Source organism: Streptomyces sp. NPDC027962, from assembly GCF_055566095.1.
The window spans coordinates 22,368-134,452 of the sequence record NZ_JBVHTA010000005.1; the positions used below are offsets into that span (position 1 = coordinate 22,368).

Sequence of the window (112,085 nt, forward strand, 5' to 3'; positions counted from 1 at the left end):
AAAGGTGATGGAGACTGGGGGGGGTGGTTTCGAACCTCAAAGGGGGGGGGGGAGGGGGGGGGGGGGGGGGTGGGGGGGGGGGAGGGGGTGGGGGGGGGGGGGGGGGGGTGGTTTGCCCCCCCCCCCCCCCCCCCCCGCTTCCTCAGGGTGCCTTCGGCCAGAAATCCATCACGTACCGCTCGACCCCGTATGCATCACCTTCGGTGCGAGTCACTCTTTCGACCTCGGCACGTGACCGGCGTCGACCGGAGCCCCGCAGCACGAGTGGAGACGCTCCGACCCGCCTAAGCCAGTGTGATCATTGCCGCGTTTGCGAGCCGACGGCCGCTTCAACTCGCCTCTCTCCGACGTCACATGCGAGCCATGGCCGATAACTCGCTGCGCTCCTCCACCGCTTCCGCCTAGTGTCCTGTGCTCGCGCACGTATTCGCACAGGCGTTTGCATTCCTTACAGGGAAGGGCAGGAACGTTCGTGTCTCCGTACAGACAGCCAGTGGGACGGCGCCGGGCACGTATCGCGGCCGGTGCCTCGCTGCTCCTCGTCGCCGAAGTCGCGCTCTTAACGGGCGCCACACAGCCGACCAGCGCCGCGTCAACGCCGAAGCCGGACGCGGCCACGGCGGTGCAGCAGCCGTCGAAGGCCGACGTCCTCGAATCGGACATCGCCTGGGCAGCCGAGCACGCCAAGGGCTCCAAAGCGTGGGCCGTCACAGAGGCGAGGCGCACCGGGAAGAAGGTGGACGTCACCGATGAGACGACGGCCACCACCCACACCGTCGCGAACCCGGACGGCACGCTGACCACCGAGCTCACCACCGGGCCCGAGCGGGTGTGGCGTGACGGTCAGTGGCGGAAGGTCGATGCCACCCTCACCACCGCGGCAGGCGGCGAGGTCCGGGCAAGGTCCCACCCGAGCGGACTCCGCCTGGCCGGGAAGAGGGGCAAGCCGGCGGCGTCGCTGAGCGCGGCGAGCCAGGCCGCCCCGACGGACCTGGTCACGTTGGGCAGCGGAGACCAGTCCGTGACGCTGCAGTGGAAAGGCGGCCTCCCCCAGCCCGAACTTCACGGCACGACCGCCCGGTACAAGAACGCCGTCCCCGGCGCCGATGTGATCGTCGAAGCGACCCGCACCGGGTTCGAGCAGTTCGTCGAGATCGCCCAGAAGCCGACCGCGGGCAGCTACGCGTACACGCTACCCATCAGGGCCAATGGGCTGAACGCGAAGGCGAACCAGGACGGCTCGGTGTCCTTCACCGACACCTCGACCGGTGAAGTGCGGGCGACGATGCCCGCCCCCGTAATGTGGGACGCCTCGGTCGACAAACGGTCCGGAAAGCACGAGAACCGGGCCCGGGTCGGGATGGAGGTCGTCAACAAGGGCCGCGGCGCCGTGGACCTGGTCATCACCCCGGACGCGAAGTTTCTCGCCGACCCGGCCACCCAGTACCCGGTGACGGTCGACCCGTCGACCTCCGCCCTGGGCAACCTGTTCGACACCTACGTCCAGCAAGGCGAAACCGTCGACTGGTCCGGCGACACCGAGCTGGACTTCGGCAACCCGGGCACCAAGAACGCCGACGGCACCTACCGCACAGCCCGTTCCTTCATCACCTGGAACACGGCTCCCATCGCGGACGCCCTCGTGTCAAAGGCGACCCTGTCGCTGTGGAACTTCCACTCGGGCAACACCGACTGCACCGCGCAGCCGTGGGAGGTGTGGACGGCAAACAACGCCACCACCTCCAGCCGCTGGACGAACCAGCCCACCATGGGCGCGAAGTACGCGACCTCCACCGCCACCCGCGGCAACCCGGCCTGCACCGCTACGGACGGCTGGATCACCGCCGACGTCACCACTCTCGCCCAGTACTGGGCCGGCCAGAAGTGGAACGTCTCCGGCATGGGGCTGCGCGCCTCCAGCGAGAGCGACATCCACGAGTGGAAGCGTGTCAACTCCGCCAACAACACGGCCAATCAGCCCAAGCTGACCGTCACCCACAACTACCGCCCCTCGGACGGAACCAGCCGCCAGGCCGGCGCGCCGTTCAAGTCCTACGCCGGCGTGTGGGCCGTCAACACCACCACACCCATCCTGCGTGACACGTTCACCGACGCGGACGGCGACCAGGTCAACGGCACGTTCCAGGTCTACGACGCCGCCACGAACACGCCCATCACAACGCCGCTCGGCGAGGGGCTGCTCCTGTCCCCCTACGGCGAACAGGGCAAGCCGGTCAGCGTGACCGTACCGGCCGGTCAGCTCAAGGACGGCCGGACGTACAAGTTCCGCACCAACGCCTACGACGGCACGCACTACAACCTCAACTGGTCCCCTTGGACCCAGTTCGTCGTCGACACCACCGCACCGGCGGCTCCTTCGAAGGTTACTTCGCCCGACTATCCCGAGGGCGCGTGGACGCCGAACAAGGGCGACGGCAAGTTCGATATCACGCCTGCGGCCGGTGACGATGTCCGAGGCGTCGAGAGCCGTACCAACGGTGGCGCCTGGAGTGCTGAAAAGCCCGCTGTCGCGGGCCAGCCCAGCACCGTGACGGGCACACCCGCTGAGCGTGACATGAACCGGACCGAGGGGCGCACAGTCGACCGCGCGGACAACAAGGGCCCGGAGAAGGCCTACGACTACGGCACGGGCAAGGCTCCGATCAGCGGCGACACCGCCGTACCGGATTCCGGCGAACAGCCCGAGGAGCCGGTGGACCCGGAGGAGGAGCCGTATGAGGAGGTGGACACTCCAGAGAAGCAAGCCTCCCCGGACGGCGTCACGACCGACCCGCAGCCGGGGGACCGGAGCCACTGTCACAAGACCGACAGCCCTGAGATCGAGCTGTGCCAGAGCCGTACCTACAACGCAGAGATAGGAACGGCGGCGAAGGCGCTCGCGGCGCCCGCCAACCCTCTTGTCCCCTGGTGCAACGACCCGACCGTCGGCGGATACACGCTCACCCGCGATGAGGGCTGCCACAAGATCGGCGTAGTGGCCCAATGGTGGCGAATCAGCCCCAATGAGCCGCCCAAGCTCATCGGCACGGCCATGTTCCTCGTCCGCGAAGAGATCAAACTGAACACGAAGGGCACGAAGGGCGCTGAGTGGCTTCAGCAGAACACCATCGCGCCCCTGTCCATCGACGGCGCGCTCGGCACCGTAACGCTCGACTACTGGGACGTCACGTGTGGCGGTGACCCAGTCTGCCAGAGGGAGTTCGTCGGCCCCGAATTCACCGGGCCGACCTCCTGGACCACCACCTCCTCGGTTACCGAACAGACGGTCCAGACGCGCAAGTTCACCTGGAAGACCGCCGCCGCCGGTCAGCAGCAGAAGTTCGACCGGGGCAACTTCCTCGGCTTCAAGGCGTCCGCCGCGCCCGCCTCGGTGAAGATCACCGAACCGAGTTGGGTGTTCTGGGAGCAGGTCCGTTGCGACCAGATCATGCGCGCCAACACCTCGGTGGGCTGTGTCTTCCCGAAGTACACGCCGACGTTCAACCTGAAGCTGAAGAACGCCGAGGGTGCCGCCCTGTACTACCTGGAGATGCGGGACAAACTCGATTGGCATCCCGGCAGTAAGAATCACAACAGTCCTTTGCGCCGTGAATTCGACGGAGCGAAGGCAGATGCCAACCGCGGGGTTGTCTGCCCCAAGAGCGGGGCGTACCAGCTCGTAGCGCACCCGCTGGCCACTCCCGATCCGGCGAACAAGAACGCGGCTGTTCAGTGCGACGAATACTCCTTCGCAAGCACAAAGGAAAGTGGCGGAGCGACCGGGGTCGCCAACGGAGGCGAATGCCTCCAGGCGTACGCGCGCAAGGGTGGTGACGGCAAGTGGCGTGTGTACGACGATGAGCGCCCGCCCTTCGGCGGCACTCCCACGTACAAGGAGAAGTGCGCCCGAGCGTCGATGCACGGTGGTCAGAACGAAACGGCAGGTCGGCGTCTCAACGGGTTCTATTCCAAGCAAAGGATGCTGGACGAAGATCCGTATTTCATTGACGCCCCAGGCCTGGTCAGGCCGTAGCGCGTAAGAAGAAGGGGCCCCGTCCATCTATTGGGCGGGGCCTCTTCACATCGGATGCTATCGCTCGATCCGCCAGTCAAGGCGATTCACCAGATCTCCGTCGATCACCACCGGCGCCCCGGACAGTGGGGGGTCGGTGATGGTCAGTGGGGTCTGGATCACTTGGGGGACGTAGCGGTACGTTCGCCCGCTGCCCTGGACACCCGCGCCGGATTCAAGGCCGTCCGCGATCTCGTCGAGCATTTCCCCCAGGCTCGCCCACCGGATCACGCCCCACGGATCCGAACCTTCATAATCGATCTCCCGGACGCTTCCGTAGGTGTCGCCAGGACGGTGGTCGACCGCGAGGTACTCACCGGTATTGGTGACTGCAATGGGCACCCAGAACTCGTATGCATTCGGCGGATCCCACGGCCCTTCCGGACCTTCGGGATCCAACCCGTCATCCGCAAATTCGCTGCGGAAGTCATCAAAAGCCTCCCCGAAATGCTGCGGACCACCCTCCATGCCCTCAGCCTTGACCGGGGAGTACCGGAACGGCCATAGGGAACTCCCTGGCAGGGCACCGTCGTGAATCCGAAGCCATTGCACAAGGTGGGGATGAAGCGGATACGGGAGGGCGTCCTGGAGGGACTGGATGGCCTCTTCGGAGGCCGGCGGGTGCAGCTCGGAGAGAGCACTGGTGCACTGGTGCTCTCGGAGCCAGGTCTCGATGCGTTCCCAGGCGCGCATGAGGTCGTCCATCGGAGCATCTTGACACACAGCTGGAAACCATGGGGAGACCGGCCTCGATTCGTCAGCGCGGTTCGGTCGCTGACCGGTCCGGCGGTGGAGAGCCGGCCGGAAAGCCCCGCAGAAATGGTACTTCGAGTGGACCGAGGCGGCTGAGCTGCACTTGTATGCGGTACAGGCAGTGCCGGGTCTCCTGCAAACCGAGGAGTACACCCGCGCACTACTCACCAAGCGTCGCCCTCTCCTGACGGAGGAGACCATCGAGCAGCGGGTATCTGCCCGTCTCGCGCGCCAGGAAATCTTCAGCAACTGGCTGCACCAGTGAGCGTTTTCAGCGTTGCCTCTCCAGGGTGAGGACAGCTTTGGCGATGACGGTCATGCGGTTCGGGCTGATGCGGGATCTGCGGAAGATCTGCCAGGACTTCAGCCGTGCCATGCCGCGTTCGACCGGTGCCCGGGCTGCGGCCAGGGCCCGGTTGACGGTGCGCTGGGTGAGGGTGAGCTCGCCGCCCGGTGGCCGTTTGAGTCCGGTGGTGACCCAGGGGCCGGCGCCCGTGTAGGCACGGTCGGCGAGGACGGGGGCACCCTGGCGTTCGCAGATCCGGATCATCCGGTGGGTACGGGCCGCGGTGAGGTCATGAGTGCGGCCCGGCAGGGCGGGTGAGATCCACAGCAGCTCGCCGGCCGGATCGGTGAGGACCTGGACGTTCACGCCGTGCCGGCGGTGCTTGGCCGAGTAGTCCGCCCGGCTGTCACCGACGCTGTCGCACTCGGCGAGAGTCCCGTCCAGCAGGACGAAGTCCGGATCGTGCTCGCGCAGCGTCTTGAGCAGGCCAGGGGCTCGTTCGGCGAGCAGGCCGGTCACGCTGGTGACGTACGCGTGGACGGTGCCGACGGATATCCCGAACCCGGCCGCGATCCGGGCAAGGGTGTCGTGGCGGCGTAGGTACACCAGAGCGATGAGCGCACGCTGGTGCGGCGGGAGTTTGCAGCGGCGGTCACCCTCGCGGGTGACGATGAGCATGGTGACCCACTCGACCAGGGCGTGAGGGAGGTCGAGTGCGGCAGGATAGGGGACCAACAGGGCTCCTGTGCCGGTGGGTTGAGACGTCGAATACCTCCCTCAACGGCACGGGGGCTTTGTGCGTTGCGGCCCTCACCTCGACCTGACCGGCGTCACCCGATCAGTGGCCACGCTGAAGGCGCTCACTCATGAGTTTCGCCATCGAGGTGGCGGTTCTGCGTCGCCCCTACGGCGGCAAGTCCGTTCTGCGTGGCCAGTTGGAGCACCTGCTTCTCATCGGTGAGAAGCGCAACGTGGAGATCCAAGTCATGCCACTTGATCGGGAGGACACGCCGGCGTCGATGGGCCGTTCACCTTGATCACCCGCAGAGCCGGAGCACAGGTCGCGTACTTGGAGGTAAAGGGCCGCAGCACCTTGCTCACAGATCCGGAGGAGGCCCGAGCCATCGCGGCGCGCTATGGGATTGTCCGAGAGGCCCTCACGCCACGAGAGTCGCTGGCATTCGTCGAGAAGTTGCTGGGAGAGCTATGAAGATCGCGGGGACCAACACAGCGGCTGCCGAGCTGATCTGGCGGAAGAGCAGCTACAGCGGAGCCGAGGGCGGCGAATGCGTGGAGGTCGCACCCTCCCCCGGCACGGTCCACGTCCGCGACTCGAAGATCGCGGCGGGGCCGACGCTGCGGCTGGCCGCCGAGGATTGGGCGGCCTTCGTGGAGTTCGCCGCGCGAGACTGAGCATTCAAGAAGGATGACGCCCCGGCACCGGAGTGTTCCGGTGACGGGGCTCCTTCTTGTACGCGTCTGTACGCGAGCCTCAGTCGGCCTTCTTCGCCCGACCGCGCGTCTTCTTCTCCGGTGCTGACCGGCCATGCCGGGGGGGCTGTACCAACTGCAGGCACACGGCCGACTCAGAGTCGTCCACCCAGCGGTGCCGGGCGGGGCCTACGATCCGGTGTCAAGGCGGCCGAGTGGTAGGCACCGGCCTACATCGTTCCGGGGGATCGGGGACACATGCGCATCGGGGTCTATCTCGCACATCCGCGGCCGGGCAGTTTCAACCACGCCCTCTTCGACGCGGTCGCCGACGAGCTGCGGGGGCGCGGGTGCGAGGTGCTCGCGCACGACCTGTGCGCCGAGGGCTTCCCGCCGGTCCTGACCGCCGGCGAGACGGAGACGGTCCGGGCGTCGGACGAGGCGCCCGATCCCCAAGTGGCCCTGCACCGCGCGGAAGTGGCCTCGCTGGACGCCGTGGTGTTCGTCCACCCCAACTGGTGGGGCATGCCGCCGGCCGTCCTCACCGGCTGGGTGCAGCGGGTGCTGGTGCCCGGCGTCGCGTACAAGCTCGGCAGCGCCGACGGCGAGCCCGTCGGGCTGCTGACGGCGGGCCGGGCACTCGTGCTGAACACCTCGGACACGCCGGCCGACCGGGAGGAGGGCGAGTTCGGGGATCCGTTGCAGCGCGTCTGGTCCGCGTGTGTACTGCCGTACGTCGGAGTCGACGACGTACGGCGGGTGGTCTTCCGTACGGTCACCGACTCGACGGAGCGGGAGCGCGCGGACTGGCTCCGGCGGGCGAGGAGCGAGGCCGCTGCGCTGACGTCCCGGTGACCGTTCTGCCACGCTCGCGCCGCCGCGCCGCCGGGCCGCCGACGGCGCCCACGTGCCCTGCCCGCCGGCGTCAGCCGAGGGCGGGCGGCGCGGGCCGGTCCAGGAAGCGGTGCAGGGACGCCGTCATCGCGGTGACGAAAGCGTCCCGCGTCGGCTCGGGGAGCAGATCGAGGGACAGATACGGGTTGAGGTCCTCCAGCTCGACCAGGAGCAGGTCACCCGTCCTCGTGCGGCAGGCGTCGACGCGCTGGACGCCGTGGTCGAGGGTGTTCCAGTCAATGAACTTCTTCGCGAAACGCAGGTCCGCCTCGGTGGGCGTGTACGGCTCGAGGACCCACCGCTGCGCGGGGTCGGTGGCGTACAGCGCGTACTGGAAGGCGTCGTCGACGAAGTAGAAGGACACCTCGTACCGGAAGTCCACCCGGGGCTGGACCAGCAGGTCACCGCGTGCGGCGAGCTTGGCCAGTTCCTGGCGCGGGACGAAGTCGAGGCCTATGGAGTCGGCGCCCGCCTTCGGCTTCACCGCGTACTCGGCGGTCTCCGGCAGCCGCGCCAGGTGCTGCGGCCGGTCGACGGTGGGGATGACCGGGTAGCCGGCCACCGTCAGGTCCAGCAGATACTGCTTGCCCGCCATGTCGCCCCGACCGCCCAGCGGGTTGTACACGCGGGTGCCCGTCGCCGTGGCCCGCTCGCGGAACGCGTCGTACTCCTTCTGGTAGTGGAGCACGGGACCGCTGTTGCGGACGACGACCGCGTCGAAGGCGTCCATCAGCTCGGCGGCGTCCAGCGGATGGCACAGCGCGGGACGGAAGTCCTCGCGCAGGCGTGACGTGAGGAAGATGTCCTCGTCGCAGTAGCGCCGTCCCCTGGCCGGATAGGCGAGGTCGGTCACGAACAGCAGGCGGGGGCGGGCGGGCACGGGCATCTCCTCGGGCGGTGGGACTGCGGCCAACCTATCCCCCGGCCCGAGGCGTCCGGACCCGGCCGGAGGTCAGCGCCGGCGGGACAGCGAGCGCTCCGCGGCCTTCCTCGTACGGCCCGCCGCGGCCGCCACCGCACGGTTCGGGTGGTGGGTGTGCAGGCTGTCGAGGACGCGCAGGGACGTGGCGGGATCGGCGGCGGCCAGAGCCTCCACGAGCGCGGGAGCGCCGCCCGGCCAGCCGGCGGCCGCCGTGTCGAAGGCCGGGAGGAGGGTCGTGGGCGGGATGTCGGCCGGTCCCGGGATGCCGTTGTCCCCGGAGTCGTCGCGGCGCTTCACATGGGCCAGCATGTCGTCGATCCAGCGCTGGTCCAGCTCCTCGACCAGCACCGTGGCGCGCGCGGGGGGCGGCACCGCGTCCTCGGGCACGGACTCTCCCCGGGCCAGAAGCAGTCTGCGGGCGGCGGCGCCGATCACCGGATCGCCGAGCGCGGCGCGCAGCACGGTGCCGGGGACCGCGGCGAGGTCGAGGCGGGCGAAGTACTCGGATGTACGGGCGGCATTGACGTCGTCGGCCTTGGCCGCGGAGATGGCGTCGAGGAGCTTGCGCCAGGCCTCGTCCGTGCTGCCGCGGCGCGCGGCCCAGGCTGCCAGCGCGGCGGCGCCGAGCCGGGTGGGCCAGTGGCGGGTGGCGGCGACGGTCTCGGCCGCGTTCCAGCCTTCGACGGTGTCCTGGTCGGGGGCGGCGACATGGCCGACGGTGAGCACGTGGCGCATGACGGCGGCGCCGAGCGGGGTGAGCCCGTAGGTGTCGCCGGTGCGGAAGACGCTGCCGGTGGCGGCCAGTTGGTCGATGAGCGCCGCCAGGCCCCGCGCCGGCGCGTCGAGTTCGGCACGGTCGGCCTCCGTACGTCCGGGCATGCCGAGCAGCACGGACAGCTCCTCGGGCGACGGGGTCTCGTAGGCGTCGGCGGCGCTGCCCGGTACGGGCGTCGGGGCGTCCTCGAGCTCGGTGGGCAGACCGTCCGCCTTCGCGTCGGCGATCTTGCGGGCGACCGAGTCGGGGGTGCTGCCGCGTTCGTAGAGCGAGTAGAGGAGGTGCGCGGCGTCGAACGAGTACGCGTCCTCCGGGCCGGTGACCGGCGGCAGCCGTTCGGCCTGCGCGGCCAGGAGGTCGGCGGCCAGTTCGAGGAGTTCCTGCGGGGTGCCCCCGGTCCACACGTCGGAGGCCGGGCCGGGGAGCCCGCAGCGCTCCGAGACCTCGCGCAGTTCGTCGTCGAAGGCCCCGGACGCCAGGGCGGCGGGCAGGGGCGCGGCGTGCAGCAGGCCCTGGATCTCGTCCGGTGCGGGGACGGCCGCCGGGGGCGGCAGCGGGACGGCGGAGTCGCCGTAGTAGTCGAGGTGTTCGTCGAGCATGTGGTCGGCGAGTGCCGCGTGCGGCACGGACTCCGGGCCGGGGGCGAGGGAGGCGTGCCGCCCGGCCAGTGCCCCGTCGAGGCCGGCCGCGGTCCACCGGTCGGTGAGATCCGCCGCGATGTGGTCGAGTTCGCCGGTGAGCGCGTCGTCGGGCCGGTCGGCGTCCAGGGGTGGCGCGGGCAGCAGCGGGCCGGCCGGTGACGCCGCCCGGGTGTCGCGGGCGAAGGCCTCGAGCAGCGCTTCGGTGAGCCGGGCCCGTACGGAGAAGGTCCGGTCGGCGAGGTCCGAGCGGTGCAGCGGCTCGGGGAGGGCGGGCCGGTCCGCGTGCGGTGTGCTCTCGTGGGCGTCGAGCCAGGCCCGTACGGCGTCGGCGTCGTCGCGGTCCACGCCGTCGGCGCTCATCAGCGACGCGTACCAGCGGGGCCAGGTCAGGTTCAGCGGGTCTGCCATGGCGCGGCGGAACTCGGGGACGGCTTCCTCGACGGCGGCGACGAGCTTCGTGTGGCGTTTGGCGTTGAGGCGGCCTGCGGCCCGTACGCGGTCGGCCAGGGCGGCGAGGATCGCGGGCACGGCGTCGAGCTCCTCGTCGGCCGCGTACAGCAGCTGGGGCAGATCCTCGTGCAGGACCTGCCGCACCAGCTGCGGCGTGGGCTCGGGCACGCCCGCCCTGCGTTCCGCTCCGCGCAGCGCGAGCATCGTCAGCACCGCGTCGGTGGTGCGCACGGGCAGCGCTGCGCCTCCGTCCCGGGACACCCAGGTGAGGAAGTCGTCGCGGCCGGTGTTCAAGGCGTTCGTACGAGTCACTCGTGGAGCGTATGAGGGCGGACGGCGCCGGAGATCCTTCCGGGCCGGGTGTTAGCCCGATCGGGCGAGCGATCACCTCCGCAGGGCGCGGAGCCGCCGCGTCCGGGGCCGATGAGTTCCGGCTTCCCGGCCGGTCACCACTGTATGGACACCTCCGACGCGACACCCGTACCCGACCTCACACCCGCCGCCCACGCCGTCGCCCGGCTGCTCGACGCGATCGGTGACGAACAACTGGGGGCTCCGACGCCCTGTCCCGACTACTCCGTGCGCGAGCTGCTGGCCCACGTCGACGGCTTGTCCCTCGCCTTCCGCGACGCGGCGCGCAAGGACCTCGGCCCGACGACCGGCACCGACCCCGGCGGCGCGCTCCCGATGCTCGACGAGAAGTGGCGCACCGTGCTGCCCCGGCGGCTGGACGAGCTGGCGGAGGCCTGGCGTGAGCCCTCGGCGTGGGACGGCATGACCCAGGCCGGCGGGGTGGACCTGCCGGGGCAGCTCGCCGGGCGCGTCGCGCTGAACGAGCTGGTGATCCACGGCTGGGACCTCGCGCGGGCGACGGGGCAGGAGTACGACCCCGGTGAGGCGAGTGCGGCGGTGTCGTACGAGATCGTGCGGCCGACGGGTGACGACTCGATGCGGGACGGAATCTTCGGCCCGCCGGTGGCCGTGCCGGACGACGCGCCGCTGCTGGACCGGGTGGTCGGGTTCAGCGGGCGGCGGCCCGACTGGCGTCCGGGTGACTGACGACGCGGGCGGCGGGGCGGGCCCTCCGCGACGGAACCGGACGACAGAGCAAACAGCACGTTTCTGGTCACGCCTGCAGGTGCGGATGCCGGCGGCCTTGCTCCGGCTTCGGCCATGATCGGGGGGACGGCTGCGAGCGGCTCAGGGCCGTGCGGGTCCGTCGGTTGCCGTGGTGCCGCTGCTGCCGTCCGGACCGGTGCGGTCGACCTGACGTGCCGTTGGGGCGTTGGCTGGATCGCGGCGCGATGTGCACCGCGTCCGGAGCACCGGGTCAGACGTTGACACCGAAGTCGGAGGCGATTCCCGCGAGTCCGGAGGCGTAGCCCTGGCCGACGGCGCGGAACTTCCACTCGGCGCCGTTGCGGTAGAGCTCGCCGAAAACCATGGCGGTCTCGGTCGAGGCGTCCTCGGAGAGGTCGTAGCGGGCGAGCTCGGCGCCGCCGGCCTGGTTCACCACGCGGATGAAGGCGTTACGGACCTGCCCGAAGCTCTGTCCGCGGGCCGTGGCCTCATGGATCGAGACCGGAAAGACGATCCTCGCGATGTCGGCCGGTACGGCGGCAAGGTTCACCTTGATGGACTCGTCGTCGCCCTCACCCTCGCCGGTGAGGTTGTCGCCGGTGTGCTCGACCGACCCGTCAGGGCTGGTGAGGTTGTTGTAGAAGACGAAGTGCCGGTCGGAGACGACCTTTCCGGTCCCGTTCAGCAGCAGTGCGCTGGCGTCGAGGTCGAAGTCCGCGCCGGAGGTCGTCCGCACGTCCCAGCCGAGGCCGACCAGTACGGCGGTCAGTCCAGGGGCCTCCTTGCTCAGTGAGACGTTGCCGCCCTTGCCGAGGCTGACACCCATGTCACGTCCCTTCCCCGCTACGAGTTCTCGGATCGCCGGCCGCTGAGGCCGATGGAAATCCACACCACTGTAGAAACGATGTAGAAGGCGGGCAAGGGATGGTCACGCCACCTCGGTGGTCGCGCGTCACACACGATGTGACAAGCGGTCGACGCCGGGAGAACCGCAGCCGACGGCAAATCTCCCTCGCTCAGTACGATGAACCCGCTCCAGCGTCGGACGCGCGGGCCGGAGGGACGGGAGGGAGACGGCATGACGGGCCAGAACCAGGGCGGCACCCCTCGACAGCAGCCTCGCCGGCGAGGTCAGGGCGAGTTGGAGGGTCAGGTGCTGGCTGCGCTGCGCGACGCAGCGGGGCCGGTGAACACCGCGTGGGTACAGGAGCGGCTCGGTGGCGATCTCGCCTACACGACCGTCATCACCATCCTGACCCGGCTGCACGCGAAGGGCGCGGTCTCGCGCGAGCGGGCGGGCCGGTCCTTCGAGTGGACGCCGACCGCCGACGAGGCGGGTCTCGCCGCCCTGCGCATGCGGAAAATGCTGGACGCGGAGGCGGACCGGGAGGCAGTCCTCGCGCGTTTCGTGACGGCGCTCCCCCCGGGCGACGAGCAGTTGCTGCGCGACCTGCTGGCTCAGGCAACGGACGAAGGGGAAGACTGACCGCATGGGGGTCTTCGTCTTTCTGCCGCTGGTACTGCCCTTAAGCGCATGGCCGGTCGCGCGGCTGGCCGAGCAGCATCTGCACCCACGGACAGCCACATGGCTGCTCTCGACGGCCGCCGCGGTGCTCGCGCTCTGCAGCACGCTCTGTCTGGCTCTGCTCATGGTCGTCGGCACCGCCCAGCTTCCTGGTAATCCGCTGCCCGACGGCTGGTCCGACCCGGAGGTCCGTGAGGCGGTCCCTCACGACGAGGTCGCGGGCAAGGTCGCCATCCCCGCACTGATGGTCGTGCTCGCATCGTGCTGCAGAGCCGTGTGGCGGCATCACCGCGTACGACGCCGGGCTGCCCGGGCGCTCTCCGCCATGCCGCCGCGGCCGGTGGCGGTGCTGCCGGACGAGGTTCCGTACGCCTACGCCCTGCCCGGTGGGCGCCTGGGCCGGATCGTGGTCAGCAGCGCGATGCTCGCCGCGCTCGAACCGCCCGAGCGCCGGGCCCTGTTCGCGCATGAGCGTGCCCATCTCGCCGGTCGCCATGACCGCTTCCTGCTGACGGTGCAGTTGGCCGCGCGCGCCAACCCGTTTCTGCGTCCGCTGAGGACCGCGGTGACGTACACGGCGGAGCGGTGGGCGGACGAGGAGGCCGCCGTGGCGGTCGGGAGCCGGCGCGTCGTGGCTCGTGCGATCGGCAAAGCCGGCCTGGTGACGCGCGGGGCGCCCGTCGCGACGCTTGCCGGGTTCGCGGCCGTCGGACCGGTCCCGCGCAGGGTGGCGGCCCTGCTGGGGCCGGCGCCCGCGGTGCGCGTATGGCCGCCGCTGTCGACCACGGTCGGTCTCGCCGCCTGGGGCGCGGCGGCCGGTACGACGGTCTCGGCGCTGTCGTCCGCCAACTCGGCCGTCACCCTCTTCTTCATCCTGAAGGCGGCAACGCCCCTGTGACACTGCGCTGACGAACGCGGCGACGATTCCGCCGGCGTCGCCGCGCAGGACGACGGGGCGACGCCGGACGGGGTGTGTCAGAGGTCGAACTCGTGCGGCGGCAGGTCGAGCGCGTAGCAGGCTTCGCGGACGACGGCCTGCTCGGTCTTGTCGAAGTCGCCGTCGGCGCCGCCGATGACAATGCCGATCTGGACGACGGCCCGCGCCTCGGCGGGCTTCTTCTTCGCCTTGGCGATCTCCTGCATGACGCTGACCTTGCCGAAGTCGAAGTCCGCCGTCAGCTTGTTCAGGTTGTCGTCGAAGCGGCGCTGCAGGTCGCCGGCGGGAAAGTTCTGCAGCACCTCGTTGGTGGCGATCAGTTCCGCCACGCGGCGCCGCTCCGACGGATCGATCGTGCCGTCGGCGGCCGCGACCAGCGCGCACATGGCCATCGACGCATCACGGAAGGCACCGCTCTTCAAGTCGTTCTTCTTCGCCATGAGCTGGGTCTGCATCGTCGATGCGGATTCCTTGAGGCGGTCCCAGAGGGCCATGAGAACTCCATACGCGTCAGGGGCGGTCCGGGCCGGACGGGAGGGCCGGTCCGGACCACCATCTCTTCTACAGTGATGTAGAAGTTATCAGGGTGACGCCGGAGGCTCAGCCCTCATCCTCGTCGCCTTCGAAGAAGTCGCCCACCTCATCGACGACTTCGGCCGCGACCATCCCGCCGACGACACCGACCGCAAGACCGGCGGCGCCGGCCGCGACGACCGTCCCCATGCCGGGGCCGGACCGGTGGCCGTGGCCTTCGTCGTGGTGGTGGCCGCCGTGATGCGAGTCGCCATGGCCGTGTGCGGAGTGGGTCCCGTAGGACGAGCGGTGCTCGACGAGCTGTCGCACCCAGTTCTCGACCTCGGCGTTCCAGTCGGTGTGCCCGACGTCATGCCCTCTGACCGTGAAGCGGGTCAGAGCATCATGGCCGCCCGCGAACAGGCCACCTCGCTTGTCGGCCTCCAGGACCACCTCCATGCCGCCGGGAGCGGCGAGGAAGGTCACCTCGATCTCGTTGACGGCGTGCGCGTACTGCGGAGCGGGCGTCAGCTCGATCTCCTGGTAGAAGGGCAGCTGCTGCCCTGTGCCGCCGATGCGGCCGTACTCGAGGTCCGCGGACCTGAACCCGAAGCCGGTCTGCCCGAACGCTTCCAGGATCGCCTCCTGGACAGGCAGTGGCCGTACTGCGAGCGCGTCGAGATCGCCCTTGTCCTTGGCTCCGGCGACTGCGAGTTCCGTGCGCACGCCGAGGACGATTCCGAGCGGCTGACCGTGCAGCACGCTGATCGGCGTCTCCCACGGGAGAGTCACCGCGAACGGCACGCTTCGCTGCTCGCCCTCGGCGAGTCGGAAGCCGCCCCCGACGACGAACCGCTCGAAGACGACGACGCCGTCGTGCTCCCCGTCATCGGTCTCCGCCTCCACGCGGGCGACCAGTTCCAGCGTGATGTGTTCGATGCCGAAGTCCGTTTTGCCGCCCATGAGGTGGACCTCACCGGTGAGGCTGCCACCGGGCGGCACCGCCCCGGAAGTCAGGACCGTGTCCACTGCCGGGCCGCCGACGCCGACAGAGCCCAGCAGGCGCTTGAACACCATCGTGGCGTTCACTCCTTCGTGATGCTTGTGATGTCCGAGTGTGCCGCCGCCCCAGGGCCGGGCCGGCGGCCCGGTGACTACTTCGCCGCATCCAGGGCGGCCAGCGCCTGCGCCCAGCGGACGTACTTGAGGTCGGCGAGGTCGGCGACGGTCCCGACACCGAACGCCTCCTTGAGGAGCTCGCCGTCCCGGTCCGAAACCCCCTTGAGCGCGGCGACGGGTGCGGCGAGAACCTCGGCGAGCGGCTTGTCCGCCCACGCCTTGTCCAGCACCTTGCTCAGATCGATGGACGTCATGGCAAACCTCCGGCATTGAGACCCAATATCTACACTCGTGTAGAAGCATAGGGGGTGGCGGGCGCCGCCAGGGATGAAACCCGGCCTTCGTCGACGAGTCCTGAAACAGCCCCGGCACAGATCTGGCGGCAGCTGGTGAAAGTCGCGACCCGCGCCGTGCCACCCTGTTTGCCATTCCTTTACAGTGGGTGTAGAAACCCGGTTCTTGGTGCTTCTGCCACCCCCTGCACGAGAAGGAGCAACGGACCCCCGATGGGTGAACCTCCCAGTACGAGCCGTGTCACCGCCTGCCGACGCCGGATGAGCGAGGAAGCGGGGGTGGCACGGTGACCGAGATACTGCTGCTCCTGCTGGCCCTGGCACTGACGCTTGCTTGTGCGCTGTTCGTCGCGGCCGAGTTCTCCTTGACCACCGTCGAGCGCGGCGAGCTGCAGCGCGCCGTCGATGCCGGTGAGCGTGGTGCCGACAGCGCCCTCAAGGCCGTACGCAGGCTGACCTTCCAGCTTTCCGGTGCCCAGCTCGGCATCACCGTCACGTCCCTGGTGATCGGCATGCTCGCCGAGCCTTCGCTCGCCGCACTGCTGCGCGGCCCGCTCGAGGCCGTCGGACTCGGAGCGGCGGCCTCGCCCGTCGCCACCGTCCTCGGTGTGATCGTCTCCACCGTGATCCTGATGGTGATCGGTGAGCTGGTGCCGAAGAACTGGGCCATCTCACGGCCGCTGGCCGTGGCCAAGGTGGTCGCAGCTCCGCAGCGGGGCTTCACGGCTGCCTTCGGGCCGTTCATCCGGCACCTGAACAGCACGGCGAACCGGTTCGTGCGCCGCTTCGGCCTGGAGCCGGCCGAGGAACTTGCCACCGCCCGCACCCCGGAGGAGCTCGTGGCACTGGCCCAGCACTCGGCGCGCGAAGGAGCGATCGAGCAGGACTCCGCGGAGCTGTTCGTACGAACGCTCCACCTCGGCGAGCTGACCGCCGAGAACGTGATGACCCCGCGCGTGGACGTCATCGCCCTCGAAGCGCACGCCACGGCAGCTGACGCCGCCAACCTGACCTTCGCGACCGGCCTGTCCCGATTCCCCGTCTACCGCGACAGCCTCGACGAGGTCGTCGGTACGGTCCACATCCGGGACGTCCTCGCACTGCCTCCTGAGCAGCGTGCGGCGACCCCGGTGCTTTCCATGGCGACCGCTCCCCTGGTGGTGCCGGACAGCCTGCCGGCCGACCGGCTGCTGGAGCGGATGCGTGCCGAGCGCACGATGGCCGTGGTCATCGACGAATACGGCGGCACGGCCGGCATCGCCACGGTGGAGGACATCGTCGAGGAGGTCGTGGGCGAGGTACGCGACGAACACGACCCGCTGGAGACCCCCGACCTGCTGCCCGCGCCGCCGACCGGCGACGGCCGCTCCTCCTGGGAGGCGGACGGCAGCGTGCGCATGGACCGGCTCGTCGGCATAGGACTGCTCGCACCGGACGGCCCTTACGAGACCGTGGCCGGTCTGATCGCCACGCGCCTGGCGCGGATCCCGGTCGAGGGCGACTCGGTCGAGGTGGCCGGATGGCGCCTCGACGTCCTGGACGTCGAGCACCATCGGGCTGACCGGGTGCAGATCACCGCACCGGCCCGCCTCACGCAGCAGGACCTTCAGGAGGCCCGATGACCACGCTGCAGCTGTTCATCGGGGCCCTGACCCTGTTGACCAACGCCTTCTTCGTCGCCGCCGAGTTCTCCCTGATCTCCGTACGCAGGAGCCAGATCGAACCCGCCGCCCGCCAGGGCGACAAGCGGGCCCGGATCACCCTGTGGGGTCTGGAACACCTCTCCCAGATGATGGCCACCGCCCAGCTCGGCATCACCGCCTCGTCCCTGGTGCTCGGCGCGGTCGCCGAGCCTGCCATCGCCCATCTGCTCGAGCCGGCCTTCGAGGCCGTCCACATCCCGCACGTACTGGTGCACCCGATCGCCTTCGTCATCGCGCTCACCGCGGCCACGTACGCGCACATGCTGATCGGCGAAATGGTCCCCAAGAACATCGCCCTCGCCGCACCGGCGAAGACCGCCCTGCTGCTCGGGCCTGTGCTGGTCGCTCTGACCCGCGCCCTGCGGCCGTTGGTGTTCTCCATCAATGCCTTCGCCAACGTCCTGCTGCGCCTGATGAAGGTCGAACCGAAGGACGAGGTCGCATCAGTGTTCACCGACGGCGAGCTGGCGCGCATGGTCGACGACTCCAGCGAGGCCGGGCTGCTCTCGCCGGCCGACGGCGAGCGCCTGCGCGACGCCCTGGAGCTGGGCACCCGGCCGGTCGGCGAGATCCTCGTGCCCGCCCGGCGAATGCACAGCGTCGATCACACCGTTACGCCGGCCGGCCTGGAACGGGCCGCGGCCGCGGCCAAGTTCTCCCGCTTCCCGGTCAAGGGCCCGAGCGGTGCCGTCCTCGGCTACCTGCACATCAAGGACACCCTCGGCGTCACCGACCGCGACAGGCCCTTCCCCCGCGCCGCACTGCACCCCGTCACCCGGGTCCGCATCGACACCCCGCTGGACGACACCCTCACCGCCCTGCGCACGGACGGCAGCCACCTGGCCGCTGTCACCGGCGCGACGGGCGCGATCCTGGGCTACGTCACCATGGAGGACGTCCTCGCAGAGCTCGTCGGCCCGGCGGCCACCGCGTAGCCGACCGGTCACCCCGGGGCGGGTGCGCCGCCCGACACGCGGTTCCTCCGCATCACTGCCTGGGAATCCATGCGCACAACCCCGCTTTTCCTGATCACCCTTTCCGAAGGAGCGCTCCTTGTCCGCCAGACCGACGGACCCTGTGGGCCACAGCCCCCGACCACTCGGCCCTGACCACCGCACGCGCCCGGGTGGTGCCCGGTGACCGCCGTGCTCGGCCTGCTGGCGGTCCTCGTCCTGACCGCGGGCACCGGCTACTTCGTCGCCCAGGAGTTCGCCTACGTCGCCACCGACCGCCTCGCACTCGCCCGCGAGGCCGAGGCGGGGGACAAGCGCGCCGCCCGGGCGCTGAAGGTGCTGGAACGGCTCTCGTTCATGCTCTCGGGAGCGCAGCTCGGAATCACCGTCACCGGCCTGGTCGTCGGCTTCCTCGCCGAGCCTTCCGTCTCGGCCCTGCTGCGGCCCGTGCTGGAAGGCGTCGGCCTGTCCGGCGGGGCGGTCACCGCGATCTCCGTCACGCTTGCCTTCGTCCTCGCCACCATCGTGCAGATGGTGCTGGGCGAGCTGGCGCCGAAGAACCTGGCGCTGGCCGTTCCCGAGCGGCTCGCCAAGTCACTCGCACCGTCGACCCTCGTCTACCTGAAGATCGTCGGGCCGATCGTGCACGTCTTCGACGGTGCGGCGAACAAGCTGTTGCGCAGGGTCGGCATCGAGCCGGTCGAGGAACTGCACCACGGCGCCACCCTCGAAGAGCTGAGCCACCTGATCGGCGAGTCGCACGAGCAGGGCCACCTCCCGGCCGATACGGCCGAGCTGCTGGACCACGCGGTGGAGTTCTCCGAGCGCACCCTCGGCGAGGTCATGGTGCCTCGCGCGGACGCCGTGTTCGTCCACAAGGACGCCACGGCGGCCGCGGCGGTGGAACTCATCGCGAAGCACGGCCATTCCAACTATCCGGTGTTCGGCGACCACCCCGACGACGTCGCGGGTGTTCTCGGCGTACGGGACCTGATGAGCCTGCCGACAGGCCGCTTCGAGACCACCACAGCAGGCAGCGCATCCCGCAGTCCCCTGCTGCTCCCGGACACGCTGCCACTGCCGGACGCCGTGGCGCAGATGCGTGAACGGGACGACGAGTTCGCGGTCGTCCTGGACGAGCACGGCGGGGTCGCCGGCGTCGTCACCTATGAGGACATCGCCGAGGAACTCGTCGGCGACATCGCCGACGAGAGCGACACGGTGGTCGAACTCGCCGTCGCCGACGGGGACGGCTGGCTGGTCGACGCCGGGCGCCGCCTGGACGAGATCGAGGACGCGACGGGCATCGACCTGCCCGAAGAAGAGGACTACGACACCGTTGCCGGACTGATCATCGACCGCCTCGGCCGCTTCCCGGCCATCGGCGACAGGCTCACCATCGACGGCGTCGACATCCACGTCCTCACCCTGGACCGGCACGTCCCCGAACGCGTACGCATCGAGCGCACGCAGCATGCCGAGGCCGCCGGGCATTCCGCCGAGGAGGCGCAGTCATGAGCTTTCCGATGGCCCTCTTCGTCACCGTCCTGCTGCTGATCGGCAGCGGCTTCTTCGTCGCCGCCGAATTCGCCCTCGTCGCCGCCAAGCGCCATCGCATGGAGAAGGCCGCAGCCGACGGACAGCGGGGCGCCAAGGCTGCCCTCGCGGGCATGCGTGAACTGTCCCTCATGCTCGCCGGCGCCCAACTCGGCATCACCATCTGCACCCTGGGACTGGGCTCCATCTCCAAGCCCGCCATCTCCCACCAGGTCGATCCGCTGCTGCACGGTCTGGGCGTGCCCAGCGGCCTCAGTTACGGCATCGCCTTCGCGTTCGCCATGATCGTCGTTGTCTTCCTGCACATGGTCCTCGGCGAAATGGCCCCCAAATCCTGGGCCATCGCCCACCCCGAGCGCTCCGCCATGCTGCTCACGCCGCCCTTCCGCGCCCTGGTCAAGGCCGTACGGCCGCTGATCTGGCTGCTGAACAAGGTCAGCAACGCCCTGGTGCGCCTGTGCCGGGTCCAGCCGCGCGACGAACTGGCAGCTGTCCACAACCGCGAGCAACTCACCCACCTCGTGGCGGAGTCGGAGCGCCTGGGTCTGATCAACAAGGTCGACTCCGAGCTGATCACCCGCTCGCTGACGGAACCGCAGACCGCGGTCTTGGAGCTCCTTACACCCGCGGATGCCATCGTGACCGTGCCTGCAGAGGCCGACCTGGACGCGATCCTCGCCCGGGCGACCGAGGCCGACCGCTCCCGCCTCCTCGTCGTCGACGGCGACACCGTCCTGGGCTCCGTCCATGCCCGTGACGGGCTTGTCGCCCGCACCCGCGGCCGTGTGGTGACAGCCCGTGAACTGGTCCGACCCGTTCCGGAGCTGCGGGAGGCCGACAGTGTCTCCTACGCGCTCGAGCAACTGCGCAGAAACCGGGCCTCGCTGGCCGTCGTCCGAGCGGAAGACGGCCGACTCGCAGGACTGATCAGCCTGGACGACCTGATCGCCCGGCTGATGGGACTCCAGCGGGCGCAGTAGGGGGCGCCGTAGTATCCGCCGCGAAAACAACGAATATGGCGCTCACGGCGTCTGAGCTGCCGTGTTGTGTCTGATGCACCCCTCTGCCCGGTCGAGGGGAACCCGTATGTCGTGCCTTGAGGTGTGTCTGGATCGTTCACTGCTTGGTGCGGTAAGCCGCTGATACGACAGGGCGGCCGCGGTGAGGGGTGGGATCGGTGGCGACCCGTGTGTTCGCGGACGACGAGCTGGCGCGGCTGCGCGGGTTTCCGGAGATCAATAAGGAAGAGCTGATCCGGTTCTTCACGCTGATGCCGGCGGACGTGGGCTTCATCGATCCGGGGTGTGGCCTTAGTCCGAAGGACCGGCTGGGGCTGGCGGTCCAGTTGTGCACCCTGCCGTGGCTCGGGTTCGTTCCGGACGATGTCGCCTCAGCACCCCCGGCGGCGGTGGCCCGGCTGTCCGAGCACCTTCAGATCCCCGTGGGCGAGTTGCGGTTCTACGGCGAGCGGAAGCAGACCCGCACCGGACACCTGCGCGAGGTGACCCGATACCTGAACTGGAAGCTGGCCAAGGCGCTGGAGCTGAAGGAGCTGGACGAGTTCCTGCTCGCCCGCGCGATGGAACACGATTCTCCGTCGCTGCTGTTCCGGCTGGCCTGCGAGCACTTGACGTCCTCGCGGGTGGTGCGGCCTGGGGTGGTGAAGCTGCAGGAGCGGGTGGCCACGGCGCGAGCGGAGGCCGGGCGGGAGACGTATCAGCGGGTGCAGCATCTGCTGACGCCGAAGTTGATGGGCGAGCTCGACGGGCTGCTGCCCGTTGACTCGGCAATCGGGACGACGCGGTTGAACTGGCTGTCCAAGGGCGCGACCGGGGACTCGGCGAACGCGGTGAAGGCGGAGCTGGACAAGCTGGGGTTCCTGCGCGACCTGGACGCCCACACCCTGGACCTGACAGGCCTGCCGGCGGAGCGGCGCCGGTTCCTGGCGACGGTCGGGCGCCGACTGACCGCGCAGTCGCTCGATAGGCGTGAGCCGCAGCGCCGTCACCCGATCCTTTTGACGGTGCTCTCGCAGTCCGCCGCCGATGTGCTGGACGAGGTCATCAGCCTGTTCGACCAGGCCGTCTCCGCGCGGGAGAGCCGGGCCCGCATCAAGATGCGGGACGAGCTGGCCGCCCGCGCCGCGGCCGGAGAGGGACGGCAGGCCCTGCTGGACGAGATCCTGCCGGTCCTGGTCGATATCGGGATCGAGGACGAGATGGTCGGCGCTCTGCTGCGGAACACCATCGGCATGGAGCGGCTGCGCGCCGCTGTTGCCCAGGCAAGTGGCAGGCTGCCGCGCGACAACGGGCATCTGGCGATGCTCGACAACTCCTACTCCTACCTGCGGCAGTTCACCCCGGACGTGCTGAAGGCGATCAGCTTCACCGGCGGCCCGGGCGCCGAGGCGCTCATGGAGGCCGTGGCGATCCTGAAGAAGCTGAACGCGGACGGGGCCCGGAAGGTCCCCGACCATGCGCCGACAGACTTCGGTCCGCCAAGTGGGCCGGCTACCTGGAGCAGGCCGCGCGGGAGAAGGACGTCACGGCATACCGGCACTTTTGGGAGTTGACGGTGCTGCTGAGCCTGCGGGACGGGCTGCGCAGCGGGGATGTGTATGTGCCGTCCTCGCGCCGGTACGCCGATCCGGGGTCGTATCTGTTCACGCCCGTGCAGTGGGAGGGGCAGCGGGAGCAGTTCTGCCAGCTGGTGGGCAAGCCGACCGACGCACGGGTGGCGCTGGATGCGTGCAAGGAGGAGCTCGCGGTCGCGATGGGCGACCTGGAGAAGGTGCTGGGCAACCGGAAGGCGGGGACGGGTGAGGTGCGGTTGTCGCCAGGAGGGGAGCTGATCATCCCGCCGCTGTCGGCCGAGGACATCCCCGCCGAGGCCGCCGAGCTGAAGGAAGAGCTCTCGGAGCTGCTGCCGCTGGCCCCGATCGCCTCGCTGCTGGTCGAACTCGACCGCCGTACCGGCTTCCTGGAATGCTTCACCCACGCTGGAGGCAAGCAGACTCGCTCCCCGGAGCTCAAGCGCAACCTCCTGGCGGTGCTGATCGCGAACGCGACAAATCTGGGCCTGGTGCGGATGGCGGAGGCGTGCGGGATCTCCTACGACATCCTGGCCTGGACCCAGGAGTGGTACATCCGCGAGGAGACCCTTGCCGCGGCGAACGCCGCGGTCGTCAACTACCACCACCGTCTCCCGCTGACCCAGGCGTTCGGCGGCGGCACGCTGTCGTCCTCGGACGGGCAGCGGTTCCCGGTCAAGGGAAAGTCGACGACCGCGCGGGTGATGAAGAAGTACTTCGCCGGTCAGGGTCTGTCCACGTACACGCATGTCTCGGACCAGCACACGACGTTCGGCACAAAGGTGATCGTGGTGACCCGCCGGGAGGCGCACTATGTGCTGGACGAGATCATGGGCAACAAGACCAACCTGCCCATCACGGAGCACGCGACCGATACTCATGGCGTGACCTTGGTCAACTTCGCGCTGTTCGACCTGGTGGGCATGCAGCTCTCGCCGCGCATCCGGGACCTGGGGAAGATCACGCTGTACCGGATGGACCCGCAGCGGGACGTGGACAGCCTCTGGCCGGTGGCGGGGCCCCTGCTCACGCAGAAGATCAACATGGGGTTGATCGAGGACCACTGGGACGACTTGCTCCGCCTGGCCGCCTCCATCAAGTTCGGGCACGCCACCGCCTCCCTGATCGTCGGCAAGCGGTCCGCCTCCTCCAGGCAGAACACCCTGGCCGCCGCGCTGAAGGAGTACGGGGCGCTTCGCCGCACCGTCTACGCCGCCCGCTATCTGGCGGACGAGACCTACCGCAGGAAGATCGCCCGGCAGCTCAACAAGGGCGAATCCCTGCACTCCCTGCGCCACAGCCTGCTGTACGCGCACGAGGGCGCCATCCGCCACCGCCATCTGGCCGCGCAGACCGAGCAGGCGTGGTGCCTGACGCTGCTGACGAACTCGGTGGTGACCTGGACGACTGAGTACTACGGCCTGGCCATCACGGCGATGCGCGCCGAGGGCCGGGCCGTCGATGACGAGCTCCTCGCCCATATCTCCCCGGCCCACAGCGAGAATGTGAACTTCTTCGGCACGATCAACGTCGAGGTCGACACCGAACTCGCCAAGCTGGAGCCTGCCGGCTACCGGCCACTGCGATCCCGCCGCCCGTCTTAGGTCCCAAGGACGCGGCCCAGCCGCGGGCTTCCGTGCCCCGGCGTGTTCGCCTCAGCTGTCCGCCGACGCGCACGCAGGAGCGCCCCTGCCAAGGGGTTGCGCCCCTATGCCTCCAGCTGGACCAGGAGGGCGAGCATCTGCTTGCTGAGTGCCTCCTCGATGCCGCGTTTGCGGCCAGCGCGCTTGAGCGCGGCCTGATGCTGCGTGCGAGCCGCACGCCGGAGGCTCGCAGCTCGCCGGCGAGCTTGACGGCTGCCTCCAGCGATCGGGGAGGATCTTCACTGGGCAGACCCCTTGGCCCTCTTCGCCCCGTCCCACAGCGAACCCGGGTCCAGTAGCTCCGGGTACAGCTCGAGCATCCGGTTGTACAGTTCGCCCGCCGTCTTGGTATCGGCGTCGAGCCGGTTGAAGTCGGCCAGGTACTTCTTGGTCTCGGCCAGGATCGTCGGGTGGTTGGACAGCTCAGGCTTCTTGTGGCCGGCGACGACGAAGGCCGGGTCAAGCGCGGCGAGTGTGTCGGTGGCGCGCATCCACTCCTGCCGCGACTCGGCGGTGGCTTCGCCCATGTACGGGTGGATGCCGCTGTAGGCGACGTCCCCGGCCACGACCAGACGCAAGTCGGGCACCCACAGCGCGGTGGTGTCTTCGGTGTCGGTGAACCCGGTGTCGATCACCTGTAGCCGATGCCCTTCAAGGGTGAAGGTGTCGCCGTCGAGGACCTCAGGCAAGACCTGCGGCTGCGGGATCTGCCCCGGGAAGCGCGCTTTCCAGAAGCTGTCGATGAACGGCGGCGAGCCCTCGTGCTTTGCCTTGGCTACGACTGCAGCGGTGGAGATCGCCTTGGCCTCGGGGAATGCCTCGGTGAGCTGCTTGACACCGAAGCAGTGGTCGCCATGGCCGTGCGTGATGTAGATGTAGGCGAGGTTCCGATGGTGTGCCTTCACCCAGTCGATAAGCTCCAGATTCTGTTCGACGGTGAGGAAGGTGTCGACCAGCACGGCGTCACGCTCGCCGAAAATCAACGTCGCAGTGTTCGCCACCCACTTGAGATCGTCCCTGCCCGGCGGGACGTCACGGGTGAGACCTGGCCACCGCACGCACAAGGTGTCGTACCGCAGCGATGATGATGCGCTTTCCGGCACGTCGAAGTTGCCCCCCTTGCGGGTGAACGATCCGGCGTTCCGCGGTGACGCCGCCGCGTCCGTGGCCGCCGTAGCCGTCGTATGGGCACGCGCGTTGCCGACGGTGCACGCGGTGGCCAGGGTGGCCGCGAGAAGTGTCCGGCGGGCGATAGGTGCTTGTGTCATACGGCCAGCCGAGCTGGGGCGTGGGGCTTGATCATTCATGCGTGACACATTTCGTTGTCTTTCGGTTCAGAATGCGGTGTTCTCAGCGGCGACTATTTACGGTGTTGTTGAAGATGAGGGCGGCACGGATGCTGCCGGTGGCGTTGCGCGACGCCGACCGGGAGGCGGTACAGGCCAAGCGATATACACACAACCGGCCCAGGCTCGCGGTCCAGCTGATGAACGTGCGGTTCTCCCAGGTAATCATGTCACTACCCAGAGCAAGGATTCGCCAACCTGGCCTGAACTGTTCCCCGTTCACCTATCGACCGATTGATGAGCAAGATCAGTGAGCGACGGCGCGCGGCCGGATCGGAGCCGGATCATGCCCATAAAACGGTGTCAGAAAGTCGATGTGCTCAAGAACTTGAAGAGCACCCTTTCTGTACGATCTGGCAGGTGCAGCCACCCCAGGACGATGACACCGCCGATCTCCTCGCCCCCGTTCCGGCCGTACGGACCGGCGGCCTCGTGGGATACGCACGCGTGTCCACCAAGGGGCAGTTGCTCGACCGGCAGATCCACGCGCTCAACACAGCGGGATGCATCCGGATCTTCGCCGACAAGAAGTCCGGCAAGAACGCCGAACGCGAGGAGCTGTGGAAGGCCCTCGACTTCCTGCGCGAGGGCGACACGCTCGTCGTCCCGTCGCTGGACCGGCTCGGCCGTTCTATCCAGGACCTCATCGCGATCGTGTCCGGCCTGCGCAAGCGCGGCATCGGGTTCACCTCGCTGCACGAGGCGCTCGACACGACCACGCCCGGCGGGCGCCTGGTCTTCCACGTGTTCGCGGCCCTGGCGGAGTTCATCCGCGAACTCATCGTCCAGGGCACCAAACGAGGGCCTGGACGCCGCCCGCGCCCGCGGCGCCCGGCTCGGCCGCAGGCCGGCGATGACCGAGGAGCAGGTACGTCACGCCCGCGACCTACTCGCCCGCCCGGAGAACACCGTCACCTCGATCGCCAAGCTCCTCGGCGTCTCCCGCAACACCATCTACAAATACGTGCCCGAACTCAAGGGTGGTCGCCTCGCGCTCGTTGAGGCGACCAACACGGCGGAACTGCCCCGGCCCTCCAGGTCAGAGGACTGGCCACCGCCGTTTGCGGCTGGTGACGATCCTGCTGGCCCATTCGGTCAGCAGCCGGGATTCGAAGGAGCCCGGTTATCCCTGTGGGTGGTTTTGTTCACGCGTTGGAAGGCGCCCGGTCGGCGCCGAGGTCGATGTTCACGAGAAACGACAGCACCCCGCAGGCAGGGCTACGCAGTGGAGCGCCATTCCCCTTCGAGGCTGCTGAAGATCATGGAGTCTCGCCAGCCGTCGTGGAGCAGCGCCGTGCCGCGCAGGCGCCCCTCATACGTCATACCGATCTTGGAAAGCACACGGGAGGAGCCGAGATTCCGCGGGTCACAGGTGGCATGGATCCGATGGAGCCCCAGCTCGCCGAAGCCGTGCGCGAGCAGCTGCCGACCTATTTCCGTGCCGATACCCTGCCCCCATACCCGGGGATGCACGATGTATGAGATCTCGCCCTGACGCTGCTTATGGCTGCGAACATGCAGCTCACCCATGCCCACCACATCCCGCCCGACGCGGGCGACGTAAGGGAACCGGCGCTGAGGGGTGCCCGACCAGGCCTTGACCGCGGAGTCCACGAAGTCCTGCGTCTGGACCTCCGTGTTCGGCCCCCAGGACTGATAGCGGCACACCTCCGGGAGGCGCGCCCACGAGTGAACGGCCGGCCAGTCCTCCAAAACGATCTTGTCCAGGGTTACCGAGTATGCGCTCATAGGACGATCATGAACGGGGCGCCGTGTGAAGATCAAGATCAGGGAGCCCATCACGCTTCACTGACGGCGTCTCGCACAGCTCCTCAGTGATCGCCCTTGGGTGGGCGCACAGGGTGTGGCAGTGGCTGACGCCAGTCGCCCAGTGCCGTGAGGAGGAACTGGCGGGCGAGAGAACGTATTTCGTCCCACGCCGGATCTGTGGCCAGGGCGTTGGTCCAGAGTCCGGCCCGGCAGGCGGCATCCATCTCGCCGAGGCGACGGCCGATGGTTTGAAGACCGCACAGCTCCTCGGCCTCGAAGACTCCGCGCTCCGCGAGTCCTTCGGACATGCGGCAGAGCAGCTCCGCTTCGTCAACGACGGACTCCGTCTCCAGCTCGCGCTGGCCCAGCCAGGCAAGTTGATCCTGGGTGTCAGCTGCGATGAGGGTCATAAATCGCAGCGTCCAGGTGCGCTGGCGTGCGTCGCCAAGATCGTTCATACATGCAGGATTGCACCTGACTCGTCCTTGGTCTCAATTGCATCTACGTCGCACCGGACCACGTCACGAGGTTCTGGCGCAGTCCTCACGCGGCGAGGGAGAGGTCGAGGCGGGCAAGGTGGCTGACGCGGGTACGGTCGAGCGGGTGGCCGTTCCACCAGGCATCGAGGCGAATGAGGTTGAGTGCAACGGCGGAGAAGACGTGCTCCAGGTGGGTCTTCTGGAGGCCGAGGTAGCGGGCACGTCTTATCCCGGTGATCGCGACGGCCTGGTGGATGGTTCCCTCGATGCCCGCGCGGGTTGCGTACTTGGCTCGCCACTGCTCGTCGGCCTGCTGGAGGCGGGCATGGTCGAGGACTTCTTGCAGCTCGCGGGGTTGCAGGGAGAGGGTCCGGCCGCCGGTCTTCGAGCGGGTGCATTGGTCGCGCACTGGGCAGGGGCAGCATGTCTCCTTGTCGAACTTGATGACGATGGCCTTGGTGCCGCGCAGGGTGGCGGGACTCCACCAGGTGCTGGTGTCCCCGCGTGGGCAGATGGCCTGCCGTTTGTCCCAGTCGATGGTGAACGCGGTGCGGTCGAAACCGGCGCCGGCACGTGCCTGGGGTGAGCTGTTCAGCAGGACCGGGGTGACCAGGGTGACCCCGAAGTTCTTCTTCATGCCCACGATCAACTCGGCGGAGGCGTAACCGGAGTCGAGGAAGTGCTCGGCGGGCAGGAGATCGCGGGCGGCGAGCATGTGATGGACCGGTTCGGTCATTTCCGCGTCGGTCACTGTGGCGTCGGTGGTTGCGATACCGGTGATCAGGCGCGGCGGCAGCCCGTCCACTCCAGGGACCAGTGCCTGGCCGTCGGCAGCCAAGTCCTGGTCATCGGGATCGTCGCAGGACTCACTGATGTGGATCTTGTAGCCGGTCCACCAAGAGCCCTGTTTGAGGCCGTAGCGCGCGTCGGTGTCGTACGGAGAGGCCAGCCGCAGCCTGCCGGGCGGGAGGTCTTTGCTCTCCCGCCGCTTCACCTCCGCTCCGGCCTCGGTCACAGTGCGGTGGTAGTTCTGCACCCACATCGTGCGCAGGACCTGCACCGCCGGAAGCTCACGCAGCCAGGCCGGGGCATCAGGGGCATGCACCGCCTCCAGCAGCGCGAAGCCGTCCCGGCCGTAGACCAGGGCCATCTCCTCGCGCTTGCTCGTCGAAGCCGGCGGATGCCAGGAGTGAATCCGCGGTCCGTAGCGTTCGGCCCATTCCCGAACGGGCACCGCCTGGGTCAGCCAGTCCGGGGCCGCGCAGGCCAGCGCCTCCAGCGTGGCCCGCAGCGTCTCCCCGGCCAGCTCCAGCCTGTTCAGATCGCGTACTGCCGCCAGCACGCGGGTGGAGTCGGTGCGCTGCCTGCCTCCCGCCTTCACCAGGCCCCGGTCCTTGAGCGCGGTCAGCAGCAAGTCGAGCACCTTCTCCCCCAGCCCGTGCTCGACCAGTCGCTTGCGGAAGTCGGACAGCACCGATGCATCGAACCCGGGATCATCCAGCTCCAAGCCAAGCGCGTACTTCAGGTCCATGCCATACCGCACCCGATGCGCTGCCGCCCGGTCGGTGAGGTTCTCGGCGAACTGCAACACCGTCACCAGCGCCAGCTGGCCCGGTGACCATCCCGGCCGCCCTCTGGAGCCGAACGCCTCGGCGAACTCGGCGTCCGCGAACAACTCGCCCAGCTCGTCACGGACCCGCATCGCCAACGGGTACGGGCCCCGTGCCGCCACCGCTCGCGCCACCTGCGCGGTCAGGTCAGGCACCTTCGGCCACGGCCTCGGCCGCATCGACATTCCACACCCCACCCGCGACCGGGAACGCCAAGACGGCCGCTGCTGTCCCGACCAACGAGCCGCCAGCCCCGCCGAGCACGGAATAAGCCAGCAGGATCGGTGACAGCGTTCTTACCGGCACCCCAGGAGGCCCGCCTTGGTCGGCCGCCGGCCATGACCGACGAACAGGTACGTCACGCCCGTGACCTGCTCGCCCGCCCGGAGAACACCGTCACCTCGATCGCCAAGCTCCTCGGCGTCTCCCGCAACACCATCTACAAATACGTGCCCGAACTGAAGGGCGGCCGTCTCACGCTCGCCGAGGCAGCCACGCTGTCTGAACTGCCCCGGCCCGCCAGTCCCGCCGAGTGAGGCCCACACCGCATTTCCCCAGGTCAGCGATATTCGTTGTTTTTGCGGCGGATGCTACGGCGACCCCCAGTAGGCAGGCACTTCTTCACACCGGCCGCCCGGTGCCGCTGGTACGAGACGGTGTCTCGTACCAGCCGCCGGCCTCCCGTCGGAGGGCTGCAACAGTGCGGAAGCGCGTTCTCCGCCGTACGCGACGCAGCCCACGATCAGGTTGAGCGCGTCGCGGCCGTTCCCACCGACAACGGCCGCGCGGCCGCGACGGCCAGTGTGACGGCCCCGCCCCGGCCGGACGGGTGATGAGCCGGGAGGGACAGTGATGCGATGCTCCTGGCATGACACGCCGAGTGAAGCCCAGCCTCTACTTCTCCGTCGACGTCGAGGCCGACGGGCCGGTCCCCGGCCCGTACTCGATGCTCAGTTTCGGCGCCGCCGTGGCAGGCCACCAGGACGTCGACGGGTACGAGCCGGCCGATCCCGAGAAGGACACGTTCTACCGGGAGCTGCGGCCCATCAGCGAGGACTTCGTACCGCAGGCACTGGCCGTGAGCGGTATGGACCGGGAGCGGCTGATGACGCAGGGCAGCGAACCGGCGGCGGCCATGGGGGCGTTCGGCGCCTGGGTGGGCAAGGTGTGCGAGGCGTACGGAGGGGCGCAGCCGGTGATGTGCGGCTACCCGGCCTCGTACGACTGGACATTCCTGTACTGGTACCAGGTGCGGTTCACCGGTTCGAGCCCGTTCGGGCACTCCGGGTGCATGGACATGAAGACGCTGTACGCGGTGAAGGCGCGGCTGCCGCTGCGGGCGGTGACGAAGTCGGCGATGCCGCGCGAGCTGCTGTCGGCGCGCCGGCACACCCATCATGCGCTGGACGACGCGATCGAGCAGGCGGAGCTGTTCAGTAATCTGATGGCATGGCCGGGGGTGTGACCCCGGGAGGGGGTCAGCCGTGAAGTCCGTACTGCGCATGCTGCTCGCGTTCCTGATCGCGGTGGGGGCGTGCACCGCCTGTACCGGCGACGGCTCGGGGGGCGGGGGCGGGGGCGGGGGCGGGCTGGAGGATCCGGCGAAGCAGGACATCGCGATGCGGATCGTCTCCAGCGCGGAGAACTCCTCGCTGGACTGGAAGGCGCAGTACAAGTACATCGAGGACATCGGTGACGGCCGCGGCTACACGGCCGGCATCATCGGCTTCTGCTCGGGCACCGGCGACATGCTTGCGGTGGTCGAGCGCTATACGAAGGCCAGGCCGGGCAACGCGCTGGAGCGTTTCCTGCCCGCGCTGCGGGCGGTCGACGGCAGCGACTCGCACGAGGGACTGGGCAAGCCGTTCACCAGGGCGTGGGAGCGGGCCGCGACGTCCGACGCGGCCTTCCGGGCGGCGCAGGACGCCGAGCGGGACGAGACATACCTGCTGCCCGCCGTGCGCCAGGCCGAGCGCGACGGCCTGGGCGCGCTGGGGCAGTTGATCTACTTCGACGCGTACGTCATGCACGGCGCCGACGCCTCCGAGATCTCCACGGGCTTCCGCGCCTTGCGGGAGAAGGCCCTGACCGGCGCGGAGCCGCCTGCCGAGGGCGGCGACGAGGAGGAGTACCTGAACGCCTTCCTGGACGCCCGCGTCGAGGCGATGCGCAAGGAGCCGTCGCACGGCGACACGAGCCGGGTGGAGACGGCGCAGCGGGTGTTCGTGCGGGAAGGGAACTTCGGCCTCGAGCCGCCGCTGAACTGGCGGGTCTACGGCGACAGTTACCGCATCGGCGCGATGGCGGCCCCGCCCGCCGGGTGACGGGGACCGGCCCCCCACGCCCGATCCGATGACGAACGACGTGGGGACCATCACAAGCAGTTACATTGTGCACAACTAAATTGAGCACTAGATTGAACGCGTCGAGGCAGTGACGCGGCGAGCGGCGCGGCGCACGCTTCGCGCACAGGAGGAGAACCCCCATGGAATTCGTCAGGTTCGAGACGTACCGGCCCACCGAACGACCCACCTACCAGCAGGAGCTGGACGAAATCGTCCAACAGGTCGCGGACCGCACCCGCGGGTCCGTCGAGCGGCAGAAGGCCGGTCGCGCAGTCAGGACGGCGCACGGCAAGACGTACGGACTGGTGAAGGCCACGGTCACGGTGAGTGAGCTGGAGGGCTCGTACGCCCAAGGCATCTTCGCCGAGCCGGTGACGTACGACGCCGTGGTCCGCTACTCCAACGGGCTCGGGCACCTGCGGGCCGATTCACTGCTGGGCGCGGCGTGCGGCATGGGGATCAAGATGTTCGGCGTGCCCGGCACATCGCTGCTGACCGACGAGTCCGACGCGACCACGTTCGACCTCAACCTGATCAACAACAAAGTGTTCTTCGCGAACACCGCCTACGACTACATGGTGATCGAGGAGTTGTTCTCCGAACTGCCGGACGCACTGGTGAACCCGGCGCGGCGCAAGTCCTGGATGGGCGAGTTCCTCACCCGGCGCGGGACGCTGGAAACGGCGGACGAGTGGCTGTGGGACGAGCTGTTCGCGATGCTCTCCTTCACCAGGGTCCAGCGGCAGAACCTGCTCTCGTACACCTACAACAGCATGGGCGCCTTCCGTTACGGCGACCACATCGCGAAGCTGCGCACGGTGCCCGTCACGCCGGTCGGCCACCTCGAGGTCGATGTCCTTGCGGACGGCGAGGCCTTCCGTAACACGCTGGTCGCGGAGGCGGCGGAGCGTGACCACGCCTTCGAGCTTCAGGTGCAGCTGAACACCGACCTGACGCGGATGCCGGTGGACAACACCTCTGTGGAGTGGCCCGAGCAGCTCTCCCCCTGGGTCGGCGTCGCCAGGATCGACATCCCGCGCCAGGACATCGGCGGCGCGGACAACCTCACCACCGCGGACGGAACGTCTGTCACGCCGTGGCGCGTGCGCGAGGACCACCGGCCGATCGGCGAGATCCAGCGGGTGCGCGAGGAGGTCTACCGCCGCTCCTCCGTCGAGCGTCACCGCATCAACGGGCAGTCGCGGGTGGAGCCGCGAAGCAGCGCCGAGCTGCTGGGCTGAGCCGTGTCGGACGGTGTCCGGGAGGCCTTGCCCGGCCGCGGGCGGACTCTTCGCAACCGAATACAGGTTCGGTCACGACGCCCGTGTCCCACTCGCGTTGCCGCGGGCGCCACAGGCCCGAGAAGAGGATGTACATGCCCCCACGCCAGTCACCCGCTGGAAGCATCTCGCCCTGGTCATAGGCAGCTTGTCGCCGGCGATCGCCGCGACCGGCTCGGCGACGGATCACCACCCCGCAGGCACCTCTGCGGGTCGCTCACCGGGGCGCCGGCAGCCGCAACATCCCAAGCGGCTTCCCCACCCGGACTGTCTGGCATTGCACCGCGACCGGTCGTGTCGGCGGCGTCTCGGGAGACGTGGACCGCAACAAGTTCAACGGCTCGATGACGCGGCTGGTGGCGCTCGCGAACAACACCGCCCCCAGCCCGCTTGACACCTGAACGACATGGGGTGTCTGACCCGAGGCGTCCCGGTGCGGCGGAAAGCCGCCGCCGGGCGAAGCCGTGCCGGTACGGCTCCCCCGGCGGCGACATGGGCTCAGTGCACGGCGGCCGGCTCCGCGACCGCGGCCCCCTTCTCCACCGACGAGGGGTCCTCCTCCGTCGCGCTCCCCCGCTTGCCGAGGTGGTTGAACGCCAGATTCAGCAGGATCGCCACGATGCAGCCCGTCGAGATGCCCGAGTCGAGGACGACGAGCGCGTCTTCGGGGAAGGCGTGGTAGAACTCCGGCGCGGCGATCGGGATCAGGCCGACACCGACGGCGGCGGCGACGATCAGCGCGTTCTCGCCCTTCTCCAACGCGGCCGTGGCCAGCGTCTGGATGCCGCTCGCGGCGACCGAACCGAAGAGCACGATGCCGGCCCCGCCGAGGACGGGCAGCGGCACGAGTGCGATGACGGAGGCGGCGACCGGGCACAGGCCCAGCAGGATCAGGATGCCGCCGCCCGCGGCGACGACGAACCGGCTGCGGACCGTCGTCATGGCGACCAGCCCGATGTTCTGGGCGAAGGCACTGCACATGAAACCGTTGAACAGCGGGCTGATGGCGGAGCCGAGGGTGTCGGCGCGCAGACCGCCCTCGATGGTGCGCTCGTCGGCCGGGCGGTCGACGATCCTGCCGAGTGCGAGCATGTCCGCAGTGGACTCGGTCATGCAGACCAGCATCACGATGCACATGGACACGATCGCGGCGATCTCGAACTGCGGTGCGCCGAAGTGGAACGGGGTCGGGAAGCCGACGATCCCGGCGCCCTTGATCGCGTCGAGGTTGGTCATGCCCAGCGGGAAGGCGACGATCGTGCCCACGACGAGGCCGAGCAGGATGGCGATCTGCTGGAGGAAGCCCCGCAGCAGTTTCCGCAGCACCAGCACGACCACGAACGTGAGGGCCGCCATGCCGATGTTCCTCATGGAACCGTAGTCGTCGGCCGTGGAGTTGCCGCCCTGGGACCAGTTGAAGGCGACGGGCAGCAGGGACACACCGATCAGGGTGATGACCGTGCCGGTGACGACGGGCGGGAAGAACCGGACCAGCTTGGAGAAGTACGGGGTGAGCACGAAGCCCAGCACGCCGGCGACGATGATCGCGCCGAAGATGACGGCGATCCCGTCGTAGCCCCGGTCCCTGCCGATGGCGACCATCGGGGTCACGCCGGCGAAGGAGACGCCGTTGACGAACGGCAGCCGGGCGCCGACGCGCCAGAAGCCGAGGGTCTGGAGCAGGGTGGCTATACCGGCGGTGAACAGGCTCGCGCCCATCAGGAACGCGGTGTCCTTGGCGTCGAGGCCCACGGCGGGCCCCACGATCATGGGCGGGGCCACCACTCCCGCGTACATGGCGGCCACATGCTGCAGACCGCTGGTGAACATCTTGAAGGGGGGCAGTGTCTCGTCGACCGGATGCTTCCGGTCTGCTGCATCGGCGGTCGGATTGTGCGCGGCCACGGCGGTGCCTCCGGTCGGGTAACACGTCTTCGGTGACATGTGGTGTCAAGGAGGTGGTGCATGTGCACGTACCGGGTCGCCCGAACCGGTGGTGCGGTCGGTGCCCCGCGCCGGGGGCGCGAGTCACCACCACCGGGGGGTGCGCACTCTTTGTCGTACGCACCCCCCGGTGACAGTTGCCGTGGACCCCGCTCGGGTCCACGGCCGCCGGCCGGGGGCCGTCCCCCCCGGCCGGACTTCCTTGGGTCAGCCCTGCGCGGCGATTCGCGCGAGGCGCTGTGCCTCGTCCCGCGTGGAGCGGGCGATGGCGTCCTCGTCCACCGTGGTGAGGTGGTTCGTCTCGACGACGGGCCTGCCGTCGACGAGAGAGAGGGTCACCGGCGCGGCCGCGCCGAAGACGAGCGCGACGACCGGGTCGGCGATGGAGGAGTGCGCGAGTGTGTCCAGCTTCCACAGCACCAGGTCGGCGAGCTTGCCCGGCTCGAGAGATCCGATCTGGTCGGCGCGGCCGAGGACCTGCGCGCCGCCGTACGTGCCGAGCCGCAGCGCCTGGCGCGCATTGAGCGCCGCCTCGCGATGGGCGCCGAGCCGGTTGATCAGCAGGGCGTTGCGCAGTTCGGTGTGCAGCTCGCCGGACTCGTTGGACGCGGTGCCGTCGACGCCGAGGCCCACCGGCACGCCGGCCTTGAGCATGTCGGGGACGCGGGCGATGCCGGCGGCCAGCCGCGCGTTGGAGGAGGGGCAGTGCGCGACGCCCGTGCGCGTGCGGGCGAACGCCTCGATGTCGGAGTCGTTCATGTGGACGCAGTGCGCCATCCACACGTCCTCGCCGAGCCAGCCGGTCGACTCGAAGTAGTCGGTCGGGCCCAGGCCGAAGAGCTCCTTGCAGAACTGCTCCTCCTCGACGGTCTCCGAGCCGTGGGTGTGCAGGCGCACCCCGAGACGGCGCGCCAGCTCTGCGCCCTGCTTGAGCAGTTCGGTGGAGACGGAGAACGGGGAGCACGGTGCGACGGCGACCTGCGTCATGGCGTCGAAGGAGGCGTCATGGTGCTGCTTGACGGTCTCCTCGGTGGCGGCGAGGGCGCCCTCCAGGGTCTCCACCGCGAAGTCCGGCGGCAGGCCGCCGTCCTTCTCGCTGCGGTCCATGGAGCCGCGGGCGAGGGTGAACCGTACGCCCATCTCGCGGGCGGCGCCGATGACCGCGCCGGACAGGTCGCCCGAGCCCTGCGGGTAGACGTAGTGGTGGTCCATGGCGGTGGTGACACCGCCGCGGGCCATCATCGCGAGCGAGCCCTGGGCGGCGGCGCGGACCATCGGCTCGTCGATGCGCGCCCAGGTCGGGTAGAGCGCCACCAGCCAGTTGAAGAGGTTGTGGTCGGTGGCGAGGCCGCGGGTGATCCACTGGTAGAAGTGGTGGTGCGTGTTGACGAGACCGGGGGTGACGAGGTGCCCGGTGCCGTCGACGCGGCGCACCACGTTCGTCAGCCCCTGGGGGGCCTGGCCGGCACCGACGGACTCGATCCTGTTGCCCGCGACGACGATGTGGCCGGAGGCGTATTCGGTGTCGTTGACGTCGACGGTGGCGATCGCACAGTTCTCGATGACGATGCGCGGGGTCGCGCCGTCGGGGGCTGCCGAAGTTGCCATGGTGCTTCCTTCTCCTGACTCGGGATGTGGCGGTACGGGCACGGCAGGACCCTAGGTGGATTTGAGTGCCACAGCCGTGCGGCTGCGGGTGCCGAGATGGTGGAGGAACAGGATCAGCGATACCGCTGCGAGTGCTCCGGCGCTGATGCCGGAGCCGGGCACCGGGAACACGCCGAGGCTCAGCAGCGTGCCGCCCGCGGCGGCGACGTAGCGGCTGCGGACCCGGGGGAGGGACACCACGCCCGCGTTCTGGGCGAACGCGGAGGTCGGGAAGCCGCCGGAGACGGGTCCGTGGAGGGTGGCGACGCCGTCGGTGCACAGCCGCGTGAGGGGAAGCTTCTCGTCCACCGGGTGGACGACAAGCGGTGCGGAGCAGGGGCCTTGGGGAACTTCCGCCGAATCCGTTGCAGGCTGTGCCATGGTTCTTCCCTCCGGTCCGGCCTGCCCCCGCCCGGCTGCGGGCGGACGGGGGCGGGCCGGTCCCGCATCAGAGGTTGGTCATGTCGACCGGGATCTGCGGCTCGACGCCGTCCCGGAGGACGGTGGCCTCGATGAGGCCGTACGGACGGTCCGCCGCGAAGTAGACCTCGTTGTCGTTCTTGAGGCCGAACGGCTCGAGGTCGACCAGGAAGTGGTGGTTGTTCGGCAGGGAGAAGCGGATCTCGTCGATCTCGCTGCGGCTGTTGATGACCCGCGAACCCATCTGGTACAGGGTCTGCTGGAGCGAGAGCGAGTACGTCTCGGCGAAGGCCTGCAGGATGTGCTTCCTGGCCTGCGCGTACGACTTCTCCCAGTTGGGCATCCGGTCTTCGTCGCTGGCCCAGTTGTAGCGCCAGGCAGCGGAGACGTCGGTGCACAGGATGCGGTCGTACGCCTCCTGGAGCGTCGTGTACTTGTCCTTGACGTAGCCCCAGAACTCCGAGTTGGTGGAGTTCATGACGGTGAGGTCCTTGAGGCCGGACACGACCTCCCACTTCTCACCGTCGAAGGTGATCTGGGCGGTGCGCAGCTCCTGGCCCTTGCGGACGAAGGAGTGGTTGACCTCGTCGGAACCGATGAACTTGGAGTTGTTGTCCGAGGTCGCGATGCGCTCCCAGGAGTACTCCTCGATGCGGATGCGCGCCCGGTGGATCGGCTCCTGGCTCGTCACGAAGTGGCGGGCGAGGTGGATGCCGAACTGCTCGGCGGACTCGATGCCGTACTCCTTGGCGAACGCGTACACCGTGTTCTTGGTGGTGTCGGTCGGCAGGACGTTGGCGTTGGAGCCGGAGTAGTGGACGTCCTCCATGTCGCCGGAGAGGGCGACGGAGACGTTCAGGTCCTTGATGTGATGGGTGTCGCCGTCCCGCGTGATCCTGACGACTCGGTTCTCTGCTTTGCCGTACTGGTTCTGGCCGAGAATCGTGGGCATGTCTGCTAGCTCCCTCGGTAAACGGAGTAGCCGAACGGGTTGAGCAGCAGCGGTACGTGGTAGTGCTCGCCCGGTACGACGGCGAAGGTGATCGCCACTTCCGGAAAGAACACACCGGATGCACCGCTGTCCCGATTCGCGGGGGCGTCCTGCTGCGCATCGGCTTGCTTGTTCTCGAAGTACGTCTCGGTCTCGAAGTCGAGACGTACGTGTGTCGTGCCTTCCGGCAGGGCCGGCAGGTCCTTGCAACGCCCGTCCGCGTCGGTCTTCGAACCGCCGAGCGCCTCCCACTGGTCCTTGGCGCCGCCACGGGCGGACAGTGAGATGGCGACGCCCTCGGCGGGGCGTCCGACGCTGGTGTCCAGAATGTGCGTGGACACCGAGGCCGTGGTTTCCGTGCTCATGCGCTGTGTTCCTCTGCGAGCTCTGCGAGACGGGTCAGACGGATGCGGTTGATCTTGCCCAGTTCGGCGCGGACGATCTCCCGCTCCTGTTCGGGCGAGTTGTCGATCCGCTCGCGTACGGCGTCCCGCATCTGCTCGCCGGTACGCCCGGTGGCGCAGATCAGGAAGACATGGCCGAACTTGTCCTGGTAGGCAAGGTTCAGCTCGAGCATTTCGGCCTTGAGGGCCTCGGAGGCGCCGGCCATTCCGCTCTGTTCGCGGGAGGAGGTCGGGTCCCCGGGCTTCGGCCTGCCGATCGGCGGGTGACCCGCCATCGCCTCGGCCAGGTCCCCGGCGGTCAGTTCGGCCGTGGCGGCGTCACTGGCCTCGAAGAGGGCCTCGGTGGTGGCGTACGGTCGCTGGGCGAGCAGCTTGCTCCCCCACGCCGAGCTGGCACACACCTCGTGCAGTGCGGCCAGGGCCGCACCGTCCTCGGAGGCGTTGAACCGGGCGAGGCCCGGGTTCGGAAGTGAAGTCACGGGAGCCTCCGTGGCTTGTTCATCGTGGTACGTCGGACGGGCTGCGGACAGCTAACGCCCTCCGGCAACGCGCCGTCAACACTTTGTTGAAAACTTGGGGTCACAAATGGTGCCACCCGGTCCGCGCTCCGGCGGCCCCGTCTCGGAGCCCTGCGCGGCTTTCGCGGCACGGATCGGGGCGTCCGACACCATTGCGGCAGCACACGGAGACTCGATCCCTTACAGCCGAGTATCGGACATGTCCTCATTCGACTGGAACATCGCCTCCGGTTGCCCGTACCACCGACAACGATGTCGAGCTGCGCCGGCCTCGACAGGTGCCGAGGCCGGCGCTGTGCCGTGCGGCGCCGGACGGTGCGGCCGTCAGCCGCCCGACGGACTCTTGTCCCGGTTCAGGTAGTTGTAGACGGTGAAGCGGCTGACGCCGAGGGCGCCCGCCACCGTCTCCACGCCGTGCCGCACGGAGAAGGCACCACGCGACTCCAGCGTCCGGACGATCGCCTGCTTGGTCTTACGGTCCAGTTCGGCGAGCGGCCGTCCGTGCTGCCGCTCGAGCGCCGCGAGGATGTGGTCGAGGGAGTCCGCGAGCTGGGGCAGACGCACGGCGAGGACCTCCTCGCCCTCCCAGCTGAGTACGACGTCGTCCTCTGCCGCCTCGGCGAGACCGATGAGGACACCGCCCATCGCGTCCACCAGGGGCTTCACGGCTTCCGCGAGCGCGTGGTCGGGGGCGGTCATCCCTCTCCCTCCACCACGTTGACCTGGAGGGAGACCCGCGTGGCCCCGTTCTCCAGCGCCTTGCGCAGCAGCGCGTCGACAGCGCCCAGGACCTGGTCGGCACCGCCCTCCGCGGTATTGCCGAACGGCCCGACGTCGACCGTGTCGAGATCCGCCCCCTGGACGACCTCACGCACGGCCAGGGCGTGCGGCGGCGGCTCGTCCAGGTCGAACGGCTCCGTCGTGAACTCCACTCTCAGTCGCACCATGCCTCCACGTTATGGCCTGTCCCGTAGGCCTTGACCCTCTCCCCGTTCACCGGCTTCACCGGCGCGAGCCGGGAACACACGTCGCGGCGCGACGGACCGGCGGCGGTCCCGCGTAGAGCAGACGACGAGAGCCACGCCGGTCCCGGTTCCGTCCGGACCGGTGGCACAGGGAGGGGTCTGCATCATGACAGGACGCATCGGCAGAGGTGTCAAGGCGACGGCGGCCGCCGCCATGGCGGTCGCGGCGCTCACCGCCTCGCAAGGACCCGGGACCTCCGTCCCGGCCGGGCAGCGGCAGCCGCTGCCGATGGGAGGAACCGTCTCCGGCGACAGCGAATACCGCACGGAGCTGCCGCCGCTGCGGACGCCGGGGCCGGCGGACGTCCGGGCGCCGGGGGTCTTCGCCGCACCGGCGGCAGGAGCGCTCCCCGCGACGGTGTTCGCCGCGTACCGGGCCGCCGAGGCCGCGCTCGCGCGCAGCGCTCCGGGCTGCGGCCTTCGGCTGCAACTGCTCGCCGCGATCGGCCAGGTCGAGTCCGGGCAGGCGCGCGGCGGACGTGTCCTCGCCGACGGCACGTCGCTCTCGCCGATCCTCGGCCCGCGGCTGGACGGCAACGGCTTCGCGCTCATCAGGGACAGCGACGGCGGGGAGTACGACGGGGACACGGCGTACGACCGTGCCGTGGGGCCCATGCAGTTCATCCCCTCCACCTGGGCGCGCTGGGGCGCCGACGGCAACGGCGACGGCCGTGCCGACCCGGGGAACATCTTCGACGCGGCGCTCGCGGCCGGGCGGTACCTGTGTGCGGGAGGGCGGGACCTGTCGGAGAGGGCAGGCCTGGAGCGCGCGATCCTCGGCTACAACCACTCCGTGGCATACCTGCGGACGGTGCTGGCCTGGTACGCGTACTACCTCGGCGGCCACCGGGTGGTGCCGGACGACCGCGGCCCGTCCGCCGGGCCCGGCCCGTCCGTCCCGGCCGCTCCGGAGCCGCGGCGCACCGCCGGGCCGCGCCCCGCAGCGGCCCCGTCGCCCACGGCAGCACCGGCCGCGACCCGGCCGACCGCCCGGCCCTCCTCCTCGCCCTCCCCGCGCCCCGGCAGCACCGGGCCGGCCGGCAGCCATGAACCGGCGGAGCCGTTGCTGCCGCTTCCGGACGTGCAGCCGCCCGGCGTCGACCTGCCAGGCGGCTCCGGCGGACTGACCAGCAACGGAACGGACTCGATGGACGCAGGCCCCTCCACAATCCCGGATACCGGGCGGTAATGTCGCCACCCGCCGGGCAGGGACGCGACCGGCGGAGTGAGCGAAGGGGCTCTCATGGCTACGGACATGCAGCCTGCCCAGCCCGACGGGCCGGGCCGGGCGACCAGGGAACGCTGGCAGCGCGCCTGGAGCCACCGCGAGGACCTGCTCAAGGTGGCCCGCCGCCGGTCGGTGAGTGCCGAGGACGCCGAGGACGCCGTGCACGAGGCGATGCTGCGAGCCGCGGAGCACCCGGACCTCGACGACGAACGGCTGGGCGCCTGGCTGACGACGGTGACCATGCGGCTGTGCGTGGACCGCCACCGCCAGGTCCACCGGGAAACCCAGGTACGCAGCAGCCCGAGGCTGCACCCCCCGGGTCCGGTCCCCGTCGAGGAGGCGGTCTGCGACCGGGCGGAGGCGAACTGGCTCGCCGTACGCAGCTCGGAACTGCCCGCCCGGCAGGCCGAGGCCCTCTGGCTGAAGGCGGAGGACCTGGACGTCGGGCAGGTCGCCACGAAGATGGGCCTGAGCTACCGCACCGTCGAGTCCCTGCTGGCACGCGCCCGCCGCACCCTGCGCAACTCGCTGGCGGCGACGCTCGGGCTGGTGCTGTGGCTGTGCGGCCGGGGCAGGCCCGACAGCGGGGGCAACGCCCAGGTTGTGGCGCTCGCCTCGACGGCGGTGACGCTCGCGGTCGCGGGCCTGGTCCTGCCGTACGTCCATGACGGCGACGCCCCCGGGCCGCGCCCCGCGCCGCCGGGGGTGACGGAGGCGGCCCGGTCCGAAGCACCCGGACCCGGCCGTACGGGTGCGCCGGGAAATGCCGCCCCGTCGCCCGCCCCGGCCCAGGACGCGCCGGGCGCTGCCCGCCCGGCTGGAGAGCGAGGCCTGCCGCTGCCGGAACTGCCCGGCGTGCCGCTGCCCGCGCTGCCCCTGTCCACACCTCCCGTGTCCCGGCTGCCCGTCGTCCCGGGGGACGTCGTGCCCTCGCTGCCGCCCCTCCCCCCGGCCTCGCTGCCCCCGGCGTCGCTGCCCTCCCCGCGTCTTTCCGCCCCGGAGCCGCTGCCCTCGCCGGACACGTCGCTGCCCGCTCTCCGGCAGTCCCCGACCGTGCCGCCCGTGCCGGCGCCGTAGCCGCACCCGGCGGCGCACCCCAGGTCGGAGCGCCGCGACGGCGCCCCTTCAAGGCCACTTCAAGGCCACTTCAAGGCCACTTCAAGGCCACGCGAAAAAACTAATCGCCTGTCGCGACGGACGCCCCTCCCCTCCCCGTAGAGCAGTTGTCGGACCGCTCCACGGCTGAAGGGTGTACCGGATGGGTGTCGAGATCTGCGTGGAAGGACTCACCAAGTCCTTCGGGCGCCAGGTCATCTGGCAGGACGTCTCCCTGACGCTGCCCGCCGGGGAGGTCTCCGTCATGCTGGGGCCCTCCGGGACCGGCAAGTCCGTGTTCCTGAAGACCCTCGTGGGGCTGCTGCGGCCCGAGCACGGGTCGATCCGGATCGCCGGGCAGGACATCACGACACTGCGCGAGCACGAGCTCTACGAGGTCCGGAAGCTCTTCGGCGTGCTGTTCCAGGACGGCGCGCTGTTCGGGTCGATGAATCTCTACGACAACATTGCCTTCCCCCTCCGCGAGCACACCCGCAAGCCGGAGAGCGAGATCCGCCGCATCGTCCTCGAGAAGATGGACATGGTCGGTCTGATCGGCGCGGAGGACAAGCTGCCCGGCGAGATTTCGGGTGGTATGCGAAAACGTGCCGGTCTCGCCCGTGCGCTCGTACTCGACCCGGAGATCATCCTCTTCGACGAGCCGGACTCGGGTCTCGACCCCGTACGCGTGGCGTACCTGAACCAGCTGATCGTCGACCTCAACGCGCAGATCGACGCCACGTTCCTGATCGTCACCCACGACATCGCCTCCGCCCGGCAGGTCCCGGACAACATCGGGCTGCTGTTCCGCCGCGAGCTGGTGATGTTCGGGCCGCGTGAGCAGCTGCTGACCAGCGAGGAGCCTGTGGTGCGGCAATTCCTCAATGGACGGATGCAGGGGCCGATCGGGATGGCGGAGGAGAAGGACGCCGCGCAGATCGAGCAGGAGCTGGAGCAGCTCGGGGCGGGCAAGGAAACGGCTCCCTCCGTGACGGAGCTGACGCCGCGGCTGCTGCCGACCAAGGGCATCGAACGGCCGCCCCGCTGGGAGGCGATCGCCGACCGCGAGAGGCTGCGGCGGGTACGCGGAAGGGTGGGCGGCGCATGAGCCTGTCACCGACCGGGGCGCTGCGACAGTCGGGCAGCCTGTTCGCCATGGGGCTCGACGTCCTGCGCACGATCCCCAAACGGCCCTTCCAGGTCCGGGAGTTCATCCAGCAGGCGTGGTTCGTCGCGAGTGTGACGATCCTGCCGACGGCGCTGGTGTCGATCCCGTTCGGCGCGGTGATCGCGTTGCAGATCGGCAGTCTGACGCGGCAGCTCGGCGCCCAGTCGTTCTCGGGGGCGGCCTCCGTCCTCGCGGTGCTGCGCGAGGCGTCGCCGATCGTGACGGCGCTGCTGATCGCGGGTGCCGGCGGCACCGCGATCTGTGCGGATCTCGGGGCGCGCAAGATCCGCGAGGAGATCGACGCGATGCAGGTACTGGGCATCGACCCGATCCACCGGCTGGTCGTGCCGAGGGTGCTGGCCACGATGCTGGTGGCGGTGCTGCTCAACGGCCTGGTGTCGGTGGTCGGGGTGGCCGGCGGCTACTTCTTCAACGTGGTGCTGCAGAACGGCACTCCGGGCGCCTATCTCGCCTCGTTCACCACACTCGCCCAGCTCTCCGACCTGTGGGCGGCGGAGCTCAAGGCACTCGTGTTCGGGGCGATCGCCGCGATCGTCGCCTCGTACAAGGGGCTGACCGCGAAGGGCGGCCCGAAGGGCGTCGGTGACGCGGTGAACCAGTCGGTGGTCATCACCTTCATGTTGCTGTTCGTGACGAACTTCGTGATGACCGCCGTGTACTTCCAAATCGTTCCGCAGAGGGGCTGAGCGATGCCGCTGATGAACCGTCTGCTGCCGCCGCAGCTCGAGGAGTTGGGCAGGCAGCTGTCCTTCTACGGCCGTTCGCTGGCCTGGACCGGCCGCACCCTGCGCCGCTACAAGAAGGAGATCCTGCGACTGCTCGCGGAGGTGAGCTTCGGCCGGGGCGCGCTGGCCGTCGTCGGTGGCACCGTCGGCGTGATCGCGTTCCTGTCGTTCTTCACCGGCACCGAGGTCGGCCTCCAGGGGTACGCGGCGCTCAACCAGCTCGGCACGTCGAACTTCGTGGCGTTCCTGTCCGCGTACTTCAACACCCGTGAGATCGCCCCGCTGGTGGCGGGCCTGGCGCTCTCCGCGACGGTCGGGGCCGGGTTCACCGCGCAGCTGGGCGCGATGCGGATCAGCGAGGAGACCGACGCGCTCGAGGTGATGGGCGTCCCGTCGCTGCCGTTCCTGGTGACGACGCGGATGATCGCCGGTTTCGTCGCCGTGATCCCGCTGTACGTGGTGGGGCTGCTGTCCTCGTACTTCGCGGCCCGCACGATCACCACGGGCTACTACGGGCAGTCGGCCGGCACCTACGACCACTACTTCCAGCAGTATCTGCCGCCGGTGGACGTGCTGTGGTCCTTCGGCAAGGTGATCGTCTTCGCCGTCGTGATCATCCTGGTGCACTGCTACTACGGCTACTACGCGAGCGGCGGCCCCGCCGGTGTCGGCGTCGCCGTGGGCCGTGCGGTGCGCACCTCGATCGTGGCGATCAACATTCTCGACTTCTTCCTCAGTCTGGCGATCTGGGGCGCCAACACGACCGTACGGATTGCGGGGTAGACGCCGATGAGCATGCAAGGAAGCGCCGCGGCGCAGGCCGGCCGGCTGCGGCTGTACGGGGTGGTGTTCCTCGCCGTCATCGCGCTGCTGCTGTCGCTGTCGGTGGCCACGTACCAGCAGGTGTTCACCTCGGTCGTGCGCATCACGCTGGAGGCGGACACGCTGGGCAACCAGCTCGATCCGAGGGCCGACGTCAAGCTGCGCGGGCTGCTCGTCGGGGAGGTGCGCGAGGTGCGGGCCGACGGGGAGAAGGCGACGCTGGACATCGCGCTGAAGCCCGAGCACGTGCCGCGCATCCCGGCCGATGTGCACGCCCGGCTGCTGCCGAAGACGCTCTTCGGCGAGAAGTTCGTCGACCTGGTGGTGCCCGGCGGCTCCTCGGGCCGGCACATCCGGGCCGGGGACGTGATCACACAGGACCGCACCCGGGCAGGCATCGAGGTGCAGCATCTGATGAACGACCTGCTGCCGCTGCTGCGCACCGTGCGGCCCGCGGATCTCAACGCGACGCTGCACGCGTTCTCCACCGCTCTGGAGGGGCGCGGCGACCGTATCGGCGACAACCTCGTACGGCTGGAGCGCTATCTGAGCAGGCTGAACCCGCACCTGCCGTCGCTCCAGGAGGACATCTCGCGGTTCGCGGACGTCGCGGAGGTGTACGGGGACGCGGCACCGGACCTGATGCGGATCCTGCGCAACTCGATCACCACCAGCCGCACCGTGGTGGAGAAGCGGGAGCAGCTGGCCGCCGCCCTCACCGGGACGGCGAGGGTCGCCGGCACGGCGGAGAAGTTCTTCGACGACAACGGGGAGCGGCTGATCACCCTGGGCCGCGTCTCCCGCCCGACCCTCGACCTCTTCGCCCGCTACGCGCCCGAGTACCCGTGTCTGCTGGAAGGCCTGGAGCGCCAGGGCAGGGAGTCGGAGAAGGCGTTCCGGGGCGGCGAGATGCGCATCACCCTCGAATTCGTCCATCCGCGACCCGCGTACCGACCTGGTGAGGAACCGCGCTATGCCGAGCGCTCCGGCCCCGACTGCAGAAGCATCCCCGATCCTTCCGTGCCGGCGGGACACACCAAGCTCGACGACGGTACGAAGGACGTCGCTGCCGGCGGCCCGCCCTCAGGCGGCTCGGTCTCCGCGACGGCGGCCGAGCAGCGGGCCGTCGGCTCGCTGGTCGCGCCGGTGCTCGGGGTGCCGGCCGACCGGGTGCCCGCGGTGGCGACGCTTCTCTTCGGGCCCATGGCGCGCGGGACGGCGGTGAGTGTGGCATGAAGGCGTCACGAGCCACCCGGGTCACCGGCCCGCTGGTCAAGTTCCTGCTGTTCGCCGTGGTGACGATCCTGGCGACGACACTGCTCGCGGCGACGATCGTCAACATCTCCTTCGCCCCGGAACACACCTATCGCGCGGTGTTCAGCGATGTCACCAGCCTGGAGGAGGGCGACGACATCCGCGTCGCGGGAGTGCGCGTCGGCGAGGTCGAGGCCATAAGGATCAAGGACCGGACGCTGGCCGAGGTGACGTTCTCCGTCACCCGCGACCGGCCACTGCTGACCAGCACCGGGGCGGTCATCCGCTACCGGAGCCTGGTGGGGCAGCGCTATGTGGCGCTCACCGAGGGCGCGGGCGACGGGACCCGGCTGAAGCCGGGTGCGACGATCCCGCTGGCCCGGACCCAGCCGGCGCTCGACCTGAACGCGCTGCTGGGCGGCTTCAAGCCGCTGTTCGCCGCGCTCAGCCCGAAAGACGTCAACCAGCTCGCCACCAACATCATCAAGACGCTTCAGGGCGAGGGCGGAACGGTCAACAGCCTGCTGGCGCACACCGCGTCCCTGACCACGACCCTCGCCGACCGGGACGAGCTGATCGGCTCTGTGATCGACAACCTCAACACCACGCTGCAGACCCTCGACAAGCGCGGCGCCCGGTTCTCCGGGCTGCTCAAGCAGCTGCAGCGGCTGATCTCCGGACTGTCCGCCGACCGCAAGCCGATCGGGTCCTCGCTGGAGAACATCGGCTCGCTGACCGAGGCGACCTCCGGTCTGCTCGAGGACGCCCGGCCGCCGCTGAAGGGCGACATCGCCGAGCTGAGGGACCTCACCAAGACGCTGAACGACAACGAGAAGACCGTGGAGGGCGTGCTGAAGCGGCTGCCGAACAAGCTCAACAAGCTGACGGGGACCGCCTCGTACGGTTCCTGGTTCAACTTCTACCTCTGTGACTTCGACGGCCGGATCGTGCTGCCGAAGACCCGAGAGGTGATCACTCCGGAGCTGCACGTGGCACGGGCGAGGTGCGGCGGATGAGGATACGGCTCTTCCCCCGTACGACACCGTTCCGTGACCGGAACCCGGTGGTGATCGGCGCGGTCGGCGTCACCGCGCTCGGCCTGCTGACGACCGCCGCGTTCAACGCCGACAGCCTGCCGGTGATCGGCAACGGGGAGACGTACAGCGCGGCCTTCTCCGAGGCCGGCGGGCTCAAGCCCGGTGACGAGGTGCGGATCGCGGGGGTGAAGGTCGGCAAGGTCGACGAGGTCGGTCTCGCCGGCGACCATGTGAAGGTCACCTTCAAGATCAAGGGCAAGCCTGAGTTCGGCACGAGGACCGGCGCGGCCATCCGGATCAAGACGATCCTGGGCGCGAAGTACCTGGCCCTGCAGCCGAAGGGGTCCGGACAGTTGCGGCCCGGCAGCGAGATCCCGCTGGAGCGCACGACACCGGCGTACGACGTCGTCCAGGCCTTCAGTGATCTGACGACCACCAGCGAAAAGGTCGACACGGAGCAGTTGGCGAAGGCCCTGGACACCATCTCGACGACCTTCGAGGACTCACCGGAGGAGGTGCGCGCCTCGATCAAGGGACTGTCGAAGATCTCGAAGACGGTGGCCTCGCGTGACGAGGACCTGCGCGAGCTGCTGAAGCACAGCAATTCGGTCACCAAGGTGCTCGCGGAACGCTCCGGTGAGTTCACCACCCTGGTGAAGGACGGCGACGCACTCTTCAAGGAGATATCCCGGCGCCGGGCGGCCATCCATGCGCTGCTCAAGAGCTCGGCGGCGCTCGGCATCCAGCTGTCCGGCCTCGTCAAGGACAACGAGAAGGAGATCGGCCCGGCGCTCGAAGGGCTGAACCAGGTGGTGCGGATGCTGGAGCGCAACCAGGCGAGCCTCGACCGCAGCGTCGCGCTGCTCGCGCCCTATGTGCGGGTCTTCACCAACACCCTCGGCAACGGCCGCTGGTTCGACAGCTACATCCAGAACATGGTCGCCGCTCCGGTGGTCCCCCGGACAGGAGGGTCGCGATGAAGGGCCGCATCCGCTTCAACCCGAAGGGCCGTACGGCCCGGCTGACGGCCGCCGCCGTCGCCACGGCGCTGCTGGTCTGCGCCGCGGTCGTGCTGTGGCCGCGCGAGGAACCGATGCGCGTCACCGCGTACTTCCCGCGCACGGTGGGCATCTACCCGGGCTCCGACGTGCGGGTGCTCGGCGTACGCGTCGGTGAGGTCACCGAGATCGTCCCCGAGGGCGGCAGGGTGCGGGTGGAGCTCGAGTACGAACCCGGGCGCAGGATCCCGGCCGACGCCCGGGCCGCCATCATCAACTCCTCGGTCGTCAGCGACCGTTACGTGCAGATGCTGCCGGTGTACCAGGGCGGGCCCGTGATGCGCGACGGCGCGGTGATCCCGGAGAGCCGCACGGCGGTGCCGGTGGAGCTGGACCGGGTTTTCGACAGCCTGCACACGACGGCCGAGGCGCTCGGTCCCAAGGGTGCCAACAAGGACGGCTCGCTCTCGCGGCTGCTGGGGGTGAGCGCCGACAATCTCGACGGCCAGGGCGAACAGATGCACCAGACGGTGGAGGACCTGTCCCTCGCGGTCACCACGCTGTCCGACGGCAGGCAGGACCTGTTCGGCACCGTACGCAACCTGCAGGTGTTCACCGCGGCGCTCGCCGCCGACGACAAGAGCGTGCGGTCGTTCAACGACAGTCTCGCCGCGGTCGCCGACCAGCTCGCCGGGGAGCGCAAGGACCTCGCGGCGGCGCTCAAGCACCTGGGGGTGGCGCTCGGCGACGTGTCGAAGTTCGTGAAGAACAACAAGAAGGCGCTGACCGAGGACGTGAAGGGACTCAGCAAGGTCACCAAGGTGCTGGTCACCCAGCGGGCGGCGCTGGCGGAGCTGCTGGAGGTCGCGCCCGCCGGCCTGTCGAACCTCCAGAACGCCTACAACCCCTCGTCCGGCACCCTCGACACCCGCAACAACCCCGACCATCCGCAGGACCCGGCGGCGCTGCTGTGCTCGCTGCTGAAGACCACCGGCGACGCAGGGGGCAAGAACCCCGACTGCGCGGAGCTGGACAAGCTGTTCGACTCGCTGCCCAAGGTGCCGAAGTCCGGCCCCGTGTCGGGCACCGGCCAGGTCGACCGGACGCTCGGCGGAATCCTGGAGGCACGCGCATGAGTGCACCCCGCAGGCGCAGGGCCGTGGCCCTGGTGACGGCCATGGGCTCCGTGCTGCTCACCGGCTGCGACTTCAACGGCCTGTACGACGTGAACCTGCCCGGCGGCGCGGCGGCCGACGGCAACGCCTACCACGTGACGGCCTACTTCAGGGACGTCCTCGACCTGGTCCCGCAGTCGGCGGTGAAGGTCAACAACGTCACCGTGGGCGCGGTCGAGAAGGTGGAGCTGGTCGGCTGGCACGCCCGGGTGCGGCTGCGTATCGCGGACGATGTGAAGCTGCCCGGCAACGCCGTCGCCGATCTGCGGCAGACCAGCATGCTCGGTGAGAAGTACGTGGCCCTGTCCCCGCCGGCCGGCATCGAAGCCGAGGGGCGGCTCACCGACGGTGCGCGCATCCCGCTGTCGCGCACCGGGCGCAACCCCGAGATCGAGGAGGTGCTCTCCGCGCTCTCCGCGCTGCTGAACGGCGGCGGTGTGGCACAGCTCAAGACGATCACCGTGGAGCTGAACAAGGCGCTGGAGGGCCGGGAGAACCGGGTCAAGGACCTGCTCGGCGAGCTGGACACGTTCATCGGCGGACTCGACAAGCAGCGCAAGGAGATCGTCCGGGCGCTCAAGGGGATCGACCGGCTGGCGAAGCGGCTGGCCGCTGAGAAGAAGACGATCGCACAGGCCGTGGACACGATGCCCGGCGCGCTGAAGGTACTGGCCGACCAGCGCCGCAATCTGACGGCGATGCTCACCTCGCTCTCGGAGCTCGGGAAGACGGGCACCAAGGTGATCAACACCTCACGCGCGGACACGGTGGCCAATCTCAGGAGCCTGCAGCCGATCCTGCAGGAGCTGAACAAGGCCGGCAGCGATCTGCCCAACTCGCTGGAGATCCTGACGACCTATCCGTTCCCCCGGAACGCGACCGGCGCCATCAAGGGCGACTACGTCAACCTCAAGATCACCGCGGATCTGGACCTCGCGAGCATCTACGGCAATCTCGCCGAGGAACCGAAGAAACCGGGCGCCCCGGACGAGCCCGAGCTGCCGGAGCTTCCCCGCACGCCCGGCCTGCCCGGGGTGCCCGGCCTGCCGGAAGCGCCTCTGCCGACCGCGCCCCCCGAGGTTCCCGGCGCACCGACGCCGGGCGCGCCCACGTCCCCCGGCGGCGACGGACCGCTGTGTCCGCCGGTGTGCACCGGCAGCCACGCCTCCTACGAGAGCGCGTCCGGCGACGGACGCCGACTGGCCGCGGGGATCGATCTGGCACTGGCCGAGCTGATGCTGAAGGGGATGCAGCCGTGATCACACGTACGGTCAGGGCCCAGTTGATCGCCTTCGCCGCGGTCACCGCCGTCGGGTGTTCGTACGTCGGAGCCCGCTACACCGGCCTCGTCGACGCCCTGCTCGACCGCGGCTACACGGTGCGGGCCGACTTCGCCGACTCCGGAGGCATCTTCCAGGGTGCCGAGGTCACCTACCGGGGCGTTCCGGTGGGCCGGGTCGGTGAGCTGCGGCTCGCCGGCCCGGACGGTGTCTCGGTGGCGCTGGACATCGAGGACGGGACCCGGATACCGGCGGACACGCTGGCCGTGGTGGCGAACCGTTCCGCGGTCGGCGAGCAGTACGTCGACCTCCAGCCGCGCCGCTCCGGCGGCCCGTATCTGCACGAGGGGACCGAGATCCCGCGCGCCGACACCAGGGTCCCGCTGCCCACGACGGCGCCCATCCTCAGCCTGGACCGGCTGGTCGACTCGGTCGGCAAGGACGATCTGCGGGTCACGGTCGACGAACTCGGCAAGGCCTTCGCCGGCACCGGGCCGCATCTGAGCAAGCTGGTGGACTCCGGAAACCTGCTGGTCGAGTCGGCCTCGGAGAACCTTCCCGAGACGACCTCGCTCATCGAGGACTCGCGGGTGGTGCTGAAGACCCAGAGCGACAAGGGGTCGGCGATCAAGTCGTTCTCCCGCGACCTGGCCGCGCTCACCGCGGAGCTGAAGGCGCGTGACGGCGATCTGCGGCGGCTGGTCGGCAACAGCGCCCCGGCGGCGCAGGAGGTGGACTCGCTGCTGAAGTCCAACGAGACGCATCTGCCGGTGCTGCTCTCCAATCTGATCAGCGGCGGCCAGGTCACCGTGGCCCGCCTGCCGGGGGTGGAGCAGGCGCTGGTGACGTTCCCGGTGATCGTCGCCGGCAGCTACACCGTGATCCCCGGCGACGGCACCACCCACTTCGGCATGGTTGTGAACGCCGACGACCCGCCGTCCTGCCGCCGGGGATACGGCACCCAGCGGCGCGACCCGGCGGACACCTCGGAGCGGCCCGCCAACACCCGGGCACGCTGCACCGAGCCGCGCGGCAGCGGTACCTCGGTGCGCGGCGCCCAGAACGCGCCCGGCCCCTCAGGGTCCGGCGGCGCGCGGCAGGCGGCACACGTCACCCCGTACGACCCGGAGACCGGCACCCTCGCCGGGCCGGGCGGCACGCTCCTCGAGATCGGCTCGACGGGCGGAGAACAGAGCACGTTCGGAAAGGACTCGTGGCAATGGCTGCTCGTGGGACCGATGGCATGAGCGCGGGCGGTGTCCTCCCGCGACCGGCAATTCTGCTGCGGCGGCTCGGCGGCAGGCTTGCCGGCGCTGCGGGGCGCGGCAGGGCACTGGCGGTGACGCTGGCCGTGGCGACCGTCGCCGTGACGGCGCTCAGCGGCTGGCTGTGCCTCCAGGTGTACGAGCAGCGGGCGGAGGTCCGCCGGCACCAGGACATCCTGGCCGCCGCCCGCCAGTCCGCGCTGAATTTCACATCGCTGGACTACCGGCACTACGAACGGGACAGCGCGAACGTGCTGAAGGGCGCGACCGGCGACTTCAAGGAGCAGTTCGCCGCGCAGACCGGCGAGTTGACCAAGCTGGTCGCCGCCAACAGGTCCGTCTCCGAGGGGCAGGTGCTCGAGGCGGGCATAGCGCGGGCCGACGAGCGCTCGGCACGGGTGCTGGTCGTCGCCGACAGCAAGGTGACGAACAAGGCCGCGCCGGAGGGGCAGTCCCGTACCTACCGGCTGCAGATCGACCTCGTGCTCGAGAAGGGCCGCTGGCTGGCGTCCGATGTCGAGTTCGTCGGCTGACCCGGCGGGCGGCACACCCGAGCGCACACCCGTACCCGCAGCAGTGAGGAGCAAGACCGTGGCGAACCCGACCATCCGGGGCCGTGGCTCCACCTCTACCGGCCGTCGCGCCATGTCGGCGGCCGCGCGTGCGGCCGCCAAGCGGTCGGACCGCGTCCGGCCGGGCCCGGGCGCTTCCGCCGTGCTCGATGCGCCGCGCGGCCCGGCTCCCCGGCGGCTCGAGGCACCCGACGACGCCTCGCAGGCCCGCCGGGACGAGAACCAGCACGTGGGGCCCGTCGTGGCGGCGGGGGAGGCGACGGCGCTCCTTCCGGAGCGCCGCCGGCGCCGGCGCCGGGCGCGGCTCTGCGCCCTGCTCGCCGTCCTGCTGGTCCTCGGGCTGACCGCCGCGGGCGTGCTGGGGTGGGAGTACGCCGAGGGGCGGCATACCGACGCGGCCCGGGCGCAGGCGGTCGCGGCGGCGCGGAAGGCGGCGCCGGTGGTGCTGTCGTACGACCACCGCAGGCTGGACAAGGACTTCGCCGCGGCTCGCGGCCATCTGACCGGCGCGTTCGCGGAGGAGTACGGCAGGACCACGAGCAAGGTGGTGGGGCCCACCGCGAAGAAGTACCGCGGGGTCGTCAAGGCGAGCGTGGTCGCGCCCCCGGACGGCGGCGCGCCCGCTGTTTCGGTGGTCTCCGTGTCCCCTGACCGGGCCGTGGTGCTGCTGTTCGTCAACCAAGTCACCACCAGTACGCAGGTCACCGGTTCTCGGGTCGATCTGAACCGGGTCCGGCTGACGATGACGCGTACGTCCGGCGGCTGGAAGGTGAGTGCCGTCGACGCGCTCTGAGGAGCGCCCCTGAGACGCGGGGGGACGCCCCCGGCCCCCCGCACGCCTCCCGAGCTGGGACGGAAGAAGGCATGACCCGCCTTCCGACGGCCCGCTCGGGGGGCGCTTTTTTGTGGCCGCTCTTGACAGCCTTCTCCCCACCCGGCGATTATTCCGTCAGACAGAAAGAGACTTCCGCAATACGGAAGGGGCGCAAACCCCATGGGATACAGCGACCACCGCTTCGACGTGAACCTCTCGATCCTCTTCGCGGAACTCCCGCTGCTGGAGCGCCCCGCGGCCGCCGCCGCGGCCGGCTTCACCGCGGTCGAGCTGTGGTGGCCGTGGATCGAGACCCCCACCCCGCCGCAGGCGGAGCTCGACGCCCTCAAGAAGGCGCTCGACGACGCCGGCACCCGGCTGGTGGGCCTGAACTTCTACGCCGGGCAGCTGCCCGGCCCCGACCGCGGCGCGCTCTCCGTGCCGGGCGCGGAGTCCGACCGCTTCCGCGACAACATCGAGGTGGCGGCCGACTTCGCCGCCTCGGTGGGCTGCAAGGCGCTCAACGCCCTCTACGGCAACCGCGTGGACGGCGTCGCCCCGCAGATCCAGGACACCCTCGCCCTGGAGAACCTGGCACTCGCGGCCCGCGCGGCCGACCGTGTCGGCGCGATCCTGCTGGTCGAGACCCTGAACAAGCCGGAGTCGCCGCTGTACCCGCTGGTCAGCGCCCCGGCCGCGATCGAGGTCATCGACAAGGTCAACGCGGCGACCGGCCTCGGCAACGCCAAGTTCCTGCTGGACATCTACCACCTGTCCATGAACGGCGAGGACGTCTCCCAGGTCATCGAGGCCTACGCCGGCAAGACCGGCCACGTCCAGATCGCCGACAACCCGGGCCGCGGCGCGCCGGGCACCGGCTCGCTCGCGCTGGAGCAGCTCCTCGACGAGCTGAAGAAGGCCGGTTACGAGGGCTGGGTCGGCCTGGAGTACAAGGCCGGCGACCGCCCGAGCGCGGACTCCTTCGACTGGCTCCCCGCCGAGGCCCGCGCGGCCCGCTGACCGGTCGACCCCATTGACGAGCTGACGCAACAGAGCTTTTAGGAAGGCACCCTCACCATGAGCAATCTCCCCAAGATCGCGTGGATCGGACTCGGAATCATGGGCTCCCCCATGTCCGAGAACCTGCTGAAGGCCGGCTACTCCGTCACCGGCTTCACCCTGGAGCAGGACAAGCTGGACCGCCTCTCCGCCTCCGGCGGCACCGCTGCCGACTCGATCGCGGAGGCCGTCGAGGACGCCGACGTGGTCATCACCATGGTCCCCGCCTCCCCGCAGGTCGAGGCCATCGCCTACGGCCCCGACGGCATCCTCGAGAACGCCAAGCAGGGCGCGCTGCTGATCGACATGTCCTCGATCACCCCGCAGACCTCCGTCGACCTGGCGAAGAACGCCGCGGACAAGGGCATCCGCGTGCTCGACGCCCCCGTCTCCGGCGGCGAGGCCGGCGCGATCGAGGCCGTGCTCTCGATCATGGTCGGTGGCGAGCAGGCCGACTTCGACACCGCGAAGCCGATCCTCGAGGCCCTCGGCAAGACCATCGTGCTCTGCGGCCCGCACGGCTCCGGCCAGACGGTCAAGGCCGCCAACCAGCTGATCGTCGCCGTCAACATCCAGGCGTGCGCGGAGGCGGTGGTATTCCTGGAGAAGTCCGGCGTGAACCTGCAGGCCGCGCTCGACGTCCTGGGCGGCGGTCTGGCCGGCTCGACCGTCCTGACCCGCAAGAAGGACAACTTCCTGAACCGGGACTTCAAGCCCGGCTTCCGGATCGACCTGCACCACAAGGACATGGGCATCGTCACCGACGCCGCCCGCAACGTCGGCGCCGCGCTGCCCGTCGGTGCGGTCGTCGCCCAGCTGGTCGCCTCCCTGCGCACCCAGGGCGACGGCGGCCTGGACCACTCGGCGCTGCTGCGCTCGGTCGAGCGCCTCTCCGGCCGGCAGGTCTGACGACACCCGGCCACCGCAGGCCCCCTGCCCGGGCCGGCCGTGCCCCCCGACTTCCGGTCGGTGTCGGCGCTGACACCTGTCCTGTCGCGCCCAGGCGCCGACACCGACCGGAACACCATCTCTCGATTTCAACAAACTGTTGACGTTTCGTTCGGAGCGTATCTACGCTCCTCGAACCGTCACCCAGTGCAGCTCCCGTACGGAAGGTCACGATGTCGAAGCGCGTGCTTACGACCGAGTCCGGCGCCCCCGTCGCCGACAATCAGAACTCCGCCACCGCCGGCGTCGGTGGCCCCATCCTCCTGCAGGACCAGCACCTGCTGGAGAAGCTCGCGCGCTTCAACCGTGAGCGCATCCCGGAGCGTGTGGTGCACGCCCGCGGCTCCGGCGCGTACGGGTACTTCGAGGTGACCGACGACGTCACCGGGTACACCAAGGCGGACTTCCTCTCCGAGGTCGGCAGGCGGACCGAGACGTTCCTGCGCTTCTCCACCGTCGCCGACTCCCTCGGCGGTGCGGACGCGGTCCGCGACCCCCGCGGCTTCGCGGTGAAGTTCTACACCGAAGAGGGCAATTACGACCTCGTCGGCAACAACACCCCGGTGTTCTTCATCAAGGACCCCATCAAGTTCCCCGACTTCATCCACTCCCAGAAGCGTGACCCGTTCACCGGCAAGCAGGAGCCGGACAACGTCTGGGACTTCTGGGCGCACGCCCCCGAGGCGACGCACCAGGTGACCTGGCTGATGGGCGACCGCGGCATCCCCGCCTCGTACCGTCACATGAACGGCTACGGTTCCCACACCTACCAGTGGACCAACGAGGCGGGCGAGGCCTTCTTCGTGAAGTACCACTTCAAGACGAACCAGGGTGTGCGCTCCCTGTCGTCCGAGCAGGCCGCGGAACTGGTCGGCAAGGACGCCAACTCGCACCAGACGGACCTGCTGCAGGCCATCGAGCGCGGCGTGAACCCGTCCTGGACCCTGTACGTGCAGATCATGCCGGCGGCCGAGGCGGCCGACTACCGCTTCAACCCGTTCGACCTGACCAAGGTGTGGCCGCACGCCGACTACCCGCTGCAGCGGGTGGGCCGCCTGGTCCTCGACCGCAACCCGGACAACGTGTTCGCGGAGGTCGAGCAGGCCGCGTTCTCCCCGAACAACTTCGTTCCCGGCATCGGCCCTTCGCCGGACAAGATGCTCCAGGGCCGGCTGTTCGCCTACGCCGACGCCCACCGCTACCGCCTCGGTGTCAACCACACCCAGCTGCCGGTGAACGCGCCGAAGGCCGTTCTTGGGGGGTCTGCCGACAACTACGGCCGGGACGGCCTGATGGCCACCCGCAACGGCTCGCGCCACGACAAGAACTACGAGCCCAACTCCTACTCGGGTCCCGCCCAGACCGACGCCGCGCTCTCCGCGCCGCTCGCCGTCACCGGCTGGGTCGGCACCCACGCCGCGCCCGCCCACGTCAAGGACGACGACTTCTTCCAGGCCGGTGAGCTGTACCGCCTGATGTCAAAGGACGAGAAGGGCCGTCTGATCGCGAACATCGCGGGCGGCCTGTCCCAGGTCACGCGCGACGACGTGATCGAGAAGAACCTGGCCCACTTCCACGCCGCCGACCCCGAGTACGGCAAGCGCGTGGAGGAGGCGGTCCGCGCCCTGCGCGAGGACTGACCACAAGGCTGCGCCCAGGGGCTGACGGACAGTCGGCCCCGGGGCGTGCGCCCGCTCGGCGGACCCGGATGAGGGGTGGTCCTCCAGCGGGCGGAAGTGAGGACCGCGGCGGTCGTGCGATGCCAGTGCGGTGGTGAAGGCGTTCCGGTTCCGTTCTGACCTGAAGGACGGAACCGGAACAGCCAATCGTCCCGCCGCGGTCCCCTTCCTGTCGCCGGACTCCGTCCGACGGCCCCACCAAAGCCCCGCCCGGCGGCGCGAACGTCCTGTCGCGCCAGCCTCGCACCGTCGGGCGGTATCAACTGCACAGCCCGGGCGCGGAGTCGGTACGGTCCCGCACTCCGCGTTCGACGATCAGGGCCTGGCCTTCGCACAGAGGTCAGGCCCTGATCCTTTTCCCCGCCTCAGACCATCCGCGCGGCGCCCCCGGCCCCCGGTACACGAGGCCGGTGGCTTCCCCGTCGGCAGGGGCGGCGGCCCGGATGAGGCCGTGGTCGGGTGACAGCCGGCACGCGGGGTCGGTACGGGCGGCGTCGCCGGTGATCGCGTACGCCTGGCAGCGGCAGCCGCCGAAGTCCTCGTCGCGCCGCGGACAGGTACGGCACGGTTCGCTCATCCAGTCGGTGCCCCGGTACCGGCTGAAGGCGGCGGAGTGTTCCCAGATCCAGGCGAGTGTCCGGTCGCCGACATGCGGAGGGTCCAGACCCGGCAGCGTCGCCGCCGCCGGGCAGGGCAGCACGGTTCCGTCGGGCGTGACGGTGAGCGATACGGCGCCCCAGCCCCCCATGCACGGCTTCGCGACACCCTCGACGTGGTCGGGAACGACCCACACCAGCTCCGTGCGCCCGGACAGTCGCTCACGCCACCGCTGAACAGCCTCCGAGGCGTGGGACAGCTGGGCGCGACTGGGCATGAGCGCCGCGCGGTTGAGCAGCGCCCAGCCGTAGAACTGCGTGTTGGCCAGTTCGATACGGTCCGCGCCCCAGGACAGCGCCAGTTCCACGACGTCGTCGAGGGCGTCGAGGTTGTCGCGGTGCAGCACGACGTTGACGCCGAGAGGCAGTCCTGCCGCCCGCACCCGCTCTGCGGCTCGTTCCTTCGCCTCGAACGAGCGGCGCCCTGCGATCCGTTCGGAGGCCGACGGGTCGGCGTGCTGGACCGACAGCTGGACACTGCGCAGCCCCGCCTCCACGAGTGCCGCCAACCGTGCCTCGTCGAGGCCCAGCCCGCTGGTGACCAGCTGGGTGTGCACGCCGGCCGCCTCCGCGGCGCGGACAATCGCCTCCAGATCGGGACGCAACAGCGGTTCCCCGCCGGACAGATGCGTCTGCACCACTCCGAGTTCCCCGGCCTGCCGCATGACGTCCCGCCACTGAACCGTCGACAGTTCACGGGATCGCCGGGTCAGCTCCAGCGGATTGGAGCAGTACGGGCAGCGCAGCGGGCAGGCGTGGGTCAGCTCGGCGAGCAGCGCCCAGGGGGGCGGCACGCCGGTCATCGCAGCCAGCCCTCGTCGCGCAGCCGCCGCAGGAACACGGGAACGTCGGTGGCCACCGGCGCGCCGGGGAAGCGGGTTTGCAGTGCGTCGACGATGCCGCTGACCTCGCGCCCGTCGCACAGCCGCAGGATGTCGCCGGCGTGGCCCTGCAGCACGACGACACGCTCGGGCATCACCAGCAGGTCGGTGCGGCGAACCCGGTCGTGTCGCAGCACGACGGCGGGGGCGAGCACCGGGCACCATCGCGGCTCCACCTGTGCGGGGACCGTGGTCATCGCGGACCCTCCGGCCCCGCGTGGTCCACGGCGTCCAGCAGCGCCCAGAGCACGTCGCACTTGAAGGCGAGTGCCGCGACCGCCTGTTCCTGTGCGGCCCGGTCACGCGCCCAGCGCAGCACCAGGTTCATCGCCTGGCCGCTGTCCCGCCGGCCCTGGCTGACGCGTGCCCGGAAGTAGACCAGGCCCTCGGCGTCGATCCACGGATAGTGCCGTTCGAAGGCGTCGATGCGCCGCCGCATGAGATCCGGGGCGGACAGTTCGGTGAGCGAGGCGGCGACGGCTTCCAGCGCCGGCCGCAGCCGGCAGAAGTTGACGTATCCCTCGACCGCGAGCCGGACACCTGGCAGCACGCCGCTGCCGGACAGCAGGCCCGTCCGGTCCAGGCCGGCCGCCTCGCCCAGCCGCAGCCACCGCTCGATGCCGCCTTCGTCGTCCTCGCGCCCGTCGTGGTCCTCGATGCGGCGGATCCACATGCGCCGGAGTTCCGGCGTCCCGAGCTTCGCGGTGATCAGTGCGTCCTTGACCGGGATGTGCTGCTGGTAGTGGAAGCGGTTGGTGATCCACCGGCGCACGTCGGAGGGGCTCAGTGTCCCCTCGTGCATGCGCACGTTGAAGGGGTGGCGGTCGTGGTAGCGCTGCTCGGCCACCGCGCGCAGCTGCTCCTCGAACTCCGAACGGCTCCAGGGCCGTTCTGTTTCCACTGCCACGACGCTCACAGCACGATCTCCATTCCGTCGGCGGCCACTTCGATTCCCAGCCGGGCCAGCGCCTTGTGCTGTGGCGCGGCGGGGTCGATCAGCGGGTTCGTGTTGTTGAGGTGTGTGTACAGACGCCTGCCGGGCAGGGGGGCGAGGCGCCGTGCCGTGCCGTTCGGCCCGTCGATCGGCAGATGGCCCATGGCGGTGGCGCCGCGGGTCGAGAAGTTCGCGCGCCGGGGCTCGTCGTCGTCCCAGAAGGTGCCGTCGAGGATGACGCAGTCCGCTTCCGCCACGGCCTCCTCCAGCGCCTGCGGCCATGTGCCGAGCGCGGGTGCGTAGACAGCGGTGCGGCCGGTGGCGCGGTCGGTGAGCCGCAGGGCCGTCACCCAGTCGCCGCAGTCGTCCGCCGCAGTCGGGTCCGCCGCGGCGTAGCGGGGCCGTTTGGCGGAGACCGGGACGGCGCTGATGTGAATCGCGGAGCCCGGGGCGAGTGGCTGGGCCCTGCCCTTTGCCGGGAGGTCACGCCAGGTCAGTTCGGTGTACGGGGTGAGGAGGGAGTCCAGTTGCCGATGGTCCCGTAGCGCTTCGCGTACGGCGGCGGTCGCGATCACTTCCAGTCGTTCGGCTTCCCGCAGCCGGGCGATGCCGAGTGTGTGGTCGAGTTCGGCGTCGGTCAGCACGACTCCCGCCACCGGTGTGCGGCGCTGCCCGGGGCCCGGATGCAGTTCGGGACAGCCTTCGATCTGTTCGCCGATGTCCGGGGTCGCGTTGACGAGATACCAGTGGCCCTCGTCGGCCTGCACGGCGAGTGCGGCGTGGCGGCGGCGTCGCCGGGGGTGTGTCCGTGCGCCGGCGCATTCGCGGCAGGCGCAGTTCCACTGCGGTACGCCGCCGCCTGCTGCGGTGCCCAGCACCTTGAGCAGCATGTCCGTGGCGTCGCTAGCGGGTGGCCAGGGAGTAGGCAGTGACCTCGAGCGCGGTCTCCACGACCGCGTACTCGGGCCGGCGCCAGGCCGATTCCTCGATGTACGTGGTCGCTTCGCCGCGCGTTGCCCGATCGGGGCCGGTGGTCGTTTCCTCGGGTGTGGCCGTCATGGTTGTCCTGCCCTTCGGATGACGGTGGCGTCCCCCACCGCAGCATCGGCAGGCATCTGGGACGGGGCAACCGGGGGCGGGCCGACCGTGTGACCCGCCGGAGCCGTCTGACGTGTCGTCACACGACGCGTGCCTACGCTCCCGGTGATCATTGCCGAGCCTTCCTGGAGGATGCCCGTGTCCACTCCTACGACTCGCCGCAAGCCTGCGAGAAGACCGTCGCTCCGCTCTGTGAGCACCGTGGGGGTCATGGTCGCCGGCCTGCTGGTGGGCTTCGCCGGCCCAGGTGCCGGCGCGGCCGCACCGCCCGGGGGAATGCCGGCCGGCAGCCATGGGCAAACGGAACCGGGCGAGGTGCGTACCGTCTCGACCGAGTGGACCACCCCGTGGGGGCTGAGCTGGCTGCCGGACGGCTCCGCGCTGATCAGCGAGCGCGAGACGTTCAAGATCTTCAAGCTCGCCCAGGACGGGACGAAGACAGTCGTGGGCAGCGTCCCCGACTCGGTGACCACCGGGGCCGAGGACGGTGTCCTGGGCATCGCTGTGTCGCCCACCTGGGAGGAGGACCACTACGTCTACATCCTGCACACGACCTCGGCGGACAACCGGGTCGCGCGGATGACGTACGACGGTTCCACGCTGGACGGGTACACAACGCTGCTCACCGGGATCAAGAAGGACCGGATCCACAACGGCGGACGTCTGAAGTTCGGCCCCGACGGCTATCTGTACGCCGCGACGGGCGACGGCAACCGGCGCGCCCTCGCGCAGGACAGGAAATCCCTCAACGGGAAGATCCTGCGGATGACCACGGAGGGCGAGCCCGCGCCCGGCAACCCCTTCGGCACCCATGTCCACTCCTACGGCCACCGCAACCCCCAGGGCCTGGCCTGGGACGCGCAGGGCCGCCTGTGGGTGGCCGAGATCGGCTCGGACACCAGCGACGAGCTGAATCTCATCGAACCCGGCAAGAACTACGGCTGGCCCACGTGCGAAGGGCCCTGCGAAACCGAGGGGATGACCGACCCCAAGGCGCACTGGGCGGTCGCGGAAGCGTCGCCGAGCGGCCTCGCCTACGCCGACGGCGCTCTCTACATGGCCGCGATGCGCGGCAAGCGGCTGTGGCACATCCCCGTCGACGGCACGGCGGCGGGCACCCCGGTGGCGTACTTCAAGGGCACGTACGGACGGCTGCGCACCGTCGAGAAGGTTCCTGGCAAGAACGCTCTGTGGGTGTCCACGACGAACACCGACCGCAACGGCGGCCGGCCCGACGGCTCCGACCAGGTGCTCGAGGTGGAACTGACGGCACCGGCCGGCTGAGCGGTCGGACGTGTCCCGCAGCAGTGACGAAAGCCCGGCCCCGAGGCGGACCGGGCTTTCGCCGGATGGTTCGGCGGAGGTCAGACCTTCAGCGGCTTGATCGCCGTCGGGGCGTGCCCCGGCTCCGTGGCGAGCTCTTCGAACTCGGTCACGTCACTGATGTCCGCCGTCTTGCTCATCGCGATGTTCGTGACGCGCTCCAGGATCGCCTCGACGACGACCGGCACCCGGTACTCGGCGGCGAGCTTCTTCGCCTCCTCGAAGGCCGGCAGCAGCTGGTCGGGCTCCGTGACCCGGATCGCCTTGCAGCCGAGGCCCTCGACGACCTTGACGTGGTCGACGCCGTAGACGCCCAGCTCCGGCGAGTTGAGGTTCTCGAACTCCAGGTTGACCTGGAAGTTGATGTCCAGGCCGAGCTGCGCCTGGCGGATCAGGCCCAGGTAGGAGTTGTTCACGAGGACGTGGACGTACGGGATGCGGTGCTGCGCGCCGACCGCCAGCTCCTCCAGCATGAACTGGAAGTCGTAGTCGCCGGACAGGGCGACGACCTGCGCCTCGGGGTCGGCGGTGGCGACACCCAGCGCGGCCGGGATGGTCCAGCCGAGGGGGCCGGCCTGACCGCAGTTGATCCAGTGGCGCGGCTTGTAGACGTGCAGCATCTGCGCGCCGGCGATCTGGGAGAGACCGATCGTGGTGACGTAGCGGGTCTCCGGGCCGAAGGCGCGGTTCATCTCCTCGTACACACGCTGTGGCTTGAGCGGCACGTTGTCGAAGTGCGTACGGCGCTGGAGTGTCGCCTTGCGGTCCTGCGTGGCGGCGACCCACGCGCCGCGGTCGGGCAGCCTGCCCGCGGCCTTGAGCTCCTTGGCGACCTCGACGAAGAGCTCGAGCGCGGCCTTGGCGTCGGAGGCGATGCCGTAGTCGGGGGCGAAGATCTTGCCGATCTGGGTGGGCTCGACGTCGACGTGGACGAACTTGCGGCCCTTGGTGTAGACGTCCAGCTTGTAGCCGGTGTGGCGGTTGGCCCAGCGGTTGCCGATGCCGAGGACGAAGTCGGACTCGAGGAAGTTCGCGTTGCCGTAGCGGTGCGAGGTCTGGAGGCCGACCATGCCCGCGTTGAGCTCGTGGTCGTCCGGGATGGTCCCCCAGCCCATCAGGGTCGGGATCACGGGGGTGCCGGTGATCTCGGCGAACTCGACGAGCAGGTCGGAGGCGTCGGCGTTGATGATGCCGCCGCCGGCGACGATCAGCGGGCGCTCGGACTCCAGGAGGAAGGTGATCGCCTTCTCGATCTGGGCGCGGGTCGCGGACGGCTTGTAGACCGGCAGCGGCTCGTAGGTCTCGGGGTCGAAGTCGATCTCGGTGAGCTGGACGTCGATCGGCAGGTCGATGAGGACCGGTCCGGGACGGCCGGAGCGCATCAGGTGGAAGGCCTGCTGGAACACACCGGGGACCTGGGCGGCCTCGAGGACCGTCGTGGCGGCCTTGGTGACCGGCTTGGCGATCGACGCGATGTCGACGGCCTGGAAGTCCTCCTTGTGGATCACGGAGGTGGGGGCCTGGCCGGTGATGCACAGGATCGGGATCGAGTCGCCGATCGCCGAGTACAGGCCGGTGATCATGTCCGTGCCGGCGGGGCCGGAGGTGCCGATGCAGACGCCGATGTTGCCCGGGTTGGTCCGGGTGTAGCCCTCGGCCATGTGGGACGCACCCTCGACATGGCGAGCGAGGGTGTGGTCGATCCCGCCACCGGCTTGGAGGGCTTTGTAGAACGGGTTGATCGCTGCGCCCGGCACACCGAACGCGTGGGTGACGCCTTCACGCTTGAGGATCTCAACTGCCGCACGGGCGGCGGTCATTCGAGGCATGGGGTGCTCCTGCTTCGGCCTGTCGGATCTGGTCGGAACGGTCGGAACGGGCTCTGTCGCGCCACCTGAGAGCATCTATTCCGTATCGCGGAAGTTAAGTTTTACTATACGGAAGCAATGTAGGACGCGGCCCGGGTGACGTCAAGGGACGGCCGCAGCGGGACACCGGGGCTGCAGAGCGGCGGAGTACGCGAAGTGCCTCGCCAAGTCCCCGCCATTGAGCGACGATGGACCGCAGCCAGGACCGCGGGAAGGAAAGTGGGGCCGCGATGAGCGAGAGCATGCCGGTGCGCTGCCCGGTCTGCCGCCGCGACCATCTGTACGCGGCGCCCGTGTACCCGTGCGCCTGCGGCGCCCCGGTCGCGCCACCGCTACTGCGGGCCGCCCGCCCCGAGCCGATCACGCACCGCACCTGGAGCGACGACTGGGTCACCGTCCGCTGCGCCGAGTGCGAGCGCAAGGCCCAGTGGCCGCAGCCCGAGCTCGGCTGCCCCTGCGGCACGGTGCTGCGCATCCCGGTCCGGCCGGTCAGCACACCGGCTCCGCCCGGCCCGGCGGAGCGACCGCGCCCCTCCCGGCGCTCCTCGCACCTACCGCTGCCGCGCACGGCCGTCGCCTCCCGTCCGTCGTTCCGGCCCGTCACGATCCGCACCGCACGCGACGCCGTCACCGCAGCCGCCCTCTATCTGAAGTGGCTCGGCTTCCGCGACGTGATCCAGCCGGAGGTCAGGCCCGTTTCCGGCATAGACCTCAAAGGCCCCGACGTGGTCGCCCAGGTCGACCCCACCACCAGGCCCACCGGGCTGCGCGCCGTCGAATGCCTGTGGCTGAACGGGCTGAGCTCCTCGTCGACGAGCGTCCTCTTCTCCCTCGCCGGCTACGCGGACGATGCCAGGGCCCGAGCGGACCAACTCGGCATCCCGCTCTTCGTCATGGACCTCACCGGCTGCCCCCAACCGGTCAACGCCCCGGCGGACGAGCTGATTTCCACAGGCGCGTAACACCGCGAATCCGACTGAAGCTCAAATAGAGCTCTGAATCCTCCTCTGTCATGCTTCGGCATACCTCCGGGACGGGCATATTCCCCGCACGGCCTCAGACACGGCCTCGGGGGAGGTGGGCGCGATGCCCGTCGAGATGTGGTGGTTCATCGGCACCGCGGGGGCACTGCTCACCGCCGCGGCCCTGCTCCTGCGGCCCGGCGTGCCCGCGCCCCACGACACCCCCGATCCGCAGATCGTGGCCCTCCTGCGCGGCGGACGCCGCGCCGCGGTGACGGTGGCCCTCGTCGCTCTGCAGCAGCGCGGCGTGGTCACCAACGGCCGCAAGGGCACCGTACGGGCCGACGGCTGGGCCACCGCGATACGCGACCCGCTGCAGCTCGCCGTCCACGTCTCGCTCCGCCGCCCCCTCGGCCTGCGGCCCCTGGTCGCCGTGCCCCGGGTACGCCGAGCCCTCGACGCCCTGCGCGACCGGTCCGCCGAGGCGGGGCTGCTGCGGTCCGGCACCAGGTGGCGAGCCGCGCGCGCCCTGCTGTGCGCCGTCCCCGTCACGATCGCGGCAGGGCTGCTGGTCACACCGATGGCCGCGCCGGACACGCCCGCCCAGCCGGCCGTGTCCGCGGTCCCGGTCGCCGCGGCGGCGGCGCTGTGGTTCGTCCCGCGGCAGACTCCCGCGGGACGGCGGCTCCTCGTGTCCCTCCGCGACGCCCACCCGCTCGAGGCACGCCGCACCGCCGGCCCGCCCGTCCTGCTGTCGGTGGCACTCCACGGCGACGCGGCGCTGCTGCTCCACCTCCCCCACTTCGCCCGCGACGGCGGCCTCCTCGCCGGCGGCGGCCATGCCGCGGGCTACACCGAGAACACGGCGTCGTCAGGCAACGCGGGGGCGGCGTGCGGGCTCTGAGGGACGGCCCGCCGGTCAGCGCGGCTCGGGTGGCGGGGGTGGGTGCCCCGCCGCGCGCCCCGGCGCGGACCACGGGTGCTCCCTGTCCAGGGCCGCATTCGCGTGCCCCGGCCGGTCGGCGGCCGTCCCCGCACCCGGCCGGACCATCTCAGCGGCGACGAAGCGTACTCATCACGCCGCAACCGCCGATACCTGCGGCGTCGGCCGATCAAGCACACCATCCCCGAACGCCGTGATCAGCGGGCCCACCGCCTACGCCGTGGGAGTAACGGCGGCAAGCCCACCGGCTTCGATACGGCACGCCATGTCCGCAGGAACGAAGTCGAGCGGCTGATCAACCGATTGAGGTCAACCGGGCAGTGGCCATGCGCTTCGACAAGAGGGCGTGCGTCTTTTACGGCACCGTGACCGTCGCAGCCCTTCGCCTCTGGCTTTGCGCATGATCCGCCAGACACCTACCGCGAGCCGAGGAACTCGATCGCCCGCTGGGTCAGGAGCTTGGCAGCATCCGGGTCGTGGGACGGCAGCGAATTGTCCGCGAACAGGTGCTGGTCTCCGGGATACAGGAACATCTCCGCATCAGCGCAGTCGGAGACGAGGGCGCGGGCAGCGTCGATGTCCTCGGCGAAGAACGGATCGGTTTCCTTCGCATGCACCTGCACCGGCACACCGTCAGGCCATGCCGCACCGAACTCCGACACGGGGACGCAGGCGTGGAACAGGAGCGCGCCCCGCGCGCCCGCCCGAGTCTGCGCCAGCTTCTGGGCGGGCAGCACACCGAGCGAGAAGCCAACGTAAACGGTATCCCGCGGCAGCAGTTCGGCCGCGCGGACACCGCGCTCGGTGATCTCGCCGAACCCGACCTGCTCCACGTAACCCTGACCCTCCTCAAGGGAGCCGAAGGTACGCCCGTCGAACAGGTCAGGCGTGTGGACGGTGTGGCCGGCCGCGCGGAGTTCGCCGGCGAAAGCGGCGACTCCGGGGGTCAGCCCCTGCACGTGATGGAACAGTACGACCTCTGTCATGCCCGAACCCCTTGCGTGCAGGTAGCGAATGATCCATAACTTTAGAACAATCGAAGAGTGCCGAACAATACCCGTCTCCCCGACTACAACCTCGCCGACGTCACGGATGTGACAGCCCCGGCCCAGCTCCGCGCGCTGGCCAGCCCGCTGCGCGACGCCATCCTCGAGCTGCTCCTCGAACGCGCCGCGACGGTGAGCGAACTGGCCTCCGCACTCGGCCGCCCCAGGAGCACGGTCGCGCACCACGTGAGCGTCCTGGTGGATGCCCAGCTGCTGAGGGTCGTGCGGACCCGCCGGGTGCGGGCCATCGACGAGCGCTACTACGGCCGCACCGCGCGCATCTTCCGCGTCGGCACGGTCAGCCCGACCGACGGGGCAGCGGCGCCCTACTGCAACAACGATCTCGCCACGGCCGCCGCCGAGTCGGCCCCCGCACACCAGGCAGATCAACTCTCCTCGATCGTGCGGCATGTGCGGATCCCCCGGGAGCAGGCACGCGGGTTCTGGGCGCGGGTCCTGGAACTCGCCAACGACTACGCGCAACTGCCGCGCGGAGGCGATGTGGTGTACGGCTTCGCGGCCGGGCTCTACCCGACCGACTATCCGGCGCTACCGGAGGCTGAATCTGCCGCAACGGACGCGGAATGACCTGTACCGCGGATCACGGCATCCGCAACCGCGACCTACCGCACCCGAACCTTCACCACCCTGACCCCAACAACCCGCCCTCGCATGCTCCGTCGGACAGGCCCTGGTGCCGTATCAGGCAACGTTCGCCCTGTTGTTGTCCCGTGCCATTGAACCGCAGCGGGAACAAGTCGCTGCTGTGCGGCTGTTAGAGTCCCGGACTGATGAAGGGGGGGGCCGCTCATGGCCAAGGTCAACATCAGTCTCGATGCCGAACTGGTGGTGGAAGTGATGGTCCTGGCCGGGGTCGGCTCGCCCCAGGACGCCGTCGAAGCGGTCGTGCGTGACTACATCGCCCGGGGACACCGCACCGAGGCACGCACCGAGCTCAAAGACCAGAGCCTGCGCGAGGTCGAGGTCAAACCGCAGGAGCCTCAAGCCTGACCACTGTGATCGCGTGACGTAGCTCCTGCTCCGTTGGCACGCGTCAGATGGTACTGCTGCCCGCGCTGGGCGCTGGCGAAGATCGCCGGGAGTGGTGAACTCGCTCCGTCGTCGATGCAGGTGTGGCGGTCGGAGCCAGGGGGCCGGCGCCAACGCCGGTGCAGGCCGCCGTGTCGGCACGTGCCGTTCCGAAGCGATGCCGTGGTCCGCCGGTTGCGGGCCGGGGCCGCGCGGGTGGGGCGGCGAAGCGGACCGCCAGGGAGGACACGCACCCTCGGCAGAGCCGGGGGGCGCGGGCCATGCGGAGTGACACATGGCTCGCGCCGCCCCGGTCACTGATCGATGCGGACGGTGCTGGTCACAGGGATGTGCGGAAGGGGCCGGTGATTTCGTAGGTGATGCCGCCGCTGATGGAGCCGGAGGTGCCCTTCTGGGAGGAGAAGTACAGCCGGTTTCCTGCGGGGTTGAACGCCGGTCCGCAGATCTCGGAGGAGGACTGGCCGGTCACGCGCAGGAACGGGGCGACGATGTCGTCGGGGGTGATGATGCAGATCTCCATGTTGCCGCCGTCCTCGGCCACGTACAGGTCGCCGACAGCGGCGGCGGTGACGTTGTCCACGCCCTTGAGCGGGGCGCCGGAGACGTTGTCGTCGTACACCACGGCCAGGGTGTTGTTGGCCGCGTTGTACGCCCAGACGCGGTTGTCGCCCTTGGTGGTGAAGTAGCAGATGTCGGACCGGTAGTAGCAGCCCTCCCCGCCGTTGAAGAGCTTGGCTCCCGAGACCTGGTCGCGGGTGGGGGTGGGGCTGCCGTCCGGGTCGGGCACGTTCGCCCAGGACAGTACGCCGGAGACCTCCTTGAGCACCTGCAGGGTGCCCGAGGAGAGGTCGCCCCAGGTGGTGGGGACGAACCGGTAGAAGCAGCCGTCCGACTTGTCCTCGGTCAGATAGATGACCTCGCGGACCGGGTCGGCGGCGGCGGCCTCGTGGTTGAACCGGCCCATCGCGTCCCTGCGCACCGCGGAGTTCACACCCCACGGGTCGGTCTCGTAGACGTAGCCGGTGTCGACCTCCTCGCAGGACAGCCAGGTGTTCCACGGGGTGGACCCGCCGGCGCAGTTGCGGTTGGTGCCGGACAGGATGGTGTACGCCCCGGTGATGGCGGCGCTGCTGTTGAACTTCACCGCGCTGACCCCGCCACCACCGCTGCCGACCTCGGCGTTGGAGACGTAGATCCAGCCCGACCCGTCGGCGAAGCATTCGCCGCCGTCCGGAGCCTTGTGCCAGGTGTGGTTGGTGCCGGCCACCTTCTGAGTCGAGCGGGCGATCACCCGGCTGGTGAAGCCTGCCGGCAGCCTGATGCCGTTGGCATCGGCCGACTGCAGGGATCCGTACGGGCTGGTGCCGGGCAGAGCGGGATAGGCGGCGGCCTGCCGCCACAGCGAACCGGAGAAGGCCGCCGCGCCGGCGCCGACGGCGGCGGCACGAAGAAGAGTACGACGATCCACATCTACTCCTTCATTCAAGGAAGGGCGAGCGAGCGATCCGTGCTACGTGTCACCAACTGGTCACCGGGAAAAGACAATAGGACCGCTGCAGCTGGCCGATAAGGCTCCCCAAAGCGAACTGTTCCCGCCCAACCGGTGAGTAGATTCCACGCAGAAACGATCAGGCACGGCATAAGTGAACGAGAGTGGAATTTACCCTCACCGTGTGATGAACGACTGATCGCCCCCTTCGGCCCTTCCCCGCGCAACCTGTCAACTGGCCGCGATCGTGCGTCGTTTGAGAGTGGAGGGGGAGGCAACGACCGGATGCGACCCGGCTCGGCGCGTCGCCAACTCATGTCACGCGAGACTTCGACCCGTGCGGCGGTGACATCCGGGGTCCCGGTGAACAGCACGCGCCACTACGGTGGACCGATGGCATCGATCAAGCAGTTCCAAGTCACCTTCGACTGCGCAGAACCTGAGCGCCTCGCTCGTTTCTGGTGCGAGGTGTTGGGATACGTCGTACCGCCGCCACCGGAGGGGTTTGCCACCTGGGACGATTTCAAGCGCTCGCAGCCACCTGAGCAGCGGGATTCATGGTTCGCCTGCATAGATCCCTCAGGCGCGGGCCCGCGACTGTATTTCCAGCGCGTCCCCGAAGGGAAGGCAGCCAAGAACCGGCTGCATCTTGACGTGCGGGTCGGCACCGGGCTCGTGGGTGAAGAGCGCCTCGCCGCACTTGAGGCCGAATGCGCACGACTGGTCCCCCTCGGCGCGGTACACGTGCAAACGCTGCTTGCCGATGACGACAACGAGTCGTGCATCCCGATGCAGGACATCGAGGGCAACGAGTTCTGTCTCGACTGAGGGGCCGCGAACGTGTCCTCCTTCTGTCCCCATGGGCCAGGACGGAGAACCGCCCCCGACCTGTCAGGGCGCTGTGGCACGGATCGCCGGACCGGCGCTCGGGGCGGGCGAGCCGTCCGGCCGGTTCGACAGATGACGACAAGTTCGATGAGATGGCCGGTTTCACCGAGGCCGGCAGACGCTGAGTGTCGGACAGGTCCGCCGTCAGGCTCGGGCGAGGCTGACCCAGTTGGTGGGCGTGGTAGATGGTCAGGTGGGCGACCGGGCGGATGTCGCCGGTCTCATCGTCGTTGAGGTTGGTTGGCCCACACGGTCTTCAGATCGGAGTCGGTCAGGGATGTCCCGTTGGTGATGCCCTGCTGCATGCAGTAGTCGCGGACTTCAGTCGTCACCCACGCTGCCCGGCACCCACCGCAACCGGCTGGGCCTGGATCAGGCGCTCGCCGCCGTGCGGGCCGGCGACACCCTCGTGGCGCCCGGGCTCGACCGCCTCGCCCGCTCCGTGCCCGACAGCCGCGACATCGGGACTCCCTCGCCGCCCGCGGCGTCAAAGTCTCCGAACAGCGCTCCGGCATGCGCAGTCGCGGTGGGCGCTCATAGGCTGAAACAAGGAGGCCTGTCCCCCGGGCCGGGTCAGGGGGTGGTTCGCACAGCGCGCCTGGAGTCGCCATGACGTACCGGTTCAGCACGAACGACCAGTTCAACTACGAGATCCAGCTCGCTCTGGGCTCCGCCTGGCGGCAGGGCGCTGACGTGGGCGAGGTGCTGTCCGCCGCGTCCGCCACGGCGGACGGCGATGCGGAGACCTGGTTCTCGACCTGGGCCGCACTCGCGCGCACGGTCCGCGAGCAGGGCGAGAAGTGCGCCGCCCAAGGGCGTGCCGTGAGCGCGCGGGATGCGTTCCTGCGGGCGGCCGGGTACTTCGGTACGGCGTTGGTGGCTGTCGACGCGTGCGCCAACCCTGAGGCGCGGCTGCGCGAGGCCTTCGCCGAGCACCGCGACTGCTTCGACCTCTTCGCGACGGCGTGGGATCCGCCTGCCGAGAGGGTCGCGATCCCGTACGAGAACGTTTCGCTCCCCGGGTACCTTGTCAGCCCGTCGGGGCGTTCCGGGGCCCTGCCGACAATGATCGTCAACAACGGCAGTGACGGACCGGTCAGCGCGGCGTGGACACTGCTCGGCGCGCCGGCGGTGGCGCGTGGATACCGTGCGCTGCTGTTCGACGGCCCGGGCCAGCAGTCCATGCTGTTCGAGCACGGGGTACCCTTCCGTCCCGACTGGGAGAAGGTCATCACGCCGGTCGTGGACTTCCTGCTTGCACGCCCGGACGTCGACGCCCGGCGCATCGTGCTGGCCGGAATAAGCCAGGCCGGCTACTGGGTCCCGCGCGCGCTCGCGTTCGAGCACCGGATCGCCGCCGCCGTGGCCGATCCGGGCGTGACCGACGTCGGGGCCAGCTGGTGGCAACACTTTGGCCCCGAACTGCGCGAACTGTGGGACTCCGGCGACCGGGAGGCCTTCGACCGCATCGTGCACCAGGCCCTGGACCCGGACCCTGCCCTGGCCGCCCACTGGCGGTGGCGGGCCAAGCCGTACGGCATCGACTCCCCATTCGACTTGCTCACCGAGGTCGCCGAGTACAACGTGATGCCCGTGGTGCGTCAGATCACCACCCCGCTGCTGATCACGGATCCTGAGGGGGAGCAGTTCTGGCCCGCCCAGTCGCAGCGCCTGTATGACGCCCTGTCGGGCCCCAAGGAACTGGTCCGCTTCTCGGAGGCCGAAGGGGCGCATCTGCACTGCGAGCCCATGGGCCGCGCGCTGTTCGAACAGCGCGTATTCGACTGGCTGGACGCGCGCCTGGCCTCCGAACCGGCTGCCTGAGACGAGTACTCGCCTTCGGGCAACGCGGAACCGACCGGACAGCGACAAGACCAGGACCTGCCGATGCCCGGCGTCGACGACCTGTTCCACGACTGGATGGACGCTGCTGACGGTCTCGCTGTCCGATCGCCGCGCCTGATGTGCCTCGACGAGCGGATCCTCACGGCCTTTCGGATCGGCGGCCTGCGCAGCCTTTCGCGACCCCCGAGCCGAGGAGTCCGCGCGTCGGCTGGTCCACGGCCGCGTCGCACTCGGCGTACGTCCAGCGGGTGCCCGCCGCCACATCGACCAGCGCCTCCCGCTCGGGGTGGGCGGCGGCCGTGCGCGCCAGGTTCGCGCCGATCGTGTCGCCCAGCAGTGGGGGTCCGCCCACGCCGTGCGTGTACGAGAGAGTCATCGCAGGTCACCTTCCATGTACTCGGCGGCGGAGCCCTCCGCCGTGCGCTCGCGCAGCTCGATGCGCCGGATCTTCCCGGACACCGTCTTCGGCAGCTCGGCGAACTCCAGCCGACGGATGCGCTTGTACGGAGCGAGGACCGCACGCGAGTGCTCGAACAGCAGCTTCGCCGTGTCCGGCCCCGGCTCCCAGCCCTCGGCGAGCACCACATACGCCTTGGGCACGGCCAGCCTCAGCGGGTCCGGCGCCGGTACGACGGCGGCCTCTGCGACCGCCTCGTGCTCCAGCAGGGCGCTTTCCAGCTCGAATGGACTGATCTTGTAGTCGCTGGCCTTGAAGACGTCGTCGCTCCTGCCCACGTACGTGACGTACCCGTCGTCGTCGCGCGCGCCGATGTCCCCGGTGCGGTAGAAACCGCCCGCCATCGCCTCCGCGGTGCGCTCCTCGTCTCCGTGGTAGCCGGTCATCAGGCCGACCGGCTGTGTGGACAGGTCGATGGCGATCTCGCCCTCGAGGGAACCCGGCCGGCCCGTGGCCGGGTCGAGGAGTTCGACCTTGTAGCCGGGGCTCGGGCGGCCCATGGAGCCCGGCTTGAGCTGCTGACCGGGGCTGTTGGAGACCTGCACGGCGGTCTCCGTCTGGCCGAACCCGTCACGGATGGTGACGCCCCACTCGCGGCGAACGGTCTCGATGACCTCCGGGTTGAGTGGTTCACCTGCGGCGACGACCTCCCGCGGGGGCTGCTGCAGCCGGCTCAGGTCGGCCTGGATCAGCATCCGCCAGACCGTCGGCGGCGCACAGAAGCTGGTGATCTTCTCTCGGTCCATCTCGGCCATCAGCCGGCCCGCGTCGAAACGGGTGTAGTTGTGGATGAAGACCGTCGCCTCCGCGTTCCACGGCGCGAAGAGATTGGACCAGGCGTGCTTGGCCCAGCCGGGCGAGGAGATGTTCAGATGCACGTCACCCGGCTTGAGACCGATCCAGTACATGGTCGCCAGATGGCCGACCGGATACGACACATGGGTGTGCTCGACAAGCTTGGGCCGCGCGGTCGTGCCGGAGGTGAAGTAGAGCATCAGCGTCTCGTCGGCGCCGGTGGGGCCGTCGGGCTCGAAGCTGCCCTCGCTCGCGTACACGCCGTCGTACGACAACCAGCCGCCGCTCTCGCCGCCGACGACGATCCGTGTGTAGTCGCCGGGGACCTCGTCGAACTTGTCCGTGTCCTCCGGGCGCACCACCACATGCCGCACCCGGCCCCGCTCGATCCGGTCGCGCAGGTCGGCCGGGCCCAGCAGCGGCGTCGCCGGGATCATCACCGCACGCAGCTTCATCGCGGCGAGCGCGGTCTCCCACAGTTCGACCTGGTTGCCGAGCATGACGAGGATGCGGTCGCCGGGCCGCACGCCCTGGGAGCGGAGCCAGTTCGCGGCCTGTCCGGACCGGGCGGACATGTCCGCGAACGAGAACCGGGTGTTGCGTCCGTCCTCCTCGACGATCTGCAGCGCGGTGTTGTCGTTGCCCGCGGCAATGACGTCGAACCAGTCGAGCGCCCAGTTGAAGTGCTCGAGGCGGGGCCAGACGAAGCCCTCGTACGCGGTCGCGTAGTCCTCCCGGTGCTGCAGCAGGAAGTCCCGGGCGGCCCGGAACCTCTCCGTCGCGCTGCCAGACGTCATGTGTCCTCCTCGTTGCGGGACCGGCCGTACCCATCGTGTAATCGGCGACGTATATCTCACTACCCCCGTTCGGGGGTGACGTCCCCGCCCCCCCGGGGCGGCATCGGAGGGAGGTCGCCGAGGATCGAGGACCCGGCCCTGCGGGAGGAACTGCCGGCGGTGTGCGGCCGCTTGGCCTCAGCCTCGCTGCCCGCCGGCTCCGAGGACGGCGGGCAGGTGTCGCTCGCGCCCAGGGAGGTTGACGTGCTGCGCTGCATGGCGCCGGGCGCGACGAACGCGGCAACGGCGGAGCGGATGGGCCTGCGGCCGGAGACGGTGAAGGGCTGTCTGCGCTCGGCGATGCGGAAGCTCGGCGCCCATACCGCTTGGAGGCGGTGGTGACGGCGCGGGGGGGCGGGGCTGCTGCCGTAGGTCGCGCTGGTCACTGTCCCGGTGCCGTACGTCGCACGGGTCACCGCGCCGGTTGCCGTAGGGCCCCGAGCGTCACGGCTGCCGTACGGCCCCGAACCGGACGTCGTGCACGAGCCCCTGCCGCATACGGGTGAGTGTCCGCCCGGCGGACAGCTTCTGTCCGCAAGCGTCGGAGTGAGCCCGGTACGCAGGATGAACGTTTCATCTCAAAGCGACCCGACCGACTCCCGGTATCCGGCCCGGCAACGCCCCCCCGTCAGGCAGAATGCCGTCATGCCCGAATATCTTGAACTCGACCTGGCCGGTGCAGCGTTACGTGTGGAACTGGCCGACGCCGGAGAGCCGGCCCCCGCCGCCGTTGCCGTGGAGCCGGCCGCTCCCGACCTGCCCGACGGGTTCGGCACCGCCACTCCGGTGGCCCGCGGCGGGGCGCGTGCCGCCGCCATCGCGACGGACACCCTGCGGACCGCGCTGCGCCCGCTCGGGCAGCTCCTCGAGGAGGTGCACCACGCGGCCGTGAACACCGCCACTCCTCCGCAGGAACTCAAGGTCGAATTCGGCATCCAGATCGGCCAGGACCTCAAGCTGGGCATCGTCGGGACGAACGGCAAGGCGACGATGACCGTGAGCGCCACCTGGCAGCAGCAGAGCACCGCCGGTCCCGGCCAGGGGTGAGGATGGGCTGGTTCCGCCGCCGTACAGTGCCCGGCTCGCGCGTCGCGCTGATGCGCGGGGACAGCGCCAAGGCTGCGGGTGCCGCCGCGCTGCTGTCCCCGAACCGGGTGCTGACCTGCGCCCATGTCGTCAACGACGTACTGGGGCGTGAGCCGTTGAGCGTCGACGAGCCGGACCGGAAGCATGCGCTGGGTGTGGCGTTCCACGGGGTGGGGACGACCGCGCGTGGCACCGCCCGGCTCTCCGTCTGGCTTCCTCCACAGCAACGGGCCTCCAAAGTCGTGTGGGACGGCGACCTGGCCGTGCTGGAACTCGACGAGCCCGCCCCCGACTGGACCAGGCCCGTGGTGTGGCGGGAGATGACGGAGGGGCTCGGCCTGCGGGCCTGGCACGGTGGCGGCGAGACCATCACCTACGCCGATATCGTGGTCGGTCTCGAGGACGACGGCTGCTGCTACCTGGACGGCGAGCTGACCGGAGCCGCCATCGGCCCGGGATACAGCGGCGGCCCGCTGTGGGTGCGCTCCGACTCGACCGTCGCCGGGCTCGTCGTCGCCCAGGTGCTCCCGGCCCAGGGCGCGTTGGGCTCCCAGGACACCGTGCGCCGCGGCTGGGCGGTGCCGTGGCAGACGGTACGGAAGGAACTGGAGCGGGCGGATGCCGGCGATGTCCTCGACGCGTGCACGGTCGCCGCACCGGCCCCCGCGGGCAGGGGATGGTGCCAAGATGCCTCCCTGTCGGCCGAGTTACTGGTCCCCGCGCTTCGCGCGCTGCTCGACGACCCGGTCAGGCGGGCCGACCACTGCCGTGGCCTGGCCGCGGACATCGGCTGTGTTCCCCCGCCCGACACGGACCCCTCGGCCCCCACGCTGGACGAGTTGGCGGCCCTTCTGCTGACCGAGGAGAGAGCACTGGCCACATTGGCCGAATCCCTCGCCCCCACGGTCCGCGACCACGCCGGCCGGCAGGCGCTGAACGATCTGCTGGCGCTCGGCCGGATGGAGCAGGGCATCCGGCTGCTGTCCGTAGGCGAACACCGGCAGCTCCTCGCAGCGCTCCGTACGGTCACCGCCACCGACCCGGCACTGATCCCGCGCGCCGCCCGCGAAGCCCTGCGTTTCATGACGCTTCCCGGACCCCTGGGGTGCGCCACCCGGCTGGCGGACGCGGAGCTCGAGGGCGTGGTGCTCAGCCTCGAGGACTGCCCCGACGGGCCGGTCGGGGATCTGGGCGCCCCTCCTGTGCCTGCCCTGCTGAAGCTTGCGGCGTTCGTGGCCGCGGCCGCGTCCGGCACCGAGGCCCGCAGGACTCTGGACCTCTGGTGCGACCGTGTGGGCGAACGGCTGGGGATCAGCCGCGCGGCTCTGGCGGAGCGTCGAGCCGATGCCGCGGCCTGGGCCTCGCACCGCCCGTCGCCGGTCGCGCGGATCGTGACCCGGCTCTCCGAAGCCGGTCCGGACGCCCCCGACCGCTACTACTGCGAGACATGGCTGATCCACAAGGACGGGACGAGGGCGACGGTTCCGACCCCGAAACGTGCGCTGACCCCTGACGACATCGGCCGGCTCATCCGTGAGGCGGCGGACCGCTGCCGTGCCGAGGGCGGGGATCCGGCCTCGCAGGTGGATGTCGTCGTCGGGCGCGAGGGCCTCCAGATCCCCGTGGACGGCTGGCGGACGGGCAGCGAACTCGGCGATCTCTTCCCCGAGCTGAGCCTGGCGCTGGGCGCGCGATACCAGGTGGCCCTCCGCTGCCCCGAGGCGACCCGCCGGTCGGAGAGCGAGTTGCGAAGGCGCTGGAGTGCCCTGGGCCCGGGCGCACTGGTCGTCGACAGGCCCGCCACCACGCTGGAGCTGTACGAGCGGCTGCTGAACACCGCCTACAAGGACACCGCACGGGTCGTTCTGCACGGACCGCCGGAGCAGCGGAACGAGCTCCTGGCCATCTGCCTGGCCATGGGTGTACCGGTGGTGCTGTGGGACCGGGCGGCCGACTCCCATGAGGACGCCGGCCGGCTGGACGACCTCGACCCCACCGGCCCGTTGCACAAACTGCCGCAGCGTCTGCAGGAGTTCCGGGCGGCGGCCCTGGGGTCCAAGGGATCGTCGGCCGCCAGGCCGGTGCTGGTGTGGGACGACTGCGAGCTGCCGCTGCCCGGCCCCCTGGAACTCGCCGACCCCGCATGACCTCGCCCGCCCTCGAGCCCCTCACGATGCACCTCACGAACGACGAAGCCACGATCAAGGAACGGACACCCGATGACGGCCCACGCACACCGGCAGCACCACGCAGGCGGCGACGCGACAGGCGGCGACTGGCGGCTGTTCAAGGGCGACGGCCGGGCCCGGAGCATCACCTTTCCCGAGGCCCCGCCGTGGCGTCGGTTCGACGGCACAGGGACGGACGGTCCCGGCCGTGAACGGCCCTACCTGATCGGCCCGAAGGAGGCGGACGTCGTCAACGCCGCCCTGCTGCTGCGCAGGCCCCTGCTGGTCACGGGACACCCCGGGACCGGCAAGTCGTCCCTGGCGCATGCCGTCGCCCACGAGCTGTCCCTGGGCCGCGTCCTGCACTGGCCGGTCAACAGCCGGACCACACTGCAGGAGGCCCTCTACCGATACGACGCCATCGGCCGGCTGCGGGAGACCAACATGCGCCACGACCCGCAGGGCGGCCGGGGTGCGCCGGGCGGACATGCCGCGCCAAGCGGTCGCGGCACGCAGGGCGGCACGGGTGCGCCGGGCGAGGAGCCGGGCATCGGCTCGTACGTGCGCCTCGGCCCGCTCGGTACGGCGCTCGTGCCGTCCGCGACCCCGCGCGTCCTGCTCGTGGACGAGTTGGACAAGGGCGACGTGGACCTGCCGAACGACCTGCTCAACGTCTTCGAGGAAGGCGAGTTCGAGATCCCGGAGCTGGCTCGGCTCCCCGGGGACCAGGCCACGGTGGCGGTGATGACCGCCGACCCCGACGAGTGGACGGACGTCGTCCGCGGCCGGGTCCGCTGCTCCGAGTTCCCCGTCGTCGTCATCACCAGCAACGGCGAGCGCGACTTCCCGCCCGCCTTTCTGCGCCGGTGCGTACGGCTCGACCTCCCGGAACCGGACGAGGACCGGCTGCGCGCCATCATCTCGGCGCATCTGAACGCCGACGGCACGGACGCCGACACGGATCTGGCCGGCATGGACGAACTGATGCGGGCCTTCCTCGCCCGCAGGGCCAGGGGCGAACTCGCCACCGACCAGCTGCTCAACGCCGTCTTCCTGCGCCGGGGAGGCGTGGATCTGGACGCCGAGGGTCTGCTCGACGCCGTGCTGCACCGTCTCGGCAGGACGGTGTAGCGCACGGTGCTGGAGCGAGTCCGCAAGGTCCTGTCGGGCGACGGCGAGGACCTTGCCGCGGAGGAGCTGCTCGACGCCCTGTGGCTGGCGGCCCGACTGCCGCCCGCGGCGTCCACCGCACTGGCGCAGGTGGCTGCCGCCGCGCCGGCGGGCCGGGCGCCCCGCCCGCCCGACGCCGACACCGCAGCCGGGGACGCGGCGGACGCGCCGCACGACCCGGACGATCCGAGGCGGGGCGCGGCTCCCGACGGCCCGACGGCCGGTTCCGGGCAGCTGCCCGCACCACAGGTCGATCTGCACGCCGCTCCGGCCGCCGCGGACCATCGCCCGGCCCGGTCCGACCGGCCCGCGATGCCGGTACGTGCCCCGGGGATGAGGGCGCTCGGCACCGGCGAACTGAGACTCGGCCGGGCGCTGCGTCCCCTCAAGCACCGGCGTCCCGACGCGCTGCGCGCCGAACTCGACATCGCGGCGACGGTCACCGCGATGGCCGAGACCGGACTGCCGGAGGCGGTGCTGCGGCCTGCCCGGACCCGGTGGCTCGACCTGGCGATCCTCGTCGACGACGGCGTCTCGATGCTGCTGTGGCAGCGGCTCGCGAGCGAGATCAGGGCGCTGGCGGAGCGCAGCGGCGCCTTCCGTCATGTGCGTGTGCACGGTCTGGACAGCCGCGGCCCGGACGGTCCGCTGTTGAGCCGGCGTCCGTTCGGCGTGGAAGCCGCCACGCTGCCGATGTCGACTGTGCTCGACCCGTCGGGCCACACCCTGCTGCTCGTGGTGAGCGATGGCGTGGGCCGGGCATGGCGCGACGGCAGGATGCACGCGGCCCTGCTCCGCTCGGCCGCGACCGGTCCGACTGCCCTGGTGAACGTACTGCCGACCCGGCTGTGGGCGGGTTCCGGAATCCGTGCCGAGCCGTGGCGGGTCACGACACGTCGCCGGGGTGCGGCCAACCGGTCGTGGGAGGTCGCGGATCCGGTCCTGCCGCCCGAACTGGCGCCGTTCGACGGTGTTCCCGTGCCCGTGCTGGCCGTGCAAGCGGAATCGCTCGGCGCCTGGGCGCGGTTGATCGGCTCGCCGGGCGGCAGCGCGGTGCTGCCGCTGCTCGCGGGGCCCGGCGGCGTGCCCTCGGCCGCAGCCGACCCGGCAGCCGGCCACGGACACAGCGCGAGCACAGCGGAACGGGAAGTACTGCGGTTCCGTGAGGCCGCCTCCACCGACGCATACCGTCTTGCCGCGCATCTGGCCGCCGTCGCACCGCTGCCCGTGCCGGTGATGCGGCTCGTGCAGCATGCCGTGTCCCCCGCCGCCGACACCTCCCACCTGGCCGAGGTCTTCCTCGGCGGCCTGATGCACAGCGCCGACGGCGGGGAGAGCCTGCCGCACCAGAGGGCGTTCGACTTCTCGGAGGAGACACGGCGGGTCCTGCTGGGCACCGTCGCGCCGTCCGAACTGGTCCGTACGACGCGTGCCGTGACGACGCAGCTCACCGAACTGGCCGGCTCACCGGCCGGCTTCCCGGCGTGGCTGCCGCACCCACAGGGCACCGAGCGCGTGCCGGCGGGCAGCCGCCGGCCGTTCGGCTGGGTGGACGCGACGGTGATGCGCCGGCTCGGGGTCTCGCTTCCGGGCACGCCGGAGCCGACAGCTCCGGCCCCGGGCGGCGGCGAGCCGTTGCGGGAGCTGCCGCCGGGCTTCGAGCTGAACGAGGACTTCACGGGCTGGCAGCGTCTGACCGTGGCCGACCCCCGGTTCGACGCTTCCGGCTCGATGCCGTACGAGGTGTTCGCCGAACATCTCGGCGGCTGGTCACGCGCCGGCCTGTTCATGGGCCACGACGGGGAGGGCCGGATCCTCGTCGTCCGCAGGCCGCAGGTGCCGCACGCGGCCGGCCTGGTGGCCACGGAGGTCGCCGCGCTGAAACGGATGGACGGCGCGTACGCTCCCCGGCTGCTGGCCTGGGACACGGGGTGCCCGCGGCCCTGGCTGGCCATGGAGTGCGCCCTCGACGGCCCGACGGAGACGGCGCCCGACCTGCGTGCCTTCGCGGAGCGGCACGGGCTGCTCCACGAGGGCGGACTGCTCACTGTCGCACGGCAGTTCGCGAACGGCCTTGCCCGGGCGCACCGGAAAAGGCTGGTGCACGGGTCGCTGACACCCGGCAGCGTGCTGATAGCGGGCCGCGAGGTCCGGGTCGCGGGCTGGATGACGGCGACGGTGGACGGCTCGGTCAGCCCGCATCGTCTGCTCCACCGGCACAACGTCCGCTACCGGGCCCCGGAGCTGCTGGACGCCGGTGCCGAGCCGACGCCCGCGTCGGACATCTACGCCTTCGGCCGCATCCTCGTGGAGACGGTGACCGGCGACTCGACGGGGGTGCCTCTCGGACCGAGTGACGTACCGGAACTGCCGCTCGACCCCGATGTCGCCGACACACTGCGGGCCTGCCTGGCCCACGATCCGGCCAGACGGCCGACCGCCGAGCGGCTGCGGGACATCTTCAACGCCTCTCTCCACGCACAGCGTCACGCGCAGCCCTACCGGCTGCGTGTGACCCTCGGCCTCGACCGCTCCGGCCTGCCCGTCCACCTCGACCTCGAGGGCCAGGACCGGGGAGGGGACGGTCCGCACGTGCTGTGCGAGGCGCGGACGACGGGCAAGGGCAGAAAGCTGCTGGGCCGGATTCTGCGGCAACTGATCCGGCAGAACCCGGAAGGCGTGAAGCTCGTGCTCGCCGATTTCAGCGGCAACACGGCCGCGTTGGTTCCGCCGGACGCACTCCCCGGCAAGTACGTCGGACTCGGTGGAGCGCCGGCTCGCGCCCTCGACCTTGCGGACCGGATCAACCGCGAGCTCACCCGGCGCGAGGACCTGCTCCACCGCGCCGACTGCCCGGACGTGGCCGCCTATGAGTCGGGGACCGTCGGCATGAACCGTCGGAAGCCGCTGCCACGCCTGATCGTGATCATGGACGAGGTCACCCGTCTCCTCCCGCTCGCACCGGAACTGCGCACCGCGCTCACCCGCACTGTGCAGTCGGGCGAACGGCTCGGCATGCACCTGCTGTTGTTCACCAGCGACCCAGGACGCGCATGGCTCGAGGGCCCCTTCTGGGACCTGTTCTCGACACGCGTCCGGCTGCTGGTGACCGACTTCCTCCCGGTGCCAGTACAGGGGGGCGGTGGCGAGGAGGACGGTTCCCTCCATGTCGCCGACCGCCGCTCCGTCCGGTTCCACGCGAACAGGGGAGGCGAACCACGCGCCTGAGCAGCCGCGCGGCGGCGTACGACGGCGTTCGGCGGCTCAGGCGGCTCGCAAACCGACCGGTTGCGGACGAACGGGCAGGTCGTGCGCCGGCAGTTCCCCGCCCGGCCACTCCGCCACGACGGGACAACTCCCGCGCACAGCGGCGCCGGACCCTCATGGGTCCGGCTGCGACGTCACCCCGTCGGTGCTGTGTCCGAAGGCTCCGTCGGACCGGACCGCCACACGGCAGGCGGCGTCCCGTGCCGGCTGCCGGGCACCGGTGGGGCCCACTCGAATCGGACTCCGTACTCCTGCTGCAGGAACCAGCCGCTCACGTGGTCGAGTCTGACGTCAGCCGGGTGGAGGGGGCACCTCCGGCCGGGGGGACAGCATGCCTACGCCTGAGCGATCAGGCGGTCCACCGCCGCCGTGCCCGATGTGTAGTCCGCGGCCATCGCCCCGGCCGAGACACCCGGGCGGGCGGTCTGGGCGGGTGACAGGCCGCGGGCGGCGAGCGGCTGCTGATCGAGCAGCGGTTGCGCCAGCGCGATCTGCGCACTCTGCTGCGGCAACGGCTGTGACTGCGACGGGACTTGCGCGAGCATGGGGGCCGGCGTCGACTGCTGGACCGGCATCTGCGGCAGCGGCTGGGCGGCCTGGGGCTGCTGGGCCTGGGCATGCGGCTGGGCCGGCACCTGCGCGAGCATCGGCTGCGGCGGTGCCGGCTGGGGCGGCGGCGCGGACCTGGTGCGTCCCCCGTAGAGCACCTGCTCCATCGCGGAGACCAGCCGCTCCGCGTCCTGCTCGGGGCGCACCACCAGCCGTACGAACCGGCTCGAGCTGCCGATCTTGTTGCCGCATTCTCGTATCAGGACGGCGTGTTCCGCGAGCAGCCGGTCGCGCAGGACTCCACCGTCGGCGCCCTCGGGGAGGCGTACGTAGACGAAATTGCCCTGCGAGGGGTAGACGGTGAGGCCGGGGAGCTGGGAGAGGCGCCAGATCATCTCCTGACGGTCGCGGCTCACCCGCAGGAGGCTTTCCGCGTACTCCTGCCGGTGCTCCTTGAGCATGAACACCACTGTCTCCGCGAACGAGTTGAGATTCCACTTCGGCAACGCGGCCCGCACCTTGCCGGCCAGTCCGGGGTTGGCGACCAGATAGCCGAACCGCACGCCGTGCAGACCGAAGTTCTTCCCGAGGCTGCGCAGCACGATCACGTTCGTCCGCAGCACGGCCTCAGCCGCGACGCTCGTCTCCGCACCCTCATCGGCGAATTCAAGGAAGGACTCGTCGACCACGACCAGGTCCAGGTCCTGGAGCTGGTCGAGCAGCGAGAGGACCTGTTGCCTGGGGAGCAGGCCGCCGTCGGGGTTGTTGGGGTTGCAGATGACGGCGACACGCGAACCTCTGGTGCGTATGAACTGCACGAACGACGCGGGGTCGAGGGCGAATCCACGGGCTTCCGGGAGCAGCAGCATGTCCACCCGTTTGCCCGTCTCCATCGGCTGGTCGGTCCAGCGGCCGAAGGTGGGGACGGGTACGGCCAGTGACTCGCGGACGAGCAAGTGGTCGATCCACGTGATCAGTTCGGTGGAGCCGTTGCCCATGGCGACGGTCTGCGGATTGAGGCCGAGCAGCTGGCAGAGCTCGGCGGTGATGGTGTCCGCGCTGCTCGGGTAGTACGTGAGGATCTCGCGGAGCCTGCTGCCCAGCTGGTCGAACATGGCGGGGGTCGGGAAGTACGGGTTGCAGGGGATGCAGAAGTCCACGATCTCGCCGGCCGCACCGCCACCCGCCCGGTTCAGGGTGAAGTACGACGGGCTGTGCGCGGTGGACGCGCGGAAGAGCGCGGTGACGTTGCTGCCGTTGCTGCCGGCCAAGACGTGCCTCCCCTGCCGTTTGGCGGCCCGTGCGGATCCACACGGGCCGCCCACAGGTACGGGCACCGTCCGTCCGCTGTTCAACGGACGGGGTCCCTGTCCGGTGTCCGGCGGACAGAGCCGGCGGCTATCCGCAGGCCGCCCGCCGCGGCGCCTCGTGGCCCGCGGTCGGCCACTGCGGTATGCCATGGCGCGCCGTCGGCCGCTGCCGCCCGTGCAGCAGGAGGTAGAACCGTTCGACGGACTCCATGGGCCCGTCCTCGAAACGTTTCACGACCTTCCCGAGCGGATTCCACACCCGCCCGTCCGGCATCCGGACCCCGACGGGCTGGTCGAACAACTCGCGCTGTGAGGCATCAAGGTCCACCCAGCTCGCTCCGGCCCGTCGGACCATCACCTCGCCGGCATAGGCACCGAGCCCCTGAAGGAAGTGGTCGACTCCCGCCCGCGCCGGTCTGCCCCGTCTGAGTCCGTCGACGACGAGATCGACGAGTCTCAGGCTCACCACGGTGTAGTCGAACGGCAGTCTGCTGCGCTCGCTCATCTCCGCCACGAACCGTGCGGTGTAGCTCCGCATACTTCTGGCGCCCGGCAGTTCCACTGGGCTCTCTTCCACGGCACCCGCCTTTCCACGATGGCCTCTCCGGTTCCAGCGGAAGCGCTGCGCGGCACGTCACGGGTGACACAAGTGGCTGTTCTCACAGAGGAATCGGCGAGCGGCGTACAACCCTTGCCGGGTGTGGAGCGTCCGGGGCGCAGTGGTCCGTGTCCGCCGTACAACGTGGGCCCGGGTACGTCCCCTGTGCCCCGAGCGCTGATTCCGTCAGCCGGTCAATCTTTCCAAAAGCGTCACAGGGGCTGCGCATGGCCTTCGGCGGGCGCCGTTAGCGTTGCTGGCCGACCGGCCCCGATCGCACCACGTGACGAAAAGTGAACAGGTCGCCGATGTCTCTGGCGGCGCAGTCAGCACAGAAGGTTTGCCCATGGACTACTGCTCCGCATGTCGTCGGCACCTCAACGGGGCCCTGGTGTGTCCAGGGTGCGGCGCCTACGCGCCGGACATAGCCCCGCCCGCACAGCGTGACGAGGGGGCGGGGGCGGCGGCCGCTTCGAGCTGGGAGCCGTTCGGCGCGCAGGAGTTCTCCGCATGGGAGCCGTCCCGCGGCACGGCCGCCCCTGACTCCGATGCCGCGCCTGCGGCGGAGTCCGCGCCGGCGAGCAGCCCCGAGCACACCGCGGCGCCCGGAACAGGACGGGCGGCGCGGCGGCGACAGCTCGCCCGCTGGAAGAAGAGCAGGCGCAGGGCTGCGGCCGGGACGGCCATCGCGCTCGTCGGCGGCGGGATGACCGTCGCCGCACTGCAGACGGCGTCGTCCAAGGACCGGGCCCACGCGGCTTCCGCACCGGACACGACTGCTCCGGACTCGGCCCGGACGAACCGGCCCGCCCTCCCCACAGCGGAGCCGGACAAGCCCGCCACGCGAGCCCCGCATGCCCAACCGTCCGCGACCGCCGTCCCGCGCCGGCAGACCGTGACCGTCGCGGCGGCGGACCCCGCGACCACGACCCGGCCGCCGCGCGCCGCACGCGGGGCGGCCGAGGAGTCGAAGGCCTTGCGGTCCGACGCGCCGGCGCCGCAGACCACCGGCCCGGCCGTCCGCCCGGCTGCGCCCGCAACGGTCGACCCCCCATCCGGATCCGGGACGTCCGGCACCTCGGGCGACTCCGGCGCCTCCCGCCCGGAAGAGCGGACGCCGGCGCCGGCGCAGACGGGCACCACCTCGCCCACAGAGGTGTGCCTGCTCGTCCTCTGCATCGGCTGAGTTCGCCGGCCGAACCGGGGCTGCCCGGTCCGCTCAGCGCCGGGCAGCCCCGGTGTCGCTTCGGGCCTGGGCACGCCCGCGTGGGTGACGGCCCAACGCCTGCCTAGGAAGTCGGCCCAGGTGTCGCGGGACGGCCGCTGTCCTCGTCGGCCCGGCCGTTGCCGGGCGACGCGGGCTTGGCGCCGTTCCCCGGTTTCGACGCGTGCCCCGTCTGCGACGGCTTGGGGGGCCCGCTCGCCAGGAGGCGGGCGCAGTATGCCTCCACCGCGTCGGGGCCACCGGCCGCCGCTTCGAGGCTCCGGCGTACGGCACTGTCCATGGCGTCGCCGTTCCCCTGCCCGTTCTGCTCCCCCGCGTTCCCGTTCCCCTCCGCCGCTTTGTATGCGCGGCAGTGGGCCCTCTCGTCCTGGGCCGTCGGCGGGCGGTCTTCCTCCGCCTCCGGCGACGGCATGCCGGCGGGCGCACCGGCCGTCGGCGCCGCGGTGGCGCTGTGCTGCGCGGGGGCGGACGGCACGGCGCTGGGGGCGGGGTGCGGTGTGGGGGACGGAGGCGGGGATTCGCCGAACGGGGCCGGGATCGCTCCGGCTGCCATCGCCACCCCGCCCAGCATGACCCCCGCGAAGAGCGTGCCGACCCCGGCCTTGACCCACCGGATGCGTTTCCGCGGCTCGGCTGGTCGCCAGTCGTCGGCCGGGCGGCTCGGCAGGTCGAGAGCGCCCTCGTCGCGGGCCGCGCGGAAGGCCGCCAAGGCGTTGTCCGCGGCGTCGGGGGCGACGGGTGCGGGGCGCGCGGCGGCGGCGAGCAGCTCATCGAGAGTCGGCGGCTGCCGCTCGGCCCCGGCGCCCATGGCACCTCCAGGTCGGTTTTCGGTCATCTCGCCCCTCCCAGCGAAGAGGAGTCCGAATCTGTTGCACGGCCGCGTCCGAGTGACAGCAGGTGCTTCTCCAGCCGCTTGAGTCCGCGGTGGGTGGCCGAGCGAACCGCTCCCGGGCGCTTGCCCAGCACGCGGGCGGCGGCCGGCCCGTCGAGACCGATGACGGTCTGCAACAGGACCGCTTCGGCCTGCTGCTGCGGCAGTTCCGCGATGAGCGCCAGGGCCTGCCGGGTCGTGACGGTCTCGAGGGCCTCTTCCGCCGTGTCCTGCCGGGCGGGCAGTTCGGCGAGGTCGCCGGCGAGGAACGTCCCGCGCGGGCGGCTCCTGAGCCGGCGCAGATGGTCGATGGCGCGGTTGCGCGCGATGCTCGCGGTCCAGGCCCGGAAGCCGGCGCCGTCGCCGCGGAACCGACCGAGGTCGCGGGCTATTTCCAGCCAGGCGTCGGATGCGACGTCCTCCGCGTCGTCCCCGACGAGCCCGCGCAGATATCCGAGGAGCGGCGGGTGGACGGCCCGGTACGCCGTGGAGAAGGCGGTCTCGTCACCCCGTTGTGCGCTCGCCACCGCATCGCCGAGCTCCTTGTCGTACGTCTCCGTACGCCGGCTGCCCCGCCCCTTGCCCACTGGCCCCTCTTCGTCCTGACGGCACGGCGGACCCGTGCGCAGTCCCCCTACTGATCAGCGCCATGACTCAGAGAATCGTCACAGGTGAACGGCACAGCTGCCCTCCCTACGCGACCGATCCGATCCGTCCGGCCGGAGCGTCGGGACCGTCGTGGTGGATGGGCGTGTGGGCGCCGGTGAGTGAGACTCCGGAGCCGCCGCGGCGGTTCGCCACGATCTCCGCACCGATGGACAGGGCGGTCTCCTCCGGCGTACGGGCGCCGAGGTCGAGGCCGATCGGTGACCGGAGCCTGGCCAGTTCGAGTTCGGTGACGCCGACGTCGCGCAGCCGCCGGTTGCGGTCCTCGTGGGTGCGGCGAGACCCCATCGCGCCGATGTACGCGACCGGCAGTTTCAGCGCGAGCTCCAGCAACGGCACGTCGAACTTGGCGTCATGGGTCAGCACGCACAGCACCGTACGGCCGTCGACCTCGGTCGACTCGAGATAGCGGTGCGGCCACTCGACGACGATCTCGTCGGCGTCCGGGAAGCGGATCGCCGTCGCGAAGACGGGCCGGGCGTCGCAGACGGTGACCCGGTAGCCGAGGAACTTGCCGACGCGCACCAGCGCCGACGCGAAGTCGATCGCGCCGAAGACGATCATGCGGGGAGGGGGGACGCTCGACTCGACGAGCAAGGTCAGGGGCCGGCCGCAGCGGGAGCCGTCCTCGCCGATGACGACGGTGCCGGTGCGTCCGGCGTCGAGCATCGCCATGGCCTCGGCGGCCGCCGTACGGTCCAGCTCCGGGTGGCCCCCGAGACTCCCGTCGTACGTACCGTCGGGGCGTACCAGCAGGGCTCGGCCCGCGAGATCCGCGGACCCGTCGGTGAGACGCGCGACCGCCGCCGCCTCCCCACGGGCGGCGGAGGCCAGCGCGGCCGCGAGGACGTCCCTGGCGGGGGCGTCCACGTGGACCGGGGTGACGAGGATGTCGATGACGCCGCCGCAGGTCAGGCCGACGGAAAAGGCGTCCTCGTCGCTGTAGCCGAAGCGCTCGAGGACGGTTTCGCGGTCCTGGAGCGCCTGTTGGCACAGGTCGTACACCGCGCCTTCCACACACCCGCCGGAGACCGAACCGATGGCCGTGCCCTCGCTGTCGACGGCGAGGGCGGCGCCGGGCTGCCGGGGCGCGCTGCCGCCGACGGCGACGACCGTGGCGACGGCGAACGAACGGCCCTGCTCGACCCACCGGTTCAGCTCTTCGGCGATGTCCAGCATGTCGGTCTCCTCATGAAGAAAAGGTGTGCGGAAGGCGTCGGTCGTTACTTGACTCCGAGCCAGCCCTCGATCGGGTGCAGCGCGAAGTAGGCGAGGAAGACGGCGGCCAGGACCCACATCAGCCAGCCGATGTCCCGCGCCCTGCCCTGGACGGCCTTGATCAGCACGTGGGAGATGACTCCGGCCGCGATGCCGGCGGTGATGGAGTAGGTGAACGGCATCAGCACGGTGGTCAGAAAGACCGGGATGGAGGTCGCCGAGTCGTTCCAGTCGATGTGCTTGGCGTTGGTCATCATCATCGCGCCGATGACGACGAGGGCGGCGGCCGCGACCTGGGTCGGGATGACCTGGGCGAGCGGGGTGAAGAAAAGGCAGAGCGTGAACGCGAGGCCGGTGACGACGGAGGCGAGGCCGGTACGCGCGCCGTCGCCGACGCCGGCGGTCGACTCGACGAAGACGGTCTGGCCGGAGGCGCCGGCCACACCGCCCATCACACCGCCCGCGCCGTCGATGGCGAGCGCCCGGTTGAGGCCGGGCATCTTGCCCTTGTCGTCGGCCAGGTTGGCCTGCTGGCCGATGCCGATGATGGTGCCCATGGCGTCGAAGAAGCCCGCCAGCACCAGGGTGAAGACGATCACTCCGACGGTGATGCCGCCGACGCTGCCGATCCCGTCGAAGGAGACGGCGCCGAAGAGCCCGAAATCGGGGCTGGCAACGATGGAACCGGTGATCTCGGGCGCGTTCAGGCCGCCCCAGGCCGCCTTGTCCAGGCCTGCGAACTGGTGGACGGCCGCGGCGAACACCGTGCCGCCGACGATGCCGATCAGGATCGCTCCGGGGACCTTGCGGACCTGGAGCATGAAGATCAGCAGCACGGTGACGGCGAAGCAGAGCACCGGCCAGCCGGTCAGCATGTCGCTGGTGCCGAGCTGGATCGGCTTGGCGCCGGCGATGCCGCCCTCACCGGGCATGGAGGTCACGAATCCGGCCTGGACCAGACCGATGAGACAGACGAACAGGCCGATCCCCATGGTGATGGCGTGCTTGAGCGCCAGCGGGATCGCGTTCATGATCAGTTCACGGAGACCGGTGACGACGAGCAGGATGATCACGGCGCCGTAGATGACGCACATGCCCATCGCGTTTTCCCAGGTCATCTCGGGCGCGACCTGGAAGGCCATGACGGCGGAGACGCTGAGTCCCGCGGCCAGGGCGAGCGGCACATTGCCGAGGAGGCCCATCACGATGGTGGTCGCGGCGGCGGCGAACGCGGTCGCGGTGGTCAGCTGATCACCGTCGAGCCTGTTGCCGGCCGCGTCGGGCACCGACAGGATCACCGGGTTGAGCAGGATGATGTACGCCATCGCCATGAAGGTGGTGATGCCGCCACGCACTTCCCGGCCGAGGGTCGAGCCTCGCTGGGTTATGTGGAAGTACCGGTCGAGCCAGGAACGGCCGGCGGGCCGGCGCGAACCTGCGCCGGCGTCCTCCGCCGTCGTTCGCGGCTCAGTGGACTGCTGGGTCATGGTGCCTACTCCCAAGGTTCACAGGGGCACCCGCCGGTGGAGAGTGGAGATGGCGGGATTTGGGAAATGCTTCGGCTGCACGACCCGGGGGACGGCCCGAGACGAACTCGCTCTGCGGGGTCTTGCTGTACTGCTGCGCGGGGGTGGTGCCTGTGGGGGTTGTCCGCTGTTGAGGTTGTGCGCTGTGGGGGTGGTGAAGCGGCCGCGAGCGGTGCGGCACTTCGTTTCTCCGGGCGGTGCGGACACGTGAGGAAGGTGACGTTTCCTGTGGAGGCATGGCGCGCACCGCCCGGAGAGTTCGGGGGACCGATCAGGTACCGGTGAGGTGCTCGGGGCGCACCGGTGTCCGGTCGAGTTCCAGTCCTGTCGCGTTCCGGATCGCCGCGAGCACGGCCGGGGTGGACGACAGGGTGGGGGCCTCGCCGATGCCGCGCAGCCCGTAGGGGGCGTTGTCGTCGGCGAGTTCGAGCACGTCGACCGGGATGGTCGGCGTGTCGAGGATGGTGGGGATCAGGTAGTCCGTGAAGGACGGGTTCCTGACCTTCGCGGTCTTCGGGTCGACGATGATCTCCTCCATGACCGCCACGCCCAGGCCCTGGGTGGTGCCTCCCTGGATCTGGCCGATGACGGACAGCGGGTTGAGCGCCTTGCCGACGTCCTGGGCACAGGCCAGCTCGATGACCTTGACCAGGCCGAGCTCGGTGTCCACCTCGACGACCGCGCGGTGTGCGGCGAACGAGTACTGGACGTGTCCGTTGCCCTGTCCGGTGTGGAGGTCGAACGCCTCGGTCGGGCGGTGGCGCCACTCGGCCTCGATCTCCACGGCCTCGCCTTCGAGCACGTCGACCAGGTCGGCGAGGACCTCGCCGCCGTCGGTGACGACCTTGCCGCCTTCGAGCAGCAGCTCGGCGGTGGCCCACGCCGGGTGGTAGGTGCCGAACTTGCGGCGGCCGGTCTCGAGGACCTTCTCGCGGACCAGCTCGCAGGAGTTCTTGACCGCGCCGCCGGTGACGTACGTCTGGCGGGACGCGGACGTGGAGCCGGCGGAACCGACCTGGGTGTCGGCGGGGTTGATGGTCACCTGGGTGACACCGAGTTCGGTGCGGGCGATCTGCGCGTGGACGGTGACACCGCCCTGGCCGACCTCCGCCATCGCGGTGTGCACGGTGGCCACGGGCTCTCCGTTGATGACCTCCATGCGCACCCTGGCGGTGGAGTAGTCGTCGAAACCCTCGGAGAATCCGACGTTCTTGATGCCGACCGCGTAGCCGACGCCACGTACGACACCTTCACCGTGGGTGGTGTTGGACAGGCCGCCGGGCAGGGCGCGCACGTCGGAGCCCTCGGTGGTCTCCCACTGGCGCTCGGGGGGCAGCGGGCGGGACTTGATGCGGCGCAGCAGCTCGGCGACCGGGGCGGGCGAGTCGACCGGCTGGCCGGTCGGCAGCAGCGTCCCCTGCTCCATGGCGTTGAGCTGCCGGAGTTCGACAGGGTCCATGCCGAGGGCCTTCGCCAGCTTGTCCATCTGCGCCTCGTAGGCGAAGCACGCCTGGACGGCGCCGAAGCCGCGCATGGCACCGCAGGGCGGGTTGTTGGTGTAGAGCGCGATCGCCTCGATGTCGACGTCGTCGATGACGTACGGCCCGACGGACAGGGAGGAGGCGTTGCCGACGACGGCCGGGGAGGCGGAGGCGTAGGCGCCGCCGTCCAGCACGATCCGGCACTTCATGTGCGTGATCTTGCCGTCGCGGGTGGCGCCGTGCTCGTACCAGAGCTTCGCCGGGTGGCGGTGGACGTGACCGAAGAAGGACTCGAACCGGTTGTAGACGATCTTGACGGGCTTGCCGGTGCGCAGTGCCAGCAGGCAGGCGTGGATCTGCATGGACAGGTCCTCGCGGCCTCCGAACGCGCCGCCGACGCCGGAGAGCGTCATGCGGACCTTGTCCTCGGGCAGGCCGAGGACGGGCGCGATCTGGCGGAGGTCCGAGTGCAGCCACTGGGTGGCGACGTACAGGTCGACGCCGCCGTCCTCAGCGGGCACGGCGAGACCGGACTCGGGGCCGAGGAATGCCTGGTCCTGCATGCCGAAGGTGTACTCGCCCGAGACGATGACGTCGGCGCGCTTGGCGGCCTCGTCGGCGTTGCCGCGGACGATGGGCTGGCGGTGCACGATGTTCGGGTGCGGCACATGGCCGGCGTGATGGTCGTCGCGGCCCGGGTGCAGCAGCGGCGCGTCGGCGGCGGTCGCGGACGCCTCGTCGGTGACGACGGGCAGTTCCCTGTACTCGACCTTGATCTTGGCGGCGGCGCGGCGCGCGGTCTCCGGGTGGTCGGCGGCGACGATGGCCACCGGCTCGCCGTGGTGGCGTACGACGCCGTTGGCGAGGACGGGGGTGTCCTGGATCTCCAGGCCGTAGTTCTTGACCTCGGTCGGCAGGTCCTCGTAGGTGAGTACGGCGTAGACGCCGGCCTGGGCGAGGGCCTCGGAGGTGTCGATGGAGACGATCTCCGCGTGCGCGACCGTGGAGCGCAGGATCTGGCCCCAGAGCATGTCCTCGTGCCACATGTCCGAGGAGTACGCGAACTCGCCGGTGACCTTGAGGGTGCCGTCGGGGCGGAGCGTGGACTCGCCGATGCCGCCCTTGGTCTTCTGGGTGAGGTTCGTGGGTGTACCGGTGGTCGCCATGGTCAGACCGTCGCTTCCTGATGTCCTTGAGGTTCCTGACGGGCGGCCGCGAGTCGGACGGCGTCGAGGATCTTCTCGTAACCGGTGCAGCGGCAGAGGTTGCCGGACAGGGCCTCGCGGATGTCCTCGTCCGACGGGGACGGGTTGCGCTCCAGCATCTCGTCGGCGGCGACCAGCAGGCCCGGGGTGCAGAAGCCGCACTGCACGGCGCCGGCGTCGATGAACGCCTGCTGGATCGGGGAGAGCTCGGTGCCCTCGCCGGTCTGCGAGTCGGTGCCCTTGGCCGACCTCCCCCAGACTCCCTCCGGGGGTGCCCCCTGCTGGGCGTTCTGGAGCGAGGTGCCCTTGTCGCTGCCGCAGGCGCCACTGGCACAGGACTGTTCCCGCTGCTTGGCGAAGTCCGCGAGACCCTCGACGGTCACCACCTCCCGCCCCTCGACCTGACCCGCGGCAACCAGGCAGGAACAGACGGGGACGCCGTCGAGTCTGACCGTGCAGGAACCGCATTCGCCCTGCTCACATGCGTTCTTGGAGCCGGGCAGGCCCAGGCGCTCCCGCAGGACGTACAGCAGGCTCTCGCCCTCCCAGACGTCGTCCGCTTCCTGCCGGCGTCCGTTGACGGTGAAATTGACGCGCATGGTTATGCAGCTCCTTCAAGGGTGCGGGCGGTGCCGCGGTACTGCTCCCAGGTCCAGCCCAGCGTGCGGCGGGCCATGATGCCGACCGCGTGGCGGCGGTACTTCGCCGTGCCGCGCACGTCGTCGATCGGGTTGCAGGCGCCGGCGGCGAGCTCGGCGAACTGCTTGGCGATCGACGGGGTGATGATGTTCCCGCTCTCCCAGAATCCGCCTTCTTCGAGCGCGGCGTTCAGGAAGTCCTCCGCGGCCTTCGCCCGCACCGGGGTGGGGGCGGCGGAGCCGATGCCGGTGCGCACGGTGCGGGTCTCGGGGTGGAGGGCCAGACCGAACGCGCACACGGCGATGACCATGGCGTTGCGGGTACCCACTTTGGAGTACTGCTGCGGGCCGTCCGCCTTCTTGATGTGCACGGCCCGGATGAGCTCGTCGGGGGCGAGGGCGTTGCGCTTCACACCGGTGTAGAACTCGTCGATGGGGATCATCCTCGTGCCGCGCACCGACTCGGCCTCGACCTCGGCGCCCGCGGCGAGCAACGCCGGGTGGGCGTCGCCGGCCGGGGACGCGGTGCCGAGGTTGCCGCCGACGCCGCCGCGGTTGCGGATCTGCGGGGAGGCGACGGTGTGCGAGGCGAGCGCGAGCCCGGGCAGCTCGGCGCGCAGGTCCTCCATGATCGCGGTGTACGGGACGGAGGCACCAAGCCGGACGCTCTCGCCGCCGACCTCCCACTCGGTCAGCTCACCGATGCGGTTCAGGTCCAGGAGGTACTCCGGCCGGCGGTGGTCGAAGTTGATCTCGACCATCACGTCGGTGCCGCCCGCGATGGGGACAGCGGTGGGGTGCTCGGCCTTGGCGGCGAGCGCCTCCTCCCAGCTGGCGGGGCGAAGGAAGTCCATGAGTGGCTCTCTTCTTCTCAATCGGGGTCGTTCGTCGCAGTGGGCCCGGGACGGCCGGCCCTCGACTTGTTCAGTGCCCTCGTTCATGTGCTGTTCACGTGGTGTGGTCCAGTACACAAGGCGCGATCCGGCCGGTGCAGTCACCGAAACCATGAAGGAGTTGGCTGGCCGCCTCCCTCGTCTTGTAGATTCGAACGAAAGACGGAGATCAGCAACCTCGCCGTTTCCCCCTGGAAATGCAGGCCAGAGATCTCTGGCCACGACCGGCAACAACGAGACAGATCGGCGGCGACGAGATGCGGCTGCGCGCACTGCTGGAGAACGATGCGCTGGGGCTGCGGCTGCTCGGCGGCGAGGACGAGCTCGACCGCGGGGTGCGCGGCGTGATGACCACGGACCTGCGCGACCCCAGCAGGTACCTGTCCGGCGGCGAGCTGGTCCTCACCGGTCTCGCCTGGCGGCACGGCGCGGAGGACTCCGAGCCGTTCGTCCGCATCCTGGCGGGCTCTCAGGTCGCGGGGCTCGCGGCGGGCGAGGCCGAGCTCGGGGACATCCCCGACGATCTGGTCCAGGCGTGTTTGCGCCATCGGCTCCCCTTGTTCGCCGTGAACGAGTCCGTTGCATTCGCGACCATCACGGAGTACGTCGTACGGCAGGTCTCCGGCGAACGAGCAGGGGACCTCGCGGCCGTCGTCGACAGACACAGGCGGCTGATGACGTCGGGTCCCGCGGGCGGCGGACCGGACGCCGTCCTGGACCTGCTCGGCTCCGATCTCGACCTGCGCGCCTGGGTCCTGTCCCCCACCGGGCGGCAGATCGCGGGCGTCGGCGACGGGCTTGTGGCCGAGGTGGGCCAGGTGCTCGCCGGTGAGCACCTGGCCGCGGTGCGCACCGGGCGGCGGGCACCGTACCGGGTCGTCGTGGGTGGCGTGACGTACTCCCTCTTCCCGATCCGCAACAACGGGCGCGGCGCCGCGCCCACCGTCCGCGACATGCGCGAGAGCGTGCTTTCGGACTGGCTGCTGGCCGTGGAGGCCGACGCCGGGGACTGGCCGGCCGCCCGGCTCGACCTGCTGCAGGGCGTCACCCAGCTCATCGCGGTCGAACGGGACCGGCGCGAGGCGGCCCGCACGGTACGGCGCCGACTCGCGCAGGAGGTGCTGGAGCTGGTTCAGACGGGCGCGGCCCCCGCGGAGATCGCGGCGCGGCTGCGGGTCGCGGCACCCGTACTGCTGCCCGGCCTCGGCACCGCGCCGCACTGGCAGGTCGTCGTGGCCCGGGTGGACTGGGGGGCGGACGCGTCCGTCGAGACGGGGACCGCGGCCCAGTCTCTCCTCGAGGAGATCCTCGTCGACCCGTCGGCGGCCGGACCGGACTCCGCGGACCGGATCGCCGTCGCCCACAGCGGCGAGGAGGCGATCGCGCTGGTGCCGCTGCCGGCGGTGGGCCTCGGCGGCGTCGAGGCGGACGAGGCGCCCTCGTCGGAGGCGGGGCTGCACGCCGACGCGCTGCTGGCCTCCGTACGCGCCCCGCTCACGGCGGGCCTCGCCGGCGACGGGCGCCTCACGCTCGGCGTCAGCGCCGCCGTGCACTCGGCCGAAGGGCTGCGCGGCGCCCTTGAGGAGGCCCGCCACGCCCGGCGGGTGGCCGCGGCCCGCCCGGGCAGTGTCTGCGCCGCGGGACACCACGAGCTGGCCTCGCACGTGCTGCTGCTGCCGTTCGTGCCGGACGACGTCCGCCGGGCGTTCACGGCCCGTCTGCTGGACCCGCTGCGGGACTACGACCGCCGCCACCGCGCGGAGCTGATCCCCACGCTGGAGGCCTTCCTGGACTGCGACGGCTCCTGGACGCGCTGCGCGACGCGCCTGCATCTGCACGTGAACACGCTGCGGTACCGGGTGGGCCGCATCGAACAACTGACGGGCCGCGACCTGTCGCGCCTGGAGGACAAGCTGGACTTCTTCCTGGCGCTGCGGATGAGCTGACGGCGGTGCCGGGTCAGCCTGCGCGCGCCGGCGGGGCGTCCCCGATCTCGAAGGCGACCTGGTCTGCGTAGCACCACCACCAGCTCTCGCCCGGCTCGTAGGACCGGATGACGGGGTGGCCGGTGGCGTGATGATGCGCGGTCGCGTGCCTGTTCTGCGAGGAGTCGCAGCACCCGATGTGGCCACAGGTCTGGCACTCGCGCAGGTGCATCCACGTATCGCCCTGCGCGACGCACTCGGGACAGCTGTCGGGACTGTCGGGGCTGACGTCCCGGACCTGATCGAGATGCCGGCAGACCCGGCCCGCCGTTTCGCTGGTCATCATCCACGGCTCCTCGCCTCGACCACCGCCCCGTGAGTGACACCGCGGCCCGTCCGGCCTGCCTCCCCTCGCCCTGCGGGCGACGCCCCCGCCCCGCGCCTCCAGGCTCCCACCGGAGCGCGACCTGTCAAACGGCCACGGGTGCCACCCCGAGGGCGGGCGCGCAGCGCCGCGCCCCTCGGACGCGCCGGCTCCCGCGTTGGCGCGGTGGACGCGTCGCCCGGGGGTTGGCGCTCCGCGGCGTCACCCGTGGGGGTCAAGGAGAGATCCACATGGTTGACGCCGGGGCGGTCTCCGGCGCATCCCCCCTGATGACGGCGGTGAACGTGTCGACACCGCTCAACTACGGGGGTCAACTCGCCCTGCTCGGCACCGAGGACGGCGCAGACGGCGACCCGATCGGCCGCCGAAAGATTGTGAACTGATTCACTCGACCTCTTGGCCCAGCGTGCCGATCCGTGCTGAGATTCCGTCTGACTCAACAGCTCAATGGCGTGCTCGGGGAGGGCAAGTGGCGCATACCGCCATGTCTGGTTCCGGAACCACAGCAGGTGACGATCCACTCCAGACCGCGGTATGGCGGCTGCGTTCGCGCGGCTGTTGGACCGATGCGGCGGCCCTGCTCGCGCCCCATGCTGCGGACCCCGCGGCCGCGCTGGAACGGGCCGGACTACTCGTGGAGCGCTGTCTGTTCACCTGCGACGGCTGGGCGGAGGCCGAGGACGCCCTGCGTACGGCGGAAGCTGTCGCCGGCGACGACGAGGAGCGCGGCGGAGCCGCGAGCGAGCGCGGCCGGCTGGCGTACGCCGCCACGCGGCTCGGAGTCCGGGACCGGGCCGACGAGGCCAGGTCCGCGCTCGGCCGGGCCACGGCGCTGCTCTCCCCCTCCTCACCGGGACGTCCCCTGCTGGACTTCCGGCGCGGCCTGGTCGCCGAGCACATCGCGGACTCGCCGCAGGCGGCACGCGCCGCCTACCAACGGGCGCACGCGGGCGCGACGGCCCAGGGCGATCCGCTGCTGCTGTCGTTCACCTGGCAGCAACTGGCCGGACTCGACCTGCGAGAAGGGGAGTTGACGCAGGCCCGACTGGGCTTCTCCGAGTGTCTGCGCATCCGTGAGGAGCTCGGCTATCTGGTGGGCACCGCGGCGGCGCTGGCCGGTCTCGCCGACTGCGAGCCGGAACCGGAGGCGGGCAGGCTGCGTTCGGAGGCCCGCCGGCTGTTCCGGCTGCTCGGTGGCGTGCCGGTGTGGCTCGGTGCGCAGCTCTCGCCCGTCGTGCCACCGCAGCCGTCCGCGGCCCTCCCCGAGCCCACCGGCCAGTGAGAACCCGGCGCAGGGAGGGCGACGTCCCGGAGCCGCGGACGCGGTGGGACGAGATCACAACGGGCCTGTGGGTGGGCGGTCATGTCTGGTCGGACGCCGGACACCGGCACCGCGACGTGGTGGTGGCCGACGAGTTCGACGTGGTGATCAGCCTCTACACCCGCGAGGGCCACGGCCCCGCGGAGGGTGTCGAGCACCATGTCGTGCCCATCCCCGACGACTGGCTGACCGCGCAGCAGATCGACCGTGTCCGCCGTGTGGCGGTGACGGCCGCCGATGCCGTACGGGCACGGCGCAGGGTGCTGGTGCGCTGCTATTCGGGGTACAACCGCGCGGGCCTGGTGGCTGCTCAGACGCTGATCGAGCTGGGTCACGATGCCGAAAGCGCCATCGACCGGGTCAGGTTGCGGCGCTCCTCGTGGGCTCTGCACAATGCGGCGTTCGAGCAGTATCTGCTGACCGGTCTGGACATCGCCTCGCTGCTGTCGGGCCTGGAGCCGCCGCCCGCGGACTGATCAGGCCGGCCAGGAGAAGAACCGCTCGGGGTTCATCGCGAGCAGCACCAACACGATGACCACCCCCACCCAGAGAAACCCGCGGGCCCTGCTGCGCGGCTTGGGCGCCCGGCGGTCCGGCCATGCGCGCCACCCGTCGGGCTCGGCCTGCACGGGTTTGCCCCTGCGCGCCCACCGACGGGCGCGCCCCTGCTGCCTGGCGGCCTCCTCATCGGCACGCCGCAGCCGCTCGGTGACCATCCGCGCCCGCGCGGACGGCTCCTTGGGAGCCGCCAGCCTGGCCGGGCCCTCGCTGTCGAGCTGGAATCTCTCCCACTCCTCGTCGGGTATGGACGACTCCGGTGATCCCGCGGTCATGTCGGTCCCCCACCTCTCGGACATGTGAACGAACGAACACCCTAGTGCAGGGCTGCGACAGCCCAGTTGGGGGCCGGGCAGGCCCTCCGACCGTCCGCGGCTCATCGTGGCCGCAGAACGGTCAGCATGTCGTCGGTGCCGACGGCGAGCGCGCCGTCCGGGGTGACGGCGACCGCGCGGACCGCGGGCCCCGGCCGGAAGGCGAGCACCTCCCGCGTGCCGAGGCGGCGCAGCTCCGCCAGACCGTCCGCCCAGCCGACCGCGAGGGCGTGTCCTGCCGGTGTCCGCGCGCAGTGCAGGGCGACGACCGGGTACGGCCGCTCCGTCACGGGCGGGCGGCGCCTGGGTGTTCCCGGCATCCAGGTCTGGACCGTGCCGTCCGCGCCCCCGCTGTGGACGGAGAGGACGGGCGACGCGGTCGCGGCAAGGGCGGTGACGCGGCCGGAGTGCAGAGCCGCCTGGTGAACGCCCGCGAGAGTGAAGGCGTGGACCGAGCCCATGCGATCGCCGACCAGCACGGTGTCCGCCGCCGCGGCGAGTGCCGTGCCGGGGTGGCTCGCGAGAGTGGCCGCCACGGCCTTCGTCAGCGGCGTCCGGGTACCGCCGTGCCGGTGGAGACGGCCGCGTTCGTCCAGGAGCAGCAAGGTGTCGTCGAGTGCCGCGACCGCCTTGACGCGTGAGGCCGTCGACCGGTGCCGGGCGTCGTCGGCGCGGGTGCGCAGGCTGCCGGTGGGGTCCGCCGCCACAAGGCGGCCCGCCGAGACGGTCAGGGCGGCCACCGGACCGGGCCGGGACCATTCCATGCTCCAGGGCGCCCCTTCCGACAGCCGGGCCAGCGCCCGGCGCACGTGCGCTGCCGCTTCGGTGGGCAGGGCGGCCAGCAGGACCAGGGCACGCCCGGCGGGGGGCTGCTCACGGATCAGCGACTGGCCCGCCCGCAGCCAGGCGGTGCGCAGGCCCCCGTGGTCCTCGTCCGCGGTGTCGTACGCCGAGGTGACCCGTACGGGGTCGGCCGAACAGACCGCCTCCGGGTCGGTCAGGTCGACCGGCCGTCCGCGCTCCGGCGCGGCCGCGGCGGCGGGCTCCACGACCACGCGCAGGTGCCCGAACTCCCGCAGCACACGGGCCAGTTCGGCGATCTCGTCCCGGTCCTGCTGCACCGGCCGCAGCCGTACGGTGCGCGGCGCGCCCGACAGCAGGGCCGACAGCAGCTCGGCCGGCGTGCCCGCCACGACGCCCAGCTGGTTCGCCACCGCCCATACCGTGCCGCGCACGTCCGCGCCCCCGTCAGACTCGTCGGTGGCTCAGGCGTCCGAGCCCGTGAAGTGCTCGCGCACCAGCGACTGAACCACCGTCAGGTCCTGGGCGACCAGGGCCTCCAGCAGGGCCATGTGCTCCGCGGCGTCCGCGATCAGGTCGGCCCGGCGGGGGGCGGGGGCGGTGGTGAGGGGCCACTGGGAGCGGCGGTGGAGGTCGTCCGCGACGATCAGCAGCTGCTCGTTGCCCGCGAGGGCGAGGACCGCACGGTGGAAGGCGCGGTCCGAGTCCGCGTAGCTCGCGCGGTCGCCGGTCGCGGCCGCCGCGACCGTCGCCTCGGCCAGCGGCCGCAGGGCGCACCAGTGCGCGGCGGGCACGGTGCGGGCGAGCCGGAGCATGACCGGTACCTCGATCAGGGCGCGGACCTCCGCCAGTTCGGCGAGTTCGCGGGCGCTGCGCCGGGCGACGCGGAAGCCGCGGTTGGGCACGACCTCGACGGCCCCCTCCGTCACCAGCTGCTGCATCGCCTCGCGCACGGGAGTGGCGGAGACGCCGTAGCGCTCCCCAAGAGCGGGCGCCGAGTAGACCTCGCCGGATACCAGGTCGCCGTCGACGAGGGCGGTGCGCAGGGCGTCGAGGATCTGGCCGCGGACGGAGTGCCGCTGGACCGGACGCGGGGCCGCGGGCTCGCTGTGGGTGTGCTCGCCGCGGGCCTGGCGGGTGTGCTCGCCGCCGGCCTGTTCCGCGGGGAGGCGACCCGGTCGCCCCTGGGCGGGTATGCGGACGGACTCGTACGACTGCGGGAGGGCGAGGTCACGCGCTCTGGCCTGCTCCACTCGGGTCCTCCTCCGGCAATCAGCGCGGGCCCGGCTCGCAGGTGCGGACCCCTTGAGTGCACGATAGGCGGCCTGGGCCGCAGTTCAAACATCGCAGCGATCGGGTAAGGTAAGGCTAACCTGCTAACGATCGCGATTCGGTGGTCCCCGGCATGACCGTTCCTGCACTGCTGCCCCGCCTCACCTCACCGGTGGCCGGCGCCTACCTGCGCCTCGCCGAGGTCTTCCCCGGCCTGCGCGTGAAGGAACTGGCGGACGACGCTCCCGCGCCGTCCGGCGCAGGCTGGGTCGGGGCGGCCGACCTCGCGGCGGGCGGGGCGGCACTCGACTCCTTCCTCGCCTGGGACAACGCGCAGGTGCTGCGGGACTACGGACAGCAGGCCCGCCCCGACGTCGTCGCCAGCTTCGGACTGCACCGCTACGCCTGGCCCGCCTGCCTGCTGATCACCGTCCCCTGGTTCCTGGACCGCAGGGTGCCGCGTGTCCGCGTCGAGGAGGTCGCCTTCCAGCGTGCACTGGGGCACATGACCGTACGGGTCCGGGATTTCGCCTGCCTGCCCGGCGACCCGGCCGCCGAGCTGCCCGGCGCCCGCGTCGTAGCGGACGAGGAGGCGCTGCGCGCGGAGGTGCGCGCCGCGGTCGCCGAGCACCTCGGGCCGGTCCTGGACGGCTTCGGTCCCAGGATGCGGCGTGGAAAGCGGGCCCTGTGGGGAATGGCGACCGACGAGATCGTCGAGGGCCTGTGGTACATCGCACATCTGCTCGGCGAGGAGCCGCGCGCGGTCGCGGAGCTGGAGCAGCTGCTGCCGGGCACGGCGAAGCCGTATGTGGGCAACGCCGGATTCCGCGAGCTGACCGCCCCGAACGGCGAGCGGCTGCCGACCCGGGACCGGGCGAGCTGCTGCCTGTTCTACACGCTGCGGCCCGAGGACACGTGTGTCACCTGCCCGCGCACCTGCGACGCCGACCGAGTGGCGCGCCTTCAACAGACCGCCTGATTCCACGCCACCCTTTCGAGTGACGTTGATTCGAACACAACCCGGTCGTTTCCAGCGGTAGTTCGAGCAGATCACACCTATTCGCATGCCTGACGGGCCCGTTGGCGTTCACTTGCGCCGAAAACCCCTGGGTGTCCCCCACCTTCGGCCAGGATGGCGGCCGAAACGCCCTACCGCGATGCAAGGGACACCGCACATGAGACTGACCGACATATCGCTGGACTGGCTGCTTCCGGGCACCGTGATGATCCTGGGAGTCCTGGCGGCGGTGGCGGTGCTCGCGCGCGGCAAGCGCGCCGATGACAAGGCCGCGGCCGACGACTCGTGGGAACGCAGCGAGGACCGGCGCAGACGCAAGGAGGCGGTCTACGGGACCGCTTCCTACGTACTCCTCTTCTGCTGCGCCGCCGTGGCAGCCGCGCTCTCGTTCCACGGCCTGGTGGGCTTCGGCAGGCAGAATCTCAGCCTGTCGGGCGGCTGGGAGTACCTGGTCCCGTTCGGGCTCGACGGCGCGGCCATGTTCTGCTCCGTCCTCGCCGTGCGGGAAGCCAGCCACGGCGACGCCGCCCTCGGCTCCAGGCTCCTGGTGTGGACCTTCGCCGGGGCGGCCGCCTGGTTCAACTGGGTACACGCCCCGCGGGGGTTCGGCCACGACGGCGCTCCCCACTTCTTCGCGGGCATGTCCCTGTCCGCCGCGGTACTTTTCGACCGGGCGCTGAAGCAGACCCGCCGCGCGGCGCTGCGCGAACAGGGCCTGGTGCCGCGTCCGCTGCCGCAGATCCGGATCGTGCGGTGGCTGAGGGCCCCCAGGGAGACCTTCGCCGCCTGGTCGCTGATGCTCCTCGAGGGCGTACGGAGCCTGGACGAGGCGGTCGACGAGGTGCGTGAGGACCGACGGCAGAAGCAGCAGAACCGGATGCGCCGACGGGACCGCGAGAAGCTGGAACGCGCCCGGATCAGGGCACTCAACCGGCAGCACCGTGCGTGGGGCCTGGGACGGGCGGGCCGGGGCACTCAGCTCCCGGCCCTCGGCCCGGCGGCAGGCACCTCCCAGCAGGGGGGCTCCCCAACCGTCGTGGAGCCTGCCATAGCCGAGCCGGGACAACTGCCCGTGCGGCCCCGGCCCTCCCTGCAGGCCGTGCGGTCGGCCGGCGCCGAACCGATCACGGTCGACCTGACGGCGGAGGACGACACACAGACCCTGCCGCGTCTCGACTCCCTGGAGCAGAAACTCAAGGATCTCGAGCAGCAGTTCGGCTGATGAGGGCCCTCACCCGGACGGCTGCCGTGATCAGGGCGACCGGCGTGACGAGAAGGGGACTGCACACTGCGGGGGCGGCCGGGCCCGTCGGCTCAGGCCGCCCCCGCGTGCAACTCGAACCAGACGACTTTGCCCACCCCCTGCGCGCTGCGCACCCCCCATGCGTCCGCAAGGCTCTCCACGAGCACCAGTCCCCGGCCGCTCGTACCGAGATCGGCCCGTGGTACGTCCGACACGGGCAGTCCCGCCATGAAGTCCTGGACCTCCACATGGAGCCGCGAGTCCTCGACGATGGCGGTGACGACCGCTCCCTGATCGGTGTGTATGAGGGCGTTGGTCACCAGCTCGCTCGCGAGGAGCTCGGCCACGTCGGCCGCGTCCACGGTGCCGCCCTCTTGGGGGTCCGGCCACTTGCCGAGCAGGTCGCGTAAAGCGTGCCGCACTTCGGGCACGGCCGTGAGATCACCGCTGCCGAGTCTGCGATGCAGCCGGCCTCGGACTCCCGCGCCCCCGTGACGTCCTGTCATCATCCCCCACCCACATCAAAACGAGCTACGGCTTCGTAACGGTCACCGGATGCATGCCCCATGCGCGGAGCACCACTCATGCGGATTTCGTCAGGTGCCGGAAGGAACGCGGATGTCAGGGCCGTGGCACGTTCCGCAGATTCGAGCGGGCCATCTGGACCATCCTGCCGACGCCGCCGTCCAGCACAATCTTGCTGGCCGAAAGCGCGAAGCCGGTCACCATCTCGGCACTGATCTTCGGCGGGATGGACAGGGCGTTAGGGTCGGTGACGATGTCGACGAGCGCGGGTCCCTTGTGCCTGAAGGCGTCCTTGAGCGCTCCTGCGAGCTGCTTCGGCTTCTCCACCCGTACTCCGTAGGCTCCCGCGGCGCGGGCGACGGCCGCGAAGTCCGGGTTGCGGTAGTCCGTGCCGAACGACGGCAGTCCCGCGACGAGCATCTCCAGCTCCACCATGGACAGCGAGGAGTTGTTGAACAGCACGATCTTCACCGGCAGGTCGTACTGGACCAGGGTCAGGAAGTCGCCCATCAGCATGGTGAATCCGCCGTCGCCGGACATCGAGACGACCTGGCGGCCGCGGTCGATGAACTGCGCGCCGATCGCCTGCGGCAGGGCGTTCGCCATCGAGCCGTGGCTGAACGAGCCGATGATGCGGCGCCGGCCATTGGGCGAGATGTAGCGGGCCGCCCAGACGTTGCACATGCCGGTGTCGACGGTGAACACAGCATCGTCGTCGGCCAGTTCGTCGAGGACGGCGGCGACGTACTCGGGGTGGATCGGGACGTGTTTGTCGACCTTGCGGGTGTACGCCTTGACGACCCCTTCGAGGGCGTCCGCGTGCTTCTTCAGCATCTTGTCGAGGAAGCGGCGGTCCGTCTTGGCCCGCACCCGCGGGATCAGGCAGCGCAGCGTCTCGCGCACATCGCCCCACACGGCGAGGTCCAGCTTGGAGCGGCGGCCCAGGTGCTCGGGCCGGACGTCGACCTGGGCGATCTTGACGTCGTCGGGAAGGAAGGCGTTGTAAGGGAAGTCCGTGCCGAGAAGGAGCAGCAGATCGCACTCGTGGGTCGCCTCGTACGCGGCGCCGTAGCCGAGCAGGCCACTCATACCGACGTCGTACGGATTGTCGTACTGGATCCACTCCTTGCCGCGGAGCGCATGCCCGACGGGGGACTTGATGCGCTCCGCGAACTGCATGACCTCGGCGTGCGCGCCTGCCGTGCCGCTGCCGCAGAAGAGCGTGACCCGGTCGGCCTCGTCGATCATGCGGACGAGTTTGTCGATCTCCGCGTCGCCGGGCCGGACGGTGGGGCGGGTGGTGACCAGAGCGTGCTCGATCGTCTTCTCGGGCGCGGGGCGGTCCGCGAGGTCGCCCGGCAGCGACACCACGCTCACACCGCCGCGTCCGATCGCGTGCTGGATCGCCGTCTGGAGCAGGCGGGGCATCTGCTGGGGGCTGGAGATCAGCTCGCTGTAATGGCTGCACTCGCGAAACAGCTGGTCCGGGTGGGTCTCCTGAAAATATCCGAGGCCGATCTCGCTGGAGGGGATGTGCGAGGCGAGCGCGAGGACAGGCGCCATGGAGCGGTGGGCGTCGTACAGGCCGTTGATGAGGTGCAGATTGCCCGGGCCGCAGGAACCGGCACAGGCGGCCAGCTTCCCGCTGATCTGGGCCTCGGCACCGGCGGCGAACGCCGCGACCTCCTCGTGCCTGACCTGGATCCAGTCGATGGCGGAGTTGCGGCGTACGGCGTCGACCACGGGGGTTGAGACTGTCGCCGACGACGCCGTAGAGCCGCTGCACACCGGCACGGACGAGGATGTCGACGAACTGCCCCGCCACGTTCTGCTTGGCCATGGGATGCGTGCCCTTCTCGACGGATCTCCGGACCTGTAAGGACCTCGCCTCGAGATCCATCAGTCCATCAACCCATGGCCTGGCCGCTCACGCCTGCGCGGTTACGCCTCCCAGACGGCCACCGCCGTACGGTCGTCGGCGTACCCCTTCACCCGGAGCTGGATGTCGGCGAGGAACTCGGCCATTCCCGGGGCGTCCGGCCTGCTCCAGCGCTCGGCCAGTTCCTTCGCGAGCGCCGGTTCCCCGCGCACCGGCTCCGCGAGACCGCTGCTGCACAGCAGAAGCGTGTCGCCGGGGCGGGCGACAGAGGCACGGAAGCGGAACGGCTCGGCGGGCGGGGGCGACGGCGCCTCGACATACGGCGCGGGCGGTGTGGGGATGCCCAGATCCATGGTGAGCCGGTCTCCGTCCGGGCCCGCCTCGGGCACGGCCGAACCGAACCCGACGACGGGCGCGCCGGTGACGTCGGCGCTGTCCGGGACGACCGGCTCGAGGTCCTGCCAGGCCCCGTCGCGCAGCCGGAGCAGCCCACCACCGCCGACGCCGAAGAAGACGCGTGTGCGGCACGTCGGGTCGGCGGACAGCAGAAGGCAGCGCAGGCCGGCCGTGTACTGCTCCGGCTCGAGCCCGAGCTCGGCGGCGCGGCCTCGAAGCCTCCCGAAACTACGGTCCGTGAGCCGGTGCAGCCCCGACTTGAGATCGCCGCGGCGGCCCGCCCTTATGTCCTCCGAGAGTCGGGCGTGGCTGCGGCCGACGGCCCCGCCGATCCAACGGCAGGCGTCGCCGGCGGCGAGATGCGCGGTGTCGGCACCGCGGACCCCGCTGGCCACGGCGACGAGCACGAGCGCGGCGGGGCCGGCGCCGAACCGCGCCGTGAGCAGCGCATCGCGGCGCGGCTCTCCCCGGAAGCGGGCCGAATCGCCCCGCACGGAGGCGGCCCGCAGCGTGTACGTGCCGTACCGGGCGCCGTCCAGCACGGTGTCGGCGACGAGCTCGTCGAGTGCGTGCGCCTCGGCGGCGGGCAGCGCGGTCGGCTCGGCGTCATACGTCGGCCGCCCGCCCCCGACCACCCCGGCCCTCGGCGTCTGCGCAGGCACGACCACCCGCCCACCGGGCCCACGGCCACCGTCGCCCTGCTGCGCCCTGCCGGGCCCCGGGGGGCTCGCGCCGGGCGGCACCGACTGCGCCCCCGAATCGGACGCATCACCCGGTGGCGCCGTGTCCGCCGCGGGAACGGGCGGGACGCCGCCACCGGGGCGGTCGTTGCCCGCGGGCAGGGACCCGCCCGGTGAAGCCGCGGAACCGTCCCGGCCGGAGGAAGCCTCCGAGCGCGGATCTCGCCCCTCGCCCTTCGGGGGCGACTCCACGTCGGCACCGGGTGCCCCGCCCGCGGGGCGCGCGGGGCCGGCCGACGGGGGCGGTGGCTCAGCCGGTCCGGCCCACGGGGGCGGTGGTGCGGCTGGCTCGCCCCGGCCGCGCGAAACATCGGCCGCTGACGGCGAGGCCGTGCGGCCGTCACCCTCGGCCGCGCCCACAGGGCCGGCGTCGGCCGACGGAGGCCGGGGCCCGGCGGGGATGACGGGCGGAGGCGGCGACGCCGGCCGCCCGCCCACGCCGTGCGAAACCTCGTCCCCCGACGACGAGGCCGCGGGGCCATCACCACCGGCCACGCCCCCAGGGCGGACCGGGCCGGCCGACGGAGGCGGGGGTACCTGCACCCGGCCCGCCGGTTCGGCCGTCGGCCGCGCTGGTGGGGCGGACGCAGACCGCCGCGCGCCGTCTCCGCCCGCGGGCGGAGACGGCGGCGAGTCCCACCAGTTGTGGGGGCGGGCGGTCACCGTGTCGGATGCCGAGTCGAAGCGGTCGTCGAGCGTGTCGGCGGACGACGTGGCCGGGCGGCCCGTGTCCGGAGCGGAGTCGTCGTACAGCCGGTTCCACCACTCGTCCTCGGTGGTAGGCCTGTTGGGCGTCTCCCCCTGCTCACTCATGCCCCTATTGTCGACCGCAGGGAGGGCCAGAAAACGGGCATTCCGAAAAGACACGTGCCAAAGGTCCGCCGGGCGGCCCAACCCCCCACGGGAAAGACGCCCGGCGGACTTGTCGTGATCGGCGCGTCCCGCGCGTCAGCGCACCCCGTATGCGTCGACCACGAGCTGGGTGACGGAGTTGCCGTTGGCGTCCGTCGGTTCGGATTTCAGGGTGACGCTCCTGCCGGCCGCGCCCCCTGTCGGGCTGCGGCCTCGCTGCCGACCAGAGGTCTCTTCCCGGCCGCGTCGTCCTGCGGCCCGGCGGCCGCCGACGGCGCGATTGCGGTGACGGCCAGGAATGGCGGCTGTTGCCGCTCCCAGTGCCGTACGCGATATCGGGCGCATCGCTCTCCCATCTGATTCCGGCCACGAAAGGGCACAAAGGCCCCGTCTCCGGAGGCGGTTGGTGCTGCGGTGCCACGACGTTGACAGAGATGCTGCCGGTGCAGGGATGATGTCCCGCGGCGGGTTCACGCCTGGCGGGTTTCCGCCACAGCGGCCGATAAGCGCACGTCCGGGGAGGGTTCGGTGCTGGGAGCGATAGGGCTCGACGAGAGACAGGAGTCGGCCTACCGCGCGCTGGTCGCGTTCGGGGCTGCGGAGATCACCGATCTCGCGCGCCGGCTCACGTTGCCCGAGCCGGAGACGGAACGCGCCCTGCGGCGCCTCGAGCAGCACGGGCTGGCCGCCCAGTCCTCCGCACGCACCGGCCGCTGGGTCGCCGCGCCGCCCGGTGTCGCGCTCGGTGCGCTCCTGACGCAGCAGCGCCACGAGCTGGAACAGGCGGAACTCGCGGCGGCGCTGCTCGCCGAGGAGTACCGCGCCGAGTCGGAGGAGCCGGCGGTCCACGACCTGGTCGAGGTGGTGACGGGGGCGAGCGCCGTCGTGCACCGCTTCGGCCAACTGCAGCTCGGGGCGACGGAGGAGGTCTGCGCACTGGTCACCGGCAAGCCCGTCGCCATCACCGGTACGGACAACGAGGCCGAGGAGAACGCGGCGGCGCGCGGCGTGGCCTACCGGGTCGTCGTGGAGCGCGAGGTGCTGACCATGCCGGGCGGGTTAGCGGAACTGTCGGCGGCGTTCAGCCGCGACGAGCACGTCCGCGTGGTCGACCGGGTGCCGACGAAGCTCGTCATCGCCGACCGTGCCCTGGCGATGGTCCCCCTCACCGGCCGCGGCGCCGAGCCCGCGGCACTCGTCGTCCACGCCAGCGGGCTGCTGGAATCCCTGATGGGCCTCTTCGAGGCCGTCTGGCGGGACGCCCTGCCGCTGCGGGTCGGGGCGGGCGGCGACACCATCGCCGAGGACCCGGCCGGCCCCGACGTCACGGACTTGGAGATCCTGTCGCTGCTGCTCTCGGGGATGACCGATGCGAGCGTCGCCAAGCAGCTGGACCTGGGCCTGCGGACCGTGCAGCGCCGGGTCAAGGGACTGATGGAGCTGACGGGGGTGACGACCCGGCTGCAGCTCGGCTGGCATGCGTACGCGAAGGGCTGGGTGGCTCGCGACCTGCACGAACGGCACTGATCCTGCACTCTGAGCATGTGGGTGTGTGGCAGCTGCTGATGGTCGGCGGGGTGATGCTGCTGGGCCTCCTCGGGGTCGTCGTCCCGGGTGTCCCGGGGCCATGGCTGGTATGGGCGGCGATGCTCTGGTGGTCGCTGCACGAGCAGACGGGGGCGGCCTGGGTGCTGCTCGTGGGCTCCACGGCGGTCCTGCTCATCAACCAGGTGATCGTCTGGCTGCTGCCCGCCCGCCGTCTGCGCGATGTGGGCGTGAACCGCAGGATGGCGGCGTACGCCGGCGCCGGCGCCCTCGTCGGGTTCTTCCTCGTCCCCGTCGTGGGTGCGGTCCCCGGCTTCATCGGCGGGATCTACGGCACCGAACGCAAGCGCCTGGGCGGCCACGGCCAGGCGAAGGCCGCAACCCGCGCGGTGATGCGCGCGGCGGGCACGAGCATGCTCGTGGAGCTCTTCGGGTGCCTGCTCGTCGTGGGCGCGTGGATCGTGGCGGTGACGGCGGCGTAGCGTGGGGGCCCGAGTGGAGCCCTGCTGGGGGCGACCCCGGCCCCAGCGGCGACTGAGGCGCGGGGGCGGCCGGTGTCCGTTGCCGTCCCGGATGTCCGTCAACCCTCTGTTGCGCCTATTGTTTGGCGAGCTGGAGCAGGTCAGCGAACGTTTCCCCCGCCGACGTAGCGCCGGTCATCTTGATGTGACCGGCGAAAAGCCCTGCACAAGGGCTTGGCGCGGGTTGTCATAGACCTTGGCGAAGGTCGAGGAATCCATCGTGATCGTGAGGTGGGCAGCACCCGGGTGTCCTTGCTCGACCTTCCTGGCCTCCGGGTCGACCCCCCATTCTCCGCCGCCGTCGCCAGTGATGTTGATCTGGAACTTGAAGTCGACCTTGCGCGCTTCGTCCGCGTGGCGCACAAGACCGGCGCCGAAGTCTTCGTTGAACCACTTCTGCACGTCGACAGCCATCAGTTCTCCTCTGGGTTATCGGGCACAGCCGATCGGTCCACCCTGTCACGCTGGGTGTCCGGCCTGTATCTGCGGCAGGGCAAGATCACCCCTCAGACGGAGCGAAGGTTCGAATCGCCGGACGCTGTCGGGAACCGATTCCGAAGCGGGTGAACTGCATGGCCAAGGCGTTGGTCAACCTTTGGTGGCACAGGCTCAAGATTCGCCGGCACAGGACAGCCGCACTGGTGCTCCGTCGGCCGAAAGCCCCAGTGTCCCATCTCTGTCGATCTGGTCCGCGTCTCAACTGATCTGGCCCGATTCACGTTTGGAGGGCCAGATCGGTTGAGACGAGCAGGTCAAATGCGGTGGACATCCGTTCCGGTGCCCGAAGCGCCTTCGCGGACCAGATCATGTGGGATTCGCCGCGGTCGGCGTCTCAATCGATCTGGTCGTCGCAGGTCAGGGCCGCGGCTCCGGGCCGGCTCGATTGCGACGGGACACCCAGGAGCTCCCCGCGCATCTGTGGTGTGTCGCCGACCAGCCGATGACTCCTCCAAGTGATACTTGATCAACTTTCAGTAGTCGATTCGGAGTGCACATGAACGACGACCAGGTCACCTTCTACGCCCAGCTCTCCTTTGCGGGCGAGGCGCACATCTACAACCTTGGAGCCGACGAGAATCTCCATCCGGGCGAGCTCAACGACAAGTTCAAGTCATTGAAGGTGGGCCGGCAGGCCAAGGTGCTCGCCTGGCAGCACGCCAACCAGACCGGCAAGTACCGGGAGTGGGATCTCGACCAGGCGGACATCACCGGTATCGGAGGTCTGTCGAGGTTCAAGGTCATCCGGGACACCACGCTGCCCATCGCGGTCCGGCTGGAAGACCTCAGTGGAGGGCAGAACCGGCAGTACAGCCTGAAGGTGGCCTCGTTTGAGGTGGGCGAGATCCTGGTCCATTCCGGAGACCCCGAGTACGGCTTGGTCGGCGTCATGCCGGAGGACGGCCCTCCCGTGACCACAGCCATCTACGTCCGCGACGAGCAAAGCGGAGAGTACGTCGCCATGGGGTCCGTCTACTTCGTCTGGAACGGCACCACCAAGTCGGTCGATGTCGCCGACGAGACGAATTTCCCCGCCAATATGAGGTACAAGCGGGCCGGTCGCAACGAGTTCATCTTCGAACTGACGGCCGTCTAGCGTCCGTTACCGTCCACGGTTGCCCCACTGATGCAGGGCAGGGGCCCGGGGCAGTCAGGCCGCCTGCCGCTGCGGGTAGTACGGGGTGGTGTCACGGCGGGTGGCGGGCTGGGCCCTGCGGCGCGTGAGGCGGGGGGGCATCAGGGCGATCGCGGCCCAAGTGATCGGATTCGCTCATCTCGGGGAGCCGTTCGTGGTCGCGGCAGTGACGGCGGGGCCCGCCTGATCCACGACCACGATCGATCCACCACCCACCTGCGCGGCAGGACGACGAAGCCTTTCGCGTCGGGTGGGCGCCGCACCGTCCCTTGCCGCCGAAGGCGGAGTCGGCCCAGACGACAGAGATCTCGGGGTGTGTGAGCGCGGGCCACCGGCCGTGGAAAGTGCGGGGCGAGGCACAGCTGTTGACGGGTCCTCATGACCTCGGCCCGCACTTCAGCGAGGAGCTGATCCGGATCACCCAGCAAAGATCCACAGCTGGGGCCCGGAGGGCGCGCAGCCCGTCCGGGCGCCCGGCTGGGGGACATCAGGTCACGGCAGGACCGGCAGCCGTGCGCATCGGCGGCACGCCCGGGCCGAGGCGGCCACCCCCGCGTGCGACGCGGCCGCGAGCGCGCCGGCGAACGCGAGCAGTGGCCAGTTCGTGACCAGGACGGCGGCGGTGGCGAGCGCGAGCGTCGCGAGTGCCATGGCCACGCTCGCGGTGGTGCCTGTCCAGGCGACCGCGAGCGGCAGTCGCCGCGGTGTGGGCAGTCGGCGGGCGAGGGTGCCGGTGACGGCCAGCGTCGCGGCGGCGAGCACCGCGGCGACGGTAGCGACTCCGGCCAGATGCACGGCCAGGAGCTGCGCGGCGCGAGGCAGCAGCCAGGTCTGACCGTGGTTCACGCTCCAGGACAGATACCAGCAGGCGATCAGGAAGGGTGCGGTGAGGGCGACGGCCCGGGCGGTGTGCCGGGCCTGGGCGATCGTCAGTTCCCGCTGGCAGCTCGGCACGAGCTCGTCGACGGTGCCGAACTCCCGTACCGCCTGCTGGGCGGCTCTGCGGTAGGGCACCCCTTCGCGGGTGTACGCCTCCACCGTGTCCGCGAGGCCGTCGCGAATCTCCTGGATCATCCTGGTCTTGGCCCGCCCCGGGCCGTACAGGGCAGCGGTCAGATCCCTGACTTGGTCCTCGACGGGGTCCTCGAAAGGGGCCTCG

General features: G+C 70.4%; 99 protein-coding genes and 10 pseudogenes (1 of these 109 only partly in view). 61 read left to right on the forward strand and 48 right to left on the reverse strand.

Translation table 11 applies throughout. From position 1 onward, the window contains the following. Positions 1–661: 661 nt before the first annotated feature. Entirely contained in the window at positions 662–4,033 is a 3,372-nt protein-coding gene (locus ACZ4SA_RS06215; protein WP_468270799.1) for a DNRLRE domain-containing protein, read from the forward strand. 57 nt (positions 4,034–4,090) lie between these two features. On the opposite strand, the gene ACZ4SA_RS06220 is transcribed toward ACZ4SA_RS06215, so the two are convergent. After that, positions 4,091–4,777: an SMI1/KNR4 family protein gene (locus ACZ4SA_RS06220; protein WP_468270393.1), complete on the reverse strand. Its 687-nt coding sequence runs from the start codon at positions 4,775–4,777 to the stop codon at positions 4,091–4,093. A 133-nt stretch (positions 4,778–4,910) separates the two neighbouring features. Here ACZ4SA_RS06220 and ACZ4SA_RS06225 point away from each other — a divergent pair. Further along, positions 4,911–5,078 (forward strand): annotated as a pseudogene (locus ACZ4SA_RS06225) (Scr1 family TA system antitoxin-like transcriptional regulator); the annotation flags it as partial. 18 nt (positions 5,079–5,096) lie between these two features. On the opposite strand, the gene ACZ4SA_RS06230 reads toward ACZ4SA_RS06225, so the two are convergent. Beyond that, a complete protein-coding gene (locus ACZ4SA_RS06230; RefSeq protein WP_468270394.1) occupies positions 5,097–5,846 on the reverse strand; it encodes a transposase in 750 nt (249 codons plus the stop codon). A gap of 128 nt (positions 5,847–5,974) precedes the next feature. Between ACZ4SA_RS06230 and ACZ4SA_RS06235 the strand changes: the two are divergent. The 3 genes and pseudogenes from ACZ4SA_RS06235 to ACZ4SA_RS06245 all read left to right on the forward strand — a co-directional run. Next, positions 5,975–6,321, forward strand: a pseudogene (locus ACZ4SA_RS06235) (Scr1 family TA system antitoxin-like transcriptional regulator); the annotation flags it as partial. After that, positions 6,318–6,524: a DUF397 domain-containing protein gene (locus tag ACZ4SA_RS06240; RefSeq protein WP_468270396.1), complete on the forward strand. Its 207-nt coding sequence runs from the start codon at positions 6,318–6,320 to the stop codon at positions 6,522–6,524. The pseudogene ACZ4SA_RS06235 and the gene ACZ4SA_RS06240, both read left to right, overlap by 4 nt. 276 nt (positions 6,525–6,800) lie before the next feature. After that, a complete protein-coding gene (locus ACZ4SA_RS06245) occupies positions 6,801–7,397 on the forward strand; it encodes an NAD(P)H-dependent oxidoreductase (protein ID WP_468270398.1) in 597 nt (198 codons plus the stop codon). 70 nt (positions 7,398–7,467) lie between these two features. Here ACZ4SA_RS06245 and ACZ4SA_RS06250 read toward each other — a convergent pair whose 3' ends face one another. Together ACZ4SA_RS06250 and ACZ4SA_RS06255 are read right to left on the reverse strand one after the other, a co-directional pair. Further along, positions 7,468–8,322, reverse strand: a complete 855-nt coding sequence (locus ACZ4SA_RS06250) for an ATP-grasp domain-containing protein (RefSeq protein WP_468270400.1) — start codon at positions 8,320–8,322, stop codon at positions 7,468–7,470. A 66-nt stretch (positions 8,323–8,388) separates the two neighbouring features. Then, on the reverse strand, positions 8,389–10,536 hold the full coding sequence (locus tag ACZ4SA_RS06255; RefSeq protein WP_468270402.1) for a hypothetical protein: 2,148 nt from the start codon (positions 10,534–10,536) through the stop codon (positions 8,389–8,391). Positions 10,537–10,680: 144 nt separating this feature from the next. Here ACZ4SA_RS06255 and ACZ4SA_RS06260 point away from each other — a divergent pair, with 144 nt between their 5' ends. Then, positions 10,681–11,283, forward strand: a complete 603-nt coding sequence (locus ACZ4SA_RS06260; protein ID WP_468270404.1) for a TIGR03086 family metal-binding protein — start codon at positions 10,681–10,683, stop codon at positions 11,281–11,283. Between the two features lie 271 nt (positions 11,284–11,554). Here the strand turns inward: ACZ4SA_RS06260 and ACZ4SA_RS06265 are convergent, their stop codons facing one another. Next, entirely contained in the window at positions 11,555–12,130 is a 576-nt protein-coding gene (locus tag ACZ4SA_RS06265; RefSeq protein WP_468270406.1) for a TerD family protein, read from the reverse strand. Positions 12,131–12,382: 252 nt separating this feature from the next. On the opposite strand from ACZ4SA_RS06265, the gene ACZ4SA_RS06270 reads away from it, so the two are divergent. Together ACZ4SA_RS06270 and ACZ4SA_RS06275 are read left to right on the forward strand one after the other, a co-directional pair. Beyond that, positions 12,383–12,790, forward strand: coding sequence for a BlaI/MecI/CopY family transcriptional regulator (locus ACZ4SA_RS06270; protein WP_468270408.1), 408 nt, complete (start codon positions 12,383–12,385; stop codon positions 12,788–12,790). 4 nt (positions 12,791–12,794) lie between these two features. Then, entirely contained in the window at positions 12,795–13,727 is a 933-nt protein-coding gene (locus ACZ4SA_RS06275; RefSeq protein WP_468270410.1) for a M56 family metallopeptidase, read from the forward strand. Positions 13,728–13,804: 77 nt separating this feature from the next. Here ACZ4SA_RS06275 and ACZ4SA_RS06280 read toward each other — a convergent pair whose 3' ends face one another. The 3 genes from ACZ4SA_RS06280 to ACZ4SA_RS06290 form a co-directional block, all read right to left on the reverse strand. Next, complete coding sequence (locus ACZ4SA_RS06280; protein WP_468270412.1) at positions 13,805–14,260, reverse strand: tellurite resistance TerB family protein; 456 nt, start codon at positions 14,258–14,260, stop codon at positions 13,805–13,807. Positions 14,261–14,366: 106 nt separating this feature from the next. Beyond that, positions 14,367–15,356 (reverse strand): sporulation protein, encoded by a 990-nt coding sequence (locus ACZ4SA_RS06285; protein ID WP_468270414.1) that lies wholly within the window; start codon positions 15,354–15,356, stop codon positions 14,367–14,369. Between the two features lie 77 nt (positions 15,357–15,433). Next, positions 15,434–15,652: a hypothetical protein gene (locus ACZ4SA_RS06290; protein ID WP_468270416.1), complete on the reverse strand. Its 219-nt coding sequence runs from the start codon at positions 15,650–15,652 to the stop codon at positions 15,434–15,436. Between the two features lie 326 nt (positions 15,653–15,978). Here ACZ4SA_RS06290 and ACZ4SA_RS06295 point away from each other — a divergent pair, with 326 nt between their 5' ends. The 6 genes from ACZ4SA_RS06295 to ACZ4SA_RS06320 all read left to right on the forward strand — a co-directional run bounded on the left by ACZ4SA_RS06295 (position 15,979) and on the right by ACZ4SA_RS06320 (position 24,098). Then, positions 15,979–17,313 (forward strand): hemolysin family protein, encoded by a 1,335-nt coding sequence (locus tag ACZ4SA_RS06295; RefSeq protein ID WP_468270417.1) that lies wholly within the window; start codon positions 15,979–15,981, stop codon positions 17,311–17,313. Then, on the forward strand, positions 17,310–18,329 hold the full coding sequence (locus ACZ4SA_RS06300) for a hemolysin family protein (RefSeq protein WP_468270419.1): 1,020 nt from the start codon (positions 17,310–17,312) through the stop codon (positions 18,327–18,329). The genes ACZ4SA_RS06295 and ACZ4SA_RS06300 overlap by 4 nt, the downstream gene beginning before the upstream one ends. A 201-nt stretch (positions 18,330–18,530) precedes the next feature. Then, a complete protein-coding gene (locus ACZ4SA_RS06305) occupies positions 18,531–19,865 on the forward strand; it encodes a hemolysin family protein (RefSeq protein ID WP_468270421.1) in 1,335 nt (444 codons plus the stop codon). Further along, positions 19,862–20,884 (forward strand): hemolysin family protein, encoded by a 1,023-nt coding sequence (locus ACZ4SA_RS06310; protein ID WP_468270423.1) that lies wholly within the window; start codon positions 19,862–19,864, stop codon positions 20,882–20,884. Before ACZ4SA_RS06305 ends, ACZ4SA_RS06310 begins: the two co-directional genes overlap by 4 nt. A 197-nt stretch (positions 20,885–21,081) precedes the next feature. After that, a complete protein-coding gene (locus ACZ4SA_RS06315; RefSeq protein WP_468270425.1) occupies positions 21,082–22,476 on the forward strand; it encodes a DUF4158 domain-containing protein in 1,395 nt (464 codons plus the stop codon). A 2-nt stretch (positions 22,477–22,478) separates the two neighbouring features. Further along, positions 22,479–24,098, forward strand: a complete 1,620-nt coding sequence (locus ACZ4SA_RS06320; RefSeq protein ID WP_468270801.1) for a Tn3 family transposase — start codon at positions 22,479–22,481, stop codon at positions 24,096–24,098. A gap of 278 nt (positions 24,099–24,376) precedes the next feature. Here the strand turns inward: ACZ4SA_RS06320 and ACZ4SA_RS06325 are convergent, their stop codons facing one another. Then, on the reverse strand, positions 24,377–25,405 hold the full coding sequence (locus ACZ4SA_RS06325) for an MBL fold metallo-hydrolase (protein ID WP_468270426.1): 1,029 nt from the start codon (positions 25,403–25,405) through the stop codon (positions 24,377–24,379). Positions 25,406–25,720: 315 nt separating this feature from the next. On the opposite strand from ACZ4SA_RS06325, the pseudogene ACZ4SA_RS06330 reads away from it, so the two are divergent. Beyond that, a pseudogene (locus tag ACZ4SA_RS06330) lies at positions 25,721–26,227 on the forward strand (recombinase family protein); the annotation flags it as partial. 109 nt (positions 26,228–26,336) lie between these two features. Next, positions 26,337–26,396: pseudogene (locus tag ACZ4SA_RS06335) on the forward strand (hypothetical protein); the annotation flags it as partial. A 305-nt stretch (positions 26,397–26,701) separates the two neighbouring features. Here ACZ4SA_RS06335 and ACZ4SA_RS06340 read toward each other — a convergent pair. From ACZ4SA_RS06340 to ACZ4SA_RS06350, 3 genes are all read right to left on the reverse strand, one after another. Further along, positions 26,702–27,232 carry a GNAT family N-acetyltransferase gene (locus ACZ4SA_RS06340; RefSeq protein ID WP_468270428.1) on the reverse strand — a complete coding sequence of 177 codons (531 nt, stop codon included), beginning with the start codon at positions 27,230–27,232 and terminating at the stop codon, positions 26,702–26,704. Between the two features lie 83 nt (positions 27,233–27,315). Beyond that, positions 27,316–27,711 carry a hypothetical protein gene (locus ACZ4SA_RS06345; RefSeq protein WP_468270430.1) on the reverse strand — a complete coding sequence of 132 codons (396 nt, stop codon included), beginning with the start codon at positions 27,709–27,711 and terminating at the stop codon, positions 27,316–27,318. A gap of 85 nt (positions 27,712–27,796) precedes the next feature. Then, positions 27,797–29,497: an IS1182 family transposase gene (locus ACZ4SA_RS06350; RefSeq protein ID WP_468270432.1), complete on the reverse strand. Its 1,701-nt coding sequence runs from the start codon at positions 29,495–29,497 to the stop codon at positions 27,797–27,799. Between the two features lie 129 nt (positions 29,498–29,626). Between ACZ4SA_RS06350 and ACZ4SA_RS06355 the strand changes: the two genes are divergently transcribed. The 5 genes and pseudogenes from ACZ4SA_RS06355 to ACZ4SA_RS06375 all read left to right on the forward strand — a co-directional run. Further along, positions 29,627–29,878 carry a helix-turn-helix domain-containing protein gene (locus ACZ4SA_RS06355; protein WP_468270434.1) on the forward strand — a complete coding sequence of 84 codons (252 nt, stop codon included), beginning with the start codon at positions 29,627–29,629 and terminating at the stop codon, positions 29,876–29,878. Positions 29,879–30,210: 332 nt separating this feature from the next. After that, the gene (locus ACZ4SA_RS06360; protein ID WP_468270436.1) at positions 30,211–30,807 is read left to right on the forward strand and encodes a 3'-5' exonuclease family protein; all 597 of its coding nucleotides are present in this window, start codon (positions 30,211–30,213) and stop codon (positions 30,805–30,807) included. 37 nt (positions 30,808–30,844) lie between these two features. After that, positions 30,845–31,666: a chitosanase gene (locus ACZ4SA_RS06365; RefSeq protein WP_468270803.1), complete on the forward strand. Its 822-nt coding sequence runs from the start codon at positions 30,845–30,847 to the stop codon at positions 31,664–31,666. A 161-nt stretch (positions 31,667–31,827) separates the two neighbouring features. Further along, positions 31,828–32,928: a catalase family protein gene (locus ACZ4SA_RS06370; RefSeq protein ID WP_468270438.1), complete on the forward strand. Its 1,101-nt coding sequence runs from the start codon at positions 31,828–31,830 to the stop codon at positions 32,926–32,928. A 236-nt stretch (positions 32,929–33,164) separates the two neighbouring features. Then, positions 33,165–33,368: pseudogene (locus ACZ4SA_RS06375) on the forward strand (lysozyme); the annotation flags it as partial. A gap of 97 nt (positions 33,369–33,465) precedes the next feature. Here ACZ4SA_RS06375 and ACZ4SA_RS06380 read toward each other — a convergent pair. The 8 genes and pseudogenes from ACZ4SA_RS06380 to ACZ4SA_RS06415 all read right to left on the reverse strand — a co-directional run bounded on the left by ACZ4SA_RS06380 (position 33,466) and on the right by ACZ4SA_RS06415 (position 39,835). Next, positions 33,466–34,911: a nucleobase:cation symporter-2 family protein gene (locus tag ACZ4SA_RS06380; protein WP_468270440.1), complete on the reverse strand. Its 1,446-nt coding sequence runs from the start codon at positions 34,909–34,911 to the stop codon at positions 33,466–33,468. A gap of 207 nt (positions 34,912–35,118) precedes the next feature. Continuing rightward, positions 35,119–36,519, reverse strand: a complete 1,401-nt coding sequence (locus ACZ4SA_RS06385) for an 8-oxoguanine deaminase (RefSeq protein WP_468270442.1) — start codon at positions 36,517–36,519, stop codon at positions 35,119–35,121. 51 nt (positions 36,520–36,570) lie between these two features. After that, positions 36,571–36,849 (reverse strand): annotated as a pseudogene (locus ACZ4SA_RS06390) (solute carrier family 23 protein); the annotation flags it as partial. 157 nt (positions 36,850–37,006) lie between these two features. After that, positions 37,007–37,930, reverse strand: a complete 924-nt coding sequence (pucL, locus tag ACZ4SA_RS06395) for a factor-independent urate hydroxylase (RefSeq protein WP_468270444.1) — start codon at positions 37,928–37,930, stop codon at positions 37,007–37,009. A gap of 5 nt (positions 37,931–37,935) precedes the next feature. After that, positions 37,936–38,334, reverse strand: a complete 399-nt coding sequence (gene uraH, locus ACZ4SA_RS06400; RefSeq protein ID WP_468270446.1) for a hydroxyisourate hydrolase — start codon at positions 38,332–38,334, stop codon at positions 37,936–37,938. After that, the gene (gene uraD, locus ACZ4SA_RS06405) at positions 38,331–38,852 is read right to left on the reverse strand and encodes a 2-oxo-4-hydroxy-4-carboxy-5-ureidoimidazoline decarboxylase (protein ID WP_468270448.1); all 522 of its coding nucleotides are present in this window, start codon (positions 38,850–38,852) and stop codon (positions 38,331–38,333) included. Before uraD ends, uraH begins: the two co-directional genes overlap by 4 nt. Positions 38,853–39,215: 363 nt before the next feature. Further along, entirely contained in the window at positions 39,216–39,590 is a 375-nt protein-coding gene (locus ACZ4SA_RS06410; RefSeq protein ID WP_468270449.1) for a helix-turn-helix domain-containing protein, read from the reverse strand. Further along, positions 39,587–39,835, reverse strand: coding sequence for a hypothetical protein (locus ACZ4SA_RS06415; RefSeq protein WP_468270805.1), 249 nt, complete (start codon positions 39,833–39,835; stop codon positions 39,587–39,589). The genes ACZ4SA_RS06410 and ACZ4SA_RS06415 overlap by 4 nt, the downstream gene beginning before the upstream one ends. 187 nt (positions 39,836–40,022) lie before the next feature. Here ACZ4SA_RS06415 and ACZ4SA_RS06420 point away from each other — a divergent pair, with 187 nt between their 5' ends. The 16 genes from ACZ4SA_RS06420 (at position 40,023) to ACZ4SA_RS06495 (ending at position 57,017) form a co-directional block, all read left to right on the forward strand. Beyond that, a complete protein-coding gene (locus ACZ4SA_RS06420; protein ID WP_468270451.1) occupies positions 40,023–41,105 on the forward strand; it encodes a lytic transglycosylase domain-containing protein in 1,083 nt (360 codons plus the stop codon). A 54-nt stretch (positions 41,106–41,159) separates the two neighbouring features. Next, positions 41,160–42,221, forward strand: coding sequence for an RNA polymerase sigma factor (locus ACZ4SA_RS06425; protein ID WP_468270453.1), 1,062 nt, complete (start codon positions 41,160–41,162; stop codon positions 42,219–42,221). A gap of 181 nt (positions 42,222–42,402) precedes the next feature. After that, positions 42,403–43,347, forward strand: coding sequence for an ABC transporter ATP-binding protein (locus ACZ4SA_RS06430; RefSeq protein WP_468270454.1), 945 nt, complete (start codon positions 42,403–42,405; stop codon positions 43,345–43,347). Further along, complete coding sequence (locus tag ACZ4SA_RS06435; protein WP_468270456.1) at positions 43,344–44,114, forward strand: MlaE family ABC transporter permease; 771 nt, start codon at positions 43,344–43,346, stop codon at positions 44,112–44,114. The genes ACZ4SA_RS06430 and ACZ4SA_RS06435 overlap by 4 nt, the downstream gene beginning before the upstream one ends. Before the next feature lie 3 nt (positions 44,115–44,117). Further along, complete coding sequence (locus tag ACZ4SA_RS06440) at positions 44,118–44,936, forward strand: MlaE family ABC transporter permease (protein ID WP_264248352.1); 819 nt, start codon at positions 44,118–44,120, stop codon at positions 44,934–44,936. Positions 44,937–44,942: 6 nt separating this feature from the next. Further along, the gene (locus tag ACZ4SA_RS06445; protein ID WP_468270458.1) at positions 44,943–46,211 is read left to right on the forward strand and encodes an MCE family protein; all 1,269 of its coding nucleotides are present in this window, start codon (positions 44,943–44,945) and stop codon (positions 46,209–46,211) included. Then, positions 46,208–47,245: an MCE family protein gene (locus tag ACZ4SA_RS06450; RefSeq protein WP_468270460.1), complete on the forward strand. Its 1,038-nt coding sequence runs from the start codon at positions 46,208–46,210 to the stop codon at positions 47,243–47,245. Before ACZ4SA_RS06445 ends, ACZ4SA_RS06450 begins: the two co-directional genes overlap by 4 nt. Next, positions 47,242–48,246, forward strand: coding sequence for an MCE family protein (locus ACZ4SA_RS06455; RefSeq protein WP_468270462.1), 1,005 nt, complete (start codon positions 47,242–47,244; stop codon positions 48,244–48,246). Before ACZ4SA_RS06450 ends, ACZ4SA_RS06455 begins: the two co-directional genes overlap by 4 nt. Next, a complete protein-coding gene (locus ACZ4SA_RS06460) occupies positions 48,243–49,400 on the forward strand; it encodes an MCE family protein (protein ID WP_468270464.1) in 1,158 nt (385 codons plus the stop codon). Before ACZ4SA_RS06455 ends, ACZ4SA_RS06460 begins: the two co-directional genes overlap by 4 nt. Continuing rightward, on the forward strand, positions 49,397–50,698 hold the full coding sequence (locus ACZ4SA_RS06465) for an MCE family protein (protein ID WP_468270466.1): 1,302 nt from the start codon (positions 49,397–49,399) through the stop codon (positions 50,696–50,698). The genes ACZ4SA_RS06460 and ACZ4SA_RS06465 overlap by 4 nt, the downstream gene beginning before the upstream one ends. Next, on the forward strand, positions 50,695–51,966 hold the full coding sequence (locus ACZ4SA_RS06470; RefSeq protein ID WP_468270468.1) for an MCE family protein: 1,272 nt from the start codon (positions 50,695–50,697) through the stop codon (positions 51,964–51,966). The genes ACZ4SA_RS06465 and ACZ4SA_RS06470 overlap by 4 nt, the downstream gene beginning before the upstream one ends. Further along, the gene (locus ACZ4SA_RS06475; protein WP_468270470.1) at positions 51,939–52,517 is read left to right on the forward strand and encodes a hypothetical protein; all 579 of its coding nucleotides are present in this window, start codon (positions 51,939–51,941) and stop codon (positions 52,515–52,517) included. The genes ACZ4SA_RS06470 and ACZ4SA_RS06475 overlap by 28 nt, the downstream gene beginning before the upstream one ends. A 58-nt stretch (positions 52,518–52,575) precedes the next feature. Beyond that, positions 52,576–53,349, forward strand: a complete 774-nt coding sequence (locus tag ACZ4SA_RS06480; protein WP_468270472.1) for a hypothetical protein — start codon at positions 52,576–52,578, stop codon at positions 53,347–53,349. 201 nt (positions 53,350–53,550) lie between these two features. Beyond that, a complete protein-coding gene (locus ACZ4SA_RS06485; protein ID WP_468270474.1) occupies positions 53,551–54,390 on the forward strand; it encodes a TIM barrel protein in 840 nt (279 codons plus the stop codon). Positions 54,391–54,447: 57 nt separating this feature from the next. After that, entirely contained in the window at positions 54,448–55,338 is an 891-nt protein-coding gene (locus ACZ4SA_RS06490; protein WP_468270475.1) for a 2-hydroxy-3-oxopropionate reductase, read from the forward strand. A 212-nt stretch (positions 55,339–55,550) separates the two neighbouring features. Beyond that, positions 55,551–57,017 carry a catalase gene (locus ACZ4SA_RS06495; protein ID WP_468270477.1) on the forward strand — a complete coding sequence of 489 codons (1,467 nt, stop codon included), beginning with the start codon at positions 55,551–55,553 and terminating at the stop codon, positions 57,015–57,017. A gap of 379 nt (positions 57,018–57,396) precedes the next feature. Here ACZ4SA_RS06495 and pqqE read toward each other — a convergent pair whose 3' ends face one another. The 5 genes from pqqE to pqqA are packed head-to-tail and all read right to left on the reverse strand — an operon-like array spanning position 57,397 to position 60,586. Beyond that, the gene (pqqE, locus tag ACZ4SA_RS06500; protein ID WP_468270479.1) at positions 57,397–58,515 is read right to left on the reverse strand and encodes a pyrroloquinoline quinone biosynthesis protein PqqE; all 1,119 of its coding nucleotides are present in this window, start codon (positions 58,513–58,515) and stop codon (positions 57,397–57,399) included. After that, positions 58,512–58,790, reverse strand: coding sequence for a pyrroloquinoline quinone biosynthesis peptide chaperone PqqD (pqqD, locus tag ACZ4SA_RS06505; protein WP_468270481.1), 279 nt, complete (start codon positions 58,788–58,790; stop codon positions 58,512–58,514). The genes pqqE and pqqD overlap by 4 nt, the downstream gene beginning before the upstream one ends. Then, the gene (gene pqqC / locus ACZ4SA_RS06510) at positions 58,787–59,509 is read right to left on the reverse strand and encodes a pyrroloquinoline-quinone synthase PqqC (protein ID WP_468270483.1); all 723 of its coding nucleotides are present in this window, start codon (positions 59,507–59,509) and stop codon (positions 58,787–58,789) included. The genes pqqD and pqqC overlap by 4 nt, the downstream gene beginning before the upstream one ends. Continuing rightward, positions 59,506–60,417 (reverse strand): pyrroloquinoline quinone biosynthesis protein PqqB, encoded by a 912-nt coding sequence (gene pqqB / locus ACZ4SA_RS06515; protein ID WP_468270484.1) that lies wholly within the window; start codon positions 60,415–60,417, stop codon positions 59,506–59,508. The genes pqqC and pqqB overlap by 4 nt, the downstream gene beginning before the upstream one ends. 13 nt (positions 60,418–60,430) lie before the next feature. Next, entirely contained in the window at positions 60,431–60,586 is a 156-nt protein-coding gene (gene pqqA, locus ACZ4SA_RS06520) for a pyrroloquinoline quinone precursor peptide PqqA (RefSeq protein ID WP_468270486.1), read from the reverse strand. Positions 60,587–60,835: 249 nt separating this feature from the next. Between pqqA and ACZ4SA_RS06525 the strand changes: the two genes are divergently transcribed. Then, entirely contained in the window at positions 60,836–61,909 is a 1,074-nt protein-coding gene (locus ACZ4SA_RS06525; RefSeq protein WP_468270807.1) for a PQQ-dependent sugar dehydrogenase, read from the forward strand. 80 nt (positions 61,910–61,989) lie between these two features. Here the strand turns inward: ACZ4SA_RS06525 and gcl are convergent, their stop codons facing one another. After that, positions 61,990–63,777 carry a glyoxylate carboligase gene (gcl, locus tag ACZ4SA_RS06530; RefSeq protein WP_468270488.1) on the reverse strand — a complete coding sequence of 596 codons (1,788 nt, stop codon included), beginning with the start codon at positions 63,775–63,777 and terminating at the stop codon, positions 61,990–61,992. 269 nt (positions 63,778–64,046) lie between these two features. On the opposite strand from gcl, the gene ACZ4SA_RS06535 reads away from it, so the two are divergent. From ACZ4SA_RS06535 to ACZ4SA_RS06545, 3 genes and pseudogenes are all read left to right on the forward strand, one after another. Continuing rightward, positions 64,047–64,778, forward strand: coding sequence for a hypothetical protein (locus tag ACZ4SA_RS06535; RefSeq protein ID WP_468270490.1), 732 nt, complete (start codon positions 64,047–64,049; stop codon positions 64,776–64,778). 124 nt (positions 64,779–64,902) lie between these two features. Then, positions 64,903–65,682: a TIGR04222 domain-containing membrane protein gene (locus tag ACZ4SA_RS06540; RefSeq protein ID WP_468270492.1), complete on the forward strand. Its 780-nt coding sequence runs from the start codon at positions 64,903–64,905 to the stop codon at positions 65,680–65,682. 84 nt (positions 65,683–65,766) lie between these two features. After that, positions 65,767–66,125 (forward strand): annotated as a pseudogene (locus ACZ4SA_RS06545) (transposase family protein); the annotation flags it as partial. 12 nt (positions 66,126–66,137) lie between these two features. Here ACZ4SA_RS06545 and ACZ4SA_RS06550 read toward each other — a convergent pair. After that, complete coding sequence (locus tag ACZ4SA_RS06550; RefSeq protein WP_468270494.1) at positions 66,138–66,707, reverse strand: dienelactone hydrolase family protein; 570 nt, start codon at positions 66,705–66,707, stop codon at positions 66,138–66,140. Between the two features lie 57 nt (positions 66,708–66,764). On the opposite strand from ACZ4SA_RS06550, the gene ACZ4SA_RS06555 reads away from it, so the two are divergent. Further along, the gene (locus ACZ4SA_RS06555; protein WP_468270496.1) at positions 66,765–67,355 is read left to right on the forward strand and encodes an ArsR/SmtB family transcription factor; all 591 of its coding nucleotides are present in this window, start codon (positions 66,765–66,767) and stop codon (positions 67,353–67,355) included. Positions 67,356–67,577: 222 nt separating this feature from the next. Beyond that, on the forward strand, positions 67,578–67,778 hold the full coding sequence (locus ACZ4SA_RS06560) for a type II toxin-antitoxin system VapB family antitoxin (RefSeq protein WP_468270498.1): 201 nt from the start codon (positions 67,578–67,580) through the stop codon (positions 67,776–67,778). A 358-nt stretch (positions 67,779–68,136) separates the two neighbouring features. Here the strand turns inward: ACZ4SA_RS06560 and ACZ4SA_RS06565 are convergent, their stop codons facing one another. Beyond that, entirely contained in the window at positions 68,137–69,285 is a 1,149-nt protein-coding gene (locus ACZ4SA_RS06565) for an alkaline phosphatase PhoX (RefSeq protein ID WP_468270500.1), read from the reverse strand. A gap of 414 nt (positions 69,286–69,699) precedes the next feature. Between ACZ4SA_RS06565 and ACZ4SA_RS06570 the strand changes: the two genes are divergently transcribed. From ACZ4SA_RS06570 to ACZ4SA_RS06580, 3 genes are all read left to right on the forward strand, one after another. Further along, on the forward strand, positions 69,700–70,134 hold the full coding sequence (locus ACZ4SA_RS06570; RefSeq protein ID WP_468270502.1) for a VOC family protein: 435 nt from the start codon (positions 69,700–69,702) through the stop codon (positions 70,132–70,134). A gap of 397 nt (positions 70,135–70,531) precedes the next feature. Continuing rightward, positions 70,532–70,807: a recombinase family protein gene (locus ACZ4SA_RS06575; RefSeq protein WP_468270809.1), complete on the forward strand. Its 276-nt coding sequence runs from the start codon at positions 70,532–70,534 to the stop codon at positions 70,805–70,807. Next, a complete protein-coding gene (locus ACZ4SA_RS06580; RefSeq protein WP_468270504.1) occupies positions 70,804–72,018 on the forward strand; it encodes an alpha/beta hydrolase family protein in 1,215 nt (404 codons plus the stop codon). The genes ACZ4SA_RS06575 and ACZ4SA_RS06580 overlap by 4 nt, the downstream gene beginning before the upstream one ends. A gap of 190 nt (positions 72,019–72,208) precedes the next feature. On the opposite strand, the pseudogene ACZ4SA_RS06585 reads toward ACZ4SA_RS06580, so the two are convergent. Next, a pseudogene (locus ACZ4SA_RS06585) lies at positions 72,209–72,415 on the reverse strand (AMP-binding protein); the annotation flags it as partial. Beyond that, on the reverse strand, positions 72,412–74,088 hold the full coding sequence (locus ACZ4SA_RS06590; RefSeq protein WP_468270506.1) for an AMP-binding protein: 1,677 nt from the start codon (positions 74,086–74,088) through the stop codon (positions 72,412–72,414). The pseudogene ACZ4SA_RS06585 and the gene ACZ4SA_RS06590, both read right to left, overlap by 4 nt. Before the next feature lie 117 nt (positions 74,089–74,205). Between ACZ4SA_RS06590 and ACZ4SA_RS06595 the strand changes: the two are divergent. From ACZ4SA_RS06595 to ACZ4SA_RS06615, 5 genes and pseudogenes are all read left to right on the forward strand, one after another. Next, positions 74,206–74,486: pseudogene (locus tag ACZ4SA_RS06595) on the forward strand (helix-turn-helix domain-containing protein); the annotation flags it as partial. Positions 74,487–74,772: 286 nt separating this feature from the next. Beyond that, on the forward strand, positions 74,773–75,174 hold the full coding sequence (locus ACZ4SA_RS06600; RefSeq protein ID WP_468270508.1) for a CU044_2847 family protein: 402 nt from the start codon (positions 74,773–74,775) through the stop codon (positions 75,172–75,174). Positions 75,175–75,176: 2 nt separating this feature from the next. Continuing rightward, complete coding sequence (locus ACZ4SA_RS06605) at positions 75,177–77,360, forward strand: VMAP-C domain-containing protein (RefSeq protein ID WP_468270510.1); 2,184 nt, start codon at positions 75,177–75,179, stop codon at positions 77,358–77,360. A 72-nt stretch (positions 77,361–77,432) separates the two neighbouring features. Next, on the forward strand, positions 77,433–78,512 hold the full coding sequence (locus tag ACZ4SA_RS06610; protein WP_468270512.1) for an AAA family ATPase: 1,080 nt from the start codon (positions 77,433–77,435) through the stop codon (positions 78,510–78,512). A gap of 6 nt (positions 78,513–78,518) precedes the next feature. Next, positions 78,519–81,779 (forward strand): SAV_2336 N-terminal domain-related protein, encoded by a 3,261-nt coding sequence (locus ACZ4SA_RS06615; RefSeq protein ID WP_468270514.1) that lies wholly within the window; start codon positions 78,519–78,521, stop codon positions 81,777–81,779. 374 nt (positions 81,780–82,153) lie between these two features. On the opposite strand, the gene ACZ4SA_RS06620 is transcribed toward ACZ4SA_RS06615, so the two are convergent. Together ACZ4SA_RS06620 and ACZ4SA_RS06625 are read right to left on the reverse strand one after the other, a co-directional pair. Beyond that, positions 82,154–83,638, reverse strand: a complete 1,485-nt coding sequence (locus tag ACZ4SA_RS06620) for a pyridoxal phosphate-dependent aminotransferase (protein ID WP_468270516.1) — start codon at positions 83,636–83,638, stop codon at positions 82,154–82,156. 127 nt (positions 83,639–83,765) lie between these two features. Further along, positions 83,766–84,254, reverse strand: coding sequence for a hypothetical protein (locus ACZ4SA_RS06625; protein WP_468270518.1), 489 nt, complete (start codon positions 84,252–84,254; stop codon positions 83,766–83,768). 367 nt (positions 84,255–84,621) lie between these two features. Between ACZ4SA_RS06625 and ACZ4SA_RS06630 the strand changes: the two genes are divergently transcribed. After that, positions 84,622–85,461, forward strand: a complete 840-nt coding sequence (locus ACZ4SA_RS06630) for an SCO2400 family protein (protein WP_468270520.1) — start codon at positions 84,622–84,624, stop codon at positions 85,459–85,461. Positions 85,462–85,564: 103 nt separating this feature from the next. Here the strand turns inward: ACZ4SA_RS06630 and ACZ4SA_RS06635 are convergent, their stop codons facing one another. From ACZ4SA_RS06635 to ACZ4SA_RS06665, 7 genes are all read right to left on the reverse strand, one after another. After that, the gene (locus tag ACZ4SA_RS06635; protein ID WP_468270522.1) at positions 85,565–86,335 is read right to left on the reverse strand and encodes a hypothetical protein; all 771 of its coding nucleotides are present in this window, start codon (positions 86,333–86,335) and stop codon (positions 85,565–85,567) included. Further along, positions 86,332–86,958: an RNA polymerase sigma factor gene (locus tag ACZ4SA_RS06640; RefSeq protein WP_468270524.1), complete on the reverse strand. Its 627-nt coding sequence runs from the start codon at positions 86,956–86,958 to the stop codon at positions 86,332–86,334. Before ACZ4SA_RS06640 ends, ACZ4SA_RS06635 begins: the two co-directional genes overlap by 4 nt. A 106-nt stretch (positions 86,959–87,064) precedes the next feature. Next, a complete protein-coding gene (locus tag ACZ4SA_RS06645; RefSeq protein ID WP_468270526.1) occupies positions 87,065–88,216 on the reverse strand; it encodes an XdhC family protein in 1,152 nt (383 codons plus the stop codon). A gap of 44 nt (positions 88,217–88,260) precedes the next feature. Beyond that, the gene (locus ACZ4SA_RS06650; protein ID WP_468270528.1) at positions 88,261–89,742 is read right to left on the reverse strand and encodes an NCS2 family permease; all 1,482 of its coding nucleotides are present in this window, start codon (positions 89,740–89,742) and stop codon (positions 88,261–88,263) included. Positions 89,743–90,052: 310 nt separating this feature from the next. Further along, positions 90,053–92,428, reverse strand: coding sequence for a xanthine dehydrogenase family protein molybdopterin-binding subunit (locus ACZ4SA_RS06655; protein WP_468270530.1), 2,376 nt, complete (start codon positions 92,426–92,428; stop codon positions 90,053–90,055). A gap of 2 nt (positions 92,429–92,430) precedes the next feature. After that, positions 92,431–93,066, reverse strand: coding sequence for a (2Fe-2S)-binding protein (locus tag ACZ4SA_RS06660; RefSeq protein WP_468270532.1), 636 nt, complete (start codon positions 93,064–93,066; stop codon positions 92,431–92,433). Between the two features lie 2 nt (positions 93,067–93,068). Further along, a complete protein-coding gene (locus ACZ4SA_RS06665) occupies positions 93,069–93,959 on the reverse strand; it encodes an FAD binding domain-containing protein (protein ID WP_468270534.1) in 891 nt (296 codons plus the stop codon). Between the two features lie 296 nt (positions 93,960–94,255). Here ACZ4SA_RS06665 and ACZ4SA_RS06670 point away from each other — a divergent pair, with 296 nt between their 5' ends. Then, complete coding sequence (locus ACZ4SA_RS06670) at positions 94,256–95,944, forward strand: PucR family transcriptional regulator (RefSeq protein ID WP_468270811.1); 1,689 nt, start codon at positions 94,256–94,258, stop codon at positions 95,942–95,944. A gap of 13 nt (positions 95,945–95,957) precedes the next feature. On the opposite strand, the gene ACZ4SA_RS06675 is transcribed toward ACZ4SA_RS06670, so the two are convergent. Next, positions 95,958–96,269, reverse strand: a complete 312-nt coding sequence (locus ACZ4SA_RS06675) for a UBP-type zinc finger domain-containing protein (protein ID WP_468270536.1) — start codon at positions 96,267–96,269, stop codon at positions 95,958–95,960. Positions 96,270–96,538: 269 nt separating this feature from the next. Here ACZ4SA_RS06675 and ACZ4SA_RS06680 point away from each other — a divergent pair, with 269 nt between their 5' ends. From ACZ4SA_RS06680 to ACZ4SA_RS06690, 3 genes are all read left to right on the forward strand, one after another. Then, positions 96,539–96,691: a hypothetical protein gene (locus ACZ4SA_RS06680; RefSeq protein ID WP_468270538.1), complete on the forward strand. Its 153-nt coding sequence runs from the start codon at positions 96,539–96,541 to the stop codon at positions 96,689–96,691. A 101-nt stretch (positions 96,692–96,792) separates the two neighbouring features. After that, positions 96,793–97,590, forward strand: coding sequence for a hypothetical protein (locus tag ACZ4SA_RS06685; protein ID WP_468270540.1), 798 nt, complete (start codon positions 96,793–96,795; stop codon positions 97,588–97,590). Beyond that, on the forward strand, positions 97,587–98,105 hold the full coding sequence (locus ACZ4SA_RS06690) for a protein-tyrosine phosphatase family protein (RefSeq protein ID WP_468270542.1): 519 nt from the start codon (positions 97,587–97,589) through the stop codon (positions 98,103–98,105). Before ACZ4SA_RS06685 ends, ACZ4SA_RS06690 begins: the two co-directional genes overlap by 4 nt. Here ACZ4SA_RS06690 and ACZ4SA_RS06695 read toward each other — a convergent pair whose 3' ends face one another. From ACZ4SA_RS06695 to ACZ4SA_RS06705, 3 genes are all read right to left on the reverse strand, one after another. Continuing rightward, entirely contained in the window at positions 98,106–98,462 is a 357-nt protein-coding gene (locus ACZ4SA_RS06695; RefSeq protein WP_468270544.1) for a hypothetical protein, read from the reverse strand. It lies immediately after the preceding gene. Positions 98,463–98,563: 101 nt separating this feature from the next. After that, entirely contained in the window at positions 98,564–99,715 is a 1,152-nt protein-coding gene (locus tag ACZ4SA_RS06700) for a WD40 repeat domain-containing protein (RefSeq protein ID WP_468270546.1), read from the reverse strand. Between the two features lie 51 nt (positions 99,716–99,766). Beyond that, complete coding sequence (locus ACZ4SA_RS06705; protein ID WP_468270548.1) at positions 99,767–100,555, reverse strand: GntR family transcriptional regulator; 789 nt, start codon at positions 100,553–100,555, stop codon at positions 99,767–99,769. 152 nt (positions 100,556–100,707) lie between these two features. Here ACZ4SA_RS06705 and ACZ4SA_RS06710 point away from each other — a divergent pair, with 152 nt between their 5' ends. After that, the gene (locus tag ACZ4SA_RS06710) at positions 100,708–101,553 is read left to right on the forward strand and encodes a (2Fe-2S)-binding protein (protein WP_468270550.1); all 846 of its coding nucleotides are present in this window, start codon (positions 100,708–100,710) and stop codon (positions 101,551–101,553) included. Between the two features lie 196 nt (positions 101,554–101,749). Continuing rightward, entirely contained in the window at positions 101,750–102,814 is a 1,065-nt protein-coding gene (locus ACZ4SA_RS06715; protein ID WP_468270552.1) for a DUF2637 domain-containing protein, read from the forward strand. Between the two features lie 92 nt (positions 102,815–102,906). Here ACZ4SA_RS06715 and ACZ4SA_RS06720 read toward each other — a convergent pair whose 3' ends face one another. From ACZ4SA_RS06720 to ACZ4SA_RS06730, 3 genes and pseudogenes are all read right to left on the reverse strand, one after another. After that, positions 102,907–103,341 (reverse strand): ATP-binding protein, encoded by a 435-nt coding sequence (locus ACZ4SA_RS06720; protein WP_468270813.1) that lies wholly within the window; start codon positions 103,339–103,341, stop codon positions 102,907–102,909. A gap of 115 nt (positions 103,342–103,456) precedes the next feature. Then, positions 103,457–105,200 (reverse strand): annotated as a pseudogene (locus ACZ4SA_RS06725) (pyruvate dehydrogenase). A 101-nt stretch (positions 105,201–105,301) separates the two neighbouring features. Further along, complete coding sequence (locus ACZ4SA_RS06730) at positions 105,302–107,188, reverse strand: protein phosphatase 2C domain-containing protein (RefSeq protein ID WP_468270554.1); 1,887 nt, start codon at positions 107,186–107,188, stop codon at positions 105,302–105,304. A 567-nt stretch (positions 107,189–107,755) separates the two neighbouring features. Between ACZ4SA_RS06730 and ACZ4SA_RS06735 the strand changes: the two genes are divergently transcribed. Both ACZ4SA_RS06735 and ACZ4SA_RS06740 read left to right on the forward strand, forming a co-directional pair. Then, a complete protein-coding gene (locus ACZ4SA_RS06735; protein WP_468270556.1) occupies positions 107,756–108,754 on the forward strand; it encodes a helix-turn-helix domain-containing protein in 999 nt (332 codons plus the stop codon). A gap of 17 nt (positions 108,755–108,771) precedes the next feature. Then, positions 108,772–109,254: a DUF456 domain-containing protein gene (locus ACZ4SA_RS06740; RefSeq protein ID WP_468270558.1), complete on the forward strand. Its 483-nt coding sequence runs from the start codon at positions 108,772–108,774 to the stop codon at positions 109,252–109,254. A gap of 174 nt (positions 109,255–109,428) precedes the next feature. Here ACZ4SA_RS06740 and ACZ4SA_RS06745 read toward each other — a convergent pair whose 3' ends face one another. After that, on the reverse strand, positions 109,429–109,707 hold the full coding sequence (locus tag ACZ4SA_RS06745) for a hypothetical protein (protein WP_468270560.1): 279 nt from the start codon (positions 109,705–109,707) through the stop codon (positions 109,429–109,431). A gap of 580 nt (positions 109,708–110,287) precedes the next feature. Here ACZ4SA_RS06745 and ACZ4SA_RS06750 point away from each other — a divergent pair. Then, positions 110,288–110,887, forward strand: coding sequence for a beta/gamma crystallin domain-containing protein (locus tag ACZ4SA_RS06750; RefSeq protein ID WP_468270562.1), 600 nt, complete (start codon positions 110,288–110,290; stop codon positions 110,885–110,887). A gap of 531 nt (positions 110,888–111,418) precedes the next feature. On the opposite strand, the gene ACZ4SA_RS06755 is transcribed toward ACZ4SA_RS06750, so the two are convergent. Continuing rightward, positions 111,419–112,085, reverse strand: partial view of a permease prefix domain 1-containing protein gene (locus ACZ4SA_RS06755; RefSeq protein WP_468270563.1) — the 3' portion only. The gene runs 32 nt beyond the window's last position; only the last 667 of its 699 coding nucleotides appear in the window; its start codon lies off the right edge, out of view; the stop codon is at positions 111,419–111,421.

Coding starts and splice junctions, on each gene's coding strand:
- ACZ4SA_RS06220 (WP_468270393.1), bottom strand. CDS start 4,777: ATGGACGACCTCATGCGCGCCTGGGAACGCATCGAGACCTGGCTCCGA.
- ACZ4SA_RS06240 (WP_468270396.1), top strand. CDS start 6,318: ATGAAGATCGCGGGGACCAACACAGCGGCTGCCGAGCTGATCTGGCGG.
- ACZ4SA_RS06245 (WP_468270398.1), top strand. CDS start 6,801: ATGCGCATCGGGGTCTATCTCGCACATCCGCGGCCGGGCAGTTTCAAC.
- ACZ4SA_RS06250 (WP_468270400.1), bottom strand. CDS start 8,322: ATGCCCGTGCCCGCCCGCCCCCGCCTGCTGTTCGTGACCGACCTCGCC.
- ACZ4SA_RS06260 (WP_468270404.1), top strand. CDS start 10,681: ATGGACACCTCCGACGCGACACCCGTACCCGACCTCACACCCGCCGCC.
- ACZ4SA_RS06265 (WP_468270406.1), bottom strand. CDS start 12,130: ATGGGTGTCAGCCTCGGCAAGGGCGGCAACGTCTCACTGAGCAAGGAG.
- ACZ4SA_RS06270 (WP_468270408.1), top strand. CDS start 12,383: ATGACGGGCCAGAACCAGGGCGGCACCCCTCGACAGCAGCCTCGCCGG.
- ACZ4SA_RS06275 (WP_468270410.1), top strand. CDS start 12,795: ATGGGGGTCTTCGTCTTTCTGCCGCTGGTACTGCCCTTAAGCGCATGG.
- ACZ4SA_RS06280 (WP_468270412.1), bottom strand. CDS start 14,260: ATGGCCCTCTGGGACCGCCTCAAGGAATCCGCATCGACGATGCAGACC.
- ACZ4SA_RS06285 (WP_468270414.1), bottom strand. CDS start 15,356: ATGGTGTTCAAGCGCCTGCTGGGCTCTGTCGGCGTCGGCGGCCCGGCA.
- ACZ4SA_RS06290 (WP_468270416.1), bottom strand. CDS start 15,652: ATGACGTCCATCGATCTGAGCAAGGTGCTGGACAAGGCGTGGGCGGAC.
- ACZ4SA_RS06300 (WP_468270419.1), top strand. CDS start 17,310: ATGACCACGCTGCAGCTGTTCATCGGGGCCCTGACCCTGTTGACCAAC.
- ACZ4SA_RS06310 (WP_468270423.1), top strand. CDS start 19,862: ATGAGCTTTCCGATGGCCCTCTTCGTCACCGTCCTGCTGCTGATCGGC.
- ACZ4SA_RS06325 (WP_468270426.1), bottom strand. CDS start 25,405: ATGACACAAGCACCTATCGCCCGCCGGACACTTCTCGCGGCCACCCTG.
- ACZ4SA_RS06340 (WP_468270428.1), bottom strand. CDS start 27,232: ATGAGCGCATACTCGGTAACCCTGGACAAGATCGTTTTGGAGGACTGG.
- ACZ4SA_RS06345 (WP_468270430.1), bottom strand. CDS start 27,711: ATGAACGATCTTGGCGACGCACGCCAGCGCACCTGGACGCTGCGATTT.
- ACZ4SA_RS06360 (WP_468270436.1), top strand. CDS start 30,211: ATGACACGCCGAGTGAAGCCCAGCCTCTACTTCTCCGTCGACGTCGAG.
- ACZ4SA_RS06365 (WP_468270803.1), top strand. CDS start 30,845: ATGCTGCTCGCGTTCCTGATCGCGGTGGGGGCGTGCACCGCCTGTACC.
- ACZ4SA_RS06370 (WP_468270438.1), top strand. CDS start 31,828: ATGGAATTCGTCAGGTTCGAGACGTACCGGCCCACCGAACGACCCACC.
- ACZ4SA_RS06380 (WP_468270440.1), bottom strand. CDS start 34,911: ATGTCACCGAAGACGTGTTACCCGACCGGAGGCACCGCCGTGGCCGCG.
- ACZ4SA_RS06385 (WP_468270442.1), bottom strand. CDS start 36,519: ATGGCAACTTCGGCAGCCCCCGACGGCGCGACCCCGCGCATCGTCATC.
- pucL (WP_468270444.1), bottom strand. CDS start 37,930: ATGCCCACGATTCTCGGCCAGAACCAGTACGGCAAAGCAGAGAACCGA.
- uraH (WP_468270446.1), bottom strand. CDS start 38,334: ATGAGCACGGAAACCACGGCCTCGGTGTCCACGCACATTCTGGACACC.
- ACZ4SA_RS06410 (WP_468270449.1), bottom strand. CDS start 39,590: ATGACCGCCCCCGACCACGCGCTCGCGGAAGCCGTGAAGCCCCTGGTG.
- ACZ4SA_RS06420 (WP_468270451.1), top strand. CDS start 40,023: ATGACAGGACGCATCGGCAGAGGTGTCAAGGCGACGGCGGCCGCCGCC.
- ACZ4SA_RS06425 (WP_468270453.1), top strand. CDS start 41,160: ATGGCTACGGACATGCAGCCTGCCCAGCCCGACGGGCCGGGCCGGGCG.
- ACZ4SA_RS06430 (WP_468270454.1), top strand. CDS start 42,403: ATGGGTGTCGAGATCTGCGTGGAAGGACTCACCAAGTCCTTCGGGCGC.
- ACZ4SA_RS06435 (WP_468270456.1), top strand. CDS start 43,344: ATGAGCCTGTCACCGACCGGGGCGCTGCGACAGTCGGGCAGCCTGTTC.
- ACZ4SA_RS06440 (WP_264248352.1), top strand. CDS start 44,118: ATGCCGCTGATGAACCGTCTGCTGCCGCCGCAGCTCGAGGAGTTGGGC.
- ACZ4SA_RS06445 (WP_468270458.1), top strand. CDS start 44,943: ATGAGCATGCAAGGAAGCGCCGCGGCGCAGGCCGGCCGGCTGCGGCTG.
- ACZ4SA_RS06450 (WP_468270460.1), top strand. CDS start 46,208: ATGAAGGCGTCACGAGCCACCCGGGTCACCGGCCCGCTGGTCAAGTTC.
- ACZ4SA_RS06455 (WP_468270462.1), top strand. CDS start 47,242: ATGAGGATACGGCTCTTCCCCCGTACGACACCGTTCCGTGACCGGAAC.
- ACZ4SA_RS06460 (WP_468270464.1), top strand. CDS start 48,243: ATGAAGGGCCGCATCCGCTTCAACCCGAAGGGCCGTACGGCCCGGCTG.
- ACZ4SA_RS06465 (WP_468270466.1), top strand. CDS start 49,397: ATGAGTGCACCCCGCAGGCGCAGGGCCGTGGCCCTGGTGACGGCCATG.
- ACZ4SA_RS06475 (WP_468270470.1), top strand. CDS start 51,939: ATGGCTGCTCGTGGGACCGATGGCATGAGCGCGGGCGGTGTCCTCCCG.
- ACZ4SA_RS06485 (WP_468270474.1), top strand. CDS start 53,551: ATGGGATACAGCGACCACCGCTTCGACGTGAACCTCTCGATCCTCTTC.
- ACZ4SA_RS06490 (WP_468270475.1), top strand. CDS start 54,448: ATGAGCAATCTCCCCAAGATCGCGTGGATCGGACTCGGAATCATGGGC.
- ACZ4SA_RS06495 (WP_468270477.1), top strand. CDS start 55,551: ATGTCGAAGCGCGTGCTTACGACCGAGTCCGGCGCCCCCGTCGCCGAC.
- pqqE (WP_468270479.1), bottom strand. CDS start 58,515: ATGACCGGCGTGCCGCCCCCCTGGGCGCTGCTCGCCGAGCTGACCCAC.
- pqqD (WP_468270481.1), bottom strand. CDS start 58,790: ATGACCACGGTCCCCGCACAGGTGGAGCCGCGATGGTGCCCGGTGCTC.
- pqqB (WP_468270484.1), bottom strand. CDS start 60,417: ATGCTGCTCAAGGTGCTGGGCACCGCAGCAGGCGGCGGCGTACCGCAG.
- pqqA (WP_468270486.1), bottom strand. CDS start 60,586: ATGACGGCCACACCCGAGGAAACGACCACCGGCCCCGATCGGGCAACG.
- ACZ4SA_RS06525 (WP_468270807.1), top strand. CDS start 60,836: ATGGTCGCCGGCCTGCTGGTGGGCTTCGCCGGCCCAGGTGCCGGCGCG.
- gcl (WP_468270488.1), bottom strand. CDS start 63,777: ATGCCTCGAATGACCGCCGCCCGTGCGGCAGTTGAGATCCTCAAGCGT.
- ACZ4SA_RS06535 (WP_468270490.1), top strand. CDS start 64,047: ATGAGCGAGAGCATGCCGGTGCGCTGCCCGGTCTGCCGCCGCGACCAT.
- ACZ4SA_RS06540 (WP_468270492.1), top strand. CDS start 64,903: ATGCCCGTCGAGATGTGGTGGTTCATCGGCACCGCGGGGGCACTGCTC.
- ACZ4SA_RS06550 (WP_468270494.1), bottom strand. CDS start 66,707: ATGACAGAGGTCGTACTGTTCCATCACGTGCAGGGGCTGACCCCCGGA.
- ACZ4SA_RS06560 (WP_468270498.1), top strand. CDS start 67,578: ATGGCCAAGGTCAACATCAGTCTCGATGCCGAACTGGTGGTGGAAGTG.
- ACZ4SA_RS06570 (WP_468270502.1), top strand. CDS start 69,700: ATGGCATCGATCAAGCAGTTCCAAGTCACCTTCGACTGCGCAGAACCT.
- ACZ4SA_RS06580 (WP_468270504.1), top strand. CDS start 70,804: ATGACGTACCGGTTCAGCACGAACGACCAGTTCAACTACGAGATCCAG.
- ACZ4SA_RS06590 (WP_468270506.1), bottom strand. CDS start 74,088: ATGACGTCTGGCAGCGCGACGGAGAGGTTCCGGGCCGCCCGGGACTTC.
- ACZ4SA_RS06600 (WP_468270508.1), top strand. CDS start 74,773: ATGCCCGAATATCTTGAACTCGACCTGGCCGGTGCAGCGTTACGTGTG.
- ACZ4SA_RS06605 (WP_468270510.1), top strand. CDS start 75,177: ATGGGCTGGTTCCGCCGCCGTACAGTGCCCGGCTCGCGCGTCGCGCTG.
- ACZ4SA_RS06610 (WP_468270512.1), top strand. CDS start 77,433: ATGACGGCCCACGCACACCGGCAGCACCACGCAGGCGGCGACGCGACA.
- ACZ4SA_RS06630 (WP_468270520.1), top strand. CDS start 84,622: ATGGACTACTGCTCCGCATGTCGTCGGCACCTCAACGGGGCCCTGGTG.
- ACZ4SA_RS06635 (WP_468270522.1), bottom strand. CDS start 86,335: ATGACCGAAAACCGACCTGGAGGTGCCATGGGCGCCGGGGCCGAGCGG.
- ACZ4SA_RS06645 (WP_468270526.1), bottom strand. CDS start 88,216: ATGCTGGACATCGCCGAAGAGCTGAACCGGTGGGTCGAGCAGGGCCGT.
- ACZ4SA_RS06650 (WP_468270528.1), bottom strand. CDS start 89,742: ATGACCCAGCAGTCCACTGAGCCGCGAACGACGGCGGAGGACGCCGGC.
- ACZ4SA_RS06655 (WP_468270530.1), bottom strand. CDS start 92,428: ATGGCGACCACCGGTACACCCACGAACCTCACCCAGAAGACCAAGGGC.
- ACZ4SA_RS06660 (WP_468270532.1), bottom strand. CDS start 93,066: ATGCGCGTCAATTTCACCGTCAACGGACGCCGGCAGGAAGCGGACGAC.
- ACZ4SA_RS06665 (WP_468270534.1), bottom strand. CDS start 93,959: ATGGACTTCCTTCGCCCCGCCAGCTGGGAGGAGGCGCTCGCCGCCAAG.
- ACZ4SA_RS06670 (WP_468270811.1), top strand. CDS start 94,256: ATGCGGCTGCGCGCACTGCTGGAGAACGATGCGCTGGGGCTGCGGCTG.
- ACZ4SA_RS06675 (WP_468270536.1), bottom strand. CDS start 96,269: ATGATGACCAGCGAAACGGCGGGCCGGGTCTGCCGGCATCTCGATCAG.
- ACZ4SA_RS06680 (WP_468270538.1), top strand. CDS start 96,539: ATGGTTGACGCCGGGGCGGTCTCCGGCGCATCCCCCCTGATGACGGCG.
- ACZ4SA_RS06685 (WP_468270540.1), top strand. CDS start 96,793: ATGTCTGGTTCCGGAACCACAGCAGGTGACGATCCACTCCAGACCGCG.
- ACZ4SA_RS06695 (WP_468270544.1), bottom strand. CDS start 98,462: ATGACCGCGGGATCACCGGAGTCGTCCATACCCGACGAGGAGTGGGAG.
- ACZ4SA_RS06710 (WP_468270550.1), top strand. CDS start 100,708: ATGACCGTTCCTGCACTGCTGCCCCGCCTCACCTCACCGGTGGCCGGC.
- ACZ4SA_RS06715 (WP_468270552.1), top strand. CDS start 101,750: ATGAGACTGACCGACATATCGCTGGACTGGCTGCTTCCGGGCACCGTG.
- ACZ4SA_RS06720 (WP_468270813.1), bottom strand. CDS start 103,341: ATGACAGGACGTCACGGGGGCGCGGGAGTCCGAGGCCGGCTGCATCGC.
- ACZ4SA_RS06730 (WP_468270554.1), bottom strand. CDS start 107,188: ATGAGTGAGCAGGGGGAGACGCCCAACAGGCCTACCACCGAGGACGAG.
- ACZ4SA_RS06745 (WP_468270560.1), bottom strand. CDS start 109,707: ATGGCTGTCGACGTGCAGAAGTGGTTCAACGAAGACTTCGGCGCCGGT.
- ACZ4SA_RS06750 (WP_468270562.1), top strand. CDS start 110,288: ATGAACGACGACCAGGTCACCTTCTACGCCCAGCTCTCCTTTGCGGGC.